A 115343-nucleotide genomic window follows, 5' to 3' on the forward strand; every position below is an offset into this window, starting at 1 on the left:
TTCTTTTCTTACTTCATTGAATTTCATTAGGTTTTACTTCTTAATTTATTAAGAACAATTTAATTATTGTTGGATAAATGGTAAAGTACATAAAATTTTATTATCAATGGTGATCCAATGAATAAACCTGTTAAATATGAGAAACTTATTGTTTTATCTAATGGCTTATTACGTCTATTAGGTAATATTGTAAAAATATTAAGTTATCCATTCCATGCTATATTTCCGAAAAAGCGCTTTACCATTCCTGAATATAGCCCTGCATTTCGTCAATCTAATCAAGTGACTAAAATTAATAAAACTATTTGGCAGACTAACTATAGCAACAAAGTTACCCTACCAATTTATTGTAATTACTTAGTTAACCGTGCACTCTCTTGGAGTTATGATTATCATTATGTCAGCACTGAAGCTCGTGAAGAATATATTAAAACTCATGCTGATCAACGCACTTTTAATGCTTATCAACAATTAACTGATGGAGCTGCACAAGCTGATTTCTGGCGTATCTTTACACTCTATACTGAAGGTGGTGTATATATTGATATTGATGGACATTTAGTATGGTGTTTATCTGCGATAATTGATTCCGATGATTCTGAAGTATTAATTACTCGTCGTGATAAATATACAAACTTCTTCTTAGCTAGTGAAAAAGGAAATCAATTTTTAAAAGACACTTTAGATATTATCATTGAAAATATTGAACAACGTCGCATTGATGGGGGGGTTTTTTCACTAACTGGGCCAACCACCTTAAATCAAGCGCTTGAAGGAAAAGATGTTAATGCACGTCGTGATAAAATCACTTGCGCACAAGGTACATTTAGTAATGAGTATTTCCAATATATGGATAAGAAAATGGGGAAATGGAACCATACTAAAAATGAAGACATCTTAAAAAAATAACTTATTTTTAACCCTTATCTCTCGCACTTTAGCAGAGACTTACTTTGAAATTTAGATCTTAATTAATATGAACAAAAACACTTTTATTGTCGGCTTTATGCTGTTCGCGATTTTTTTTGGTGCAGGTAATTTGATTTTTCCACCTAAACTAGGTTTGGAAAGTGGAGTCACATTTTTTCCTGCTATGCTTGGTTTTATTCTCAGTGGTGTCGGTTTTCCTCTTTTAGGAATTATTGTGAGTGCATTTTATGAAGGTGGATATAAAAATGCCTTAAATCGAGTTCACCCTTGGTTTTCTATCCTCTTTCTAGTGGCAATCTATTTAAGTATTGGTCCATTCTTTGCTATTCCAAGAACAGCGGCTACAGCTTATGAAATGGCGATTTTACCTTTCATTGGGACCAGTGATAGTTTATCTCTATTTATCTTTACGTTCATTTATTTTTCTTTAGCCATTTGGTTTTCCATTAATCCATCAAAGATGGTTGAACGCATCGGTGCAATCTTGACACCTATTTTATTACTAAGCATTTTAGTGTTAGTGATCCGTGCAGTATTCTTATTAGGTGGTACCGATATTGCTGAAAGTGCGGTCAATATTTCTGAAATTTCTAATCACAAAGGTTTCTTTGAAGGCTTTATTAACGGCTACCTAACCATGGATGCCTTAGCAGCAATTGCCTTCTCAGTTATCGTTATTGCAGCGATTAAATCAAAAGGTGTATCTGAAGGAAAAGCATTAATTAAGCAGACCATTTCAGCAGGCATTATCGCAGCCATTTCATTAGGTGCAATTTATTTAGCCATTGGCTGGATTGGTCATCATCTACCTATTTCACAAGAAACCTTAAATCAACTGAATGCCAACCAACAAGATATTGGAACTTATATTCTAAATGCAATTACCACACAAGCCTTTGGTGAATTTGGTCGTTCGGTGTTAGGGCTGATTGTTTCTTTAGCTTGTTTAACAACAGCAATTGGGCTAATCGTTGCTGTTAGTGAATACTTCAATGAAATTTATCATAAAATTGCATATAAAACCTATGTGATAGTATTTACACTAATTGGCTTTATTATCGCCAATCAAGGTCTAAACACAGTTATTAGTAAATCCATCCCAGTATTATTAGTACTTTATCCTATTGCAATGACTGTGATGTTATTATTATTGGTCAATCTATTTATTCGATTACCTAACTTAGCCTTCCGCATGGCAATTTTATTTGTTTCCATTATTGCATTTTGTTCTGTTGCAGATTTACCTTTTGTGCAATACCTTCCACTTAAAGCACATTCTTTAGAATGGTTAGTTTTTGCAATCAGTGGAACATTCTTAGGCTATATCTTTAGCGCAATTAAAGTAGCAAAATAATACTTTACTCTCATCAATAAGGGCGAATTAAAAAATTATGCCCTTTCTTTTTATCTAAAATTTTATGGAACGCTACCGCACTTTGCATAAAAAAACACTCAATCTAAAGACTGAGTGTTTTTAAATATTTTAGCCTTAATGGATGATTACATCATTCCACCCATTCCGCCCATGCCTCCCATTCCAGCGGCACCTAAATCTGCTTTATCTTCTTTAGGTAAATCTGTTACCATACATTCAGTAGTAATCATTAATCCCGCAATAGATGCAGCAAATTGCAATGCAGAACGAGTAACTTTAGTTGGATCTAAAATACCCATTTCGATCATATCGCCATATTGTTCAGTACCTGCGTTATAACCAAAGTTACCTTCACCATTTTTAACCGCACTTGCCACAACAGAAGCTTCTTCGCCAGCATTAGCAACAATTTGACGAAGTGGTGATTCCATTGCTCTTAATGCTAGTTTGATACCTACATTTTGGTCTTCATTATCACCACTTAGTGTTTTAGCCACTTTACCAGCTGCACGAACTAAAGCAACACCACCACCAGCAACAACACCTTCTTCTACAGCTGCACGAGTTGCATGTAATGCATCATCAACACGATCTTTCTTCTCTTTCATTTCTACTTCAGTAGCTGCACCAACTTTGATTACAGCAACACCGCCAGCGAGTTTAGCAACACGCTCTTGTAATTTTTCTTTATCATAATCAGAAGTAGACTCTTCAATTTGTTGACGAATTTGTGCCACACGACCTTTAATTTGGGCTTCATCACCAATACCATCAATGATAGTTGTATTATCTTTATTGATAACAACACGTTTAGCTTGACCTAAATCTTCTAAAGTCGCTTTTTCTAATTCCATACCGATTTCTTCAGAAATTACAGTACCCGCAGTGAGAATTGCGATATCTTGTAACATGGCTTTACGACGATCACCAAAACCAGGCGCTTTAACTGCTGCCACTTTAACAATACCACGCATTGTATTCACCACTAAAGTTGCTAATGCTTCACCTTCTACATCTTCAGCGATGATCAATAAAGGTTTACCTGCTTTAGCCACACCTTCTAATACAGGAAGAAGTTCACGAATATTAGAGATTTTTTTATCCACTAATAAAATAAATGGATTATCTAATTCAACTGTTGCAGCTTCTGGTTTATTGATAAAGTAAGGTGATAAATAGCCACGGTCGAATTGCATACCTTCAACTACATCTAATTCATCTGAAAGACCAGAACCGTCTTCCACGGTAATAACCCCTTCTTTACCAACTTTTTCCATTGCTTGGGCAATTAATTTACCCACAGTTTCATCAGCATTAGCAGAAATTGTACCGACTTGTTCAATTTCTTTTGATGTTTCACAAGGTTTAGAAAGCGCTTTTAATTCTTCAACTACAGAAGCTACGGCTTTATCAATCCCACGTTTGAGATCCATTGGATTCATACCTGCTGCAACAGCTTTCAAACCTTCATTAACAATAGCTTGTGCAAGTACAGTCGCCGTTGTTGTACCATCACCAGCGGCATCATTTGCTTTTGATGCAACTTCTTTCACCATTTGTGCACCCATATTTTCGAATTTATCTTCTAATTCGATTTCACGTGCAACAGAGACACCATCTTTAGTGATAGTTGGAGCACCAAATGATTTGTCTAAAATTACATTACGGCCTTTAGGTCCTAAGGTTACTTTTACTGCATCTGCTAATACATTCACACCGGTAAGCATTTTAATGCGTGCATCATTGCCAAATTTAACATCTTTTGCTGCCATTTTATTTTCCTTCTTATTCCGTGAGCGTACTTATACGCTTCTATCAATTAGTTTTAGTGATAATTATTCTACAATTGCTAAAATATCGTTTTCAGAAATAATTAATACTTCTTCACCATCAATTTTTTCTACTTTTACGCCGTAACCATCATTGAAAATCACAGTATCACCTACTTTTACATCTAATGGTTGCACGCTACCATTTTCAAGAATACGACCTTTGCCTACCGCCAATACTTTTGCACGAGTTGATTTTGTGGCAGCCGTACCTGTTAATACAATACCGCCTGCAGAAAGGGTTTCAACTTCTTCACGTTTAATGATCACACGATCATGTAATGGACGAATATTCATTCAAATTACCTCTTTAGTAAATGTTAGATTGATTTAAAATGTAAATTGGATATGGGGCATTTTTTTACCCTTTCAAGGGTAAAATAAAAATTATTTTAGCCATCTTTCTTCATCAGTTTGTTTTTCATATTCTGCTTCAAAAATTTCACTACGCTGTTCTTTATCTCCATAAAATTGTTGCTGGAAACCTTTCCCCGCAGATTGATAATTAAAACCCAAGTTGATTAAATTAAATTTACCTATAATCAATTTACCTAACCAGCGCTGTATAGGTGGAAATAATAAACATAAAGCGATTAGATCCGTAAGAACACCTGGGATAATAAATAAAATCGCCGCAATCATCCACACTAGAGATAATGTTAACGTGCGTAGAGGAATTTCTCCTTGATTTATTTGTTTACGTAAATTCAACAGAGTAAAAATTCCTCTGGATCTCAACATAGCAATACCAATAAAACCAGAAAGAAATAATAAGAAAATAGTACCTAAAGTCCCTATTGCTGAACTAATACTTATTAAAAGTGACAATTCAAGATAAATAAAGATCAAAGCAGTAAGGGGAATCAGCAAAATTTTTGACATAGCCATCTCTCTAAAAAATTATTTCTTAGTAAATATGAGGAGAAATAATAGAATTTCAATGATTAACTAAAATTTTCTAAAAAATAACCGCACTTTGATCGATAAATCAAATGTGCGGTTAAAAATTTAGAAATTTTATTTAAGGTTAGTGAGTAGAATCTGTAGTTGCTACTGACTGTTCCTCATAAAATTCTGGCAATGGCTTGTGTTCACTTGCAATAAATGAATAAATTACAGGTAACACAAATAAGGTAAATAAAGTACCAATTGCAAGCCCTGCTACAATCACCACCCCCATACTAAAACGCATTACTGCGCCTGCGCCAGATGCATAAAGTAATGGAATCAAGCCTGCAATCATCGCTGCTGTAGTCATCAAGATTGGACGTAAACGAATTTGTGCTGCTGCCATAATTGCATCAATACGATTTTTACCGTGCTTAAGCTGTTCTTCTTTTGCGACTTCACACATCAAAATACCGTGTTTAGTGATCAAGCCCACTAGCGTAATCAAACCCACTTCTGAGTAAATATTTAATGTTACTCCAGGAATACGTAAGAGGCCCAATAAATTTAATACTAACAAAGCACCTGAAATGGCTAAAGGCACAGATACCATGATTACCAATGGATCTCGAAGAGATTCAAATTGAATAGCTAATACTAAGAAAATAATAATAACTGCTAATACGAATGTTATCGCTAATGAGTTACCCTCTTGTACAAGTTGGCGAGCTTCACCTTTCCAATCATAACTATATCCAGCAGGTAATTCTTTAGCTGCTTGTTGTAACCATTTAATCGCATCACCTGTTGTAGAAGTCGGTGAAGGTACCAATTGAATTTCAGCACTATTCAACTGACTAAAACGAGGTAATAAATAGGGTTGAGGTTCAAGGGTGACAGTTAATAAGCTACTTAATGGTACACTTTCACCATTACTTGCCGAAATATAATAATTTTTCAAACTTTCTGGTGATAAACGATTTTCACGTTTCACTTGCGAAATAATTTTATAAGCACGTCCGTCAATATCCACCCGAGTAATAGTAGCTTCAGATAAATAACTACCCAAAGTACGGCTTATTTGTTGCATAGTGATACCATAAGTACCCGCTTTTTCTTTATCAACTTTAATACGCATTTGTGGCGTATCATATTTTAAGGTCAAGTTTGAATAAACAAACATTCCTGACTGCTTAATTTTTTGTAAGAATGTTCCTGCCACTTCAGCCAAATCTTTAGTACTACCTGGAGAACTTAAGACAAATACCACAGGAGGACCTTGTTCACCAGTTTCGACTTCAGGAAATGAGAAAGCGGAGACCGAGATTTCTGGAATTGTAGCGGCTTTAGCTGTTAATTCAGCCATTACCTCAGCCTGTGTCCGACTACGTTGTGACCAATCTTTCAAAGTTGAAATAATCAAAGCTTGATTGGTATTTGGTGCACCTGCAATGACTTGAGAATATTGTTTTTCTGGTATTCCATCTAAAATTGCTTCATATTGTTTTGTTGCTTGTTGAACATAATCTACGTTAACATTTGATTGCGCAGTTGCAATACCTAAAAAACCACCTTTATCTTCTGCAGGCGTTAACTCACTGGAAAGATTAGTAAATAAAACAGGTAATGTTGCAAAAATAATCACCGCAAATATGAGCATTAATTTACGTGTTTGCATAATAAGGGTTAGCAAATAAGTGTAAATTTCTGTCATACGGGTTAATGTACGGTTCACTCTTTCTTCAAATTTAGAACTTTCATGTTTTAAAATTTTACTCGACATCATTGGAGAAAGGGTAAGTGCCACAATTCCCGAAATAAATACCGCACCCGCTAAAGTGAGAGCAAACTCCTTAAATAAAGTCCCTGTAATACCATTCATTAATGCCATTGGCGAATATACCGCAACTAAGGCAATAGTCATTGAAATTACTGGTACAGCAATTTCACGGGTACCAATAATGGCTGCTCGGAAAGGTGTTTCTCCTTCTTTAATATGACGATCAACGTTTTCCAATACCACAATCGCATCATCTACCACCAAACCAATCGCAAGAATCAAGGCTAGCAAGGTCATTAAATTGATTGAAAAGCCAAACATTTGCAACATGAAAATAACCCCAATTAATGAAATTGGAATCGTGATCACAGGAATGAAAATCGCACGTAATGAACCGATAAAACACATAATAACGACTAATACGATCAACACCGCTTCTACGATAGTATGTATTACATCATTAATTGAACTGTTAATTGCAATAGTACGGTCATAAAGAATGGAAGATTGAATACTATTCGGTAAGTTTTTTACGATCGTATCATATAAAGGACGAATATCATCAGCAACGGTTAATGGATTTGCTGTTGAGGTAGGTTCAATGGCTAATACTACGGCATCGGCACCATTTGCTGCAGCACGAGTATTGTCACTTTCTTTATTTAATTCAACATCCGCCACATCACGTAAACGAACTAATTTATCGCCTTCAGAATAAACAATTAATTTACTTAGATCTTCCACTGTTGTGGTAGTGGTTTCAACCTTATTACGATAAATATTAAAATAGCCTTTATCACTCCCCGCCGCAGTTTGTACATTATTACTTGATAATGCACTCATTACTTGAGGTGCGGAAAGATTTTGAGCTGCTAATTTTTGTGGATCTAACCAAACACGCATAGCATATTCAGCCGCACCATAGATTTGCACTTTAGCCACACCTTGCACAGTAAATAGCTGAGGTTTTACTACACGCTCAATATAATCTGTGACTTGACTAGAATCTAACTTATCCGATGTAAAGCTGATATACATAATCCCCGAACCACCCGTAGATGAAGTCAACACAGGATCTTCAATATCAGAAGGAAGTTCAGAACGAACGGAGTTCACTTTTGATAATACATCCGCAAGTGCTGCACTTGGGTCTGTATTTAATTTCATTTTAACAGTAATACGAGATGAACTTGGAGAGCTGGTTGATGATAAATAATCAATATTGTCAGCTTGAGCGATCGCTTCTTCTAATTTAGAGGTAACGAAAGCTTGAATTAATCCAGCATCAGCACCAGGATAGGTGGTACTCACTGTAATCACCGTTGTTGTCATTTCTGGATATTCACGTACTGTTAATTTAGAAATGGCTTGCAAACCAAGAATAATGATCAGCATACTAATTGCCATTGCCATAACAGGGCGTCGAATAAATATATCTGTAAATTTCATTCAATAAATCCTTGGCTGAAATTAAAGGTTAGTTTTTTCAGCAGGTTGTGCGGTACCCACACCCTCTTTATCTGAAATTTGAACTAAACTTCCGTTACTTAAACGTTGTTGTCCACCTGTGACCACAATATCACCCACTTTAATATCATCACCTTTTAATTGTGAATAGATACCCTGACGATCCTTAGTGAATACCGTGATTTGTTTTACACGATACATTTTGCTCAGATTTTCATTATCTTGGAATTTAGCTTTATCTTCTTCTGAAAGAGGTTGTAACACATAAGCTAATTCCCCATACATATTATAAGTAATAGAAACTTGAGGAATGACAATTTGATTAGTTTCAGTCGGCAACGCTAAACGTAAACGCACAAACATACCAGACAATAATTTTTGTGCATCAGTTGCATCAAAGGTTGCTTGAACATCAATTAACCCCGTTGATTTATTTACTGCGGGCTCAATAGCCGTGACTTTTGCAGCAAAGGTTTCTCCAGTACGAGCATCTGAAGTTGCCGTTACTTTTTGACCAATATGAAGTTTCTCTAATTGATTTTGTGAAATTGAAAAATCCACTTTCATTGAACTGATATCTTCAACCCGTACAATTTGAGTAGAGGCTTGAATATATTGCCCTTCATTGACTTGGACGATCCCTGTTACGCCATCAAACGGTGCCACAATTTTACGACGATCAATGGATGCTTTTAATGAATTAATATTTGCCATTAATTGATCATAAGTGGCTTTTGCTGAATCTAATTCAGTTTGAGATACACTTTGAGATTTAATTAAATTTGCATAACGTTGATAGGTTAATCGTGCTGAAGGTAACTGTGCTTCAGAAGCTTTTAACGTAGCTTCTTCAACTGAATTATCTAATTCAACTAATACATCGCCTTTTTTCACGACTTGACCTGATTTCACATAAATACGTTTAATCGTACCTGATGCTTGTGAACTCAACATTGAACCTTGATTTGGTCTAATTAAACCTGTGGTTTCAATCACTGGAGTCCATTCTGATGGACTTACCTTTAATACTGTTACTGGGTTTGCTTTTTCAGGCATGTTAGCAATCGCTTTGCTAATCATAATGTCCTTAAATTTATTTAAACCAATCACTAATGCAAACACTAAAATAATCACCGCTAACCCGACTTTCAGAAAGAAAGAATGTGAGCGTTTTGGTTTGCTATTTTGACTATCCGTCATAAAAAAACTCCGTAAAAAGTCGAATTTATAAAACTATTTTTGAATAGAACGCCAAGTTCTTTCAATGGTCATGGATAAAATATCCTCAGAAAATGTTTCTTTAAAATAGAATTGTTTAACTGCTAATTTAATCGCACTTTCTAAACTAAGTGCAAATAAAATCCCCACAGGTAAATTACATAACACTTCTGCTTGTTGAGCTTTTTGACAAAACCTTGTCCAGAGACTTTCGTGCTCCATCTTCGTACAAATTTCTAAAAAACCTGACAAAGACTGATATTGTTGCATATTTACAATCACATCAGGATCTGTTTGTAAGAATGTCCAAATATTCCGCCACATTTTTTGATATTGTTTGAAATAATCCTCAGTTTCATCAAAATCCTTTTTCAGTGCTTTATCAAAAAGAGAAAACACTCGCCAAGCAAATTGTGATAACAATTCTTCCTTACTTTTAAAATAAAGATAAATTGTCCCCGCAGAAATTTTCGCTTCCTTAGCAATTTTATGCATAGATAGGTTATGTAACCCTTCCCTTGCCATCAAATGCTCTGTAGCTTTAAAAATTTGCTCAGCCATATCTGTTTCAGATTGACGCATAATAATTAATTTCAAAAGTTAAGCTTAAGACACAACATTCATAGATAAAGCTATAGCTTATGGAATGAATGAACGTTCGTTCATTTTAATGATTTTTAGCCATTTAGCAAGAAAAAGTGCGGTCGATATTTAAAAAATATTGACCGCACTTTAGATAAAAATAGCTTGTAATAAGATAGGCTAAGACTACATACCAATAATCACACAGTTTGTGATTGCACTCGCTTGTTTTTGGGCATTGACTGCATCAGCTCTATCCCCTACAGGTCCAATCACTACCCGATTCCAATCTGCACTTGAATTAACCCGTGCATTTAAACCTGACATTGCCAAACGAGCCTGTAAACTTTCGGCTTGAGCTTTATTTTTAAATGCGCCACATTGCAAACCAAATTTGCCTGTAGCAGGTTTTGCAGTTTCCGTTGTTACCGCTTTTTTAGCTGCATCAGCTTTGGCTTGTTCTGCTTTCTGAGCTGCTTCAGCTTTCTTACGCTCTTCTTCTTTTTTACGTTTTTCAGCGATAGCTTGTTGCTCTGCTTTTAAGGTCGCTTCATCTTTTACAGGTGCGGCTGTAGCTGTTGTAGCATCAGTCACGGGCGCAGGCTGTGTAGATGTTTGACTATCTTTAGATGCTATAGTTTGAGCATCAACAGACTGAGTTTCTGTGTTTTTGCTAGCCTCTTCAGCACGTTTAGCTTTCTCTAACTCAGCCTGTTTTTCACGTTCCGCCAATTTTCTCAGTTCTTCTTTTTGTTTATCACTCAACTGTAACGTTTTTTCTGTTTGCACAACATCAGTAGGAACAGTTCGACTTTCCAGTTGCTGAATATAAGACCATACTTCTTCAGGGCGGCTTGGAAGCTGACTTTTAGGTGCTTCTTTGGCTGCATTGGTGGTAGGATTAATAGTTTCAGGTGTTACTGATGAACCCGAATTTTTAATAAAATAAAGGGTTGCAACAAAAGCAATCACAACTAACGCTGCAATTGCAGTTAATAAACCAGCATTGATACCTTTTGATTTTTTCTTTCTGCTATTACGAGCAGCATAATCACGTTGTGCCACAATAAATATCTCTTATTCAAAAGCCCAATAAATAATAAAATTTGAATTATTCTGAAAAATGAAATTAATTCTACTCAAAAAACTAGCTGCTGACTAGATATTTAACTCATATCTTGTGGATCGACATCTAAAATCCACCTTACTTGGGAAGATTTAATATCATTTTCTAATTCTAAATTAAATTCTGACAAAGCCTTTTGTAGAATAGATTTAGAAGTATGTTGTAATAACAACTGCCAACGAAAACGTCCTGCCTTTTTGCTAAATGGCGCAGATATCGGGCCTAATATTTGTAGATCTGGAACATGCTGGCGTTGCTTCCATTGATGAAAATAATTTGCAATAGATTGCAAGATTTGTTCTGCCTCTTCACTCTTCTTACTTTGTGCTCGAAATAATGCCTGTCCACTAAAAGGCGGTAATCCCATTTGATAACGTAAATTCAATGTAGAATCAGCAAAAGCTGAATAACCTTGATTGAGTAAGCACTGTAATAATGGATGTTCGGGGTAATGGGTTTGTAAAACCACTTCCCCTTGTTTTTCAGAACGTCCCGAACGCCCTGCAACTTGTATATATAATTGAGCTAAACGTTCTTCCGCTCGAAAATCTAATGAAAATAATGCACTATCAACATTCACTATCGCGACCAGTGTGACATCAGGGAAATGATGCCCTTTAGCTAAAATCTGTGTTCCAATTAAAATTTGGCTTTTTCCTTGACGAATATTGTCTAAATGATTTTCTAATGCACCTTTACGGCTAGTACTATCACGATCAATACGTGTAATTTTATATTGAGGAAATCTTTCCTTTAGTACCTCTTCAAGTTGCTCTGTACCAATACCTGTAGTCACTAAATGCGTTGAGCCACATTCAGGACATTGCATAGGAACAGGCTTTTGTATCTCACAATGATGACATTTTAGAACACGATGATTTTGATGGTACGTATAAGGTTTATCACATTGCTGGCAAGTGGCAATCCAACCACATTCATGACATAACATCACAGGTGCAAAACCGCGGCGATTCAAAAACAACATTACCTGATTACCTTTTTTTAAATGAACGGTCATTTTACGTAATAAAGCATCCGATAAACCGTTATGCACAAGTTGATGTTTTAAATCAATTACTTCATGTTTTAAGACAGGACTGTTTCCCGCTCGATTAGACAACACAATATGTTTGAATTTGCCTTTTTTGACATTATTTAAGCTTTCTAAACTAGGGGTTGCAGATCCCAATAAAATTGGAATATTAAGTTGTTTTGCATAAACTATAGCTAAATCTCGAGCATGATAACGCCAACCGCCATCCTGTTGCTTAAATGAATTATCATGCTCTTCATCAATCACAATTAAACCAAGATTGAAAAATTGCGTGAATAATGCTGAACGTGTACCAATAACAATGGCACTTTGCCCCGTTCTTGCCCGCTGCCAAACTTGTAAGCGCTGCGTATCATTTAAATTAGAATGGAGTACATCAATAAGTACATTAAAACGAGCTTGAAAGCGTTGCGCCGTTTGTGGTGTTAAACTAATTTCAGGCACCAGCACTAAAACTTGTTTATTTTGTTTAAGAATTTCTTCTATATACTGCAAATAAATTTCTGTTTTTCCCGAACCTGTAACCCCATCAAGTAACCAGGCGACAAAGCCATCTTGAAATAACAATTGGCTCAACGCTAATGCTTGCGATTTATTTAAGGTAAGCCGTTGTTGTGCTCTAGCGATAGATTCATTATTCAATTTCTGTTGCCATGAAATTGACTGCACAGGCTGAATCACTTCTTGAATGAAATGTTTTGCTTTCAATTGAGACCAGACGCCTGGTGAAAACATATTATTAGCTTTTTCTTGTGGCATTTTGCTTAACGCTAACAGTGCCTCAAACTGCTTTTTAGCTCGTTTTAATTGATCTGTTATTAGTGCGCTTTCTCCAAGTGCGGTTATTTTCCAAAAAATTTTTGCTTTTTCTACCGCACTTTCGCCTGTGCGTAACTTAGCTGGAAGTGCAGAGAATAGTACATCGCCTAAAGAAAATTGATAATATTTTGCTCCCCAGCATAATAATCGCCATAACGCCTGATTAAATAAAGGTTCTTCATCTAAAACCGCTAGAATAGGTTTTAATTGTTCTGCTGGAATATCGGTTTGATCCACTAATTCCACCACAATCGCAATACGTTTTTGCGTTCCAAATGAAACTTGTACACGCCCGCCTACCACGGGGTTCATTCCCTCAGGTAAAATATAATCAAATAGACGCATTAATGGTACAGCTAAAGCAACACGAACAAATTTCATAATGGGTTAAATAAAAATTTAAATAATTAGCTAAAAGGATTAAAATTTTCTCGAAATACACATCTTAAATCCGTAACGGTTACTTATTATAACCAATAATTGCCCCTTGAATAATCCATTTTTTAAGGTATAATTTGCGCTCTTACTAACGAGCCTTCAGAAAGTTGTTGATACTTTCGATGGCGTAATATTAATCACTCGTGGTGTTTGGAAACTCTTTAGAGTTGGTCCTTATAGCGGCGAGGCTTCAATTTGAGGTTTTCTATGAAACAAGGTATTCATCCTGAATATAAAGAAATTACAGCGACTTGCTCATGCGGTAATGTAATCAAAACTCGCTCTACTGTGAGCCGTAATATTAACTTAGATGTCTGTGGTCAATGCCACCCATTCTATACTGGTAAACAACGTGTTGTAGATACTGGCGGTCGTGTAGAACGCTTTAACAGTCGTTTCAAAATCCCAGGTTCAAAAAAATAATTTGAATTCTTGATTAGCCCTCGTAGCTACGGGGGTTAATTTCATTGAATAAATACTAGCCAAACAAAACCTAATCTACTACAATTTCTACGCTATCTCGTTTAATACGCTAACTATACCCATTAATCTTTTTATAAATTAATTATTATTTTTCCTTAAATCATTAAATTACCCACAGCATTTTTTCAATGTTATGAGTATATAGATTGGTATAACTTATTTAATTTAGAATATAGAAATGAATTTAGTCCTTCTCACCTTCGGTGAACGCTTAGAAAATCACTATCAAGCATGCTTCTCAATTTTGAGTTTTTTAAAAGATCCTAATATCAAAAATGTCATTATCGTGACAGATCGTGCGGATTTTTATCAATTCTTGAATGGACAAGTTAAGTTTATTCATATAAACCAGCAAACTATCAAGGAATGGCAAGGTAAATATCAATTTTTCTGGCGTATAAAGATCAAAGCGTTAGAAATTGTTCAGCAACATTATCCTGAACAAAATCTACTCTATATTGATAGTGATACTTTTTTAGCAAGCAATTTAGATAAAATGTATATAGCCTTAAATCAAGGTCAAACCTTTATGCATAAAGCTGAATATACATTAGGTTCTCAAGCGAATAATACTATAAAGAAAATGTATCAAAGTTTGAATGGGCAAACTTTTGCCAACATTCCACTTAATGAGCATTCAATGATGTGGAATGCTGGAGTCATTGCACTACCAGCAAACAAAGCAAAAGAAATCATCCAACTTACCCTGCAACTTTGTGATGAAATCTGCGCCACGAATTGTACAAGACGTTTAGTTAAACAATTTTCATTTTCCATTGCCTTGAATCATCAAGTTCAATTACAAGCTTGTGATAATCTAATTGGGCATTATTGGAGTAATAAAGAGGAATGGAATGAAATGATCGCTAAGTTTTTTGTGAATGGCTATTTACAAAATATGAGTTTAGAAGAGGCGATTAATCAGCTAAGAGACTTTGATTGGAACTGTCTGCCCATTCATAAAAAACAACGAAATACCAAGACAAGATTAATTAAATTAATTGATCATCTTTTTCCAGCTAAAAATATTCAATATTTTTCTAAATAAGTGATAAAAAAGTGCGGTAGAAATTTTTAAAATTCCTATCGCACTTTACATCAATGATTATCCTAACGGGCGTGATAGACTTTTAGAGCATCTGGCATTAAACGTTGTAAGTTTGCTTGTCGAGATTCATCACTAGGATGGGTTGAGAGTAAGGAAATACCTCCACCGCCACCCATTTTTTGCATTTTCTCCCATAAATGAGGTGCAGATTGAGGATTATAACCTGAGCGAGCCATTAAAAATAATCCAACTTCATCAGCCTCTGTTTCATTGCTACGAGAAAAAGGTTTATTCACCCCAAGATCCGCAACGCTACTCCCCAAACGAGTATTCACACCTAAAGCAGCAGAAGCGGCAATATCTGCGGCAACGCCAATGATCCCTGTAAACAAACCGACATTCCGTGATTGTTTACCATGCTCTTTTAATGCATGTGCCATTTCATGCCCCATAACTACCGCAATTTCATCATCGGTTAATTTCAACGTATCCACCAACCCAGTGTAAAACATCATTTTACCGCCTGGCATCGCCCAAGCATTGAGTTCTTTAGATTTGACTACCGCAATTTGCCAATTGAACCGTTGACCTGTGAGATTTTCTTTGGTGGCATAAGGCACCATAGTTCTAAAGACATTTTGAATTCGTTGAGATGTTGCAGATGAGGTATCTAACATCCCTTTCACTTTAGCCTCTTGAACAACTTGAGCATAACTTGCCGCCGCTTCTTGATTGACTTGAGCGCTATCAGCACAAGCAACTAAAAGCCCTATAGTTAATGACAGTGCCGATAACTTCTTATTAAATTTAAGCATAAAATCACCCTAGAAGAATATATCTATAAAATTAGAATATATATTAATCAATTCATTTCGATTATAACTCTATTTTTATTTTTTGCTATACATCAGCTAAAAGTGCGGTACTTTTTCCATAAAAATCTATGTTAGAATAAAAAAAATTGCTCAAAAGGAAAAAACGCCATGCCAAGCATTAGTGTTGCAATGATCGTAAAAAATGAAGCTCAAGATCTCGCAAGTTGTTTAGAAACCGTGAAAGATTGGGTGGATGAAATTGTTATTTTAGATAGTGGAAGCACAGATAATACTCAACAAATTGCTTTAAGCTTTGGAGCTAAATTTTATACCAATAGCGATTGGCCAGGATTTGGTAAACAACGTCAAATCGCACAGCAATATGTGACTAGTGATTACGTGTTGTGGTTAGATGCGGATGAACGAGTGACACCTGAATTACGTCAATCTATTCAAACAGCTATTGCTAAAAATGAAGCAAATACTGTTTATCAGCTTCCTCGTTTAAGTGAAGTATTCGGACGTAAAATTTATCATTCAGGTTGGTATCCTGACTATGTTGTGAGATTATATCAGACCAAATTTGCCCATTATGGAGATGAATTAGTTCACGAAAAAGTACATTATCCTGACAATACCAAAGTAGAAAAACTGACGGGTGATCTCGAACATTACACTTATAAAGATATACATCATTATCTTACTAAGTCCGCTAACTATGGTAAAGCATGGGCAGAGCAACGAGCAAATGCAGGCAAATCAACCAGTTTATTTGATGCAGTCAGCCATGGGATTGGTTGTTTTGTAAAAATGTATATTTTAAGAGCTGGCTTTCTAGATGGGAAACAAGGTTTCTTATTAGCAATTCTCTCTGCCAATTCAACCTTTAACAAATATGCCGATTTATGGGTAAGAACCAAAACTAAATAATTCATTCCATAAAAAGTGCGGTTGTTTTACCGCACTTTTTTATTCTTGTCCTATCCCCATTGGCGATGAATAAACGGAATAATTTCTTTTAGACATTGCTCAATATTAATTACCGTTAAGTTCTTTTCTAGCTCTTTTTTAAATGGAGGACAGAAAGCAAGATGTTTATCTACGGCATTAATTGGTCGCCAACGTTTTGGAATCGCAGATAAACGACTAGGATAAAAACCGATAGTCGGTATATTTAAAGCCCCACTCACATGTAATGGCCCTGTAGATCCTGAAATATACAAATCTGCACAAGCAAGAGAATGGCTAAAATCTAATAACCCCTGATTTTTATCATAAATCACTAAATTGGGGTGAGCGACCAATGAGGCTAATTGATGTGCCTTCTCACTTTCATTAGGGCCTGCTGTTAGCACAATATAACAATTAAATTCTGCTAAAATGCCTTTAATTAAATCTGCATATTGTTGCAACGATAAATTATTTGCAGAACCACCTGAACCACTATGCACAAATACCCATTTTTTATCCGAAGTAATACCAAGTTGCTCACATAATAAAATTTTCTGATTGGCTACCGCACTTTTAGGGAAACTAAGATAAGGTACGGAGGGTTCAACAATCGCTATATGATGATCTTGTAAAAAGTGACGAGACAAATCCATATTGTATTCAAATTCTGCTTTTTCAGAACGGGAACGACGTTGAGTTAAACGATGATTATATAGGAATTGGAATAGTTTCGTTGCGGGGGCTAAACGATATTTAATACCTGATTTCCAAGTTAATTTAGCATTATACCAATCAGATACAAAACTAATCACAGCATCAAACTTTTGAGCTCTAATGATTTGCAAAGTGCGGTCAAATTCTTCAGAATTTTTCTTATCGGCAGAATCAATAATCACTTCATCAATATAAGGACAAGCTTCTGCTAAAGGCGCAGTATATTTAGGCACTAATGCCGTAATCTGCAAATTTGGCTGAGAGATTTTTAATAAAGCAAAGGCAGGCCAAGCTACCATAAAATCGCCTAATTTATCATTACGAATTACAAGAATTTTTTGCATAATTAAGATCTTTACTGGAATTTTTTATGCATTCTAGCAAAATCAGTCAAAAATCGTAACTCATCGCGCAAAATATTCAGTTTTTTAACCACTAATAATTCCCCTTCAAAGTCGCTCTTAACTTGATTTTCTGGCGGAAAAGAGTATAATCGTCCCGCTTTTTGCCTATATATACAGAGAAAAAAGTAAGCATTCCTACTCCTTCGATGTAGGTTTTCTTTTATTATTAAACATTTAGAGGAAGGTTATGGTAACCATTCGTTTATCTCGTGGCGGAGCTAAAAAACGCCCATTTTATCAAATCGTAGTAGCTGACAGCCGTTCACCTCGTGACGGTCGTTTCATTGAACGTGTTGGTTTCTTCAATCCATTAGCAGCTGGTAAAGCAGAACGTGTTCGTATTGAATTAGATCGCGTTAATGCATGGTTAGAAAAAGGCGCAAGCTTATCTGATCGTGTTGCGAGTTTAGTTAAAGAAGCTCAAAAAGCTGCATAATTGCTTTTGAAAAGATAAATATAAGTAGGTGAATAGAATGGATCAGCAAAGAATTGAAATAGTAGGCAAATTAGGCTCTACTTATGGCATTCGCGGTTGGTTACGTATTTATTCATCAACAGAATATACCGAAAGTATCTTCGACTACCAACCTTGGTTTTTAAAAATCAAAGGTCAATGGCAACCGATTGAATTGGAAACATGGAAGCACCACAATCATGAATTGATCGTTAAATTAAAAAACGTCAATGATCGTGAAACTGCACAAACTTTAGCAAATGTAGAAATTGGTGTGGATTTATCTGTGTTTCCAGCACTTGAAGAAGGTGATTACTATTGGCATGACTTAATTGGCTGCCAAGTAGTAAATTTACAAGGTTATACTATGGGAACGGTTTCTGAAATGATGGAAACAGGTTCAAATGATGTATTAGTCGTGCGTGCAAACGCTAAAGATGCTTTTGGCAAACAAGAACGTTTAATCCCGTTCTTGTATGAACAAGTAGTTAAAAGAGTAGATCTCACCACAAAGACTATTGAAGTGGATTGGGACGCTGGTTTCTAACCTCGGGTACGCTGTTAGCTTTAGTATTAACATTTTACACAAAAGGTATTAGCTATGTGGATCGGGATAATTAGTCTTTTCCCAGAAATGTTTAAAGCAATTACAGAATTTGGGGTCACAGGACGAGCCGTAAAACAAAATCTCTTGCAAGTATCCTGTTGGAATCCTCGTGATTTCACACATGATAAACATAAAACTGTAGATGACCGCCCTTATGGTGGTGGGCCTGGAATGCTGATGATGGTACAACCATTACGAGATGCAATCCAGGCAGCAAAGACAGCAGCAGGAGAAGGTGCAAAGGTTATTTACCTTTCACCTCAAGGACGTAAACTTGATCAAAGTGGCGTAACAGAATTGGCAACAAATAAAAAACTGATTTTAGTTTGTGGTCGTTACGAAGGCATTGATGAACGAGTGATTCAATCTGAAATTGATGAAGAATGGTCAATCGGAGATTACGTTCTCACAGGAGGAGAACTTCCTGCAATGACATTAATTGATGCTGTTGCAAGATTTATTCCAGGTGTATTAGGCAAACAAGCCTCGGCAGAAGAGGATTCTTTTGCAGAAGGATTACTAGATTGTCCTCATTATACCCGCCCTGAAGTTTTAAATGGCTGTACTGTACCACCTGTACTGATGTCAGGTAATCATGAAGAAATTCGTAAATGGCGATTAAAGCAATCACTTGAGCGAACATGGTTAAGACGCCCCGAGCTATTGGAAAGCCTAGCTCTGACTGACGAACAAAAGAAACTGTTAAAACAGGTAAAAGCCGAATATAACAGTAAAATCAGTTAACACTAGGAATAAAAAGGGTTTAAAAATGAGCAACATCATTAAACAACTTGAAGAAGAACAATTAAAACAAAACGTACCTAGCTTCCGTCCAGGTGACACATTAGAAGTTAAAGTATGGGTAGTTGAAGGTAGCAAAAAACGTCTGCAAGCATTCGAAGGCGTGGTTATTGCAATTCGTAACCGTGGCTTGCACTCAGCATTCACTTTACGTAAAGTATCTAACGGTACTGGCGTTGAGCGTGTTTTCCAAACTCACTCACCTGCAATTGATAGCATCTCTGTTAAACGTAAAGGTGCTGTACGTAAAGCTAAACTTTACTACTTACGTGAACGTTCAGGTAAATCTGCACGTATCAAAGAACGTCTTGGTGAATAATTTCCTTAGTTATCATCAAACTAAAAAAGGCTCGAATATTCGAGCCTTTTTTGTTGATATTCACCAGACAAATAAAAAAAGTGCGGTCAAAATTTTTTAAAATACAACCGCACTTTTCATTCTTTATTTCAGTAATTATTCAGTATCTAACTCATCTAATTCAAGCACTTCTTGAGAAAGAATAATGCCAGTTAAATCTGCATACACATAATCTTCTGGGAAGAAAGTTACTCCTCCAAAATTGACAGGAATATCGCTTTCACCTTGATTATTTTCATCTGCGCCTACTGGAATTGGGGCAAGCGCTTGAATACCGATATTAATATTTTCAAGTTGACTTAATTGACGAACAGCGCCATACACAATAATACCTTCCCAGCCATTATCTGCCGCCAATTGTGCCAAATCGGCATCAATTAATGCACGACGTACAGCACCACCACCATCAACCAGTAATACACGACCTTCACCTTGCTCTTCTAAGATTTCAGCGATCAGTCCATTTTGTTCAAAACATTTCACAGTTGTTACTTTGCCATAGAACTCACTCACACCACCAAAGCTTGAAAAAATTGGTTCAACGACATCCACTTGGTCTAAATAGATATCACAGAGTTCTGAAGTATCGATACGCATAGGATTCCCTTTTGTGTCATTTAAACTTCGCTTAGTATAAACTGCTTTCTAAGATAACTCAAACAAGCATAAAAATAGCCTCACAAAGAGGCTAATTAATCCAACTATTTTGCTAGAACTAAACCAATGCTAAATAACACATTGGTTAATAAAGCTAATAAAGACATCTGTCCGAGCATGGGTCTCAATAACAATGGATCTTTACTGCGATACACAAATAGACCATGTTTAACTAATAATGGAATGGCGAAAATAAATAAATATCCCCAAATTGAATTCACATTTATAGATGAAAATAAGAGATAACATAGAATACCACTAATTAATAGCATCCAATGATAGACACGGCTTTTATCTACGCCTAAACGTACTACTAAAGTATATTTCCCCGCTTTTCTATCCTGTTCAATATCACGCATATTATTAATATTCAATACCGCCACGGATAAAAAACCACAACCACTGGCAGGTAAGAAAACGGTCCAGTTGATATTATGAGCTTGTAAATAATAAGTTCCAACAACGGCTAATAAACCAAAAAATAAGAAGACAAATAAATCGCCCAAGCCTAAATAGCCATAAGGTTTTTTACCAACCGTATAAGCAATAGCTGCAACGATAGATGCAATACCTAATGCAATAAACACAATTAAATCTTGCATGCTTTGATAAGCAGTTGATAATAAAGCAAACCCTGAAATTAGAATTAACACAATAGTGACAATCAAACCTTTACGAAGCTGCGCTTCTGTCATATGTCCTTTTTGAATACCACGTAATGGACCAATACGTTCAGCGGTATCTGAACCTTTTTGAAAATCCCCATAATCATTGGCAAAATTAGACAAAATTTGTAATAAGGTCGCCGTCAATAAACATAAAATCGTAATCGTCCAGTCAAAATAACCAAACCAATATGCCACTGCAGAGCCTGTAAAAATAATGGCTAATGCAAGAGGGAGAGTTCTTGGTCTAGCAGTTTCTAACCAAGTTTTAATCGTACTTTGTGTCATAAAATTTCTAAAAATGAGACCGCACTTTATCGCGGTGTTATAATGGAATTGCTATTTTATCAATACTCATGTGATATTTTAAGGAAAATATGTCGGAAACTGCACTTCAATTACAGCCTATTGCGATTATTCACAGCCCTTACAAGGAAAAATTTTCTGTACCACGACAACCTAATTTAGTACAAGATGGAACAGGAATTGTGGAATTATTAGCACCTTATAATCAACCAGAAGCAGTACGTGGTTTAGAGGAATTTAGTCATCTTTGGTTGATTTTTCAGTTTGATAAAAATCCTGTTGGAAAATGGCAGCCAACTGTTCGCCCACCTCGCTTAGGAGGAAATCAACACGTCGGCGTATTTGCCTCTCGCTCCCCTTTTAGACCGAACAGTTTGGGGCTTTCTAAAGTTGAATTACGACAAGTGGAAATTAGCCATGGCAAAATACTGCTTCATCTTGGTGCTGTTGATTTAGTGGATGGCACACCGATTTATGATATTAAGCCCTACATTGCTTATGCAGATAGTGAGCCTCTTGCTAAATCAAGTTTTGCGCAAGAAAAGCCACAGATAAAACTAACTGTTTCATTTTCCTCAGAAGCTAAAACTCAACTGGAAAAATTTTCCAAAATTTACCCGCAGTTTGTGCGATTTATTACCGAGGTAATTCAACAAGATCCACGCCCAGCTTACCAACAAGGCAAGCCCACAGAACGGGAATATGGTATTTTATTATATAAATATAATGTTCGTTGGCGAATTCAGAAAGGAACCACCAATCAAGCTGAGATCTTTGAAATCACAGAAACAACATAGGAGACTGATTGCCTCCTATCAATTTATTTGCGTACTAAAATTAAAAAGCGTAAATCATAAGCATTGTGTTCATCAGCTTGACGATATTCCTCATATTCTATCTGCCATTCATGCCAATTAATTTCTGGGAAAAAAGTATCTCCCTCAATTTCTGCTTGAATTTGGGTTAAATATAATTTATCTGCCTTGGCTAGATACTGTTTGAATAACTGCCCACCACCGATCAATAAAACTTCTTCAGAATTTTTGACAAAATCTACCGCACTTTCTAAGCTTTCTTTCCATACCACATCTTCATGTTCGAAAGGTTGTCGTGAAAGCACAATATTAATCCGTTTGGGTAAAGGACGCCCAATGCTCTCAAAGGTTTTACGTCCCATAATCACTGGTTTACCCGTAGTATTTTTGCGGAACCATGCTAAATCCGCAGGTAAATGCCAAGGCATTTGGTTATCTTTACCGATGACATTATTTTTTGTTGTAGCAACTATTAAGCTAAATATCATAATTCTCTCATTATATCCATTCAATCATACGACGGGTGTACCACGATAAAATAACAAACGAGGTAAAGCAAGTCCAAATACTAATGCCCCTAAAATAAATCCCGCTTTGATAAAATAATCAATCATTTGTGCAAATAATTCTGGGCTTGAACCAAGGGAATTAATTTTTACAATTGCGATCATTGCTTTATAAGCATAAACGCCTGGAATCATAGGAATAATTGCGGCAACAGTAAATACTTTTGGGTGTGCTAAATAACGTTGAGCAATATTTACTCCAATAAATCCTATTAAACCTGAGGCCAGAAATGTCGCTAATTCAATAGGTGCGCCAAAGTATATTAGGAGTGAACGAAAACTATGTCCTAACGCACCTAAAATTGCACAATAGTATAGTGCTTTATTAGGAACATTAAAAATTAATGCAAATCCGACGGCAGGTATAGCAGCGAAAATCATATCATCTATTAATGAAAAGAATAAATTCATTTTAATATCCCCAACTTGCAATATTTAATACCGATAATGCCATCACAATGCCCATACAAGCCCCAAATGTTAGTATAGAGGCAATTGTCCAACGGGCTAATCCCATATTAATATGTCCTTTCAAAATATCAGCAAGAGAATTAATTAAAGGAAACCCGGGAATCAATAATAATACACTAGAAGCAAGTGCAATATGAGGATCATTTCCTAAATTAAACTTTAATGCTAACCCTGAAATCATTGAGGCAACAAATGCAGTACAAGCAAATACGATCAAAGGATTAAAATGATAAGCCGACAGACTCTGACGAATATACATCGCCACAGAAGAAGCAACAAATGTGATTAAACAAATCATTGCATCTCCACCAGATAGATGTGCAAAACTAGCACAAGATAAACCTATCATCAATACTACAAAATATCGATTATATTTCATTGGTTTAATGCTGGCTAATTTCTGTTTAACTCGCTCTAAATCATAGATTTTATGTTCAGTGGCAATCACAATATGATGGACATCAGTAACAACCTGCATATTAATACCTTTATCCACATTCTTACGGGTAGTCGTAATACAATGACCTTTAGTTAATGTGGTTACAATAACTGCATTAGGTGTCAAAGCACATTCTACACTCTCTACCCCCAATGCCTTACCTAAACGAGTTGCTAACAATACGACTAACTCACTTTCCGCACCATGTTGTAGCAATAATAATGCAGTTTGCACACATAATCGGGTAATTTCCCGCTGTTTTTCGGAATCCATTTCAGCTTGCTTATCCATATTAACTCCTTTTTCTAACTATAAAGGATTATATACGTTTGGCATGAAAAATTTTTGTTCTAAATCACAAAAGTATAATCAAAACTAGATGATTTATTGATTAGATAATGTTAATTTATCAAATAGTTAAAACCAGTACTAGATTATTCATGGTCAGGAGTATGAATATGGAACGAGCAAATCAAGCACAAAAAACCATCGTGGTCAAATTTGGAACCAGTACATTAACACAGGGAACGCCCAAATTAAATCGACCGCATATGATGGAAATTGTGCGTCAATTTGCTCGTCTTCACCAAGAAGGTTATCGTATTGTTATTGTTACCTCAGGTGCAATTGCGGCTGGTCGTGATTATCTCAACCATCCACAATTACCACCCACAATCGCTTCAAAACAATTACTGGCAGCGGTAGGTCAAAGCCAATTAATTCAAACTTGGGAACAATTATTTGCCATTTATGATATTCATATGGGGCAACTGTTATTAACTCGTGCTGATATTGAAGACCGTGAACGTTTTCTAAATGCGCGTGATACGCTACATGCGCTACTGGATAACGGTATTATTCCTGTGGTTAATGAAAATGATGCAGTAGCGACCGCAGAAATCAAAGTCGGCGATAATGATAATTTATCTGCATTAGTGGCTATTCTAGTTCAAGCTGAACAACTTTATTTATTAACGGATCAACAAGGGTTATTTGATTCAGATCCCCGTCAAAATCCAAATGCAAAACTTATTCCTGTCGTAGATGAAATTAATGAGCATATACGTTCTATTGCTGGTGGCAGTGGAACCAATCTCGGCACGGGAGGAATGTTTACAAAAATTACCGCTGCTGATGTTGCAACCCGTTCTGGCATTGAAACTATTATTGCACCAGGCAATCGTCCTAATGTGATTGCTGATCTTGCCCACGGTGAAGCCATTGGTACAAAATTTACGGTACAAGCCGACCGTTTAGAAAGCCGCAAACAATGGCTATTTGCCGCTCCATCTGCTGGCTCAATTACGATTGATAATGGCGCTGAAAGTGCATTATTAATGCAACATAAATCTTTATTACCCGCAGGTATTTTATCTATTGAGGGGCGTTTTTCCCGTGGAGAAGTGGTAAAAATTCGCACTCAAAATGGTAAAGATATTGCACTTGGGATGCCTCGCTATAACAGTGATGCACTACACCTTATTAAAGGTCAGAAATCACAAGATATTGAACAGATTCTTGGCTACGAATATGGTTCAGTTGCTATACATCGTGACGATATGATTATTTTAAAAAAATAATGATGCATTTTAAGGATAAAAAAGTTGGCACGAGACCAACTTTTTATTTTATAGATTATTTTTGACTACATACTGCAATAAAATTAAGCTTACGTCCTTTATCATTAAAGGTTTTAAACATACGTTTAAATTGTTCTCGATTTTCAGGTTTCATGGCATTTTTAATAATTTTTGCAGCACCTAATAAACCCTCATCATAAATCATGCCTTTAGGTGATAATAAAGTCATATCCCCAGTGAAAGTATCCACGTTACGGAAACCTGAGTCAGTAAAGACTTGTTTCCATCCTGCTTTAGTCAATGGAGTGACTGTTACATTAATAGCATTACGCATATTTTCTAAAATAGCTTCATGATCTGTCCCCACTAACATTACATCATGGGTTAACAAGAAACCACCTGGCTTAAGTACTCGGAAATATTCAGCTACCGCTTTTTTCTTTGCCTCTACAGGTAGCATCGTGAGCATAGCTTCATTAATCACAATATCAAAACTATTATCTTCAAAAGGTAATTTCATGGCATTGGCACGTTGTACATGAATTTTATCCTCAACACCATTAGCTTTAATATTAGCTTTTGCTTTTTCTAGTGCGGCTTCATCTAAGTCAACGCCTTCAATATGACAGCCAAACTGCTTAGCAAGCCCTATTGATGTGGTTCCCATATTACAAGCAACCTCAAGTACTTTTTTATCTGCACTAAAATCTGCATTAGCAATAAGCCAATCAGTCGCTTTTTTACCACCAGGACGTAAACGTGTTTTACCCAAACGAGCTAAAAAATTATGGCCAACTTCATCTTTACTCATAGAAACTTCTCCTAAAACCCTAGCAATATCCGACTAAATATATCAGGTTTTATAAAAAAATGAAATTAATTATTATTAGCTTAGTAACAGACAATAAAAAAGTGCGGTAAGTTTTACAAAATTTTCATAAAACCAACCGCACTTTTAATGACCAAATTAATTATCTTGCACCAAATACCACAATGGTTTTGCCATGAGCCGCAATCAGATGTTGGTCTTCCAACATTTTAAGAATACGCCCTACTGTTTCACGAGAACAACCTACCATTTGACCTATTTCTTGACGGGTAATTTTAATTTGCATGCCATCAGGATGTGTCATAGCATCAGGCATTCTCGCAAGATTTAATAAAGTTTGTGCAATGCGACCTGTTACATCAAGAAATGCTAAATTACTTACTTGTTTTGAAGTATTTTGTAAACGATGAGACAGTTGTGCTGAAAGATACATTAAAATTTCAGGATTAACTTGAATTAACTGACGAAATTTTTTATAAGAAACTTCTGCAATTTCACAAGCTGTTTTTGCTTTAACCCAAGCTGAACGCACTTGTCCTTCTTCGAACAATCCAACTTCACCGAAAAACTCTCCTTGAGCAAGATAAGAAAGAATCATTTCTTTTCCTTCTTCATCTTTTACCATCACCGCAGCAGAGCCTTTCACAATATAATACAAAGTATCTGCTGATTCACCTGCATGAATTAATGTTGTTTTTGCAGGATATTTATGGATATGACTATGAGAAAGAAACCAATCTAATGTTGGATCCATTGCTGAGCCAGTTGGCACTTGACTTGGTGATACACCTAATGGATGTGCATGCACTTGTTCTAGCATAAAAACCTCATTTAACCGTTTGGAGAGCGGATGCTCTATTATAAAAAGTCCATTTTTAGGCGTTATTAGCCTTGATATCAATGGTTTGATGTAATTCTGACCAAAATATCGCAACGTTGCCACTACGAATCTGACTCAGTAAATTCTCTGTTTTCTCAGCCAAAGAAAGTTCTTCCATGCCATAATCAGTTCCTTCACGTAAAATAAAACTTTCAACAATATTGATTAAAGTTTCTTTTTCTAATTCTTGCCATGGAATAATCATTTTCTATCTCTATGCAAATAAAGGCTCAATTAAACGCCATTGCTGTTCAAATCCCTGATTAGGAATATAGCGAAAATTAGTTCTAACTAGTCGCATAAACTGACCTTCACAAAAAGTTGCTAAATAAGTGGCTATTGTACGCTCATCAACCACAAAACTTTTTCCCTCTCGCAATTTACGCATTTGTAAAATATTCACAAATTGTAGCTCTAAACGATCAAAAAACAAGGCTACTCGAGCTTGTAATTTTGCCTCTTCAAACATTAACGCATGTCCTGTCAAAATGCGAGTTAATCCTGGGTTTTTACGTGCAAAGTCTAAGATCATTTGTAGAATATCACGAATGCGACTTTCTGTATTGGTTTCCATCTTAATTGAATAACTGATGCGACTAAATAAGCTACTTTCAATATTTTCAATTAAAGCTTCAAACATCTTTGTTTTACTTGGGAAATAACGATAAAGAGCAGCTTCTGAAACCCCAACTTCTTGAGCAAGACGTGCTGTTGTCATCCGCTCCATACCACGTTCTGAATGAAGCATATGAGTGAGGACGGTCAAAACTTGTTGACGGCGCTCTTTCACACTACGCTTTTCAACTTTTGGCACTTTTGGTGGCATTAGCTCAATATTTTCTAGAATTAATTGTTCTGCCATAACTTATTTCTTGCCTGAATGACCAAAACCACCTTCACCACGTTCTGTTTCGACAAAATCAGAAACAATATTAAATTCCGCTTGTACTACAGGCACAAATACTAATTGAGCAATACGATCACCAACTTCAATTTTGAAAGGTTCTGAACCACGATTCCACATAGATACCATTAATGGGCCTTGATAATCTGAATCAATTAAACCCACTAAATTACCTAATACAATACCATGTTTATGACCTAAACCTGAACGAGGCAAAATTACCGCAGCTAAATTAGGATCAGCAATATAAATAGATAAACCTGTTGGAATTAATTTTGTTTCTCCAGGTTGTAATTCAAAACTCTCATCAATTAACGCTCGTAAATCTAAACCAGCTGAACCATAGGTTGCATAAGCAGGTAAAGGAAAATCTGTTCCGATACGTTGATCTAAAATTTTCACATCAATTTTTTTCATTATTGTTTCTCGTTATATTTTTCTACTATTTTATTGACTAATTGTTTAGCTAATTCAGTTTTAGAATTCTGCGGTAAACTGGCTGAACCCGTTTGCCAAAATAACTGCAATGCATTTTGATCTGCACCAAAAACTTGCCCACCAGCCACATTATTCGCACAAATTATATCTAAATTTTTTCGATTTAACTTATCTTTTGCATAAGCTTCAACATTTTGAGTTTCTGCTGCAAAACCGACGGTGAATGGACGATTCTCCCTTAAATGACCAACATCGGCAATAATATCAGGATTTTTTACCAATTTAATTTGCATTTCATCGCTGGCTTTCTTAATTTTCTGATCTGCAATTTCAGCCACTCGATAATCGGCTACCGCAGCACAACCAATAAAAATGTGATTTTGTACCGCAGTTTTTAAAGTTACTTGCCACATTTCTTGAGCTGAAACCACATCTATCCGTTTGACGTTATTAGGAGTTGCTAAATTAACTGGACCAGAAATAAGTGTAACCTCTGCACCTCTCATAGCAAAAGCCTCAGCGATTGCAAATCCCATTTTTCCTGAACTATGATTGCTAATATAACGTACAGGATCAATGGCTTCTCTTGTTGGCCCTGCTGTAATGGCTACTTTTAAATGCGCTAAATCTTGCAGAACAGATAAATCCTGGCAAAGAGCATCATAAATTTCTGCGGGTTCAGACATACGGCCTGCCCCAACGTCACCACAAGCTTGAAAACCACTATTAGGGCCGATTAAATGAACGCTTCGTCTAACTAATGCTTGTAGATTTTCTTGCGTAGCAGTTTGACGATACATTTGTTGATTCATGGCTGGTGCTAAATAAATAGGAGAAGCTGTCGCTAAGCAAATAGTTGAAAGCAAATCATTTGCCATACCTACACGAAGACGAGCAATAAAATCTGCACTGGCAGGAGCGATTACAATGGCATCAGCCCACTTTGCTAATTCTATATGCCCCATAGCAAGTTCTGCTTGAGGATCAAGTAAGGACTGTGAAACTGGATTTCCTGAAATAGCTTGTAAGGTTAATGCAGTCACAAATTCAGCAGCTGCTGCGGTTAAAACAACCCGTACATCTGCCTCACTTTTACGTAATAAACGAATAAATTCAATGGTTTTATAAGCAGCGATGCCGCCTGTAATACCCACTACAATTCGTTTACCTTTCAAATTTTGCATTATTCCCCCAAGATCTCGCCTCTTATTTTCAAGAGGTAAAATTACATGAACATGAATTCATACATTCTACTTCAAATTTCCTTAAGAAAAAATTTTATTTTTACGATCTATTTCAAAAATTTATGTTATTACGCTAGCTTTTAATTAAAAGCATAAGCAAAGTTATTGTTCACAATCTAAAAGTACAACCAAAAGAGCATTTTTTATGACATTACAATCCACTTGCAATTTAATGCCAAGAGAAAAACTCCTTACCTATGGAGCAAGCTCGTTAGATGATAAAGAGCTTCTTGCCATTTTCCTTAGAACAGGTATTAAAAATTGTCCTGTAATGCAATTATCCCACAATGTTTTACAACATTTTGGTTCTTTAAGAGGGCTAATTAGTGCTAATCAAAAACAATTCTGTGCTTTTAAAGGCATTGGCATTACTCAATTTATTCAATTACAAGCTTGTACAGAAATGACTAAGCGTTACCTCCAAGAAGAACTCAAATACCTGCATGAATTTACTTCAACAGATACTGTACGTATATATCTTCAATCTAGCTTAGAATCAAAAGAACGAGAAATATTCCTAGTATTATTCTTAGACAATCAACACCGCTTAATTAAACAGGAAGAAATGTTCTTAGGATCAATTAATAGTGCAACAATACATCCTAGAGAGATTATCAAATCTGCATTATATTGCAATGCAGCCGCACTTATTTTAGCACACAATCACCCATCAGGAAGATCCGAGCCTAGTCAATCAGATAAAAATATTACAGAAAAGATTCAACAAGCTGCAAATTTAGTAGATATTCGTCTATTAGATCACTTTGTTATTGGCAAAGGCAACTATTTTTCCTTTGCTGAACAGGGATGGATATAAGATTATTGATTGTTGATTCGCTTTTTAGAGTAAAATTTTGGTAAAATTTAAAGGAAATATAAATTTTACGATGCTTTAGACTTGAGAATGAAAGATAAAATGAGTATAATCAGCAACCTTTGATATAGTTAGCGGGTCGGTTTATTGCGACCTGACGAGGTAGCTTACAAAATTAGTTATCTTAACTAAATTTTGAAGTAGTCCGAACCGTAAGCTCGAGCTTAAATTTAATTATTGGAGATTATTATGTCTAGAGTCTGTCAAGTAACAGGCAAGCGTCCAGCAGTTGGTAACAACCGTTCACACGCATTAAACGCGACTCGTCGTCGTTTTCTTCCTAACTTACACACTCACCGTTTCTGGGTTGAGAGTGAAAACCGTTTCGTAACTTTACGCTTAACAGCGAAAGGTATGCGTATTATTGATAAAAAAGGCATTGATGCAGTATTAGCTGATATCCGTGCTAGTGGCGAAAAAATCTAAGGAGCTAAAAAATGGCAGCTAAAGGCGCTCGTGAGAAAATCCGTTTAGTTTCTTCAGCAGAAACAGGTCACTTCTACACAACTGATAAAAATAAACGTAATATGCCAGAAAAAATGGAAATTAAAAAATTCGATCCAGTTGTGCGTAAACACGTTATTTATAAAGAAGCTAAAATTAAATAATTTTATTTTCTTAACTAATCTAAACCCGAATGTTGATTCGGGTTTTTTATTGCAAAAAATAACTAAATGTCCTATCTTCTTGGCATTTATTACTGATTGAGATTTAACTATGCCTGAATTACCTGAAGTTGAAACAGCACTGAAAGGGGTTAGCCCTTACTTAAAAGGCTATACTATTGAAAAAATTATAGTTCGTCAGCCTAAATTACGCTGGATAGTCAGTTCTGAACTTTATCAACTAAAAAATGTAAAAGTGCTAGATTTAAGCCGTCGTTCTAAATATCTGATTATTCATACTGAGCAAGGCTATATTATTGGTCATTTAGGTATGTCTGGTTCAGTACGAATTGTTCCTCATGATAGCCCTATTGATAAACATGATCATTTTGATATTGTTATGGATAATGGCAAATTACTACGTTATAACGATCCTAGACGCTTTGGTGCTTGGCTATGGACAACTAACTTAGAAGAATTTCATTTATTCTTGAAACTAGGACCAGAGCCTTTATCGAAAGACTTTAATGGCTTATATCTCTTTAGAAAATCTCGTCAACGCAATATCACTGTAAAAAGTTTTTTAATGGATAATGCTGTTGTGGTGGGAGTTGGCAATATTTATGCTAATGAAACTTTATTTCTCTGTGGCATTCACCCGGAAAAAATAGCTGGTAAGCTGACTAAAGCACAATGTGAATTAATTGCGAAAACTGTCAAAGAAGTTTTAGAACAATCGATTAAACGAGGTGGAACAACCTTAAAAGACTTCTTACAGCCCGATGGTCGCCCTGGCTATTTTGCTCAAGAATTATTGGTATATGGTCATAAAAATCAGCCCTGTCCAAAGTGTGGTACAAAAATTCAAACTTTAATCATTGCACAACGTAATAGCTATTTTTGTCCCAAATGTCAGAAAAAATCTTGAAAAATGACCGCACTTTTATTTATTAAAGGTAGCAAGCCAACCCTACCTTTAATCCTTTGATTTTCTTACAAAAGACCTAATTTTTTTATTTGAGTTAACACATCTTCCACTCGAATTTCTGCCATCAGATTTCTGCCTTTTAACTTAGTTGCCCAAGGTAATTCAGATGAAGGTTTTCCAAATTCTTTTTGTACATTCTGCTCATATACCGAAACCACATTTTCTAAATTATTATAGGGACCTGTACGTAATGGATTGTGGTAAGCGTAAAGCCCTATTACTGGTGTGTTCTGTGTAGTCGCCATATGTGCAGGGCCTGAATCAGGCGAAATAACTAAGTCAGCTAAGCCAATTAATGCCGTTAATTGCTTAAGGCTTGTTTTGCCCGATAAATTAGTCGGTTTAAAATCACATTGCTTAATAATTTGATTAATCATTTCAACTTCACGTTTTGCGGCTGAACCACAAAAAATCACATGAATATTATGTTGATTAGCGATATTTGCTACGGTAGCATATCCTTCTACCGTCCAATCTTTCTCAACTTTGCTAGAACAAGGGGAAATGATTAGATTTTTTCTTAATGAATCAATATAAACACTCACCGCTTCAATATCTTGCTGAGAAATAGCCAGTTGCCAATGTGGCTTACCAATAGGAACGCCTATATATTCTACAAATGCCATAAAACCATCAAGTACATGAGGATTTTTGGGATCTTGAATTTTACGATTGGTAAATAACCATTGACCTTCTCTAGCCCGTTGGCGACCAAAACCTATTTTATATTTTGCGTTGATACCTAAGGAAAGCATAGAAGCTCTAAAAGCCGTTTGCATATTTAGTAAAGCATCAAACTTACGCCCTTTTAGTTGTTTCCATAACGCAAAAACACCTTTCCAGCCCGATTTCTTATCATAAACAACTAATTCAACATTATTGATTCCCGCTAATAATTGCGCTTCAGTTTTGCCTACAATCCAAGTAATTTGCGTTTCAGACCAATATTGTTGGATTTGTTGTACCGCAGCTAAAGCATGACATACATCACCAATAGCCGATAGGCGTAACACACATAAGGATTGAGGAGCTTGATTAAAAAGAGGCATAAAGTATTCTCATCGCTATTTGTACTTTGGCATTGGGATTATTTTAAAGTAGAATAACTTTATTCGCCACCAATCCATAAAATAATATGCTTGAAATTCAACAACAAAATCATTTTTATTTATTTAATTTTGATCAACCTAAAGTACATCAAGAGAAATTTCTTGATATACAATTTTGGCAGAATGAAAATCGTATTATTGGATCTGCAAAAGGACGAGGTACTACGTGGTTTATTCATTCTGAAGATATCTTTGGTATCAATACCGCATTACGTCATTATTTTCGTGGCGGGCTTTTGGGAAAAATAAACAAAGATCGCTACGCTTTTAGTTCACTAGAACAAACTCGTAGTTTTGCTGAATTTAAGCTACTCCATCAACTTCACCAGTCCGGGCTACCTGTTCCTCAGCCTGTCGCTGCTAAAGTGGAAAAGCTTAATTTTAATCAATATCGTGCAGACTTACTTAGTGAACGAATCGAAAATGCCAAAGACTTAACCGCAGTTTTACAAACAAAAACCATCAGCACAGAACATTGGCAACAAATTGGGCAATTAATTCGTCAATTACATAATTTACAAATCTGCCATACAGACTTAAATGCACATAATATTTTATTACAAACTAACCAACAGCATTTCAAATTTTGGTTAATTGACTTTGATAAGTGCGGTGAAAAATCAGGAAATTTTTGGAAACAAGAAAACTTACAACGCTTGCATCGTTCCTTCTGCAAAGAAGTCAAACGCATGCAAATTCAATTCACTGAACAAAATTGGCAAGATTTATTAACTGGCTACCATCAATAAAAAGGAACAACGAATGTTCCTTTAAAATTTGTCAAAATACTACCGCACTTTTATTATGCCTTGTCTGATAAGGCTTTTAGTACAGGGGTTGGTACAAATTGGCTAACGTCGCCTTTATGTAAATAAATTTCTCTCACAATAGTTGAAGAGACATAAGACCATTTCTCAGTAGAAGGCAAGAATAAACTTTCTACTCCATCTGTTAAAGCTCGATTCAAGTGTGCAAGCTGTAACTCATATTCAAAATCCATAGTCGTTCGCATACCACGAATAATTGCGGTGATATGATGTTGCTTAACCACATTTGCCAATAAATCACTAAAGCCAATAACTTCTACATTCGCTAAATGTGACACCGACTCTTCAACTAAACGTACACGTTCTTGTAAATTAAATAAAGGCTTTTTGGTTGGACTTTCTGCCACGGCTACGATCACTTTAGGAAATAGCACAGCACTACGTTCAATAATATCTAAATGCCCATTAGTAATTGGGTCAAATGTGCCTGGATAAATTACGGTTTTCGTCATCACTATTTTTCCAAATAAGGTTTTAATAAGTTTAATAAACGTTGTAATGCCCCTCGGTTTTCAATCAACACTTCATGGCCTGCATTGCCATAACGCTGTCTTGCCTCTTCAGAAAGCAAAAATTTCTCTACTGCGGAATAAAGTGCGGTTGGATTTTCATTAATTTCTAGCACGCCACACACCTCACGTAATTTTGCAAACACTTCAGGGAAATTAAAGGTATAACGACCACTAATAACTGGCAATTTAAAGGCTAATGGTTCTAATGGATTATGTCCACCATGTTTAACCAAACTCCCCCCCACAAAAGCAATATCTGAAACACCATAAAGTAACATCAGCTCACCCATAGTATCTCCAAGTAATACTTGAGTATCCTCTTGGAGCTTGAAATTTTCACTGCGAAGACAATAACGAAAACCACCCTTTATAATTAAATCTTCTACTGGTTTAAAACGTTCAGGATGACGAGGCACAAGAATTAATAATAAATTTGGGAATTTTGCTAATAAGCTATGATGTGCTTGCAAAATAATTTCTTCCTCACCTTCATGCGTGCTAGCAGCAATCCAAACAGGGCGTCCATTAATCCAATTTTTATTCAATTCTACAATTTTTTGTGAAAGTTCGTCAGTAATTACCAAATCATATTTAATATTACCTGTTAATTGCAAATCGCCTTGGTAACCTAAATTTAAATAACGTTTTCCACTAATATCATCTTGTGCAGCAATGAGACTAATTTCATTAAACATACGATGTAAAAGATTCTTCACCCAACCATAACGTTTTGCCGAACGTGCTGATAAACGTGCATTAGCAATAATGAAAGGAATATTACGCTTATGTAATTGGCGAATCAGATTTGGCCAAATTTCTGTTTCAATTACAATACAAGCTTTAGGCTGGATAAAATTAATAAAACGATTTAATGCATCTGGTAAATCATAAGGCAAATAGACATGTGTTACTGAATCACCAAAAGCAGATTTTACACGATCTGAACCTGTTGGCGTAACTGTCGTCATGGTAATAGCTAGTTCTGGATATTGTTGCTGAATGCGACGGACTAATGGAGTGGCTGCAATCACCTCGCCGACTGAAGCCGCATGAATAATAATGCCTTTGGCTTTGGGTGCACTCTGGGAAGGATAAAAACCATAACGTTCATTAATACGTTTACGATAATTAGGCGCTTTTAAACTACGTATTACAATAAACAACCAGACAAAAGGTTGTAATAAATACATTACCAAAGAATAAATAAAACGTAACATAAAATCATCATATCAAAATAAAAAATTTTATGTAGTATAAAGGTAAGCCATCAATACATAAAGCAAAAGCGATGAAATAATTTAGATACATTCAGTCTAAAATAATCTTTCCGCAAATTATCTCCCATAAATGTTACTGTCTAATGGCAAGCATCTTGTCCTAATAATGCTTTCAGTCCTTCACTAATTGATCCTTGCCACGCCAAATAGCCATGTGCTGTGGATTGTTCCAGATAAGTCACTGGATAACCTTTTGCCAGCAATACATCCTTTAAATGGCGAGAAGTCTCCAAAATAGTAGATTTTCCGCTTTCATAAAAGCCTGCACTGATAAAAAAGCAAAGAGGCAATTTTTCTTTTGTTACAAATTCGTGGGCAATGTAATGACTTTGTGCGCTTGGTGTGCCTTTGGGATGCCACCAAAATGATCCTGATAAAATTAAGGCTTTGTTAAACACATTAGAATAATTTAATACCGTATAAGCGGCGGCTAATCCACCGTAGCTTGAGCCACCAACAATACGTTCTTTGGCTTTTACCCTAATTGTTTTTTCGACAAAAGGTACCAGTTCTTCCGCTAATACTTCGGTAAATGTTGGATTCGCTGATAGCTCAATTTGTCTTGATTCATTAGATGGATTTTCAATAAAAACAGCTATAGTGGGAGGAATTATGCCTTGAGCAATCATATTATCTAGAATTGTCTTTGTTGGTACACGCGCTGTATATTCCACACCGTCAAAAAAATAGAGAATGGGATAGTGATTTTCTACTTTAAAATTTTGAGGCAAATAAACAAATAATCGACGTTTATTGCCAAGTTTTGAACTGTTGAAAACCCATTCTTGCATTGTTCCCTTTGCGCTATGCTGTTCTTCTATCAAATAATATTGTGTTGGAGCATTCGGCAATTTAAGGATGGAATAGTAATTAAATTGATCAGTGTTATGGATATTTTGCTCAATTTTCTCAAAATAGGGCGTTTTATTCAATGGATCAGCCTGAGCTGTTGAAAGTAAGGCTCGGCGTTGAGTATATTCATCAACAGGTAAAGTAGGAACATCTGGGGCAAAGCGGTATTCCACCAGCGTATCATTTGGCACAATATAACTTTTATACCATAGATCTGTGTTACCTAAATGCTCCATAAAATCGTGTTCTGTACTTACCCCTCCCCAAATGCGAACATTTTGCTTAGCACCACGCCATAAAAATGTTACACGACTTTGCTGTTCATTCAATGGCTCAATCAGGGGTGTGCCAATTTGTTTCACCTTTTGCCAAAAATCTTCCAAAAGTGCGGTCTGTTTTTCAGGAATTTTTGCTATTTGTTGGCTTAGCTCTGAAAGCAGTGCATTTTCGATAGTTTTGGGTTTAGCGATTTGTTGGGAAACAGGGATATGCTTTTCAATGACTAATTTAAAATCCTGGTCGGCAACGTTCTGTTCATTGCTTAATACTGAAAAAGTAGCCGTACCGCTTTGTTCCGACTTAAACATAAAATCCTGCTCGCCAAATACATTTTGCGCCAATAATCGGGTACTTTGATCGGGAAAGATAATAAACAATGAAAGTGGTTGCTCAGCAAGTTGAGTCAATTTTCCTTGCACAAAATCATTTTGTTTCAGTTCAATAGTAAGATTATTAGCATAGAGCATCGAAGAAGCAAAAAAGGTCAAAATACATGCAATTATTTTATTCATATTATTACTCGCCAAGCACACTCATAACATCAGTAATGCTATGTTCAAACAAGTGTTTATGTAAAAGTTAAAGCCCTTATTTGAGGGCTACTTACGTTTAAAAATAATAATTTAAGGTTGCACTTAAATTACGTTCTGTACCATAAAAACAAGAGTAATTATTGACACAGCTAGCGATATATTTTTTATTAGTGAGATTTTGTACGTTTAATTGTAAATTCAAATTAGGCATAAAATCATAGCCTACTAGCATATCGTAAAGTGTGTAGGCTGGTACTGTAAAGCTATTGGTATTATCACCAAATGTCGTTCCCATATAACGCACACCAGCACCGATCGTTAGCTTATTAAATAATTTATATTTCGCCCAAATTGAAGCTTGGTGACGAGGCACTCCCCATTGAGTTTTACCAATCGTACTACCATCTGTGTCCGCAGTAATTTCTTTTTTCAGATAGGCATAAGAGGCGGTGACTGAGAATTTATCAGAAAGCTGTTGGTTTAAGCTAACTTCAATTCCCTTGGTTTCCACTTTACCGATTTGCTCGTAAGAATGAGTTTGCCATTGATAATTGGCTAAACCTTTTTGCTTGATTTTAAAACCTGCCAACGTTAAAAGTGTTTCTTGAGTTGGTTGATATTTCACACCCATTTCCCATTGTGTAGCTGTAGTAGGTTTTAAGAATTTTCCTTGTGCATCTTTTTCCAATGAAGGTACAAAAGAGGTGCTATAGCTGATATAAGGAGCAACACCATTATTAAAGTTATAAATCACCCCAGTACGCCAAGTAAATTTGTCTTCTTTATTACTTTCGGTTTTATAAGTTAAACGATCAGTTGTACTATTTTTTGCTTGGTCATATCGACCACTCAACATCAGATCAAAATTGCTAATTTCCATTTGATCTTGTAAATAAATACCAAACTGTTTTAAATGTTTGAGATCGGTGGATTGCAAGGCTGGTTCAGTCACACTCACACCATAAATAGAATTTTGCCAATCAAGATTTGGGGCTACGCCTAAATAGATTTCTGCATCTTCACGCACACGTTTATAATCAATCCCTGAGAGTAAAGTGTGAGCAATATTGGCAGTATTGAATTTCCATTCCAGCTGATTATCTAAACTAATTTCTTGGGTTTTGATATCCCAACGACGAGCCTTGCGAACTAAATCTGAGCCAATATCAGCCCAATAAACTAAATTTTTAAAGTTTTCTTCTCCATTATGGTAGCTTGTATTTTGTCGGAATATTAGAGTTGGATTAAATGTATGGGAAAAATTATAACCAATCTGCATTTGTTCCGACTTGAGCTGATGATAATTAGGGTCGCTTAAAAAAATATCGTAAGGCAACTTTTGACCATTTACTGCATTGATAGTGCCTTCTTTCGGTAAGAAGTTACGATCGCCTGCTTTTGGTTTTTTCGCATAGTAAGCGTAAAGATTAAGTTCAGTATTTTCTGTTGGCTTCCATAAAATACTTGGAGCCAAAGCACCACCTTTTTCTTTCACAAATTGAGTATTCCAATCGGCATGCTCTAACTCTCCAATTAATCGAGCAGACAAAGTATCAGAAAGATTTTCTTCTACATCAAGTCCAACTTGATAACGATGATGATTACCCACAATAAATTGCAAGTGGTGATGAGGATCTCCACTGGCTTTTTTGGTAATAATATCCATGACACCACCAGGATTGACCTGCCCATATAAAATAGAATTTGGTCCTTTAATGACATTAATGCTTTCTAAAAAGAAGGGATCAATTTCAAATGCTGTTTGGTAGCGAGAACCATTTAAATAGGTTGGAACAGTACCACCATCACTCTTATTCCCTATACCACGAATAGAAATTTCAATTAATGAGTTATTGCCACGATAACCGCCTACCATACCTGAAGTATAAGCTACCGCATCGGTAACTGAACGAACAGCTTGATCTTTCATTAAATCAGCAGAAATTACATTTACACTAAATGGCGTACGAGCCAATGACGTAACAGTTTTAGTACCAACTGTAGTATAAACGGGGATATAACCTGTAGTTGCTGCTAATTTTGTTTTTACATCAATCGTATCAAGTGTTGTCTGAGAACTATATTTAGCAGAAACATAAGTTACTACCATAGCTAAAGTAATTAAAGAGAGCGAATATCGCATGATTTTCATAACCTTCCTTTAAAATAATAATGATTATTAATAATGATAACTTGTTTTTACACAAAAAACCTTTGTAAAATAAAATTTTTACTGTGTGAAAAAAAGTTTTTAATATGAAAAAAATAATGTTGATTAATGAACCAAATAAAATGAATGGTTTTGCTCATCTATACCGATTACGCTCCGATTTGATGATGAAATATACAGAAGTTTTAATCAATGAAACCGTTGAGCAAGAAAAAGCGGAATTTGAATTAGGACTGCGTTTAGTCATTCTATTGAATGGACATTCAGAAATTCAGTTTGATTCAGAAGTATTTGAATTAGATGCAGCATTAAAACCACAAGCTGCATTTTGGCCACTAAATAAAGCTGAGCTAGGAAAGAAGATTTTTAGAAAAGGACAGCTACAAAAAGAACTTGTGATATTTCTTTATTCTAAATGGATAATGGAAAGTCAACTAAATTTATCCAGCTATCATCAATTTAAACAACATTTAAAACCTTATCATATTGTATTAACCCAAAGCATGCTCAACTTGATTAATGATATTATAGCTGACAACCAATCTACACAATTTGCAATGCTAGAGAAAGAAAGTAAATTACTGGCATTATTGACCGAGGCATTTTCACAATTGACACAAACTCCTCAGCAAAAAAAGGATCGTGTGCATCAACTTACAGAAATGCTTGATAGCGGTAAATTTGACGGTTGGAACTTAAAGCAGATGGCAAAATTTTTCCATACCAACGTAACCACATTACAAAATGAATTTCAGCAGTATCACAGAACTTCTATTTTTGCTTATTTTAGACGATCCAAACTAGAACAATCTTATAAAATATTATTACAAGGAGCGAGTGTAACAAAAGCTGCTGAATGTGCAGGTTACTCAAATGCAGAAAATTTCTCAACTGCTTTTAAGAGAAATTTCGGCATAATACCGAGCCAAGTGAAAAGAGATAAGAGTAAAGGAATTATCTAATATAATAAAAAATACCTGTATCTGATGAACATCTACAGGTATTTATACTAAATTATAAAATTTCTAAGCCACTAACAATACTATGCTTTTGCTTTAGCAGCCGCTTTCACAATCACAGCAAATGCTGGGGCTTTTAATGAAGCGCCACCAACTAATGCACCATCAATATCTGGTTGTGTAAATAATTCTGCTGCATTAGCATCATTCACTGAACCACCATATTGAATAATAACTTGTTCAGCCACTGCTTGAGATTTAGCCGCAATATGTCCACGGATAAATGCATGAACTGCCTGAGCTTGTGCTGGAGTTGCAGATTTACCCGTACCGATTGCCCAAATTGGTTCATAAGCAATGATCGCATTATTGAATGCTTCAACACCTAATGCATTAATTACTGCATCAATTTGGCGTGCACAAACTTCTTCTGTTTTACCAGCTTCGTTTTCAGCTTCTGATTCACCGATACATAATACTGGTGTCAAACCTGCCTCTTTTAATGCTGCAAATTTTTTAGCTACAAATTCATCACTTTCTTTGTGGTATGTACGACGTTCAGAGTGACCAATGATGATATATTTAGCACCAAAATCTTTTAACATTTCTGTTGAAATATCGCCAGTAAATGCACCTTTTACATTGACGTCCACATTTTGTGAACCTAATACAATTTTGCTACCTGCTAATGCGGCTTCAGCTTCTGCTAAATACATTACAGGAGGAGCAATTGCAACATCACAACCTTCAACAGTAGATAATTCAGCTTTTAAACCTTCGATTAATTCTTTAGTGAACGCTTTGCTACCATTTAACTTCCAGTTACCCATAACTAAAGGACGACGAGCCATAGTATTTTCTCCATTTAAGTAATTAATAAAACTGTTAGTTACTATACCAAATTTTAATTAGTATTTTTGCTTTTTTTTGCAAAAACTTGATCTAATAGATGATTATTTCGATTTAAAAAGCTACAATCTACTGTATATAAGTTATAAGTATCAGTTTATTTTTCTAAGAGCCAACAATATGATTAAAATATTTAAAGCTGAACAATGGAACCTCGAAATGTTGCTTCCATTATTTGAGGAATATCGTTTATCTTATGGCATGCAAGAAAACCCAGAGCGTACTTTAACTTTTCTCAACAATCGAATTCGTTTTAGTGAAAGTATGATTTTCATTGCTACCGATATCCAACAAGAGGCAATTGGTTTTATCCAACTTTATCCTCGTCTCTCCTCTTTACAATTACAACGCTATTGGCAACTGACTGATATTTTTGTAAAAGATAGCAGTAATAAAAAAGAAGTTTATGCAAAATTAATTGAGAAAGCGAAAGAATTTGTATGCTTTACTCAATCTAATAGATTAGTGGTTGAGCAAGATCATCAATACCATGAGCTTTGGGAAAGTGAAGGTTTTAAACTCAATACAAAAAAATCCATATTTGAACTGAATTTATAAAAAAGTCCTGAGATCATTCTCAGGACTTTCTTTTTATAATAATTTTTGAATTTCTAAGGGAATTAATTTAGGTTCTGGAATAAAAACTTGTTTATGTCGATTTAATTCACCTTTTTCCAATACAATACTGCTTTTCGGCACTTTAAACAATTTACTTAAATACTTTAATAAATGTGCATTTGCTGCACCGTCTACAGGTGGAGCCGTAATACTGACTTTAAGCTCTTCGTCATGTATACCAATAATTTGATCTTTACTCGCTTTCGGCTGTAAAAAGATCTTTAAGCGTAAACCTTGTTCGGTTTTTTGCAGTGCAGCCATATCTTAAAATTCTAAAAAAATATGCCGCACTTTTAGCTAGCTAATTGCCATATTATGCCAAAAATATCGTATAAAAATTTATCTACAAAGAATAAACCAAAAGCTAAAATCATCGCTGAGAAATCAATCATTCCAGTGCGAGGTAATACTTTGCGAATTGGGCTCAATACAGGCTCGCCTAATTGGTAAAGTAAGTAATTTAATTGATTATTACCTCGATTAAACCAACTTAAGATAGCCCCCAAAAAGATGACATAAAAAATCATTTTGCCAAAGCTACTAAACACAGAGAGTATACCGATCAATAAATATTGAAGAAACTCTTGTTGCAGAATCTCTATTGCCCATTGCCCATTAGCTAAATAAAGTAATGGCACCTTAATAAAACCTAAAATAAACACAAAAAAGATCGCTGCTAAATCAATATTCTTCACTGAAGGAAGAAGTTTTCTTAATGGATTTAACACAGGATTAGTAATTTTCACAATGGTTTGCGACAGTGGATTATAAAAATCTACTTTGCAATATTGAAACCACATACGCAGCATCAAAATCAGCATATAAAGACTAATCACAGTATTCACTAAAAATGAAATTGAACTCATAATTTTTCCTTTATCCGAAGTTGAGTTAATAAAATGGGGTCAACTTCCTGATAATTCAATAAAAATAAAAAAATGCGGCAAATTTACCGCACTTTTATTGTGAAATAATAAAGATTATAGCCAACCTTTACGTTTAAAGTAAATATACGGCGTTAATCCTGCCATAATCATTAAACCGATGGCCATTGGGTAACCATATTTAAAATGCAACTCTGGCATAAAGTCAAAGTTCATACCATAAGTGGATGCCACTAAGGTTGCAGGTAAAAACATAACCGATACCACTGAGAAAAATTTCATAATCTTATTCTGTTCAATATTGATATAACCCATTGCCGCCTGCATTAAGAAATTTACTTTTTGGAACAAGGATTCGTTATGCGGTTGTAAAGATTCAATATCTCGCAAAATTTCACGAGCTTGCTCTAATTGATTTGCCGGTAATCTCGTTTTACGAACTAAAAAGCTTAAGGCTCGTTGTGTATCCATCAAACATAAACGCACTTTTGAGCTCATATCTTCTTGTTCGGTTAAGGTTGCTAAAGCATCATCAAACGCCTCACCTTGCTTGCCATCTAAGATAACATGGCTCAATTTTTCTAAATCAGAATAAACATTCTCAATAACATCGGCTAACTGTTCGATCTTAGTTTCAAATAAATCTAGTAATACCTCATAAGCATTACATTCTTCTAAACGTTGATAACGAGAACGCATACGATACAAACGAAACGCTGGCAAATCACGATCACGTAAGGTAAATAAACGCCCATCACGTAAAGTAAATGCAACACTCGCTAAATCTGCATAATCATCTTCATCTTCACAATAAAAGAATGAGTGCAAATGTAAACCGTCTTCATCTTCGAAAAAACGAGCTGATGCCTCAATATCTTCTAATTCCAAGAAAGAAGCCAGGCTTTGTTCCAGCCCATCTTGTAAAATTTCACGTTCTTCAAGGGTTGGTTCAACCAAATCAATCCAAATTGCCGTATTTAATGAAGCAATATCTTCCTCATCAAGACGGCTTAAACGTGAATTTTCAAGTGCAAAAGCATTAATCATTTTTTGTCATACTCCCTAGGTTGTGCCTATGGTTATGAACAACGCAATGAACAAATAAAAACCAATCGACATCACCGCAAAGTGCGGTCATAAAAATAAAAATTTTTTGATGTTTTGGTAAAAAAAGATACCTAATAAAAGCGGGTATATAAGATACTTATCCGCGAAAACCTCGCCGATAAGTGAATTGGGCGAGATTTAGAGTAAAGAATTCAATCGGTATCGACTGTGACTGTCCAAAGTGTGTGTCCTCTTGTTACTAAATCGTCGCGAATATTACCCCTGAACAAACTATTCGTCAAGGTTAAGGTAGATTTTTTTGCTAGAATTTTGAATATTTATTTTTACTACAAAAATAAAGCCTTCGTAAACTAAGAAGGCTTTATGAGTTAGCAATCAATTATGCTTGTTTGGTAGGGTAATCCCACCAAATATCGAATAATTCACTGATTTCGATTTGTTGTAAACCATTTGTTTCTAACCAATTTTTTACTAATTGACGGTGGTTTTCATCACATTTGCCAAGTTTTTCTAAACAAACTAAACCTTCCCAATGTAAATAACCGCTACCTTCATAAGCTAAACCGTTTGGTTGGATAACTTCACTGATGAAACGATCAACAACTTCATCCACAGTTTCGATTGACGTATTGTCAGCGAATTGCCAATTTACTAAGAAACCTAATTCTTGGAATTCAGCAAGATGCATTTTTTTACGTTGTCTTTGATTACGTTTGATAGCCATATTATCTTCTCCTATGGTTGTTAGTTAATCTTTAATAAAATATAAATCCCACACACCATGTCCTAAACGTTGCCCTCGTTGTTCAAACTTGGTTAATGGTCGAAAATCTGGTCGTGGAATAAAATCTTGAGTTGTTGAAGTATTACGCAAACCTTGTGTATTTTTCAATACTTCTAACATATATTCTGAATAATTTTCCCAGTCAGTGGCCATATGAATAAATCCACCTTGATGCATTTTTTTCATCACGGCTTGTACAAATTCTGGTTGTACAATACGACGCTTATGATGTTTTGATTTTTGCCACGGATCAGGGAAAAAGAGTTGTAAACCACCTAAACTATTATCCGCAATACAATCACGCAGAATTTCCGTCGCATCATGACAAATCACACGTAAATTTTTAATATTTTTCTCAACAGCGTAAGCAATACAGGCTCCTACGCCTGGTGTATGGACTTCAATGCCAATATAGTTATACTGTGGCTGTTGTTCTGCCATTTCTACCAAAGATTTTCCCATCCCAAAACCAATTTCTAAGATTACAGGATTATCATTACCGAAAATTTCAACAAAATTAAACGGCTGATTTTGATGCTCTAAGCCATAATCAGCCCAATGATCATTCATTGCATTACGTTGAAATTCACTTAAACGTCCCGTACGTAACACAAAACTACGCACTTTGCGCTTATAACGGCCATCTTCAGTAAATTCCGCAATTTCCACTGTTTTACGTTTTTGATCAGCAAAAGTTGTTTTTTGTTCAGACATTTGTTACCCCAAAATTCTTCGAGCGTGGATTATAAGCGAAAATCACAAAGTGCGGTAACTTTTTAACTCATTTTTATCATTTTATTACATACTCTTGCATGTTAAACTGTCTCTTTATTTAATATTATTTAATTTTTATGTTAGCGCAATCCTCTCCTCAGGCACCTTTTGCTCATGCTGTCCTTACTTGGTATGAAAAATACGGACGTAAACATCTTCCTTGGCAAAAAAATAAAACTTTATATACAGTTTGGTTGTCTGAAGTCATGTTGCAACAAACTCAAGTAACTACTGTTATTCCTTACTTTGAACGTTTTATTAAAATTTTCCCAAATGTGACCGCACTTGCTAATGCACCATTAGACGAAGTCTTATATTTATGGACAGGATTAGGATATTACGCTAGGGCAAGAAATCTACATAAGGCTGCTCAAACTATCCGAGATCAATACCAAGGTGAATTTCCTACCGATTTTAATAAAGTATGGAATTTAACTGGAATTGGGCGAAGCACAGCAGGAGCCATTTTATCTTCTTGTTTAGATGCACCTTATCCTATTCTTGATGGAAATGTAAAACGTGTTTTAGCACGTTATTTTGCCGTTCAAGGTTGGCCTGGTGAGAATAAAGTAGAAGAACAATTATGGATATTAAGTAGCCAAGTTACACCGACAGAAAAAGTAGCAGATTTCAATCAAGCGATGATGGATCTTGGTGCCATGGTCTGTACAAGAAGCAAGCCGAAGTGTGAACTTTGTCCATTACAAACAAGTTGTAAAGCGAAAAATCAACAAAATTGGAAAGATTATCCAGGTAAGAAACCTAAAAAAGACTTACCTGAACGAGAAACTTATTTTTTATTGTTAGCTAAAAGCGGAAAAGTGCTTTTAGAACAAAGAAAAGAAACGGGCTTATGGGGTGGACTTTATTGTTTTCCGCAATTTAATAGTAAACAAGCATTATTAGATTATCTGAAACAAGAAGGAATTGATAAGTACCAAGAATGGACGGCTTTTAGACATACTTTTAGTCATTTTCATTTAGATATTTATCCTATTTATGCACAATATGATGAACATCCAAATTGGGATGAAGATTGTTCTCAATGGAAAAAAATTGAAGAATTTACCGCAGATTACAAAACAACTGTATCAACTGTGAACAAATATTGGTATGATCCTAAAAATCCAGTTCAAATTGGGCTGGCGACACCAGTAAAAAATTTATTAACTAAATTTCAAAAAGGACTGCATTATGGCAAGAACCGTGTTCTGTGAATATTTGAAACAAGAAGCTGAAGGCTTAGACTTCCAACTTTATCCTGGTGAATTAGGTAAACGTATTTTTGACAATATTAGCAAACAAGCTTGGGGAGAATGGCTGAAAAAACAAACCATGCTTGTTAATGAAAAAAAATTAAACATGATGAATGTGGAACACCGTAAATTACTCGAGCAAGAAATGATTAATTTTCTTTTTGAAGGCAAAGATGTCCATATTGAAGGCTATGTTCCACAATCTAACTCGTAAATAAATCACAATGAAAATCAGAAAATATTTACTTTTAGCGCTAATTCCTTTTCTTTATGCTTGCTCGTCGGATAACAGTAGCTTTTATGACGATGCATTTGCAAAAGATACTAATGGATTAGATTTATTAACAGGACAATTCTCACAAAACATTGACCAAATTTGGGGTGTGAATGAATTATTAGTAGCCAGCCGTAAAGACTATGTAAAATATACTGATAGTTACTACTCCCGTAGCCACATCGGTTTTGATGATGGTGTTATAACCATCGAAACTTTATCCGATGCAAATCATTTACATAGTGCTATCGTCCATACTCTGCTCATGGGTTCAGATGCTAAAGGTATCGATTTATTTGCCTCTGGTGATGTTCCTATTAGCTCTCGACCATTCTTAGTGGGACAGGTAGTGGATAATTTCGGACGTGCTATTACCACCGTGGATATTGCAAACAGTTTTGCAAGCTATTTACTACAAAATAAATTGCAGAGCCGTAAATTAACCAATGGACGCACTGTACAATTCGTGACAATTCAAATGATTGCAAACCACATCAATGTTCGTGCAAGAAAATACTTGTCATTAGTTCGCCAAGCATCTCGTCGTTATAGCATTGATGAAAGTTTAATTTTAGGAATTATGCAAACTGAATCCAGTTTTAACCCTTATGCGATTAGTTATGCTAATGCGATGGGGCTAATGCAAGTTGTTCCGCACACTGCAGGTAGAGATGTATTTAAATTAAAAGGACGCTCAGGACAACCAAATAAGAGTTATTTATTTGATCCAGGCAATAATATTGATGCTGGTACCACATATTTATGGATTCTTAAAAATGACTACTTAGCAGGTATTAGCAATCCAACATCAATGCGCTATGCTATGATTTCGGCTTATAACAGTGGTGCTGGAGCGGTATTACGTGTATTCAATAGTGATCCAGAAGAAGCGATTGATACGATTAACCGCATGCAACCAGAACAAGTCTATAGAATATTAACTACTGCGCATCCATCTTCTCAAGCGAGAAACTACTTGTTAAAAGTAGATAAAGCACAAAAAAGTTATCGCAGAGCACAATAAATAATAAAAACTCACTAATCAAAAATTAGTGAGTTTTTTTATAAAAAAATTTCTCAAAATCACACCGCACTTTTCCAAAATGTGGCAGATAGCAATAAAAATGAGTCCTTCATCTCAATGATTTTATAGCATAAAATAAATAAAAATTGTCGCTTTAATATACGCCTTGCACATTTAACAAACAATCAAACTAAAAAATACATTTTTTTTAAAATAGATGTTGACTTACCCACGAAAAAACGGTTTAATACGCCCCGTGTTAACGCGATGAGTGTTAAACGCCTCGATAGCTCAGTCGGTAGAGCAGGGGATTGAAAATCCCCGTGTCGGTGGTTCGATTCCGCCTCGAGGCACCATTTCCTCCTTAGTTCAGTCGGTAGAACGGCGGACTGTTAATCCGTATGTCGCTGGTTCAAGTCCAGCAGGAGGAGCCAAATTCTGAAAGGCTGTTAATTATTAAATTAACAGCCTTTTTCATTCTATCAGCTAAGTTGTATATACTGCCCTCTACAAATAAAAAGGCACAACTTTAATGTTGTGCCAAATAATTGCTTCTAATTGCTTCAAATAAAATTAATTTGAATATTGACGAATTGCATTACCAATTTCTTGATCATTATAAATCGCTGATACCACATCTTTTAATGCAGCACTCAATGATTTTTGAATATCATCATTACCTACAGTAAGTGCGCCTTCATCAGTACGAGATGCTCCCATATTTTTAGTAAAATTACCTTTAGCTCCTTGAACATGAACTTCTAATTGAATTTTAGAACTGATTTTATGGCGTAAATTTCCTTCCTCTACTTTTGCATAAAAGTCTTTCACTGTCACTAATACAGTTGTATTGGCTGAGTTTGCTTCAGATAAGCGGAAACCTTTACTATTTAAATTTTGTTGCATAACTTGTTGAAATAATGCTTCTACAGTAGGTTGTGCAGATAATGGGAATAAAGCACCATTTTTGGTATAACTAGATACTTCTTTTTGGCTACGACCATCTTTAGTAACAACATTAACAATCGCATGTTGATTACTTACATTTAAGGTCGAAGTTGGAGCTTGAGGAGTAAAAGTTAATGTATGACTTGGTGCCTGACAAGCAGAAAGAAATATAGTTGTAACAACAATCGCTGCTAAAGATAATGGTTTAGTAAATTTCATATTTATCCTTATTTTCATTAAGTGATGAGACTTCAGATTTTATAATAAGACAATAAATCTAAATTAAGATTCATTTATTCTTGCAAACTTATGCGAGAATGTATAGCCTTAACTCCCTCATGATTAATTATTTTTAGGAAAATTTGAGCATGAATAAACAACAAGAGTTAACACAACGCTTAACTCAAGCATTTTGTCCTCAATTTCTACAAGTAGAAAATGAAAGCCATATGCATAGTTCTAACCTTGGTGGCGAATCACACTTTAAAATTGTCATCGTTAGTGAAAAGTTTGAAGGAAAATCCAGAATTGCTCGACACCGTATGGTTTATCAATATTTATCTGAAGAGCTAGCAAAAAATCTTCATGCATTAGCTTTACATACCTATACTCTAATAGAATGGGAACAAAGAGGTAAACATCTACCCAAATCAACAAATTGCCTAGGCGTCAATAAATAATTACCTTAGGTTTTCTATAAAAAGCATTTAAACTTCCTCATATAACTAGCAGAAATGGCATATTTTAGTTAAAATAAGGCGTTTAATTTTATGTAAAAAATTATTTTTCATTGTTTTAAACAACGATAAAAATAAATTTTATTTTAAAACAATGAATTATCTAGAATTTGAGTTTTAATTTTATTTGGTTGGAGAACTATTATTGATGATTTATTGAAAAATAGATCAAAAATTCTTAGATCGAAAATCATTACTCAAGGCGAGGTTGCATGATTAATTTATTTTATAATTAATGGTGCAATCATATTTTTAATCCAACAAAAGTAGTGCAAACAAATGATTACGATTAAAAAAGGCTTGGATCTTCCTATCGCTGGGAAGCCAGAACAAGTAATCCGTGATGGTAATGCTATCACTGAAGTTGCTTTGCTTGGTGAAGAGTATGTAGGTATGCGTCCTTCTATGAAAATTCGTGAAGGCGATACTGTGAAAAAAGGCCAAGTTCTTTTTGAAGACAAAAAGAATCCTGGTGTATTTTTCACTGCACCTGCAAGTGGTACTATAACTGCGATTAACCGTGGTGCTAAGCGAGTATTACAATCTGTAGTAATTAAAGTTGAAGGTAACGAACAAGAAACTTTCACTAAATATTCAGCTACCGAATTAAATTCATTAAGCTCCCAACAAGTACGTAAAAATCTACAAGCCTCTGGTTTGTGGACAGCATTTCGTACACGCCCATTTAGTAAAGTTCCTGCGGTCGATGCGGTTCCAGCATCTATCTTTGTAAATGCAATGGATACCAATCCGTTAGCGGCAGATCCTTGTGTCATATTAAAAGAATTTTCACAAGATTTTACTGATGGTTTAACTGTTTTAAGCCGTTTAGTCCCAGAACGCCCATTACACTTATGCCAATCTGAAAATACAAATATTACAACAGCTAATTTAAGTAATTTGCAAATTCATCATTTTGGCGGTGTTCATCCAGCTGGTTTAGTAGGAACTCACATTCACTTTATTGATCCTGTTGGTTCAACAAAAACGGTATGGCATATTAACTATCAAGATGTTATTGCTATTGGTAAATTATTTACCACGGGTGAGTTATATACAAACCGCATTATTTCTCTTGCTGGTCCCCAAGTTAAAACGCCTCGTTTAGTTCGTACAATATTAGGTGCGAACCTAAGTGATTTAACTTCAAATGAGTTAAATGAAGGTGAAAATCGTGTCATTTCAGGCTCAGTATTATGTGGTAGTACCGCTGAAGGTCCACATAACTATTTAGGTCGTTATGCTTTACAAGTTTCTGTAATTGCCGAAGGTCGTGATAAAGAGTTTTTTGGTTGGATTACACCACAAGCTAATAAATTCTCAATAACACGTACAATACTAGGGCATTTTTCTAAAAAATTATTTAATTTTACTACCGCAGAAAATGGTGCAGAACGTGCTATTGTGCCAATTGGTAGTTATGAACGTGTAATGCCACTAGATATTCTCCCAACCATGTTATTACGTGATTTAATGTCAGGTGATACAGATAGTGCTCAAGCGTTAGGTTGTCTTGAGTTAGATGAGGAAGATTTAGCACTTTGTTCATTTGTTTGCCCAGGCAAAAATGAATTCGGTTCAATCTTACGCCAGGCATTAGATAAGATTGAGAAGGAAGGTTAAAATGGGTTTAAAATCTCTTTTTGGAAAAATGGAACCCGCGTTTTTACCTGGAGGTAAATACCAAAAGCTATATCCATTATTTGAATCAGTATATAGCTTGCTCTATACCCCTGGTACAGTAACGCATAAAAATACCCACGTACGTGATGGAATTGATTCTAAACGTATGATGATTACTGTTTGGTTAGCCTTATTACCTGCACTTATTTATGGTTTATTCAACGTAGGTGCACAAGCAATTCCTGCTTTAAACCAAGTTGCTAACTTAAATGATTTAGTGGCTAATAACTGGCACTACTCATTGGCTAACGCATTAGGTATTGATTTATCAACTAATGCAGGATGGACAAGTAAAATGGCACTTGGTGCAATTTTCTTCTTTCCTATTTATATCACTGTATTTGTTGTGGCAATGGTATGGGAATTATTATTCTCAATCGTGCGAGGACATGAAGTTAATGAAGGTTTCTTTGTTACAACTATCCTATTTGCATTAATTGTTCCGCCTACATTACCTTTATGGCAAGCTGCTTTAGGTATCTCTTTTGGTATTGTAATTGCTAAAGAAATTTTCGGTGGAGTAGGTAAAAACTTCATGAACCCTGCTTTAGCTGGTCGTGCATTTCTATTCTTTGCATATCCTGCACAAATTTCAGGAGATACAGTTTGGACAGCCGCAGATGGTTTTTCTGGTGCAACAGCGCTTTCTCAATGGTCTCAAGCTGGTATTAGCGGATTAAAACATACTTTTGATGGCACGCCTATTACTTGGATGGATGCATTCTTAGGTAATATCCCGGGCTCTATGGGAGAAGTTTCTACATTAGCTATCTTAATTGGTGGAGCAATCATCATATTTACACGTATTGCTTCATGGAGAATTATGGCTGGTGTAATGATTGGTATGGCTGCTACAGCAACTTTATTTAATGTTATCGGTTCTGATACTAATCCTATGTTCTCAATGCCTTGGCACTGGCATTTAGTATTAGGTGGATTTGCATTAGGTATGGTATTTATGGCAACTGACCCTGTATCTGCTTCATTTACTGATAAAGGCAAATGGTGGTACGGTATTTTAATCGGTGTCATGGTTGTTCTGATTCGTACAGTTAACCCTGCTTATCCAGAAGGTATGATGTTAGCGATCTTGTTTGCAAACTTATTTGCACCAATTTTCGACTATGTCGTAGTTCAAGCAAATATCAAACGTCGGAGAGCAAGAACAAATGGCTAAGTTTAATAAAGATAGCGTATTCGGCACGGTTACTGTCGTATTACTTTTAAGTTTAGTTTGTTCAATTATTGTAGCGGGTTCTGCTGTAGCACTAAAACCAGCACAAGAGGAACAAAAACAACTTGATAAACAAAAAAATATCTTAAATGTTGCAGGTCTCTTAAAAGAAAACGGCAATATTAAAGAAATTTATTCTAAATTTATTGAACCTCGTTTTGTTGATTTAGATACAGGTGATTATGTTGATTCGGCAAGTACTGAAGTTGAATTAATTCCTGCTGATTTAGATAAAGCAAAAATCCGTTCAAGAAGCAAAACAGCTGAAGTTTATTTAGTTAAAAATGAACAAGGCAAAGTAGAACAAATTGTATTACCTATTTACGGAACAGGTTTATGGTCAGTAATGTATGGTTTTGTTTCTGTCGCACCAGATGCAAACACAATTAAAGGCATCACCTATTACCAACATGGAGAAACTCCCGGACTAGGTGGTGAAATTGAAAACCCTAACTGGCAAAAACTTTTCGTAGGTAAAAAACTACTTGATGCCAATAACCAACCTGCAATCAAAATTGTAAAAGGTCAAGCACCTCAAGATGAGCATAGTATTGATGGTTTATCAGGTGCAACCTTAACTGGTAATGGTGTACAAGGTACATTTAATTATTGGTTCAGTGATAAAGGTTTAGGTAAATACCTTGAAAAACTTAGAGCGGGGGCTAAATAATGGCTGATTCAAAAAATAATTTAAAAGAACTTTTATTAGGGCCTGTTATTAAAAACAACCCAATTGCATTACAAATCTTAGGGATTTGTTCTGCATTAGCGGTAACAACTAAATTGGAAACAGCAGTGGTTATGGCAATCGCAGTAAGTTTAGTTACAGGTTGTTCTAGTTTCTTTATTTCATTAATCCGTAATTATATTCCGAACAGTATTCGTATTATTGTTCAATTAGCCATTATTGCTTCATTAGTAATTGTAGTTGACCAATTACTTAAAGCTTATGCTTATGGCTTATCAAAACAACTTTCTGTTTTTGTGGGGTTAATTATCACTAACTGTATTGTTATGGGACGTGCAGAAGCCTTTGCAATGAAAGTTCCTCCATTAGAAAGTTTCGTTGATGGTATAGGCAATGGTTTAGGTTACGGTACTATGCTAATTATCGTTGCATTTTTCCGTGAACTTATTGGTTCAGGTAAATTATTTGGTGTAACTATCTTTGAAACTATTCAAAATGGTGGTTGGTACCAAGCAAACGGTTTATTCCTACTTGCACCAAGTGCTTTCTTTATCATCGGATTTGTTATCTGGGGATTAAGAACTTGGAAACCAGAGCAACAGGAGAAGTAATCCATGGAACATTATATTAGTCTTTTTGTAAAGTCAGTTTTCATTGAAAATATGGCACTTTCTTTCTTCCTTGGTATGTGTACATTCCTTGCGGTTTCCAAAAAAGTGTCTACTGCTTTTGGTTTAGGTATCGCAGTAACCTTTGTTTTAGGTATTGCAGTGCCTGTTAACCAATTAATTTACGCAAATGTATTAAAAGACAGTGCATTAGTTGAAGGTGTGGATCTTTCATTCCTTAACTTTATTACTTTCATTGGTGTAATTGCAGGCTTAGTACAAATTCTCGAAATGGTACTTGATAAATTCATGCCAACTCTCTATAACGCATTAGGAATTTTCTTACCTTTAATTGCGGTAAACTGTGCAATTTTCGGTGGTGTATCATTTATGGTACAACGTGACTATAACTTTCCAGAATCAGTAGTTTATGGCTTTGGTGCTGGCTTAGGTTGGATGTTAGCCATCGTTGCACTTGCAGGATTAACTGAGAAAATGAAATATGCAGATATTCCAGCAGGTTTACGTGGTTTAGGTATCACCTTTATCACCGTGGGATTAATGGCATTAGGTTTTATGTCATTCTCTGGTATTCAGTTATAAGGAGTGGAAATAATGAGTGACTCTACAGTTTTACTACTCGGTATTGCCGCTTTTACTGTCATTGTTCTAGTATTAGTTGCGATTATTTTATTCGCTAAATCAAAATTAGTAGACTCAGGTGATATTACTATCGGTATTAATGGAGATCCAGATAAAGCCATTACATTACCCGCAGGAGGTAAATTATTAGGTGCACTTGCGAGCAAAGGTATCTTCGTCTCATCTGCTTGTGGTGGTGGTGGCTCTTGTGGTCAATGTCGTGTTATTGTTAAATCAGGTGGTGGAGATATTCTTCCAACCGAACTTTCCCATATTTCAAAACGTGAAGCTAAAGAAGGCTATCGTCTATCTTGCCAAGTTAATGTTAAAGGCAATATGGAAGTTGAATTACCAGAAGAAATTTTTGGTGTAAAAAAATGGCAATGTACTGTTATTTCTAACGATAACAAAGCAACCTTTATTAAAGAGCTAAAATTAGCTATTCCAGAAGGCGAAGAAGTCCCATTCCGTGCTGGTGGTTATATTCAGATTGAAGCTGAACCGCATACTGTGGCTTATAAAGATTTTGATATTCCAAAAGAATACCATGAAGACTGGGATAAATTTAATTTATGGCGTTATGTGTCAAAAGTAGATGAGCATATCATCCGTGCCTACTCTATGGCTTCATATCCAGAAGAGAAAGGTATTATTATGCTTAATGTGCGTATCGCTACTCCACCGCCACGTAATCCAGATGTTCCACCAGGACAAATGTCGTCTTATATTTGGTCATTAAAACCAGGTGATAAAGTCACTATTTCTGGTCCATTTGGTGAATTCTTTGCGAAAGAAACTGATAATGAAATGGTCTTTATCGGTGGTGGTGCTGGTATGGCTCCAATGCGTTCTCATATTTTTGACCAATTAAAACGCTTACATAGTAAACGTAAAATGTCATTCTGGTATGGTGCTCGTTCTAAACGAGAAATTTTCTATCAAGAAGATTTTGACCAATTAGCAGCTGAAAACGATAACTTTGTATGGCATGTTGCTTTATCAGATGCCTTACCTGAAGATAACTGGACAGGTTACACTGGCTTTATTCATAACGTGCTTTATGAAAACTATCTAAAAAATCATGAGGCACCTGAAGATTGTGAATACTATATGTGTGGACCTCCAGTGATGAATGCAGCTGTTATCAAAATGTTGAAAGATTTAGGCGTAGAAGATGAAAATATCTTATTAGATGATTTCGGTGGCTAATATTCACTGCATACGATAAATCAAAGCGGTCAGGTTTCTGACCGCTTTCACTATTTCTATGAATATAAATTTTTTAAAATTGAACCGCACTTTATGAAATTAAAACCAATAATTAGCTTACTCACTAGTGTTCTATTAACACTATCGTTAACTGCCTGTAAAAAAGATCCTGAAATTATTACCCTTAGTGGTAAAACCATGGGTACAACTTACCATATCAAATATATTGATGATGGCAGTTTAACTAAAACGGCAGAACAAGCTCATGAAGGAATTGAAACGATCCTGAAAGATGTAAATAATAAAATGTCTACTTATATTGAGACATCTGAACTCAGTCGCTTTAATCAGTATCGAGAAATTAATCAACCTATTGAAATTTCAGCAGATTTAGCTAAAGTTATAGGAGAAGCTATACGTTTAAACCATGTCACTCAGGGTGCATTAGATATTACTGTTGGCCCAATAGTGAATCTTTGGGGATTTGGTCCAGAGAAACGTATTGATAAACAACCAACTAGTGAACAAATAGCCGAACGTAAAGCTTATGTTGGCATTGATAAACTTAAATTATTACAGAATGCTGATAAATTTTTCCTTGAAAAAACCGCACCTGAGCTTTATGTTGATCTCTCATCAATTGCTAAAGGCTTTGGAGTAGATCAAGTAGCCAATTATATAGACAGCATTGGCGCTAAAAACTACATGACTGAAATTGGTGGTGAGATTCGTGCTAAAGGTCGAAATATTGAAGGCAAAGATTGGCAAATTGCGATAGAGAAACCCACTTTTGATGGTTCTCGCGCAGTGGAACAAGTGATAGGATTAAAAAATCTAGCCATGGCAACCTCTGGTGATTATCGTAATTATTTTGAGGAAAATGGTGTCCGTTTCTCTCATGAAATCGATCCTAAAACTTGTTATCCAATCCAACATAAATTAGCATCAATTACCGTATTATCACCAAGTTCAATGACTGCTGATGGCCTATCTACTGGTCTATTTGTACTTGGTGAAGGCAAAGCCCTAGAAGTGGCTGAAAAAGAAAATATTGCTGTGTACCTTATCATCAAAACAGATAATGGTTTTGAAGTGAAAATGTCTTCAGCATTTGATAAATTGCTAAATAGCAAAAACTAAGGACATTATTATGAAACTATTCTTAATTACTTTCGCTCTCTTCTTACTTATAATCTTAGCGATGGCATTAGGATATATTGTCAAACGTAAAGCCTTAAAAGGCAGCTGTGGTGGGATTTCCGCACTCGGCATGCAAAAAATGTGTGATTGCGAAGAACCTTGTGACAACTTAAAAGATAAAGTGGCAAAAGGTGAGGCAGATCCAAGTGAATTAGAACGTTTCAAAAAAACACCACAATTCTATGAAGTCAACTAAATCATTAGCGGCTTTAATTATCATCTCGGAGCGTATTTGATACGCTCCTACATTCTATTAATCTAACCAATGTGCTTCGCCTTAACCGAAGTTACGGGAGAAATTATGCAAAATACCAAACCATTACATTCAAAAACTTACGATACTCATTTTCCAAAACTCACACCACAACAACTTGCTGAAAATAAGAAAATTAAAGTTATTTGCGGTATGTCTGGTGGCGTTGATTCCTCTGTTTCCGCTTTCATTCTACAACAACAAGGCTATCAGGTTGAAGGCTTGTTTATGAAAAACTGGGAAGAAGATGATGATACCGATTACTGTACAGCAGCTGCAGATTTAGCAGATGCACAAGCGGTTTGTGACAAACTAGGTATCCACTTACATAAAATCAACTTTGCAGCGGAATACTGGGATAACGTATTTGAACATTTTCTCAGTGAATATAAAGCAGGTCGTACACCTAACCCTGATATTTTATGTAATAAAGAAATTAAATTTAAAGCTTTCTTAGATTATGCTGCAGAAGATCTTGGTGCTCATTATATTGCTACAGGTCATTATGTGCGTCGTTCAGGCGATGATAGCAATGCACGTATATTACGTGGTCTAGACAATAATAAAGACCAAAGTTATTTCCTACATGCATTAACTAAAAAACAAGTTGGTCAAAGCTTATTTCCTGTTGGTGAAATTGAAAAACCGATTGTACGTGCAATTGCTGAAGACTTAGGCTTGATTACCGCCAAAAAGAAAGATTCAACAGGTATTTGTTTTATTGGTGAACGCAAATTCAAAGACTTTTTAGCACGTTTCTTACCGGCTCAACCTGGGGATATTAAAACTACTGAAGGGGAAGTGATTGGTCGCCATCAAGGATTGATGTATCACACTTTAGGGCAACGCAAAGGATTAGGCATTGGTGGTATCAAAGGTAAGGATGAAAATGCTTGGTATGTAGCAGAAAAAGATTTAGCAAATAATGTATTAATTGTGGCGCAAGGTCATGATAATTCAGCATTACAATCCGTGGGTTTGATTGCTAAACAACTCACTTGGGTCAGCGAACAACCACTATGTGAACCATTACGTTGTACTGTAAAAACACGTTATCGTCAAACAGATATTCCTTGTTTAGTGACACCAACAAACGAGGATACCGTAGAAGTTCGTTTTGATGAACCACAAATTGCTGTAACTCCTGGACAATCTGCAGTGTTCTATCAAGGTGAAGAATGTCTTGGTGGTGGAGTCATTGAACAACAAATCAAATAATTTCAAAGTGCGGTTAAAATTTCTTAAATTTCTACCGCACTTTTATTGTTACAACATCAAGACTCAAGGGTACAACTTTAAAATAAGCTGAATAAATGCTATATTAACAACTCATTTTTAAGTTACTTTATAAAAATATGGCAAGCAATTACTATGAAGTGACCTTAGCCTTAGCTGGGGTCTGTCAAGCAGCAAAATTAGTCCAACAATTTGCATCAGAAGGACAAGCAGAGAGTGAGTCATTTAAAACTTCACTATACTCGCTTCTGCAAACTGCACCAGAAAATATATTAGCCGTATATGGTGGACATGAACGTAATTTAAAACTAGGTTTAGAGACTCTACTCGAACAACTCAATGGTAGCCCCGAAGATCTTACTCGTTACTGGTTAAGCATTTTGGCTTTATCAGGTAAATTAGAAAAATCTGCTTCTGCTAAAGCAGAACTTTCACGCCGCATTCAATATTTGCCAACCCAGTTAGAACATTATGATTTATTTGATGATCAGATGTTATCCAATATTGCCAGTATGTATGTAGATATCATTAGCCCGCTGGGCAATAAAATCCAAGTAAAAGGCTCTTCTGAATTTTTACGCCAACAAGTTTTACAAGATCGTATTCGTGCATGCTTGTTAGCGGGCATTCGTTCCGCCCTATTGTGGCGGCAAGTAGGCGGCTCAAAATGGCAAATTCTCTTTTCACGCCGTAAGATTTTTAATATGGCAAAACAAATTTATTCATCCCTTTAATACACAAACGGAGCAATCTAATATGCAACTTAGCGCATTAACCGCAATCTCTCCTATTGACGGACGTTATCAAGATAAAACTGCGGCTTTACGTGGTATTTTCAGTGAATTTGGTTTATTAAAATTCCGTGTAACTGTAGAAGTACGTTGGTTACAAAAATTAGCGGCGACTGCACAAATTCAAGAGGTTGCTTCATTGTCAAAAGAAGCAAACGATTACCTAGACCAAATCGTTGCTAATTTCAGCGTTGAAGATGCACATCGTATCAAAGATATTGAACGTACTACGAATCATGATGTGAAAGCTGTTGAATACTTCTTAAAGGAAAAAAGTGAAGCGATTCCTGAGCTTGCAAAAGTCTCTGAATTTATCCACTTTGCTTGTACCTCAGAAGATATCAACAATCTTTCTCACGCATTAATGTTAAAAACTGCACGTGAAGAAGTGATTTTACCTGAATGGCAAAAACTCATTGATGAAATTACCCGTCTTGCTAACGAATACAAAACTATTCCATTACTTTCACGTACTCATGGTCAACCTGCCTCACCTTCAACAGTTGGTAAAGAAATGGCAAATGTGGTATATCGTTTACGCCGCCAATTTAAACAACTACAACAAATTGAAGTGTTAGGTAAAATCAATGGTGCAGTAGGTAACTATAATGCTCACTTAAGTGCTTATCCAAACATTGATTGGCACCAATATAGCGAACAATTCGTAACCTCATTAGGGATTAATTGGAATCCCTATACTACTCAAATCGAACCCCATGATTATATTGCTGAGTTCTTTGATTGTGTATCTCGTTTCAATACTATCATTATCGACTTCGACCGTGACTTATGGGGCTACATTGCATTGAATCACTTCAAACAACGCACTATCGCAGGCGAAATTGGTTCATCAACCATGCCACACAAAGTTAACCCAATCGACTTCGAAAATTCTGAAGGTAACTTAGGGGTTGCAAATGCAATTATGACTCACTTAGGTCAAAAATTACCTTGTTCTCGTTGGCAACGTGACTTGACTGACTCAACGGTGTTACGTAACTTAGGCGTTGGTTTGGGCTACTGCTTAATTGCTTATGCGGCGACTCGCAAAGGTATTAGTAAATTAGAAGTGAATGAACAGCATTTACGTGATGAACTAGACCAAAACTGGGAAGTTTTGGCAGAGCCAATTCAAACTGTCATGCGTCGTTATGGAATCGAAAAACCATATGAAAAGTTAAAAGAGCTAACTCGAGGTAAACGAGTGGATGCGGCAGCAATGAAATCTTTCATTGAAAAACTTGAAATTCCTGCAGAAGAAAAAGCTCGTTTACAACAATTAACACCTGCGACCTATATTGGTGCGGCTATTCAGTTAGTTGAAAAACTATAATATCAAATAAAAAAGTGCGGTGAGATTCTGAAAAATTTTCTAAAATCTTACCGCACTTTTGTTGGCCATTTATATAACCATGTTAAAACATTTGTATATTGATGCAGATATGCTTATTAATTAGTTTTGAGCCGCTTTTTCTGCTTCAACCAGCGCTTTAGGTTTGCGTCGTTTACCAATATTTTTAGTATCTTTATGACGTAATTTCTCTTTTTTCTTAGCAGCGATTCTCTTTTCTTCTTTTTTCGCCTTAATACGAGCTTTTTGTTTTTTAGTCACAGTTTTGACTTCACCATCCTTTGGTGGATTAGTACGAGGCTCTAAACCTTCAATCACACGGGGTTTGAGTAGTTCTTCCGTATAACGTTTAATTTTACCTAATAATTTATAATCATGTCCCTCTACAAAAGAAACTGCTGTCCCCTTTTTACCCGCTCGTGCCGTGCGACCAATGCGGTGCAAATAGATATCAGCACTATAAGGTAAATCAAAATTCATCACATGACTAATATCTTCAATATCAATGCCTCTAGCAGCAACATCCGTCGCCACTAACACAGTAACAATACCATTTTTTAATTTATCAATAGCATTATTACGCTGTGTCTGTGCCATTTCGCCTTCAAGATAAGTCGCCCGAATTCCTCGTTTACGCAAAATTTCAGCTAATTCACGCACGTCCTCACGACGGCGCACAAAAACAATACCTTTAGTGACTTGTTCATTTTCAATAAAACGAGCTAATAACTTAATTTTGTGTTCATTATTATCAGCATGATAGTACCATTGGTTAATTTTCTTACGCTCACGGCGACTTGGTTCAGCTTCAATTTCTACAGGATCATTTAAAATGCGTTCTGCAAAATCCGCTAGTAACTCACCCTCTAAGGTCGCTGAAAATAAAAGTGTTTGTTTACGCCAACGGGTTTCAGCAGAAATTTTTTCTGCATCTTGTCCAAATCCCATTTGTAACATGCGATCAGCTTCATCAAGAATCAAAATTTCGACCGCACGGCAATCAAAGTTTTCTTCTTTAATATATTGCAATAAGCGGCCTGGTGTCGCCACCACAATATCTTGGTTTTTATTAAATATTTCTCCATGATTTTGATATGCGACACCACCAGTAATTGTCGCAATACTTAAATTTGTAAACTGTGCTAGCTCTTCTGCTTGTTGTGCAACTTGCATCGCTAATTCTCGAGTTGGTGTTAGGATTAAAATACGAGGGGCACCTGGTTTACGACGAGGATAATCTAATAAATGTTGGATAGCAGGTAGTAAAAATGCTGCTGTTTTACCTGTTCCTGTCGGAGCTGACCCCAATATATCACGAGCGTCCATGGCAGCAGGAATCGCTTCTAACTGAATGGCAGTTGGGCGAGTATAACCTTTTTTAGCTAAGGCTTTTAATAATTCAGGAGCAAGTTCAAAGTCTTCAAATTGTGAGTGTAGCATGAATTTTCTCAAATAATCTAAAATTAAAATTTTGGGGATTATACCGCACTTTGTTATAAAAGTGCGGTTAGATTAGAGAAAATTGTTTCTATAGAAAAATAAACGCACACATCAAGCGTGCGTTTTTAGGCTTAAGCTACCCACAATAAGATAGCAAGCAATTGAGGAGAAATAATTCTTAAAAACATAACGAGAGGATAAACGGTAGCGTAGGATAATGCGGCTGCCCCATTTTCTTCTTTAATTGAGTTAGCAAAAGCTAATGCTGGAGGATCAGTCATTGACCCTGCAAGCAAACCACAAATACTAAGATAATTCATTTTATTATAGAAATGAGCAATACAAGCGACTGTCATTAAGGGAATAAAAGTAATGAATACACCATAGCCCATCCATTCAAATCCTTCACCATCTATTAGCGTATGTAGAAAATTACCACCAGATTTTAAACCAACGACAGAAAGGAAAAGAACAATGCCCATTTCACGTAAGGCCAAATTAGCACTAGGTGGCATAAACCAATAAAGCTTACCTATTGAACCAATTCTAGCAAGAATAAGTGCAACGACTAATGGACCACCTGCCAAACCTAACTTTAATGCTACAGGAATACCTGGAAGGCTAAAAGGAATTGAACCTAATAAAACGCCTAAACCAATTCCAATAAAAACAGGTAACATTTGTACTTGTTGTAATTTACCTTTGGCATTACCTAATACCTCAATGGCACGTTCAATATCATGCTCATCCCCTACGATATTTAACACATCGCCGAATTGTAAAGCTGTCGCACCATTAGGCACTAATTCAACACCTGCACGGTTTAGGCGGGAGATAACGACATCATATTTTTGATCGAGGCTAAGTGACATTAACCGTTTTCCTAGCACATTATCATTGGTAACAGCGACTCTTTCTGTGCGAATATGCCCTTGAATCGCAGCTTTTTCTAAAGCAATTTCTTCACCAATGATAATTTTCATTTGTTGTAGATGTGCATTACTTCCAATAATATGAAGAACATCACCAACTTGTACGATAGAATCTGCTTTAGGAACAAAGATCTCTTCACCTCGTTTAATACGGCTACAAACAACTTGTTTACTATCAAAACCAGGTACTAAACGTAATTGAAGGTTATCTAAATTAGTGTTAGTAACTTTTACGTTAATTTTTTCTAATGAGGGTTTAGAACGCCCCGCTTCCAACTCAAAATGTTTGGCTTCAGCATCAATTTTAATTTTAAAGAATAGGCGTACTAACCACATCGTTAACAAAATACCACAAATACCAAATGGATAAGCAACAGCATATGCCATACCCATTGTTTCAGTAATATTAAGCATACCTAATTCAGAAAGAATTTGTTGCCCTGCCCCTAATGAAGGCGTATTGGTAACAGCGCCTGAATAAATACCTAAAATAATATCTAATGGCACGTCAAATAATTTATTAAGAACGACTACCGCCACTGCCCCTAAAATAACAATTAAGACAGCTAAACTATTTAATTTAAGACCAGATTTACGAAGAGAAGCGAAGAAACCGGGACCAACTTGAATACCGATTGTATAAACGAACAAGATAAGACCAAATTCTTGAACAAAATGAAGCGTATGAGGATCTAATTTAAGTCCATATTGGTCACTAAAATGCGACACAATAATGCCCCCAAATAATACACCACCAATCCCCAAACCAACTCCTTTGATTTTCCAATGCCCAATCCATAGACCAAGAATGGCAACCAAAGAGAGGATACTTATTGTTATCGATATATCTGACATAACTACCTACCTTGGGTTAATTTTTAACTGTTGGCTATTATAGCAAAGAAGTTTTCTAAGAATTTGATACGCCTCAAATATTCGCTAAAAATCTCAGCTAAATAACATTTTTCTTGCTAAATCATAGAATTTGCTCAAAAATAGTGACTTATTTTCACTTATTGTAGGAAAGATAATGAATTATTCTGAAGAATTATTGACTTCATTACTTTGGATTATAAAAGCCATTGGGATAACGGCAGTTATATTTTCATTAACCGTCTATATTTTAATCAAGACCACCCGTTGGGCTAGACAATTTTGGGCACTCTCAGCAAGCTATTTATCACCGAAACGTAGTTTAAGACCACTTATTTATTTTACAGTTATTGTTTTCTTTAACTTGCTCTCCGTTCGCTTAGATATTTTATTTTCAGAATGGTATAAAGCCTTATACAATGCCTTGCAAGAATCAAATGAAAAAGTGTTTTGGATTCAACTAGCTGTATTCTCTGTATTAGCCACTGTACATATTGCGAATATCCTATTGACCTACTACCTGACTCAACGTTTCATTATTCAATGGCGTACATGGTTAAATGATTCAATGGTAAATAAATGGACAAACAATCAAGCTTATTACAAAACACAATATGTTTATAATCAATTAGATAACCCTGATCAACGTATTCAACAAGACGTGCTTTCATTTGTTACTGATTCTATTGATTTTGCTACAGGAGTCATTTCTTCAGTAGTATCCATTGTGGCTTTTACCTCTATCCTATGGGGATTAGCAGGGCCAATGAGCATCGCAGGTTTCACCATTCCTCATGCAATGGTATATTTAGTATTCATCTATGTATTAATCAGCAGTGTATTTGCTTTCAAAATTGGTCGACCATTAATTCAGTTAAACTTTGCTAATGAACGCCTCAATGCAAATTATCGTTATTCTTTAATTCGCCTAAAAGAATATGCTGAAAGTATTGCATTCTTCCGTGGTGAACGGATGGAAAAAGTAGTACTAGGCAAACAATTCAGCCAAGTTATTGAAAATGTATGGCAAATGATTTACCGCACCTTAAAACTATCTGGTTTTAATGTGATGGTTTCACAAGTATCAGTGATATTTCCTTTCCTTATTCAAGCATCTCGTTACTTTAGTAAACAAATTCAACTTGGGGATTTAATACAAACAGCACAATCATTTGGACGAGTTCAATCTGCTTTATCATTCTTCCGCAACTCGTATGATGATTTCACTAGATATCGTGCTGTATTAGACCGTTTAACAGGTTTCCATGCAGCAATCAGCCAAGCAAATCAAACCTCTAAAACACAGATTGAAGATAGCGAAGGCACTGTTATATTTGAAAATTTAACGATCAATAAACCAACTGGTGAGGCATTAATTAAAGATCTCAATTTAACCCTAGCACAGGGAGCTACAATATTAATTAAAGGGCCTTCTGGTGCAGGGAAAACCACTTTATTACGTACTGTCGCAGGTTTATGGCCATATGCTGAGGGTTCTGTGCATTCTCCACAGCATCAAGCATTATTCTTATCGCAAAAACCTTATTTACCACAAGGTCGATTAATTGATGCATTATTCTATCCCGAAGTAGCGCCTAAAGAAGTGGACATTGAAAAAACAACGGAAATTATGCAGAAAGTACAATTAGGTCATTTAGTTGATCGTTTAGAGCAGCAAAATGATTGGACAAGAGAACTTTCATTAGGTGAACAGCAACGACTTTCCTTTGCACGGGTATTAATATATCAACCCAAAGTAGCGTTCTTAGATGAAGCCACTGCAAGTATGGATGAGGGGCTGGAAGATGCAATGTATCGTTTGTTAAAAGCAGAACTACCAAACACGACAATTATCAGTGTTGGCCATCGTTCAACTTTACAAACTCATCATAAACAACATTTAATTATTAACCCTCAGTCGCAAACTTGGGTATTAAATTAATCTTAACATCAAAGTAAGGCAGATCATAATCTGCCTTTCTCTTAGAAAAAAGTGCGGTAGATATTTATAAATTTTCTACCGCACTTTATCTCATAACATCTTGTTATTCGATGTGTTCCTCAAACCAACTTTCTAAAATTAAAGCGGCTGAAATACCATCTACTTTACTTTTGTTTAAGGCTTTATAACCACCTCGACCAAAAATTTCTGAACGGGCTTCCGTTGTCGTTAATCGTTCATCCTGTAACTCTACTGGAATGCCAAAACGACCATTCAAGCGGTTTGCAAATTTTTTTGCTCTAAGGGTAAGTGGTTGTTCTGTACCATCCATATTAAGTGGCAATCCAACCACAATAACCTGCGGCTTCCATTCTTCTAAACACTTTTCAATTTCATTCCAATCAGGTATGCCATCTCGTGCTTTAAATGCTGGTAAAGCCTGTGCGGTGCCAGTAATACTCTGCCCTACGGCACAACCAATGCTTTTAGTACCGAAATCAAAACTTAATGCAGTAAAACTCATTAGCAATATCCTGCTTGTGCAACTAAACTACTCGGTTTGAATCCCAACAATTGCTGTGCTTCTGCCCAACGGTTTTCAAAAGGCACATCAAATAAAACACGTTCATTAGCAGGCACCACTAACCAGGCATTTTCTGAAATTTCTTCCTCTAACTGACCAGGTTTCCAACTTGCACAACCCAATGCGACTAAATATTTAGTTGGCGCTTTCAGCGTACCAAAAGTGGTAATCACATCTTCAGAGGTGGTTAGCTGTAAATTATCCGTCACTTTATAACTATGTTCAAAATCCTGTTCTGTGGTGGTATGCAGAATGAAACCACGTTCAATATTTACTGGTCCACCAGCTAATACAAACATATCAGGGTATTGACGACCATCTGCCATCATGAAATTCAATTTTGCTACTAGCTCTGCAACACTTAAATCAGTGGGCTGATTCACAACAAGCCCCATTGTACCCTGATCATTATGTTCACAAATATAAATTACCGAATAAGCAAAATAACTATCTTGTAAATTCGGCATGGCAATTAAAAACTTATCTTGTAATTCCATCTTAGTCTTCTTAATTTATAAATCACCAAAACTCACTTGTAGTGCCGTAATTGCCACTAAAGATGCTGTTTCAGTGCGTAATACACGTTTGCCCAATAATACTTCAGTAAAACCTTGTTTTTCTGTTTGCTCAATTTCTTGTGGAGACAATCCACCTTCAGAACCAATCAGTAGACGAACGCCTTCTGTGGGAATTTCAGGTAAATTTTTAATTGAATATTTTGCGCGAGGATGAAGATTGAGTTTTAACATACCATCTTGTTCAGCACACCAATCTTGTAATTTCATCATGGGACGAATTTCAGGTATAACATTGCGACCACATTGCTCGCAAGCAGCGATAGCAATCTTCTGCCATTGCTGTATTTTTTTATCCATACGTTCCGCATCTAATTTCACCCCACAACGTTCGGACCATAATGGAGTAATGACATTCACACCTAATTCCACAGATTTTTGAATAGTAAATTCCATACGTTCGCCACGTGAAATCACCTGCCCTAAATGAATTTTTAAATGGCTTTCATGAGAGTCAAATTGACAATCTTGAATTTCAACTTCTACTGATTTTTTATTCACTTGTTTAATCACAGCAGGATAAATATGGTTGCTACCATCAAATAATTCAAGTTGTTCGCCCTCTTGCATGCGTAACACACGACCAACATGATTAGCCGCATCTTCAGTTAATAAACAAGTTTTCGTCTGGTATAAAGATTCAGGATGATAGATTCGAGGAATTCGCATAGTTTCTCTAAGTAAAAATATCGGAAGTTTATGATAACAGAAAAATAAAAGTGCGGTGGAACAAAATATTGATTTTTAATAGATTATCTAAAAGACAAAAAAGTGCGGTTAAAATCTCAAAAATTTCAACCGCACTTAACTCTTAAATAAGTCACTTAGGTTATATTATTCAACTTTTAGGTTTTTACCATCAAAACTTACAGTTTTAACTTCAGTTAATGCTTTACCGCCATCGGTTTCACCACCGATAAAGATAATTTTGTTATCATAAGGAACCGTCACACCTGCTGCGATATTGGTTGGATATTTACCGATAATTTTCCAAGTTCCTTTTTTCGCATCTAAAGTATACACTTCGTTATGATAAGTTTTTTTCAATCCACCAGTACGGTGTGCATCATTAATACCTTTCGCATAGTTTGCACGAGCACCAGGGAAGTTTGCACCACCAGTGACAATGTAATAACCATTGGTATAACCGCCCATAGCTGCTGCGATACCATCTTGTTCAGCATAACCAGCTGGTGCAGGTAATTTACCTAATTGTTTCCATTTAACACCGTCTTTACCGATAGTTCCTAATTCCGTTGTAGGAGTACGTAAACCAGCTTTGATTTCACCATTGACAACTAATAGTTTATCTCCTTGAACTGCAACTGCCGCTCCAGCACGACCACCATATGGGAAGTAGCCTTCGTTACGCCATATGTTATTTGCAGGTTCATAACTTACAATTTCAGATGAGAAAAAGAAGTCTTGTGCACGTAAATTGAAATATGGGTCAAATACAGTTTTTTCTTTATCTTTATCGCCACCTGCTAATTTAACATCTTGGAATAAACCATTCCAAATTTCTTGGTTTACACCACCAACAAAGTAAACTTTACCATTTGCCACAGCACCTGAAGCCCCTACGGCTGCACGAGGTGAACGAGTTTGGATTTTAGTCCATGAATTGTCCGCAGGGTTATAAACGTGAACATCATTAATTAGTTGATTGGCTGCAACGTCAGTATTTTGCAAACCACCAAATACATAAAGTTTACCATCAACACCTGCTGCAACAGGTTGGTTACGGGTACCACCAGGGAAAGCAGCGATTTCTTTCCATTGTGCATCTTTTTCTTTTAAGTTAAGTGAATAGAATTTATCACCACCAGAACCTAAGCCCACATAAACGGTATCACCAATTAATGCACCTGCACCGCCTTTGATACCTACTGGTAAATCAGGGTATTGTGCAGCAAAGGCTGAAGTTACTGTCATTGCTGCTATTGCTGTAAATAGAGCTGTTTTTGTGAATTTCATAATAATGACCTCTTTATTAGGTTTTAATCTTCTATTCATCAAACGACACTGAATAGTCTTTATTTTTTAGTCAAACTCATTGGTTGACTATGTTATTTTTCAATTATTCCTTATGCATTAGGGCATAATCAAATTAGGAATAAAGGTAATAATTTGCGGGAAGAGTGTAATTAACACTAACGTAATAAAAATTGGTATTAAGAAAGGCAATACCCCTTTAGTAACTGTACTGACACTCATATTCCCTACTCGAGCAACGACGAATAATGCCATTCCCATTGGTGGAGTTAAGATACCAATCATCATATTCAATAATGTCATTACACCGAAGAAAATTAAGTCAATATCAAATTGTACGGCAATTGGAATTAACATTGGTAAAACTAAAAATTGAAGTGCTAATGCATCAATGAACATGCCTAGGAATAACAATAGCAAGTTGATCATCACAAGCACCATAAGTTGTGAGTCTGCAACTGACATGAACATTTCTCCGATACGCATCGCGACTTGTTCACGAGCAATCATGTCACCGAAGAAAGTTACTGTCATTACCATTAAGACAGTTACACCTGTAATTGCTAAAGCTTCAACACAACTTTTGAATAAACCTTTAAGATCTAATTCTTTATATACAAACATACCGATAATGGTTGAATATAACGCAGAAATAACAGCCGCTTCAGTTGGTGTAAATAAACCAGAGAAAATCCCACCGATAATTAACACAGGAGTTAACACTGCCCAAATCGCTTTTTTAAAGGCTTGACAACGTTCTTCTAAGGTCGCTTTAGGTGTTCTTGCATAACCACGACGTTTAGATACATAGTGGTTCATTATCATTAAAGCAATTGTCACTAGGACTCCAGGAACAAAACCTGCAACAAATAGTTTGGCGATAGATTGGTTAGAAATAACACCATAAATAATCATTGAAATGCTTGGAGGAACTAACGGACCAATGATACAAGAAGCTGCGGTAATCCCTCCGCAAATATCATCATCATAACCATTATCTCGCATTGCTTTAATTTCTAATTGACCTAGACCACCCGCATCTGCTAATGCGGAACCTGACATACCAGAGAAAATTAAACTTGCCCCAATATTTACGTGTCCCATTCCACCAGTGTAATGACCTAATAAGGCTTTAGCAAAGTTAAAGATTCGTTCAGTAATTCCACCTGAATTCATTAGAATGCCGGTTAAAATAAAGAAAGGTACAGATAACAATGGGAAACTATTTAAACTTTCGACTAGCTTAATAGAAGCTGAATTTGATACGTTCCAACGTGTCATAGCAAAATAAAGCAAAGTCGCAATAAGCAATGACCAGCCTACAGGTGTACCAAGGAACATTATAACTAACCAAACCACTAACACGACATATACTGAGTCTGCACCTAATTTGACATAGTTAGTAATACGGAATATTTTATAAAAATCTGGGTTAATTAAATAAATAGCAATTAAAACAGCTGCCAACACAAGATAAAAGACAGGGCCTAAATATGTAAGATTTTCTCTTTTATTATCACTTTGTGCTTGAATAAAACGAATAAACATTAAGATACTGATAAAGGGTAATGAAGCATATAACCACTTTTCAGAAATTCCTAAAGAAACGATTTCAAAACTATTCTCCACAAAATTCTTATAACCAAAATGTGCTAACATCAAGATCGAAATGAATATTAAAATTTGCACAAAACTATTGGTTACTTTCTTAAGTTTTGTTGGAAATAAGTTAGTAATAAAATCAATAAAGACATGTTGTTGAGAACGAATCGCCATACTAATTCCTAGCATACTGATGTAAACAAACAGTAAACGAGCTAGTTCTTCTGACCAAGACAAAGGCGCATCAAAAATTTGGCGAGCAGCGATTTGAGCAATTAATATTGCAAATATCACTAAAAAAATCACTCCACCAATCCATTCTTCTAATTTATTGAAAATCTTCATATAAAACCTCTCAAAAATAGAAATTAGGCCTATTAATTAAATTTATCTATTAATAGGCCAAGTACTATTTATTATTTAGATACTGCTTCAATTTGTTTTAATGCTTCTTCACCTGTTGCACCATTTTTCTTCACAAATTCTTCATAATAAGGTTTCATCGCTTCTTTAAATGGCGTTAAATCTGGATGAGTTACTGTTACACCTTGTTTTTCAAAGAATGAAACTAAGGATGCTTCGCCATCTACAAATAATTTAGTGTGATATTCAGCTGCTTTCATTGCTGCATCTTTCACAACTTTTTGTAAATCTTCTGGCAAATCAGTCATAGTTTCATTACTTACCAAATAAAGTTGGTCATTTAAAATATGATTTGTAATAGCTAAATATTTTTGCACTTCATAAAATTTTTGTGCTTCGACTGTTGGCAATGGATTTTCTTGAGCATCAACAGAATTTGTCTGTAATGCTAAGTAAACTTCAGAAAACGCCATAGGTGTTGGAGATGCGCCTGTGTATTTAGCAAATGCCAAGTTAGTTGCTGCATTAGGCACACGAAGTTTTAACCCTTTCATATCTGCAATGCTATTAATTGCTCGATTAGATGATGTTTGACGTGTACCGTTATAAGCTTGAGAAAGAATAGTAACGCCTAATTCCTTATTAATTTTTTGCATTAAATCTTTACCAAATTGTGTATCATGCAACGCTTTTTGTGCGGAGGTAAAATCTTTAATAACATAAGGCAAGGCAAATACTTCTGCTTCTGGGAAATAAATTTGGAAACGAGCTGATTCACCAAAGGTAAAGTCTAATGCGCCGTCTTTTAATTGTTTCAACATTGCACGGTCATCACCTAATTGTGAACTTGGGTAAAGAGAAACTTCAATTTTACCTGCTGATTTTTCTTTTACTTCTTTAGCAAATAATTCAGCTGCTTTATATTCATTAGATGTTGTACCTGCATTCATACCAAATTTTAAATCATAATCTGCCGCAAATGCTGACATTGATACACTTAAAGAAATTGTCGCTGCAAGAATCGCTTTATTAAATTTCATAGAATTACTCCTGTGTAAAAAAATTAATGTGTATACCCATAGCCGTATTATTATAATAATTGAAGTAAAACTTCATAACCGTGACAAACATCACATTTTAGTAAAATAATAGTAATGTTCTTAAAAAATAAAAATAATCAATAAATTCAACATATAAAAGACAAATCACTCAATTAAAAAATAGAAGTTTTTCTTCAAAAAATGATAAATATCACAATTTTTAATAAAAAATGTTGCCCTAAAATATTGAAAAGCGTATCTTAGACAATCAAGAAAAAACGCTTCTTTTTTGTCATAATAATGGAGTTTATATGTCAAAACTTACTCATCAAGCAATTTTATCGCAAATAAAAAATGGACTTATCGCATCTTGCCAGCCTGTTGATGATGGTCCAATGGACAACCCTAAAATCGTGGCAGCGATGGCACAAGCTTCTGTAATTGGTGGCGCATCAGGATTACGCATTGAAGGTATTGATAATTTAAAAGCAACCCGACCAAATGTTACAGTGCCTATTATTGGAATTGTAAAACGTGATTTACCTGACACTCCAGTTCGCATCACTCCATTTTTAAAAGATATTGAAGAGCTTGCAGCTGCTGGTGCAGATATTATTGCGGTAGATGGCACTGATCGACCTCATCCAGTTGACTTACAAACTGCGGTTAACAAAATTCACGAATTAGGTTGTTTAGCCATGGCTGATTGCTCTAACTTATCTGAAGGGCTACATTGTAAAGCATTAGGCTTTGATATTATTGGTAGCACAATGTCTGGTTATACGTCTGGTCCAGTACCTGTAGAACCAGATTACCAATTAGTTAAAGATTTCAAAGCTGCTGGTTGTTATGTGATGGCAGAAGGTCGATACAACACACCTGAATTAGCCAAAAAAGCAATCGAAATAGGTGCCGATTCAGTCACTGTAGGCTCAGCATTAACTCGATTAGAACATATTGTAAATTGGTTTGTGGATGCAGTGAAATCAGCAAGTAAATAAAGGGGATATTATGCGTTGTCTTTCAATTGATATTGGCGGTACAAAAATTGCAGCTGCAATTGTAGAAAATGGGCAAGTTTCTTCACGCATACAACTTGCCACTCCCACTCAACATGTAGTAGATGCAATGCATGATACATTAGCTAATATAGTAAAACATTATCAAAATCAATTTGACTATATTGCTGTTGCTTCAACAGGGATTATTAATCAAGGGGTGCTTACTGCACTTAATCCTAAAAATTTAGGTGATTTAGCTGAATTTCCTTTAAAAGCCAGTTTAGCAAGACATACTAATAAACCCATTGGTTTACTTAATGACGTTCAAGCAGCCGCCTATGCGGAATATCAAAAGGAAGATCAAAAGGAAATCCAAAATTTTACATTCATTACTGTTTCAACTGGAGTTGGTGGCGGCATCATTTTAAATCGCCAATTACTAACCGAACCTCATGGTATTGCGGGTCATATTGGCCATAGTTTAGCTGATCCTAATGGACCAATATGTGGCTGTGGGCGCCAAGGATGTGTTGAAGCGGTCGCATCAGGTCGTGCTATTGAGGCAGTATCTAGCCAATGGGCAGAACCATGTCAACCCAAAGAAGTATTTGAACGTTTCAGAAATTTTGATGAAAAAGCTACCGCACTTGTTCATCGTTCTGCAAAAGCAATTGCAAATTTAGTTGCGGATTTAGTCATCAGTTTAGATATACAAAAAGTGGTTATTGGTGGAAGTGTGGGACTGGCAGAAGGCTATTTACCTTTAGTACAAACATATTTAAAACAAATGCCTCCTGTTTATCAATGTGAATTAACAAAAGCGCTTTATGGGCAAGATGCTGGATTAGTTGGAGCTGCTTACTGGGTTAATGATCAATTAAGGGGATAACTCAATGTCGTTAATAAATACAACATCCATTATGAATACAATTGATACCTTACATCATTGTATGACTAAAACAGAGAAAAAAATTGCAGAAGAATTAATGGCTTCGCCAAATGATTTTGGACACTACTCTCTTTCTCAATTATCAGAACAGCTTGGTGTTGGTGAAGCAACCTTTATTCGTTTTTGTCGAACCCTAGGTTTTAAAGGATTTAGTGATTTTAAACTTCAATTATCCATTGAATTAGCAACAAAAGATGCAAAAGATAATACTGTTTTAGAGACAGATATTACCGCTAATGATGACTCATTAGATATTGCTAACAAATTACATGCAGTAATAAATACAGTGGTAAGTGAAACCATTAATTTATTGGATATGAATCAATTAGAAAAAGTCGTAAAAGCCATTTGCAAAAGCCATCGTCTATTTTTATTTGGTGTGGGTTCCTCTGGCGTGACTGCTGAAGATGCCAAAAATAAATTTATGCGTATTGGATTACAAGTAGATGCCACATCAAATAATCATTTTATGTATATGCAATCAGCATTAATGAAACCCAATGATGTGGTCATTGGTTTGAGCCATTCTGGTTACTCAAAAGAAATTGTTCAAGCTTTAAAAATTGCTAGAAAAAATGGAGCAACAACAGTAGCGATTACTCATAATTTACGTTCTCCATTAACCCAAGAAGCGGACTTTGTTTTGGTTAACGGCAATCGCCAAGGAAAATTACAAGGTGATTCTATTGGTACAAAAATAGCTCAATTATTTGTACTTGATCTTATTTATACATTAATTGTTCAAGCTGAAGTTGATAAAGCAATCAATAATAAGCAAAAAACAGTTGATGTCATTCTTAAACAACGAATTAAATAACCTAACTTTCAGGAGAAAATATGAAAAATTTAAAGGGTATTTTTAGTGCATTACTCGTTTCTTTCAATGAAGATGGCTCAATTAACGAACAAGGATTACGTGAAATTGTACGTTATAATATTGATAAAATGAAAGTTGACGGTCTTTATGTTGGTGGCTCCACAGGTGAAAACTTTATGCTCTCAACTGAAGAGAAAAAAGAAATCTTCCGTATTGCTAAAGAGGAAGCGAAAGATCAAATTGCTCTAATTGCACAAGTGGGTAGTGTAAATTTGAAAGAAGCTGTAGAACTAGGTAAATATGCAACAAGTTTAGGTTATGACTGTTTATCTGCGGTAACTCCATTCTACTACAAATTTAGCTTTGCTGAGATTAAACATTACTATGATACCATCATCGCTGAAACTGGAAGTAATATGATTGTTTATTCAATTCCATTCTTAACTGGTGTCAATATTGGTGTTGAACAATTTGGTGAACTTTATAAAAACCCAAAAATCATTGGGGTTAAATTTACCGCAGGTGACTTTTATTTGTTAGAACGTGTGAAAAAAGCTTACCCAGATCACCTAATTTGGGCAGGTTTCGATGAAATGATGTTACCTGCAACCTCATTAGGCGTTGATGGAGCAATTGGTTCAACATTTAACGTAAACGGTATTCGTGCTCGTCAAATTTTTGAATTAACAAAAGCAGGTAAACTTGACGAAGCTCTTAAAATTCAACATGTTACAAATGATTTAATTGAAGGTATTTTATCTAATGGCTTATATCTAACAATTAAAGAATTATTAAAACTTGATGGTGTAGATGCTGGTTTCTGCCGTGAACCAATGACAACAGTGTTAACTGCTGAAAAAATTGCATTCGCAAAACAATTAAAACAGAAATATCTTTAATAATAAAAAACAGGTTTGTTCCTGCAATCTTGTTCAATTATAGGGGCAGACCATCGGTCTGCCTCATTAATTGAAAAACACTTATAAAGGAAATTCTATGCGTCTTATTCCATTAGCTACAGAAGCTCAAGCTAGTCAGTGGGTTGCTCATTATATTGCAAATAAAATTAATCAATTCCAACCAACTGCTACCCGCCCATTCGTGTTAGGGTTACCTACTGGTGGCACACCATTAAAAACCTATAAAAAATTAATAGAATTATATCAGGCAGGGCAAGTAAGTTTTAAACATGTTGTTACATTCAATATGGATGAATATGTTGACTTGCCGAAAGATCACCCTGAAAGTTATCATTCTTTTATGTTTAATAATTTCTTCAATCATATTGATATTCCTGTTGAAAATGTCAATATTCTTGATGGAAATACCGCAGATCACCAAGCAGAATGCCAACGATACGAAGATAAAATTCGTGCTTATGGTCAAATTAATTTATTCTTAGGAGGCGTAGGAATTGATGGTCACATTGCATTTAATGAGCCAGCATCTTCTCTAAGCTCTCGCACTAGAATCAAAACATTAACTGAAGAAACTCGAATTGTGAACTCTCGTTTTTTTGGTCATGATATGGCACAAGTACCTAAATATGCTTTAACCATTGGCGTTGGAACATTATTAGATGCTGAAGAAATTATTATTCTTGCTACAGGCCATAATAAAGCCCTGGCAATTCAAGCTGGAGTTGAGGGTAGCGTTAATCATTTATGGACAATATCAGCATTGCAAATGCATCGACAAGCAATTATTGTATGTGATGAGCCTGCAACTCAAGAGTTAAAAGTAAAAACAGTGAAATATTTCTCTGAATTAGAACGTGAAGCAATTAAAAGTATTAAATAGGACATCATTATGCAATATGCATTAACTAATAGTGTTATCTACACTAATGACTGTGTTTTATATGATCATGCTGTCATTGTTGAAAATGATTTAATCAAAGCTGTAGTTCGCCAAAATGAACTGCCTGCTAAAATAGAAAAAATTGATTTAAAAGGACATAACCTTACTGCTGGTTTTATCGATCTACAACTTAATGGTTGTGGTGGCGTGATGTTTAATGATCAAACTACAGTAGAAACGCTTGAGATCATGCAACAAACTAACTTGAAATCAGGAACTACAAGTTATTTACCAACATTCATTACCTCATCTGATGAAAATATGAAATTGGCGATTAATATCATGCGTGAATATCTTGGTAAACATAAAAACCAGGCACTAGGTTTACACTTAGAAGGTCCATATATTAGTGTAGAGAAAAAAGGAACTCACCAACCTCAGTATATTCGTGTCATTAGTCCTGAAATGAAAGATTTTTTATGTAAAAATGCGGATGTTATCACTAAGCTTACATTAGCCCCTGAAAATCCAACTGCAGAATATATTCCTGAACTAGCTAAAGCTGGAATGATAATTTCTATTGGTCATTCTAATGCTACTTACGAGCAAGCTAAGCAAGCTATTAAAAACGGTGCAAGTTTTGCGACTCATTTACATAATGCAATGTCTCCTGTTAGTTCGGGCCGTAATATGGGAGTTGTTGGAGCCGTATTAGATTCTGATATTTATACTGGAATCATCGTTGATGGGCTCCACGTTGATTTTGGTAATGTTCGTATTGCTAAAGCAGCTAAAAATGACAAATTATGTATCGTCACCGATGCGATTGCGCCAGCAGGTTCTGACATTACAGAATTTACTTTTGTAGGTAAACCTATTTATGTTCGTGATGGTAAATGTGTAGATGAAAATGGCACATTAAGTGGTTCATCTATCACAATGATTGAATCTGTAAAAAATGCCGTCACTGAAATTGGTATTCCATTAGATGAAGCATTAAGAATGTGTAATTTATATCCCGCGCGAGCAATTAATGTAGCAGATAAATTAGGATCAATTGAAGCTAATAAGATAGCTAATTTAACTGTATTTACTAACCAATTTAAAGTGACTGATACATTCGTAAATGGGATTAGAACAAATTATTTATCATAATGTAATCAATCCTTTTTAAACTTAAATAGGTATGTTTTTGATTAATCATACCTATTTATTTATACTCTTCTAAAAAGCCTACTAAAACAAGATCAAGATCACACTCCAATGATAGTGCTAGCCCACTAATTTTATTTAGAAATTTTATTATTCCTCCAATAAACACATATTTTTCAAAAAACTTTTTTCTAAATTAAAAACAATTCCTATTTAAATAGTGATTTAGTTCACATTTTGGAGAAATATTTCATTTTTTTAAAAATTATGCACAAATTAATTCAAAAATCAAAAAACTAAAAAAAACATATATTTTTCATAAAGATAAATATAGAAAACTCCAAAAAAACAGAATAATGAAGCGTCACCTTATAACAACATCATACTTACAACATATATCTAATTGATTTTATTATATTATCCATTTTATTTTCGATAGTTTGACACCATTTTGGGATTTCATTAAATTTTATAACAAGGATGAGTTATCCCATTCCTTAACGCTTATATATATGAACAAATCATATGTAAATATTATCGAGTGATTAAAACTAAAAACTTAAGGTATCATTATGAAAAAGACTATCATCGCTCTAGCAATCGCTAGCTTTAACAGCAACAGCAGCAAATGCAACTATTGTCTATGGTGAGAAAGGTAAAGTAGGTACAGTAATTGATGTTAATGGTCGTATTACATTAGAACTTCAAAATACTAAAAATAACCGCACCGACTTACGTGACCCAAGTACTCGTCTTCGTGTTGATGCAATTCACCAATTTACTGAAAAATATGGTGTATTAGCGGCTTTAGAATTACGTTTCTCGAAAACAGATACATTAGATAGCCTTCATGTTAAACGTGCCTACGGCGGTATCTTCCATAAAGACATCGGTGAATTAACATTTGGTCGTCAATTAACTCATGGTGATAATTTAGACTATGCAAACTTTGACTATGAAGTAGGTTCAATCATCAAAGTTCCAGATCAAATGACAAAAGGTATTAAATTTACATCTGCAACATTTAATGGATTCAAAATTGGTGCTGACTACTATTTCGGCAATAAATCAAAAACAGCAAGTTCAACTACTTTAACTTATCCAACTTGTACTGCTTTACCTTGTAACACAGCACCAATTGCAACTACCACTACAGGACAAGGTGCAAGCACTGGTACTGGCTTTGATATTGTAGGTTACTATGATCACAAATTTGGTGATGTATCAGTTGGTGTGCGCGGTGGTTTCGGTCAAACTAAAGCTTCAACAACCGTATTTGAAGCAGATCAATTTAATGTGAAATCACATGGTGCAGGTATATTATTAGGCTATGCTGATACAACATTTGGTTTTGACTATGCACATGTTGAAACATCAAAACGTGGGTTAGCAGCAGCTAAAGCTGGTGGTTGGGGTAAATTCTATGCTACTAATGTTATTAATGATGATGTAACTCAGTACCGTACAGCATTAAAATATAAACTAACTCCAGAAGATACTATCCAAGCGACCTACATTTGGGGTAATGGTAAAACTCAAGGAGATGCTGACAACGATAAATTCCGTGGTTGGGTATTAAGTGCGGGTCATGAATTCAATAAAAACTTCTTAGTCTACCTTGAAGGCGGTTCATTCAAAGTTAAAGAAGCAGGTCAAAAAATTGATGATGATAAGAAAATCGCTCTTGGTACTCGTATCTTCTTCTAAAAGATAATTAATAAAAAACATCATAGCTAATGTCTTTTGCCCAATAGAAATATTGGGCTTTTTATTTTTATATTTATTTATGTCAATATGATGATTGATTCAAAAAAATAACTAAAAATTACTGTCTAAAATCTGATAAAATAAGTCAGCTCATAATGGAGAGGGAAAAACAATAGAAAATCTGCAACGAGGCTTTGTATTACATCGCAAACCCTATAGTGAAACGAGTTTATTAGTAGATCTGTTTACTGAACAAACAGGTCGTTTAACTGTGCTAGCAAAAGGTGCTAGAGCAAAACGTTCTTCTTTAAAATCAGTCTTACAGCCATTTACACCATTATTACTTCGTTGGTCTGGTAAAGGTAGCTTAAAAACATTAACAAAAGTGGAACCCGCAGCATTAGCATTACCATTACAACAAACAGCATTATTTAGTGGGTTTTATATCAATGAATTAATCTCAAGGGTAATTGAACATGAGACATCCTATCCTCAACTTTTTCAGGATTATTTGCATTGTTTAACCTCCCTTGCATTATCTCAAGATTATGTCGAGCCTGCTTTACGTGAATTTGAGTTTAAACTTTTACAAACTTTAGGATATGGAGTGGACTTTCTTCATTGTGCTGGTTCTGGTGAACCCGTAGATCCCAATATGACCTATCGTTATCGCGAAGAAAAAGGTTTCATTGCTTCACTTATTAAAGATAATCTCACTTTTTATGGTCGTGAATTACTGGCTTTTGAACAACAACAATTTAATGATACCGCTGTTTTACAAGCAGCTAAACGTTTTACACGTATAGTGCTAAAACCTTATTTAGGCAATAAGCCATTGAAAAGCAGAGAATTATTCACACAACATATTTTATATTTAAAATAATAACATTATGGTTTTACTTTATACTCCGAAAACACAACTGCAAACATCAACTCAATCAAAAATTGTGGATATATTAGATTTAGATTACCAAGGCTTAGGCGTAGCAAAAATACAAGGGAAAACCTGGTTTATTGAAAATGCGCTGCCAGGAGAAAAGGTTAAATTTAAAATTACTCAAGAAAAACGGCAATTTGGTTTAGGTGTTACTCAACATATTCTAAAAGAAAGTTCAGACCGTCAGAAACCAACCTGTAGCTATTATCACATCTGTGGAGGCTGCCAAAGTCAGCATATTCCCATTCAACTACAACGGCAAAGTAAACAAGATGCTTTATTTAAACGTCTTAGCAAACTTCAATCAGAAAAAATTGAATTTCAACCTATGATAATAGGTAAATCAGTGGGTTATCGTCGTCGTGTACGATTAAGTATGTTATTCAATAGCAAATCAAAACAGATAGAAATTGGATTACGTCAAAAAGCCTCAGATAAAATTGTCGCTATTCAGCAATGTGATGTGCTTGAACCTATACTCAATAATTTATTGCCAAAACTTACCGCACTTTTTTCACAATTCTCTCAGCCTCAACAATTAGGGCATATAGAATTAGTTGCTGCAGATAATGGTGTAGCAATGTTATTGCGTTATCGTGAAAATTTAAGAAAATCTGACCGCACTTTGTTGCTTAATTTTGCACATCAAGAAAATCTAATGTTATTCTTACAGGATGATAAATGCATTGAAAATATTTCGAATCAATTTCCCTATTATGAATTAGAAAATAATTTAAAATTACAATTTGATATTCGTGATTTTATTCAAGTAAATACCTATTTGAATCAACAAATGATAAAAACAGCTGTTGATTGGTTAGACCTAAATGAACAAGATCATGTTTTAGATCTGTTTTGTGGCATGGGGAATTTTACATTGTCCATTAGCCAACGAGTGAATAACGTGGTTGGTATTGAAGGTGTCTCAGCTATGGTAGAGAAAGCAAAAGCAAATGCTGAACGAAATGATTGTAAAAATGTCAAATTTTATCGGGCGAATTTAGATCAATCATTTGCAGAACAAACTTGGGCAAATGAGACTTTTAATAAAGTGTTATTAGATCCTCCTCGAAGTGGAGCTGCTTTTGCATTAACTGCATTATGTCAACTACAGGCAGATAAAATACTTTATGTTTCTTGCAATCCTGCCACCTTAGTACGAGATGCAGAAATACTTATTAAGTCTAACTATAAAATCAATAAAGTAGCAATGATTGATATGTTCCCTCATACAGGACATTTAGAAAGCATTACGCTTTTTGAAAAATAGCGAAGCAAGGAAGAACTATGGTTGCCGTACGAGTATCACATTTATTAAACCCCAAAGACTTTATTATTGAAGAATGGTGTGCAGGTCTAAAATTAACCACAGATGTAGAAAAAAAGGTTGTTCAGGCCTGGTACTATACGCAAGAAAAAGCTCAACAACTCTTCCAAAATAGCCATTGGTATCTTCGTGATGGTGTGGAAATGGTAGAAATTCTGCATGGTCTAAATATGGATGCAGATACGCTACTCGCTGCGATGTTATTCCCTATTGTTAATGCTAAAATCGTCACTCTTGAACAAATAAAAGAAGATTTTGGTAGCCAAATCTGGAAATTATTAAAAGGGGTGTTGGAAATGAACAACATCCGTCAGCTTAACACCAGTGATTCAAATTCTCAGGTCGATAATATTCGTCGAATGTTACTCGCTATGGTTGATGACTTCCGTTGTGTAATTATCAAATTAGCAGAACGAATTATTTATCTCAGGGATGAAGAAAAACGCTATCCTAGACAATATAAAATTGAAGCAGCTAAAGAATGTTCTAATATCTATGCGCCTTTGGCAAATCGCCTAGGAATTGGACAACTCAAATGGGAACTGGAAGATTATTGTTTCCGAAATCTACAACCAGAAGAATATCGGATTATCGCGATTAAATTACATGAACGTAGATTAGATCGAGAACAATATATTGCCTCTTTTGTAGATACTATTTCTCACTATCTAAATGAAGCCATGACAGGTGCCGAAGTTTATGGTCGACCAAAGCATATCTATAGTATTTGGCGGAAGATGCAAAAGAAACAATTGGACTTTAACGAACTCTATGATATTCGTGCAGTGCGTATCATCGTTCCTAAATTACAAGATTGTTATACAGCATTAGGTATTGTTCATACCCATTTTAAACACTTACCAGAACAATTTGATGATTATGTTGCTAATCCTAAACCTAATGGTTATCAATCTATTCATACAGTGGTACTTGGCGAAGGTGAAAAACCTATTGAAGTACAAATTCGTACTCAAAAAATGCATGATGATGCAGAATTAGGTGTTGCGGCTCACTGGAAATATAAAGAAGGGAATACAGGCTCTCTTTCTTCCTATGAAGAAAAAATTATTTGGTTACGTAAACTTCTCGCATGGCAACATGATATTAGTGATGCGGGCGAAGTGGTTCCCGAACTTCGTACTCAAGTATTTGACGATCGTGTTTATGTTTTCACACCAAAAGGTCAAGTGATTGATTTACCAACAGGTTCAACACCATTAGATTTTGCTTATGCTATTCATAGTGATGTAGGGCATTGTTGTATTGGTGCAAAAGTAGCTGGACGCATTGTTCCTTTTACTTATCAACTACAAATGGGTGATCAGATTGATATCATTACCCAAAAAAATCCGAATCCAAGCCGAGATTGGTTAAATCCTAATTTAGGCTTTACCCATACGCAAAAAGCACGGTCTAAAATTCAAGCTTGGTTTAAAAAACTTGATCGTGAGAAAAATATTCCAGTTGGCAAAGAGCAATTAGAAACTGAACTTAGCCGTGTTGGACTAACATTAAAACAAATCGAGCCACTGGCTCTACCACGTTATAATCTAAAAAATATAGATGATCTATTTGCAGGCATTGGTAGTGGCGATATTCGAATTAATCACTTAATCAATTTTTTGCAAGGGAAATTGAGTAAACCAACCGCTCAAGAAGTAGATGAAGAAGTCTTACGCCAAGTTACTCGAAGTGCAAATACTGCTACTAACACACAAAAAAATGAAACAAATAGCCATATCATTGTGGAGGGAGTCGGCAATTTAATGCATCATATTGCTCGCTGTTGCCAGCCAATTCCTGGTGATGAGATTGTAGGTTATATTACTGTGGGGCGAGGAATCTCTATTCATCGAGCCGATTGCGAACAACTTGCTGAGTTAACATCAGTACATCCAGAACGAGTAGTTAAGTCAATCTGGGGAACCAATTATAACAATACAAAAGGCTTCAATATTAGTATCCGTGTGATTGCCAATGATAGAAATGGTCTATTACGTGATATTACAACTGTCTTAGCAAATGATAAGATTTCAGTCACAAATATTTCGACTCGTTTAGATAAAAAGAATCAACTGGCAACGATGGATTTAGAAGTAGAACTTCATAATGTCGAGATATTAACTAAAATATTAGCTCGATTAACAAAATTAAATGATGTAATTGAAGCAAAACGTTTATAATAACCACCTTTCAAAATAGGTGCTAAAGTGCGGTCTATTTTTCGTACTTTTTATCTGGATTATCATCAATGGAAAAAACAACAGGACTTACACATTTTATTAAATCAGCAGGCTATTCTATTCAAGGATTAAAAAGTGCAATTAAACATGAAGTTGCATTTAGACATGAATTATCAGCTGGCATTATTCTAATTCCATTAGCATTTTATTTAGCTAATGATAAATTTGAATTAGCTTTGATGATAGGCTCTTATCTTATTGTACTGATTACAGAACTGTTAAATAGTGCTTTAGAGTCCGTGGTAGATAGAATTGGTACAGAACGACATGAGCTATCTGGTAGAGCCAAAGATCAAGGCTCTGCAGCAGTATTTGTGGCGATTGGTAATGCGCTAATTATTTGGTTAATTCTGCTGTGCTTTTAGCTTTTATTGATAAAATCACGGCATAAAACAGAACCACAAGAAAAAAGTAAAATATATTGCCTGAGTTATGGGAAAAGAAACCTTGGCTTAGGCAATAAAACATCACTGAACCGACATGAACCAATCCTAAAATTGCCACAAAACGCACATCTAATTCTTTATCTTTCAAAGATTTCCAGAAAAAACGAATAGGCACAAAAAATATACCTAATAATGCTAACAAGCCAAGTATTCCACGTTTTGAAGTATCATCTAAATATTGATTATGAGCATGATTAAACTGTGATGCATACTTACTGATTAAACCTTGTTCATAATGTTTCTTACGCTCTTCCGTCACATTCTGAATGCCCCAACCCAATATAGGTTTTTCTTTAATCATAATAATAGTGCTTTTCCACATTTCAAAACGAGCGCCAACTGAAGTTGAATCTGCACCTTTTTTATTATCAAGGTATCCAGAGATATCACTCTGAGCTTGGTTTAAGCGTGTTATAATTTTTGTATTTGGAATTGATACCGCAGCGACAATTGTAATCAACAATGTCGCAATAATTGAAATGGAAAAAGTTTTCGATAAATTTTTACGATATGCCCAAAAAATAAAACATACAATAAAAGGAATACCAATCCAGCCACCACGAGCGGAAGATAAAATACTACCAATCACACCACATGAGCTTGCTACTAAACAAAATAACACAAGTTTATAGTTCCCCTTAATAAAATAATAAATAGCGCATACTAAAGAAAACATACCTAAAGACATGGAAATATCACCGCCCTGAATATGCATGAGGCGAGTTGAAAATGCCATACCTGCATGCAAATAAAAACGGTCAAATATTGCAACAGCACAAGCAATACAAGCACCAATAGGAATAAAAGTAATTAGTGTCGATAATTTTATAGGAAATTGACGAAATAAAAGTAATAACGTCAACAAACAAAGAATTTTGGTTGGATCATCAAGCTCTCTTAATTTACCTTGATGAATAATAAAGGATAGAACAAATAAACTAACATAAATGGCATAGCTATAAATAAGCTGCTTTTCATCTTGAGAAATATTCCAATTTTTTTTATGAATAAATTGATAAATAAAATAAATGATGCCAATCAATGAAAGTAAGATTGGTGAAATACTATATCCACTTTTTACGACTAAGCAGATAATAAAGAAGAACCCGACTAATCCATTAATTAAATTCACTTTATTAATTTTCAACATAACCTTACTCTTTAAAATTTTTATAATAAAAGACCGCACTTTTAATAAAGTGCGATCTTATTTTAACTGATTTTATCACCAATTATAATACATCAACACAGTTTAAATCTTGGAAAGATTGTTCTAAACGTTTAGACATCGATTCTTCCATTTTACGCAACCAAACACGTGGGTCATAGTATTTTTTATTCGGTGCATCAGGGCCTTCAGGGTTACCTAATTGACCTTGTAAGTATGCTTCATTTGCTTTGTAGAATTGAAGGATACCATTCCAAGATGCCCATTGAGTATCAGTATCAATATTCATTTTAATTGCACCATAGCTAATTGCTTCACGGATCTCTTCACGACTTGAACCTGAACCGCCATGGAATACAAAATCAATTGATTTAGCTGGTAAGTTACGTTCTTTAGAAACAAATTCTTGTGAATCACCTAAAATAGATGGTTTTAATTTTACATTACCAGGTTTATAAACACCATGTACATTACCAAATGCCGCAGCTACTGTAAAACGAGGGCTGACTGGATGTAATTGATCATAAACATATAGTACATCTGCAGGCTGGGTATATAAACGAGACTCATCAACACCAGAATTATCTACGCCATCCTCTTCACCACCAGTAATACCGATTTCAATTTCAAGTGTCATTCCCATTTTGTCCATACGTTCTAAGTATTTACGACAAATTGCCATATTTTCAGCCATTGGCTCTTCTGAAAGGTCTAACATATGAGAAGAAAATAACGGTTTACCAGTTTCTGCAAAGAACTTTTCACCCGCATCTAATAACCCATCAACCCATGGAAGTAATTTTTTAGCACAATGGTCAGTGTGAAGAATCACTGGTACACCATACTCAGCAGCTACAGTATGAACATGTTTAGCGGCAGCAATAGCACCTAAAACATCAGGACGAACTCCAGTTGCAGGTTTAATGCCTTTTCCTGCATAGAACGCCGCACCACCGTTAGAAAATTGAATAATCACTGGAGCTTTCACTCGAGCTGCTGTTTCTAAGACAGCATTGACTGAATCAGAACCGACACAGTTTACTGCTGGGATTGCGAAATTATGTTCTTTTGCATATGCAAATACTTTTTGTACGTCATCACCAGTTAATACACCTGGTTTTACGATGTCTAATAATTTAGCCATGTTTGCTTTTTCCTCGTTGAGTTAAACCTTTTTCATAGGTGCAAAAAACAGCTTTGCACCTTGGATTTTAGTCACTATTATTTAGCACGTTTTTCTAAGATTTCAACAGCAGGTAAAACTTTACCTTCCACAAATTCTAAGAAAGCACCACCGCCCGTTGAAATATAAGAAATTTTATCTTTGATACCAAACAAATCAATTGCCGCTAAAGTATCGCCACCACCAGCAATAGAGAATGCACCATTTGCCGTAGCTTCTGCGATAGCATTAGAAATAACTTCTGTCCCTTTGCGGAAATTAGGGAATTCAAATACGCCTACAGGACCATTCCAAAGAATAGTTTTTGATTGACGAATAATATCAGCTAATTGTTCTGCTGTTTTATCACCAATATCAAAGATTGATTCATCTGCTTGTACTGCAGTTACTGCTTTCTCTGTCGCTAATGCTGTATCAGAAAATTCTGTTCCTACACGCACATCTACAGGAACTGGAATATTTGTTGCAGCGGCTAAACGTTTTGCTTCTGGGATTAAATCTTCTTCATATAAAGATTTACCGACAGGGTGACCCTCAGCAGCAATAAAGGTATTAGCAATACCACCACCAACAATAATTTGATCAGCAATTTTAGAAAGAGAATCTAAAACTGTTAATTTAGTCGAAACTTTTGAACCGCCAACAATGGCTAACATTGGGCGTTTTGGTTCTTTTAATGCTTTACCTAAAGCATCTAATTCAGCTGCTAATAATGGACCAGCACAAGCTACTGGAGCATACTCTGCCACACCATAAGTTGAAGCTTGTGCACGGTGAGCTGTGCCGAATGCATCCATCACAAATATATCACAAAGTGCGGCATATTTTTTACCCAATTCTGGATCATTTTTCTTTTCACCTTTGTTAATACGTACGTTTTCCAATACAACTACTTCGCCGTCATTAACTTCTACACCATTCAAATAATCTTGAACTAAACGTGCTTTAAAACCTGCTTCATTCAAATAATCAACTACAGGTTGTAATGAATCTTCTTGAGTAAACTCACCTTCAGTTGGACGACCGAGGTGTGAAGTTACCATGACTTTAGCACCTTTCTGCAATGCCAATTTTAATGTTGGAATTGTAGCTTGAATACGTGCATCTGAAGTTACTTTGCCGTCTTTTACGGGAACATTTAAATCTGCACGAATAAATAGGCGTTTGCCTGCTAAATCAAGATCGGTCATTTTAATTACTGACATAATTTATCCTCTTTTGGGTTAAAATTTAATTTTTATAGACCGCAATATTATACCTACTATTGGCTATATTGTAATAGGTCTAGATCAATTTATTCCTATTAAATGACGACAATATTTCATCTACTATAGTCAGTTTATTCTGAAAAAAATTCATTTTATTTAGGGCAATCTATTACCTGCCATTGCAAACTGTAACAAATATAAATTTCATTACGACTTGCCCCTAAATATGCACCATTTAAATGAGGGTTATTTTTTCTGAGCCAGCTAAATAATTCTTTTCCTTTTAACGCTTTATTCGGCAAGTTTAATGCTTGATATAATTCTTGCTGTTTAGCAAAATATTGTTGAGCCTCTTTAAAAGCGCAAGCACCGTGTTTTTCCCATTCACCTTGTAACAAATTTGGGCTAGGGCTTTCATTCATATATTTGGCAATCACATTTTCATCAACGGGCGGTAAATCTCCCTGGCAAAAACGAGGATGGCCCGCAGCACTTCTTGCTGTTGCACTTTGTGTCCATAAACCATGAATTACCCAGCCATATTGCTTTTTCATACCACACTGATACTCTGCAGAGGGCGGTAGGTTTTTTCCATATTTATCATATTGGGAATCACAGAATGCAGGTGACCACGAAAGTGCTAACATGTAATAATCAACTGTTGCTTTAGTATTGGGACCAATTTTATCCTCAAGCATCACATAATCATAGTTAGTATTAATTTTCAGCGAAGAAGATTCATTTGGATTAGACTGTGTTTGAGAACGTTGTGATTGAGAAACTGCGGTAGTATTTTGAGAAATTTTTTCCGATTCTGATTTATGTTTATCAAAACAACTAGACAATAATAATGTCATTGAAAGTGTAGCCAAAAGTGCTTTAATGAAATAATTTTTTTGCTGCATACTAACCTTTAAATAGAAATAAATATTTGCCTTTCTAAGGGCAATCATTATAATTTGCCGTTCTTAACGAATAACAAGGGTTTACATGGCACTTTTAATTACTGACAAATGCACCAACTGTGATATGTGCTTACCAGAATGTCCAAATGAGGCAATTTCTGTTGGCGATGAAATCTATGTAATCGATCCTAACCTTTGTACCGAATGCGTCGGACACTATGACACCCCAACCTGTCAAAAAGTTTGCCCTATTAGTAAATGTATTATCAGTGATCCAGCACATATGGAAACGGAAGAACAATTATGGGAACGCTTCGTACTCATTCATCATGCTCATGAATTAACATAACTTATTCCCTACTAACGCAGGGAACATTATTATTTTACCCATTCTGCTAATAACACACCTGCTACTACCGCAACATTTAAACCTGTTCTTAATGGATTCGCAAAAGATAAATTAATCACTTCATCATTCTGCTGTGCTAAAGCGGAAGTATCTGATTCACTTAAAACAAACACCACTTTTTTAGCTAACGCTAATTTATGCACACCTTTAGCTTGTTTATTTGTGGTCGTATGAATAATCTGATAACCTGCTTTACGTAATTGATTTAAAGCATTATCTAAATAATCAGTTTGCAAAGTATGAATATATTCCATTCCACCTTCCGCTACACGCATTGCAGCCGCAGAATTAAGCATCTCCACATCGTCAATAATTACACCTTTTACACCATAAAATGCACAAGTACGCACAATACCACCAACATTTTGTGGATTGCGAATATTGTCTAACATCACTAATGCATCTTTTTCGCGAGGAATATCTAAATAACCTGATAAAGTAAATGGACGCACTTTTTTCACTAACATGCAAATTCCACCATGATGTTCAGTACCACTGACTAATTCAAGCTCTTCACGATCCACGACATGATAGACTTTTTTATTTGTCGCCAAATAACTAAACATATCTCCTACTTTATGTGCCATCTCAACCGTTGCCCATACTCGAACAATACTTTCAGGACGTTCCGCAAATAAAGCTAAACAAGCACCTTCACCATAGACTTTCATTTCTTCAGAACGATTCTTTTTAATTTTTTCAGGTGCACGAGGTGACAATGGACCTGTTTTTTTCACAGGAACCACATTAGTCATACTCGAACTTTTTACCATGACTTTAACATTTCCTGCACCACTTGCCTTTTCCATTGTGGTCTCGGTCACACGTGGTTGTAAAAACGGTGAACGGGGATTTCTACGTTCATTCTCACGAGCATTGCGAGGACTAAAAGTGCGGTCATTTTTTGAAAAATTTTGACGTTCTTGTCCACCATCACCTTCAAACTTACCCTTTCTCTCTTTAAAGCTACCACCTGAACGATGATTATCATCTCGTTCAAAACGTGACGCATTATGTCCAAACTGCGGTCTATTTTGACTAGGTTTCTCATTACGATTATCTACAGAACATTCACTAAAACGTTTTTGGTGAGAGGATTGCTGAAATTTAGTTTTTTGGAAAGATGATTTATCATTCATATAAGAATCGCCATTTATCAAGAATTGGATTAAAAGTAAACACTTCTAATAAAAATTTTAAGCATTATAGCGAAAAAAAACCTTTTTTGTATCAATTTAGGTCGTAAATATTGTAAACTACTAAATCGCAATAACGCATAACAGCGTAGAAGAAGAAATATTATGTTAGTGAATAAGATTAAACGAGCAAAACAACATCTGGAAAATTTGCCTTATCTAGTGCAATCAGCTTCAGATTTTGAAATTATTCATAGCCCAGCTCAATTTAAACAAACAATTATCGAATTAATTCGTACGGCTAAAACACGTATTTATATTACTGCACTTTATTGGCAGTTAGATGAAGCAGGTCAAGAAGTTTTGGATGAGCTATATTTAGCTAAACAAAAAAATCCACAACTTGATATTAAAGTTTTAGTGGACTGGCATCGTGCACAACGAAATCTATTAGGTGCAGAGAAAAGTGCAACGAATGCAGATTGGTATTGTGAACAACGTGAGAAATACCAAGCTGATTCTATCTTCTTTGGTGTGCCTATCAATACTAGAGAAGTCTTTGGCGTATTACACATTAAAGGCTTTGTATTTGATGATACGGTACTTTATAGCGGTGCCAGCATTAACAACGTCTATTTACATCATCAAGATAAATATCGTTATGACCGTTATCAAAAAATTACTAATGCTAGCCTTGCCGATACTTTAGTAAATTTTGTAACCCAATATCTACTTGATCCAACCGCAGTATATAGCTTAGATAATAGACAGCGTCCGACAACGAAAGAGATTCGTGCACATATTAAAGCATTCCGCAAAAATCTTGCCAGTGAAGGGCATTATCAAGTCAAAAATGCGGTTGCCTTTACCAATGAACAATTAACAATTTCGCCATTATTTGGTTTAGGTACACATGAAAACCTGCTTAATAAAATTATTGCTGATTTATTTATGTTGGTAAAAGAGAAATTGGTGATTTGCACACCATATTTTAACTTTCCTCGTACCTTACAAGGGAAAATTAGCCATTTATTAAAAGAAGGTAAAAAAGTAGAAATTATCGTTGGCGATAAAGTGGCGAACGATTTCTATATTCCACCAGCCGAACCATTTAAAATAGCAGGAGCACTTCCATATTTATATGAGAAAAATCTACGTGCTTTTAGTAAAAAGTTTGCGGCACAAATTGACTCTGGCAATTTAGTCATTCGCACTTGGAAAGATGGTGATAATACCTATCACTTGAAAGGAATGTGGATTGATGATGATTATCTTCTTCTCACAGGCAATAATTTAAATCCTCGTGCATGGCGTTTAGATGCTGAAAATGGCTTATTAATTCATGATCCAAAACAACAATTAAAAGCTCAAACACAGCAAGAATTAGAACATATCCGCCAACATACTCAAGTTTTACGTAGCTATACTGAGTTAGAAGAAATGGAACAATATCCAGAACCTGCTCAACGTTTACTAAAACGTTTTCAACGTGTAAAAGCGGATAAACTAGTAAAAATGATTCTCTAATTTATCCATTATAAAAAAGTGCGGTTGTTTTACCGCACTTTTTATTTCCCACTCATCAATAGCCTGACTCCTACAAAAATTTTTGCCATATATTAATACATAAAAATCCTTAAAATTAACCGCACTTTGAGCTATCTTAACAGCGAATTGAAAATTGCTGTATTTTTATACGCAAAATTTTACATAAATGTTACAATGGCAAAAACCCCTTATCTTAACTTGCCAACTACTTTTAGGAATCTAATATGAAAAGCGATGTAGAAATTGCCCAATCAGTATCAATGCAACATATTAATAGTATTGCAGAAAAATTAGGATTAAATTCGGAGTTAATTGAGCAACATGGTAAATACCGTGCAAAAATTGATCCACAAGATGCCTACCAACTGCCTTCTAAAAACGGTAAACTAATTTTAGTTACGGCAATCAATCCAACCCCAGCAGGTGAAGGCAAAACCACGGTAACCATTGGTTTAACAGATGCTTTAAATCAATTAGGCAAACAAGCTGTGGTTGCTCTGCGTGAACCTTCACTAGGTCCCGTATTTGGGATTAAAGGTGGCGCCGCAGGTGGTGGTTATGCTCAAGTATTACCAATGGAAGATATTAATCTACACTTCAATGGCGATTTCCATGCAATTACTAGCGCCAACAATCTATTAGCCGCATTAATTGATAATCATATTTACCAAGGAAATGCACTTAATATCAATCCTAAACAAGTGGTGTGGCGTCGTGTACTTGATGTTAATGATCGTCAATTACGTAATATCGTTAGTGGTTTAGGTGGTGCAACCGATGGCGTAGCTCGTGAAGATGGTTTTGATATCACTGTCGCTTCTGAAGTCATGGCAATTTTCTGCTTAGCAACAGATCTTAATGACCTAAAAGAACGTTTAGGCAATATTTTAATTGCTTATACTTATGACAAAAAACCTGTCTATGCAAAAGATATCAAAGCACAAGGAGCAATGGCTGCATTATTAAAAGATGCCATCAAACCTAATCTCGTGCAAACTATCGAAGGAAGCCCCGCTTTTGTACATGGAGGACCTTTTGCTAATATTGCTCATGGTTGTAACTCAGTATTAGCTACAACATTAGCAAAACATTTAGGTCAGTATGCCGTCACCGAAGCAGGCTTTGGTGCTGATTTAGGTGCAGAAAAATTTTGTAATATAAAATGTCGTCTATCGGGCTTAAAACCTGATGTTGCAGTCATTGTGGCAACAGTACGTGCTTTAAAATATAACGGTGGTGTAGATAAATCTGAACTCAATCAAGAAAATCTTGAAGCCCTTAAACAAGGATTACCGAATTTATTAAAACATATTCATAACTTAAAAAATGAATTAGGTTTACCTGTTGTAGTTGCAATTAACCGTTTTGTTACTGATACAGATGCAGAACTTGCACTTATTCAAAACGCTTGTGCTGAACGTGGAGTAGAAGTTTCACTCACTGAAGTCTGGGGAAAAGGTGGTAAAGGCGGTTTAGATTTAGCTAAAAAAGTGATACATGCCATAGAATCACAACCTAATAACTTCAAATTTACTTACCATAGTGAACAATCTATTCATGATAAAGTAAAAGCAATTGCACAAAAAATCTATGGTGCAAATGATGTTATTTTTAGTCGTGATGCGCTCTCAGAAGTGAAAAAATTAGAAAAATTAGGTTTAGATAAATTACCTATCTGTATGGCAAAAACACAATATTCATTAAGTGATGATGCTAAACAATTAGGTTGCCCTAGCGGATTTGATATTAACGTAAGAAGTATCAGCTTATCTGCTGGTGCAGGATTTATTGTGGTGATTTGTGGCACCATTATGCGTATGCCAGGCTTACCAAAAGTTCCAGCATCAGAACATATTGATGTAACATCAGAAGGTGTAATTACAGGCTTGTTCTAATCACCATAACATAAAAAAGTGCGGTAAAAATTTTTAAAATTTCTACCGCACTTTTTATTTTAAAATACGCTATTTAACTAAACCACCACTGGCTTGTAAATCCGCATGATAAGATGAACGAACAAATGGCCCACAAGCGGCATGTTCAAAGCCCATTGATTGTGCCTGATTGCGGAATTCATCAAACTCTTCAGGTGGTACATAACGTGCCACAGGCAAATGGAAACGACTAGGTTGCAAATACTGACCTAAAGTTAACATCGTAACCCCATTAGTACGTAAATCCTGCATTACGTTAAGAATTTCTTCGTTAGTTTCACCTAAACCCACCATCAAACCTGATTTAGTTGGAATATTTGGGAATAATGCCTTAAATTCACGTAACAATTTTAATGACCATTGATAATCTGCACCTGGACGAATATCTTTATATAAGCGTGGTACATTTTCTAAGTTATGATTAAACACATCAGGAGGATTATCTTTTAATTTATCCAATGCTTGTTCAATTCTTCCACGAAAGTCAGGGACTAAAATCTCAATTTTAGTATTAGGATTAAGCAGACGAATTTGTTTAATACATTCTGCAAAATGACCCGCACCACGATCAGGTAAATCATCTCTATCCACAGAAGTAATGACCACATATTTCAGTTTCATGTCTTGGATTGTTTCTGCCAATTTTTTTGGCTCATCTGCATCTGGAGGTAATGGTTTTCCATGTGCCACATCACAGAATGGACAGCGACGAGTACAAATTGCCCCAAGAATCATAAACGTTGCCGTACCATGGTTAAAACATTCATGTAAATTAGGACAAGAAGCCTCTTCACAAACTGAATTTAACCCATGACGACGCATACCATTTTTGATACTTTCGATTTTTGCAGAATTCGCGGGTAATTTGATTTTCATCCAAGCAGGTTTTTTCAATAATTCCTGATCAGGATCGATATTTTTCACTTGGATAATGGTCGTTTTCGCCGCATCACGATATTTTACCCCAGGCTCCATTTTAAATGGCGTACTCATAAATATTCCTTGCTTCCCTAGATAACTGATTATCAGACAACATGCACTATTTTGTTAAATGGCATTGAAGAAAATCAAATGTTAAAAATTTGTTGCTTATTGTAACCTAAAATTGTTACAAAGTGATCAACTAATTTGGGTGAAACTTTATCACATTGAGCCTCATTTGAATCGATAAAATCAGCCAATTGGGTCATTTCTAATCCAGCATAGCCACAAGGATTAATACTATGAAAAGGCGAAAGATCCATATTTATATTAAATGCTAGACCATGAAATGAACGCCCATGACGAATACGTAAACCCAAAGAACAAATTTTTCGACCATCAATATAAACACCTGGCGCATCCGCTTTTGGATAACCTTCAATACCATAATCAGCTAATGTTTTTACCACAGATTGCTCTAAAGCCGTGACTAAATCTCGAACACTTATTTCTCGCCCCTGTGCTTTAAGGCGTTTAATATCAATCAACACATACATCACCTGTTGTCCAAGTCCATGATAAGTAATTTGACCACCACGGTCCGTTTGAATCACAGGAATATCTGTTTTTTGCAATAAATGTTCTGCTTTACCTGTTTGACCTTGAGTAAATACCGCAGGATGCTCAACTAACCAAATTTCATCTGGGGTTTGTTCATTACGTTGATCTGTGAATGATTGCATTTTATGCCAAGTTTCTTGGTAATCTTGAATTCCAAGTTGGCGAATAATTAAACGAGGTTCCATTATAAAATTCTCTTTTAACACTAATAAAAAAGCTGATGGTGTACATCAGCTTTCACATTAATTAAATGACCAGTTTTACACCATCAACTTTTGCCAATTCTTTATATAGGGTTTCCACTTGATCAAAATTTTCAGCCACAATATCGATAGAAACTGAATTATAAGTTCCTTTACTACTTTTTGTTTCTCTCGGAGTATAATCACCTTTCAAATATTGCTGAACCACTGCGACAAGATCCGCAGCTAAACCTTCTCGATTGATCCCTGCGACTTTAAATGTCATTTTTGCAGGAAATTCCATGACTTCTTTTAATTTTTCAAAATCTTGTTCTGTTGCCATAATTTTTTAAATATTCAACCTTAATAACAGGCAGACCATAAATCTGCCTAAAATATACTATATTAATAAAAAAAGTGCGGTCAATTTTCAAAATTTTTAGAATAAGCTTTTAATCGTTAATACTAACCAATCCCAAGCTTTACCAAATATACCGCCTTCTTGCACATCAGACATTGATTGAAGATCAAGGGTTGCAACATCTTTACCATCTAATTGATAAATCACCTTACCTACAACCTGACCTTTTGCTAAAGGTGCCTCTAGATATTTCTGATTTAATTCAAAACGAGCCTTCAAATCTGCATTACGCCCTTTAGGAATGGTAATATAGCTATCTTGCAATACACCAACTTCAATTTCCCCTTTATCGCCATAATAAACACTTTGTTTAGTTACGGCTTTACCGGCTTCTAAAGTTCTGAAAGTATCAAAACTGTTAAATGCCCATTGTAATAATTTTTTACTTTCAACTTCACGTCCCTTATAAGTTGGAACGCCCATCACAACAGAAATTAAACGCATATTATTTGAATTCGTTGCAGAAGCCACTAAGTTATAACCTGCCTGGCTTGTATGCCCTGTTTTCATGCCATCAACATTGATGGTTTTGTCCCATAATAAGCCGTTACGGTTAGGCTGTTTAATTTTATTAAAAGTAAAATCTTTTTCTGAATAAATTTTATATTCTTCAGGTAAATCACGAATAACATGAGCCCCCATAATTGCCATATCACGAGCTGAGGAATATTGATTTGGATCGTCTAAACCATGTACTGTAGTAAAGTGAGTATTTTTTAATCCAAACTGCTCTACATATTTATTCATGGTCTCAATAAACTTTTCTGTTGTTCCAGAAACATGCTCAGACATTGCTACACATGCATCATTACCTGAAACTACAATAATCCCACGATTTAATTGTTCTACTGTGACTTGTTGATTTAAATTTAAGAACATTTTTGAAGAATCTGGAAAGTTTTTTCCCCATGCACTCTCGCCGATAGTCACCGTATCTGTATTATGAATTTTACCTTGCTTAATAGCATCTCCAATTACATAACTTGTCATAATTTTAGTAAGAGATGCTGGATATTGACGTTGATCTGGATTTAGTGAAGCGAGTATTGCGCCTGAATTATAGTCCATTACCACATAGGTTTGTGCATTAACTTGAGGAGGTGTAATACCATAATTAATATCTTCAGCAGATGCTGTAAATGGAAGAACAAATAGCGGAATGAACATCGCTAAACGTGTTTTTTGTAATGCTTTCTTAAACATTGATAAATCCTTCAGATAATGTTTGATAATGTATTTTCTATTTAAACGATAAATTATTGCGTCTAAATAAACACACAAAGTGACTTTAAGTCATAAAGTCACTTTGCATTTAAATGATAATTCATTTGAAATAATGCCTTATTTAATTCTATCACGAGCTTCGTTTGATTTCGCATTTTTTACTAATGTTGAAGCTCCTGCCCCAGAAATTTGTCCTTGCCGATCAACATGTAATGCCTCTACTCGAACTCTACCCACGCCAAAACTAATAAGTCCAATTTCACTTGCTGCTGCCCGTGATAAATCTAAAATACGAGTATTTGAAAAAGGTCCACGATCATTAATTCGTACAATGACTTTTTTATTATTACGCAGATTAGTCACTAACGCATAAGAACCTAGAGGTAAGGTTTTATGTGCGGCAGTAAATTTTTCTTTATTATAAGGTTCACCACTTGCAGTACGGCGACCATGAAAATTATTATGATAATAACTAGCTTTACCTTCTCTACTATAGTTTTTAGCATTATTTGAAGTATAGGTAGTGTATGCTTGCCCATTCACAATATAAGTATTAGAAAAATTAACTGTCCCTTTATGCTCTAACGTGGGGCCCGCAATGCCATAGTGTTTCTTTGTACTATGCTTGGCATCACTATTCGCTGAACAAGCCGTCAGAATAATAGACAGTAATATAGTTAATAAAAATTTTAGCTTCATAAGTAATACTCTAGGTTAGTGTCCTAAATTTTTACAGTTCATAAGGAGTTGAGACTGTATAAACTTTAATTAGTTCCCTTTGTGATAAAGAGTACGCTTGTGAGTATGAATTGACATAATCAATCCAAAACCTGCCATCAATGAAACAAATGATGTTCCACCATAGCTAATGAGTGGCAATGGTACACCGACGACGGGCAAAATGCCACTAACCATGCCAATATTAACAAAAATATAAACAAAGAAAATTAAGGTTAGTGAGCCTGTCAAAATACGACCAAATGCATTTTCTGCTTTTACACCGATAATTAGACCTCGTACAATAATGAAGAAATAAATCAACATCAATAGGATTATTCCAATCATACCATGTTCTTCACTTAATACAGCAAAAATAAAGTCTGTATGAGGTTCGGGTAAAAACTCTAACTGCGACTGAGTGCCTAACATCCAGCCTTTTCCTGATATGCCACCAGAACCGATGGCAATCTGAGACTGTAAAATATGGTATCCTGCTCCCAATGGGTCTTTCTCGGGATCTAACAAGGTTAACACTCGTGTTCTTTGATAGTCATGCATCAAATACAACCACATAATAGGAATAAATCCTGAAACCCCGATTACCGCAATCAGTATCAGCCACCAACTCATACCTGCTAGAAATACAACAAAAATCCCAGATGCGACCACTAGAATTGATGTCCCTAAATCAGGTTGAATTGCGACTAAAAGAGTAGGTACCACAATAATCGTTAATGCAATCAAGGTTTCTGATAATTTTGGTGGAATACTACGATTACCTAAATAAACAGCCACCATTAAAGGCACAGATAGCTTCACAATTTCAGAAGGTTGAAATCGCAAAATGCCTAAATCTAACCAACGTTGAGCCCCTTTACTAACCGTACCAATTAAATCAACCAGAACAAGCATAATAATCCCAGCAATATAAAGGTAAGGAGCAACTCGTTGATAAAATCTTGGTGGAAGCTGCGCCATGATAATCATCACCATAAATCCTAAAGCGACTTGGATAATCCGATTTCGAAACATCACTTCGCTTCCGCCTGTGGCACTGTATAATACCATAAGCCCATAACCTGAAATAACAAGTAATCCTAACAATAGCCAAATATCTAAGTGTAATTTAGGCCAAATATTGGAGAAAAGTGATCTTTTCTCTATCATTCTGTTTCACCCTCATTCATATTCATTGGAGCATTTTCTTGATCTGGGCTAGTCAAATCTGCTGGGATTTCATCATTACTATTTGAAACTGGCTCATCTTCTTCAATCACTGCCTGATTTGCTGGTAAAGTATCTTGAATTCCTTCTTGTTTCGCCACTTCTGGTAAACGATGTAATAAATAATAATCCATAATTTGACGGACTACTGGTGCAGCATTACCAGATCCACCACCTGCATTTTCTAAAATAATTGATACCACCATATGTGGATTTTCATAAGGAGCAAAAGCTGTAAACCATGCATGATCATGTAATTCTTTTTTCAATTGACCAGCATTATAAGTTTGATTTTCTTTTAAGCTAAACACCTGCGCAGTTCCCGATTTTCCGCCCACATGATAAGGTGCGCTAGCAAAGGCTTTTCGACCTGTACCACTAGCCGCATGAACAACCCCAAACATCCCCCGCTTAACTGCTTCCCAATAAGATTTATCAGGATCTGTGATATCTTCATATAATAAAGGATCTTTATAAGGCTCTATTAAAGCACCTACAGTTTGTTTCATTAAATGCGGCGTATTAACTTTACCATTATTAACCAACACGCTTGTTGCTTTAGCTAATTGCAATGGCGTAGCAGTCCAATAACCTTGACCAATCCCCACAGGAATAGTATCGCCTAACACCCAAGGTTTCTTATATTTTTTTTGTTTCCATTCACGGCTAGGCATAATGCCTGTGGTTTCTTCTTGAATATCAATTCCCGTTGGCATACCAAAGCCAAAACGCTTCATCCATAAAGAAATACGATCAATACCCATTTTATAAGCCACTTGATAAAAGTAAGTATCTGCTGACTCCACAAGTGACTTATTTAAATTAAGATTACCATGCCCAGACTTTTTCCAGTCACGAAAACGTTTTGTCGTATTAGGTAACACCCAATAACCTGGGTCAAATATTGTCATACTCGGAGTAATTACCCCTTCAGTTAATGCAGAAACAGCCATAAAAGGTTTAACCGTTGAAGCGGGTGGATAAGCACCTTGTGTAGCACGACTATATAATGGTCGATTAGGATCATTTAATAAACGTTTATAATCTGAACCTGAAATACCATCTACAAATAAATTATTATCATAACTTGGGCTAGATACCATCGCTAAAATACTGCTATCCCTTGGGTCCATTACGACCACAGCCCCTTTTTGCCCTACTAATAAATCAGTAATAAAACGTTGTAATTGTAAATCAATAGTTAACTGAACATTCTTACCAGCAACAGGAGGTTGCTCACTTAACTTACGAATGACTTTACCTCGGTTATTAATTTCAACTTGCTCATAACCCGCGGTTCCATGAAGTTGTTCCTCGTAGAAACGTTCAATACCTAATTTGCCAATATCCGTGGTTCCTGCATAATTTGCATATTTTTCTTCACGTTTTAAACGCTCAACATCTTTATCATTAATTCGAGAAACATAGCCTAAAATATGAGTTAATGGTTCGCCATAGAGATAATGACGTTTAAAATAAGGACGGACATCCAAACTCGGATAGTTATATTGATTCACCGCAAAACGAGCAATTTGTTCTTCTGTTAAATCTGTTTTGAGCATAATTGGTGTATAACGAGATGAACGACGACGCTCTTTTTTAAACTGTTCAATATCCTCATCTGTTAACCCTACAATATCGCGAAGCTCATCAAAAGTGCGGTCTAAATTTTCCACCTTTTCAGGAACAATATACAAGCCGAAAAAAGTCAAATTTTCAGCTAAAAGTTTACCATAACGATCATAAATCAAACCTCGTGTAGGTGGCACAGGCAATAATTTAATACGGTTGCCATTCGAACGGGTTTGATATTTATCATAATCAACGACTTGCAAATGATACAAATTGGTGAATAGTATCGCAGTCAAAGCAATCGTCCCAATAAACGCAACAAGAGCTCGGCGTGCAAACAAATTCCGCTCTGCTTTATTATCACGAATCGGCTCATGTAGAGGGGCTGTAAAAAGGTTTTTAAAAAAACTCATATCCGTTAATTAGCGACTTATTCACGATGATAAGGATGATTAATAGTTAATGACCATGCCCGATAAAGACTTTCAGCCACTACCACACGCACTAGCGGGTGAGGTAGCGTCAAAGGAGATAAAGACCAACTTTGCTCTGCAACAGCTTTACATTCAGGAGATAATCCTTCAGTCCCACCAATTAATAAACACACATCTCGCCCATCATTTTTCCAACTTTCAAGCTGTTGTGCTAACTGCTCTGTAGTCCAAGGCTTACCAGGTATATCTAAAGTAACAATTTTAGCTTTTCCACAACTGCTGAGCATAGCTTTACCTTCTTGTTCAAGAATACGTTTAATATCAGCATTTTTACCCCGTTTACCCGCAGGTATCTCAATTAATTCAAACGGCATATCTTTTGGAAAACGTCGCTGATATTCTTCAAACCCTATTTTTACCCAATCAGGCATCTTAGTGCCAACGGCAATTAATTGAATTTTCATAATAAATAAATGCTCATCAATGTGCGGTACAATTTACAAAAATTTTATGCCCAAAGTTTTTCTAATTGATACATATCGCGTGCTTCTCGTTGCATAATATGAACAATTGCTTGACCAAAATCCACAACCACCCAGTCAGCAATTGATTTACCTTCTTCACCAAAGCTCTCAAATCCAGCTTGTTTACTTTCATCAATTAATTTTTGGGCAACAGAAGCAACATGACGAGTTGAACTACCAGTACAAATAATCATATCATCAGTAATTGAAGATTTTCCTCGTACATCAATATGTTGAATATCAGTGGCTTTTAAATCGTCTAATTTATTCATTAAAAAATCAGTTAAATTCATTGTGCAATATCTATTTCCATTTATATAAAAGTGGATAATTTTAACATGAGTTTAAAAGAATCGAAACAAAGGAGTGAAATTTTGGCGAAAACAATCCCTTTGGATGGATTTTGCGAGAATAAAATGCCGTCTAAAATGCTACCATTTTAAGTGGAACTTTGGCGTTTTTGCATTGTAAAATCAAGATTGTTTGTGGGTGGGATTATAAGGGTTTTATTTTGCTAAAAAAAGTGCGGTGAAAAAAATGAAAATTTTAACCGCACTTTTGATATTTTAATGACTAATCTTTTTTCGCTTTTAATATTCGCTGAGCAAAAATACCTATGCCAGTTACAAAAACGATTAATCCTAAGATTTCGGCAGTAGTGCCCCAGTTGTCTAAAGATAAGGCTAATGGAGCATCTGAACCGCCAGAGGTGACTGAGGCAGCAATAATAAACGCCATAATTACGCCAATCAAGCTTTCGCCCACAATTAAACCCGCTGCAAATAACGTGCCGTAGCGTTCAGCTTTTTTCTTAAGTTCGCCAACCGCTTTATTATTGTGTTTTGCATAGTTTTCAATATGACGATTCATCAACCAGGCCAAAATAGCACCAATCACAATAGGTGCGTTGATTGATGGTGGTAAGTAAATGCCCATTCCCACCGCTAATGCAGGTAATGCTAAGCGATTAGCACTAGATTTTTTCAATACCATATCAATGATGATTAAAATAATCCCTAAACCGATACCTGAGAAAATATAGTTCCATTCTAGATTGTGCGAGAAAATCCCGTTGGCAATGGTCATCATTAAAGTGGCTTGTGGTGCAGATAATGCTTGGCTTGCATCCATACCTTCACGAGGCATTGCACCAGAAAAGCCATAGGCATGATAGAGGATTTCTAGTACAGGTGCGATCACCAATGCGCCCACGATAACCCCGATAATTAAGGCAAATTGCTGTCTCCAAGGCGTTGAATCTACTAAATAACCTGTTTTCAAGTCTTGCAAATTATCATTAGAAATCGCAGCAATACAAATTACGATAGAGGCTGTAAAAAGCGTTAATGCAGTGAGGAATTTCTGACCGTCTGCGCTATCTAATAATCCTGTAGCATTACCGATCAACATTAAGATTAATGAAGTAATAACGACAGAAATAATGCCAATACCAGAGATTGGGCTAGAAGATGAACCTACAAGCCCTGCCATATAACCACAAGCAGCCGCTACAAAGAAACCAATCACGAAGGCTAATAAGCTACAAACCACGATTAAAATCATTGCTGTAGTAGGTTCGATACCGATAGGTTGCAAGAAACTATAGAGTGCTAACACAATCAAGGCTACGCTGATTAAAGTAATGTAAATCATTGCTTTCGGCGATAAATCTTGCGAAGTGCGGTCAGTATTTTTTGCATTTGGATCTCTTAATGCACGAAAGGATTGACGCATTCCTTGAGCCATTGGTTTCATTAATACTAATAATGTCCAAATCGCAGCAATTCCGATAGTACCAACCCCGATGAAACGAACTTTGGTTTTCCAAATGGTCATCGCATATCCTATCATATCCGCATCAGCGCCCATTGGAGCTGCTGAGGTAAAATAAGGTACGGCAATTCCCCAAGCAAAGAAAATACCCAGTAAAATGGCGATACCACCAACCATTCCTACTAAATAGCCAGCACCTAATAAGGCTAGTGAAAAGCCCATTGGCACTTGGAAAATGGCATTTTCGCCTTTAAACCATAAGCTAGCACCATCAGCAATTAACCGTAAGCCGTTGGTAGCAAACCCCACCACTGCGGCAATTAATCCACCTGTAGCAATTTCCTTTACACCACTACCCGCAGATTCATCATTACCTGCTTTTAAAATTTCTGCTGCTGCCACACCCTCAGGATAAGGTAAATCACTTTTTACCACCATTGAATGACGCAATGGAATGGTGAAGATCACACCTAAAATACCGCCTGAAATACAAATTAACAGTGTTTGCCAAAATGGGAATCCTTGCCAATATCCCATCATTAGCATCGCAGGAATCACAAAAATCACTGAAGACAAGGTACCCGCAGAAGAAGCCTGCGTTTGTACCATATTATTTTCAAGAATATTTGATCCTTTAAAAAATTTGAGCACCGCCATTGAAATTACGGCAGCAGGAATAGAAGAAGCGAAAGTTAATCCAACTTTCAATCCCAAATAGACGTTAGATGCAGTGAAAATCACCGTAATCAACGCCCCCAACAACATTCCTCGTAATGTCAGTTCTTTTAATGTTGATTGATTATTTAACATATCATTCCCTAAGCAATTAAAGTTTATTGGAATATTACTCCCAATTGGGTAAATTTTTTAGCAGTTTTAATCATATTTATACAATAAAAATGATAACCTTGTTGCATAAAATGAAATTATTGTGCTATTCAAGCATCTCCTACACCCTAAGTTTGCGACTAACTGCCAATTTATCAAATGTTAATTTAGTGAAAAATCAGCAAAATGTCATTGTGTTTTCTTTATAAAATAAGGTTAATGATTGGAGTATGTGTTTTTTATCTGTGGATGTCAAAATAAAAGTGTCGTTGGATTTTGCATAAAATAAAAAAATGACTATACAAAGCTAACAAAATCCATGTGATTAATGTAAGTCATTTTCTAGAAATGATGAATCAATGAAAAATTGATATTTGTAAAACACTTATTTACTGATTAAGAAACTAACGACCTATTTTATTATCTCAATAAAATAAGGCAGAACAAGAAAGTTGAAAATTTCCACATAAATTGCACCTAAAACCTAAGGTTTTAATTTTAGGTGCAATCTACTCTTATTTCACCAAAAGTGCGGTCAGAAGAATAGAAATTTTATAGTGAGATATATTCTATCGGTTGTTCTAAATAAGCTTTAGCAAGGCTTTCTGTCATGGTTTTATGGCTTAACCCTGATTTTACTTCAGCCATCACAATTCTTGATACTGGAATATTAAAATAGCCTTGTAAACGTTGATAATTTAAAGCCGACTGTAATGGCAAAAAGCTAGGATTAAAAGCTGCGTTCTCAGCATAACGTCCCACAATAATTTGCTCACCTATTTGCAATGCCACAGCACTCAATGCTTGACTATAAGGGGCATAAGATTGACTCACTCCCGCTATCACAGCTTGCACAACAGGATCATCAGAATGCTGTTGAATAGAATGTATTTGCGGATCAAAAAGTACCTTCTCAATATTTAAATCTTTTGGTCCAAAAGCATCAGGCAAATAACTATGTAATAAATGATTTTGACTATGAGGTAAATGAATTCTCAATTGACTAGCCGTATTCAATTCATTCATAAATTGACGGCAGTGCCCACAAGGCGTGTAATTTACTACCATATGCATGATAGCTTTTTCTCCTGCAATCCAAGCATGGCTAATCGCACTTTGTTCAGCATGCACAGTTTGTTGCATGGCAGCTGCAGTAAATTCTTGATTTGCACCAAAATAGAAATTACCTGAAATACCAATCGCAATTGCTCCCACATTAAAATGAGAAATCGGTGTTAATGCGTAACAGGCAGCAATAGGCAAGCATTGAAGGGCTAAATCTACTGGTTTAATTTGGAATTCGTTACAAAACTTTTGTACCACAGCTTGTGGAATAAGTGCTTTATAATCTTGTTGTTGAATTTGTTGCACCATCCGTGAAATGATATGACTTTGAGTTTCATTAGCTAACATCGTTAAACGATGCTCAATACAATCCTTCATCTGACTCTCCTTAGTTTTCGCTTAAGATCACATTATAGAATATTCAAATATAAGCTGTCCGTGATCAAGATCCAAGTTATTAAAATTTTTAATAAAAAGACCGCACTTTTTATTTATGCGGTCTGAATGTTAAGCACGTTTTTTAAAATTTTTCTGCGAACTTCGATGATTTCGTTGCGCTATTGATGCTGAATTTTTTAATCGATAAGGCTTAGGTAAATCTTGCAGTAAAGATTCTGGATCATATTGACTCACTGGAATTCTATGACCAATATAGTCTTCAATCGCAGGTAAATTCATCGCATATTCCTCACAAGCAAAACTAATAGAAATACCGCTCTCCCCTGCTCGCCCAGTTCGTCCTATGCGATGAACATAATCTTCACGATCATCAGGCAAATCATAATTAAATACATGCGTCACATCTGGAATATGCAATCCTCTGGCGGCAACATCAGTGGCAACCAAAATATCAAGTGCTCCCTCAGTAAATTGCGTTAACAATGAAAGTCGTTTTTTTTGGGCGACATCACCTGTCAATAGCCCCACACGATGACCATCTGCCGCTAAATACCCCCAAATACGCTCACACTGATGTTTCGTATTAGCAAAAATAATGCAACGTTCTGGCCATTCTTCTTCCAATAAGGTAAGCAATAATGGAATTTTGTCATGATTAGAAGGATAAAATAATTCCTCTTTAATCCGATAACCTGTTTTTTGACGAGGTTCAATTTCCACATATTCAGGATTATTCATATCTTCGAAAGCAAGCTCCCTTACTTTATAAGAGAGTGTCGCAGAAAATAATAAAGTTAAACGCTGTTTTGGTGATGGACATTTACGTACTAAATAACGAATATCTTTAATAAATCCGAGATCAAACATACGATCTGCTTCATCTAACACCACAACTTGAATATGCCGTAATGAAATAATATTTTGTTTCACATAATCAATAATACGTCCTGTGGTTCCAATAATAATATCAGCACCTGCTTCAATATCCTTCAGCTGTTTATCATAACCATCACCACCATAAGCTAACGCAGTTTTTAAACCTGTGGTTTTTACTAAACGCTCTGCATCATGTGCAATCTGTACCGCAAGCTCTCGAGTAGGTGCCAAAATTAAAGCACGAGGTTGTTTTTCGACATTATTAGGATGTTTGAGTAAATGATGAAATGTCGCGGTTAAAAACGCTATCGTTTTACCCGTTCCTGTTTGTGCTTGACCTGCTACATCTTTCCCATTAAGTGAAAGAGGAAGAGAAAGAGCCTGAATTGGCGTACAAAATTCAAATCCGTTGCAAGTTAATGCCTCTAATACTTGAGGATGAAGTGGTAAATCAGCAAAACGGGTTTGAGTAAGATGATCTGTTGACATAAATAATCTATTCTTATAAAAAAATGAGCCCTAAGAATAACACGAACCATAAAATTCCTCAAAAAATGACCGCACTTTTCTAAGATTTTTAATCAAAAACTAGACACTGTGTGCATTTAGTGGTAACTTTATGCCCATTCCAAACCACCGCACAGAAATAAATAATGCGGACAATTCAAAAAACTCAACGAAAAATCCAATCAAAAACGCTTAAATTATGCATTTGACAGAACTAAAAAATACACCTGTGTCTGAATTAGTGGCACTTGGTGAAGGACAAATGGGCTTAGAAAATCTAGCTCGCTTACGTAAACAAGACATCGTATTTGCAATCTTAAAACAACATGCCAAAAGTGGCGAAGATATTTTTGGAGGTGGCGTTTTAGAAATCTTACCTGATGGTTTCGGTTTCTTACGTTCAGCTGATAGTTCATATCTTGCTGGTCCAGATGATATTTATGTTTCTCCAAGCCAAATCCGTCGTTTTAATTTACAAACTGGTGACAAAATTGAAGGGAAAATCCGTCCACCTAAAGAAGGTGAACGTTATTTTGCACTTTTAAAAGTCGATCAAGTCAATGACGATAAACCTGAAGTTTCTCGTAGTAAAATTCTTTTTGAAAACTTAACTCCATTACATGCGAATTCTCGTTTACGAATGGAACGAGGTAACGGTTCAACCGAAGACTTAACTGCTCGTATTTTAGATTTAGCATCGCCAATCGGTAAAGGTCAACGTGGTCTAATTGTGGCCCCACCTAAAGCGGGTAAAACAATGTTGCTACAAAATATTGCACAAAGCATTACTCATAACTATCCAGAATGTGAGTTAATTGTGTTACTAATTGATGAACGTCCAGAAGAAGTGACTGAGATGCAACGCTCAGTAAAAGGTGAGGTGATTGCTTCTACCTTTGATGAACCTGCTTCTCGTCATGTGCAAGTTGCCGAAATGGTTATTGAAAAAGCCAAACGCTCTGTTGAACACAAAAAAGATGTTGTCATTTTATTAGACTCAATTACACGTTTAGCACGTGCTTATAATACTGTGACACCTGCTTCAGGGAAAATTTTATCAGGCGGGGTTGATGCTAATGCATTGCATCGTCCTAAACGCTTCTTCGGGGCTGCTCGTAACGTAGAAGAAGGTGGAAGCTTAACCATTATTGCGACAGCACTTGTAGATACAGGATCAAAAATGGATGAAGTTATCTTTGAAGAGTTCAAAGGTACGGGTAATATGGAATTACATTTATCCCGCAAAATTGCTGAAAAACGTGTTTTCCCAGCCATTGATTTCAACCGTTCTGGTACTCGTAAAGAAGACTTACTCACTACACCAGACGAGTTACAAAAAATGTGGATTTTACGTAAAATTCTTAACCCAATGGGTGAAGTGGAAGCAATGGAATTCCTTATTGATAAACTCATGGTCGCGAAAACTAACGAAGAATTCTTTGAGATAATGAAACGCTCATAAAATTTTTCTAAAATTCACCGCACTTTTAAGGACGCTCTTTAGCGTCCTTTGTTTTTATTGATATGCATAAAAAAAGCAGGTAAACATACCTGCTTTATGAGTTTAGTTATCAAAGCTACTATTCTGCTTTTTCAGATGTTTTGCTACCAAAAGGTAACCAAGATGGTAATTTTAAGAAAGGCTCATCTGGTTTTTCAACTTCTTTAATCACACGACCTTGATTGGCTTGAACTAAAGTGGCTGCTTGATTTGCTAATTGGGTTAAACCTAATTTTTCATAAGATTCTTGTAACAACGGCAAAGCTTCTAAAGTGGCTTGAGTATCAGGGTAAGTTCTGACCATACCTGTAATACGATTTGAAGTAGCCACCCAAGCTTGACGTTTTGCATAAAACTTAGCAACGGCTAATTCATGACGTGCTAAACGGTCTTTAATATAAGCCATACGAGCTAATGCATCAGGTGTATATGGGCTATTAGGGAAGTTTTGCACTAAGGTTTGGAAGTTACTAAACGCCGTTTTCATTGAAGTATTTTCACGAGTAGAGCGATCTACACCGAAGAAATCTTGGAATAAGTTATCTCCTAACGCACTATTGGTTAAAGCTGCCATATAAAGCACATAATCTAAATGTTGGCTATGGGGATAACGATTTAAAAAGCGATCTGCGGTAACTAAGGTTTTTGTATAATCCTGTGTTTTATAGCTTGCATAAATTAAATTTAATTCAGCTTGTTCACTATAAGATCCACCAGGAAAACGTGCATCAACAGCTTCTAGATAACGGGTTGCTTGGCTATAATTACCATCTTGTAAATATTCCTTCCCCATTGTAAATAATTGTTGTTCGGAGGCTTGTTCAACAGGTGTCTCTGAACTTGAACATGCTGTGATCACAAATGCACTTAAAGCGATCGAAGCCAGTGATTTAAAATTACGCATAGCGGCTATAATCCTTTTTTCAGTATAAATATTTAGTGTTGTGCGTTACAATGCACCCAAAATAATTTTGTTATTGTATAGAACATTATAAAATAAGCAAACTTGAATTAGTGGATTTTTAATATTTATGGCACAAATTACTATGACGGCTGAAGTTCAGCTACATCAAATGGGACAACGTTTAGACCAAACTCTTGCAGAATTGTTCCCTGATTATTCTCGCTCCCGCTTAAAAACTTGGATCGAAGAGGATCTTGTTTCAGTGAATGGAAAAATCATAAATGTGCCTCGAGAAAAGATGTTTGGTGGTGAGCAAATTGAAATTACGGTAGAAATTGAAGATGAAACCCGTTTTGAACCACAAAATTTACCTTTGAATATTGTTTATGAAGATGATGATATTTTAGTCATTAATAAACCCAAAGATTTTGTAGTACACCCTGGTGCTGGTAATCCTAATGGTACGGTTCTTAATGCTTTGCTTTACCATTATCCACAAATTGCGGAGGTACCACGTGCGGGAATTGTGCATCGCCTCGACAAAGATACAACAGGTTTAATGGTAGTTGCGAAAACGATTCCAGCACAAACCCAATTAGTTCGAGCATTACAAAAGCGTAAAATAACCCGAGAATATGAAGCTATTGCCTTTGGAATTATGACAAAAGGTGGTACGGTAGATGAACCTATGGCACGCCATCCGACTAAACGGACTTTAATGGCTGTACATCCTATGGGAAAACCAGCCATAACACATTATCGTATTATGGAACATTTTCGTAACTATACTCGCTTACGTTTACGACTTGAAACTGGACGCACCCACCAAATTAGAGTACATATGGCACATATCGCTCATCCATTACTGGGCGATCAAACTTATGGAGGTCGTCCACGTCCGCCGAAAAATGCCAGTGAAGAATTTATGACAGTAATGCGAAATTTCCAACGTCAGGCCTTACATGCAGTGATGTTACGTTTAGAACATCCAATTACTGGAGAACTAATGGAATGGCACGCACCATTGCCAGATGATTTTGTTGAGTTAGTTAATGCTTTAAAAGCAGACTACCAACTTCATAAAGATGAATTAGATTATTAGGTTAGTGATTATGATACAACGGATTTCACCAAATTGGTCTGTACCAAATAATGTTCATGGATTCTCCACCACACGCCAAGGTGGAGTAAGCCAAGTACCTTATGAGAGTTTCAACTTAGGTAATCACGTAGGCGATAATCCAGAAGATGTCAAAACAAATCGTCAACTATTAGTAGAAAAATTTGGCTTACCTCAATTGCCTATTTTCTTGACTCAAACTCATAGTACAAGAGTAATTACCTTACCTTATAAAGGAGATAACCTTGATGCTGATGCAGTTTATACCAATCAGCCAAATCAAATTTGTTTAGTCATGACCGCAGATTGTCTCCCAGTCTTATTTACCAATAAACAAGGAACCGAAGTTGCGTCTGCCCATGCTGGCTGGCGTGGGCTATGTGATGGCATTCTAGAAGAAACGATTAAATGTTTTCAATGCCCCCGTAATGAAATTATTGCTTGGTTTGGCCCTGCAATTGGTCCTAAGGCTTTCCAAGTAGGTCAAGATGTTGTGGATCAATTTGTGGCAAAAGATACTCAAGCACAAGATGCATTTGTTAATGACACCACGAGAAAAGGAAAATTCTTAGGGAATTTATATCAAATAGCTCGTCAGCGTTTAGATAAAATGGGGGTAACTCATATTTATGGTGGAGAACACTGCACTTATACTGAAGCAGAGCAATTTTTTTCATTTCGCCGTGATGTAAATACTGGCAGAATGGCAACATTAATTTGGTTTGAATAATCAAAATTATCAAACCCTTAATAATAAAAAAGTGCGGTTAAAATTTTCTAAAATTACACCGCACTTTTGCTTTCTTTATCACTATTTTGGTGGTTCAGACTCAGCCACTTTCTTTTTAAATTTACTCCACACCTTATCTTCTTGACCACGCCATAAACGTTGAATATTTTCATGATGACGATACACTAGCAAACAACACACAAGAGCGACAGGAAAAGTAAATTCAGGTCGGAACCACCATACAAAAAATGGGGTTAATAAAGCAGCTAAAACTGCACTTAAAGAAGAATAACCACTGAATAAAAAAACCAATAGCCAAGTTGATAGCATAGCACCTGCAACCCCCCAGCCAATAGGTGCTATGGCACCAAATGCCGTAGCGACCCCTTTACCACCTTTAAATTTAAAATAAATTGGAAAAATATGCCCCAAACAAGCACTAAGAGCAACCATTCCTAATTCAAAAGGCGTCAATCCTAAACGATAGCCCAACCAAACAGGCAACATTCCTTTTAACACATCAAAAATGAGAACTGCAAGAGCAGCCCAACGCCCACCAATTCTTAAGACATTAGTTGCCCCTGGATTATTTGAACCATTTTTACGAGGATCTGGCAATCCTGCAAGGCGACAAATCAGAATTGCACTGGAAATAGAACCAATTAAATAGGTTACTAGCATATAAAAAATGGCAAAATAACTCATAAATTCACCTTAGAAAGTCAATTTCCTATTAAAAATTATTCGTTTATTCTACCTAAACTTGATAGCATATAGCTAATAATATTTGATTAAAATCGCAAAGGAAATTTATGAATGATCGTATTTTTATTGAAGAGTTGACCGTTTTCGCTCAAATTGGTGTATATGAATGGGAACAACAAATTAAGCAAAAGCTCATTTTCGATATTGAAATGCTTTGGGATAGTCGTAAAGCAGCTGAAACAGATAATGTTAGCTATTGCTTAAATTATGCAGAAGTCAGTGAATTTATTATCCAATACGTACAATCTAAGCCCTTTTTATTAATTGAACGAGTAGCTAATGAAGTCGCTGAACAGTTACAACAAAGATTTTCTATTCAATGGCTCAAAATTAAATTAAGCAAACCTAATGCCGTGCCACAAGCTCGCAATGTTGGTATTATTATTGAGCGTAGCAGTATAAAAAGAGCTTAAACTAACAAATGATATATTACTGGTCTCTTAAATATGCCGTTAATTCATCTTGTGATGCAGCAAAAATAAGAGAACTATCTCGACCATATTGGCGAATTAGCTCTGGAATTGCATCCAATTTTTGAGCTTGACCTAACTCATAGAGCTCAATATAAAAGTTCTTAGCGAGTTCACGAGCTTGAGGAATATTAAAATAAAACATACCGACTCGAGTATAAAGCCCTTTTAAGCTATTTAAAATCATGCCATAAATGGGATTAAAAGAAAAAAAGGCTAATTTATGAAACAGTTCATAATCTAGTGAGGTATAAGAGCTGGCATCTTCAGTAATGGTTTCTATCACATTCTTACAAAGTGATACAGCTTCCTCAAAACTTGCTTTAAATGCTCTGGGTACATAAATAGTAGCAATATTAGTCCGTGCAGACAGAACATTAGAAATGAGCATTGGAGACATGGTGCTATCTAAACGCACCAATACATCAAGAATATTAAGTCCTGATGTTTGCCATACATCATTAACCCGAGTTGGTTTACCATGCTGAATCGTCAACCAACCATCACGAGCTAATCGTTGTAGTACTTCTCGTAGAGTCGTACGTGTCACTCCAATTTTATCTGCGAGTTCTCGTTCTGCTGGTAAATCCGTACCAGGTGGAAAATGATTACCCCAAATACTTTTTACAATATATTCTTCTGCTAAAGCAGCAGGGCTTCTTGCTTTCAAAATAGATTGGTCTTGGTTAGTACTTGTTTGTTTAAACAACAGAAACTCCCTCAAAATATGATCTAGTTCTAAAAAACTAATTATTTAGTATTATCCTTTAATCTGAAATATATTACAATCTATAATATAATTTTACCTAACTTTACAGAGCAACACATACATGAATAATTGTAATGCATTTTTCAATAATTATTTAGGAAGAAGTCCTGATTGGTACAAACTTACTATTATCGCTTTCCTCATTCTTAACCCAATATTATATTTTGCAGTTAGTCCATTCTTAGCTGGTTGGTGTTTGGTGATTGAATTTATTTTCACCCTTGCCATGGCTTTGAAATGCTATCCGCTACAACCTGGTGGTCTACTCGCTATAGAAGCCGTCGTAATTGGGATGACATCCCCAGAACATGTTAAATCTGAAATTATGGCAAACTTTGAAGTTATTCTGCTACTGATGTTTATGGTGGCTGGTATTTACTTCATGAAGCAATTATTACTATTTGCTTTTACCAAACTTTTAATTAGTGTTCGATCTAAAATTGCACTCTCTATTGCTTTCTGTCTAAGTGCTGCTTTTTTATCTGCGTTCCTTGATGCTCTAACTGTTGTTGCCGTAATTATCAGTGTAGTTATGGGATTCTATGGTGTGTATCATAAAGTGGCTTCAGGTGCTTCTTTTGAAGATTCAACAGATATTACAAATGATGAAAAAATAAAGAAAAACCAACAAGTTCTCGAACAATTCCGAGCATTTTTACGTAGTTTAATGATGCATGCCTCTGTTGGTACTGCTCTTGGTGGGGTGATGACTTTAGTTGGAGAACCTCAAAATCTTATTATTGCTGAACAAGCATCGTGGAACTTTACCGAGTTTTTTATTCGTATGGCACCAGTTACAGTACCCACTTTAATTGCAGGTATTTTCACTTGTGTACTACTTGAAAAATTACATTTATTCGGCTACGGCGAAAAATTACCTCGTAAAGTATGGTGTATTTTAGTGACCTTTAATCGTGTCCAACAGAAAAAAATGGGAACACAAGACAAAATTAAACTGATTATCCAAGCACTCATCGGAATATGGTTAATTTGTGGATTAGCATTCCATTTAGCTGCTGTAGGTCTAATTGGTTTAACTGTGATTGTGCTTACTACCGCATTCTGTGGTATCACTTCAGAAAGTGCTATTGGTAAATCTTTCGAAGAATCTTTACCATTCTGTGCTTTATTAGTGGTATTCTTCTCTGTGGTTGCAGTCATTATTGATCAACACCTTTTTGCACCGATTATTAGTTTTGTACTATCAGCAAGTGAAAGTGCACAGCTATTATTATTTTATGCTTTCAACGGCTTACTCTCAGCAATTTCAGATAATGTATTCGTAGCAACAGTTTATATTAGTGAAGTGAAAGCCGCATTACATGCAGGTTCTATCTCATTAGAACAATTTGAATTACTTGCAGTAGCAATTAACACTGGTACTAACTTACCATCTGTTGCAACACCAAATGGGCAAGCGGCATTTTTATTCTTGCTAACCTCTTCATTAGCACCACTTATTCGCTTATCTTATGGTAGAATGGTTT

Annotated in this window: 113 protein-coding genes, 2 tRNA genes and 1 pseudogene (1 of these 116 running past the window's edge); 55 read left to right on the forward strand and 61 right to left on the reverse strand. The window is 35.6% G+C overall.

The genetic code is table 11. The features are described from left to right. Positions 1–117 precede the first annotated feature (117 nt). Together HMPREF1052_RS00175 and brnQ are read left to right on the forward strand one after the other, a co-directional pair. The gene (locus HMPREF1052_RS00175) at positions 118–909 is read left to right on the forward strand and encodes a glycosyltransferase family 32 protein (RefSeq protein ID WP_005758360.1); all 792 of its coding nucleotides are present in this window, start codon (positions 118–120) and stop codon (positions 907–909) included. Between the two features lie 67 nt (positions 910–976). Continuing rightward, positions 977–2284 carry a branched-chain amino acid transport system II carrier protein gene (gene brnQ, locus HMPREF1052_RS00180; RefSeq protein WP_005758539.1) on the forward strand — a complete coding sequence of 436 codons (1308 nt, stop codon included), beginning with the start codon at positions 977–979 and terminating at the stop codon, positions 2282–2284. Between the two features lie 146 nt (positions 2285–2430). On the opposite strand, the gene groL is transcribed toward brnQ, so the two are convergent. The 8 genes from groL to priA form a co-directional block, all read right to left on the reverse strand. Then, a complete protein-coding gene (gene groL / locus HMPREF1052_RS00185) occupies positions 2431–4077 on the reverse strand; it encodes a chaperonin GroEL (protein WP_005758410.1) in 1647 nt (548 codons plus the stop codon). Between the two features lie 63 nt (positions 4078–4140). Further along, positions 4141–4431 (reverse strand): co-chaperone GroES, encoded by a 291-nt coding sequence (locus HMPREF1052_RS00190; RefSeq protein ID WP_005758569.1) that lies wholly within the window; start codon positions 4429–4431, stop codon positions 4141–4143. A gap of 90 nt (positions 4432–4521) precedes the next feature. Next, positions 4522–5016 carry an FxsA family protein gene (locus HMPREF1052_RS00195; RefSeq protein WP_005758599.1) on the reverse strand — a complete coding sequence of 165 codons (495 nt, stop codon included), beginning with the start codon at positions 5014–5016 and terminating at the stop codon, positions 4522–4524. 145 nt (positions 5017–5161) lie between these two features. Further along, positions 5162–8251: a multidrug efflux RND transporter permease subunit AcrB gene (acrB, locus tag HMPREF1052_RS00200; protein ID WP_005758436.1), complete on the reverse strand. Its 3090-nt coding sequence runs from the start codon at positions 8249–8251 to the stop codon at positions 5162–5164. Between the two features lie 21 nt (positions 8252–8272). After that, positions 8273–9469: an efflux RND transporter periplasmic adaptor subunit gene (locus HMPREF1052_RS00205; RefSeq protein WP_005758494.1), complete on the reverse strand. Its 1197-nt coding sequence runs from the start codon at positions 9467–9469 to the stop codon at positions 8273–8275. 33 nt (positions 9470–9502) lie between these two features. Beyond that, positions 9503–10069 carry a TetR/AcrR family transcriptional regulator gene (locus HMPREF1052_RS00210; RefSeq protein ID WP_005758351.1) on the reverse strand — a complete coding sequence of 189 codons (567 nt, stop codon included), beginning with the start codon at positions 10067–10069 and terminating at the stop codon, positions 9503–9505. A 186-nt stretch (positions 10070–10255) separates the two neighbouring features. Further along, on the reverse strand, positions 10256–11134 hold the full coding sequence (gene ftsN, locus HMPREF1052_RS00215; protein ID WP_005758433.1) for a cell division protein FtsN: 879 nt from the start codon (positions 11132–11134) through the stop codon (positions 10256–10258). A 101-nt stretch (positions 11135–11235) separates the two neighbouring features. After that, positions 11236–13449 carry a primosomal protein N' gene (gene priA / locus HMPREF1052_RS00220; protein WP_005758566.1) on the reverse strand — a complete coding sequence of 738 codons (2214 nt, stop codon included), beginning with the start codon at positions 13447–13449 and terminating at the stop codon, positions 11236–11238. Positions 13450–13713: 264 nt separating this feature from the next. Between priA and rpmE the strand changes: the two genes are divergently transcribed. Then, the gene (gene rpmE / locus HMPREF1052_RS00225) at positions 13714–13929 is read left to right on the forward strand and encodes a 50S ribosomal protein L31 (protein WP_005758462.1); all 216 of its coding nucleotides are present in this window, start codon (positions 13714–13716) and stop codon (positions 13927–13929) included. Positions 13930–14167: 238 nt separating this feature from the next. Continuing rightward, on the forward strand, positions 14168–15037 hold the full coding sequence (locus HMPREF1052_RS00230; RefSeq protein ID WP_005758452.1) for a hypothetical protein: 870 nt from the start codon (positions 14168–14170) through the stop codon (positions 15035–15037). Positions 15038–15099: 62 nt separating this feature from the next. On the opposite strand, the gene HMPREF1052_RS00235 is transcribed toward HMPREF1052_RS00230, so the two are convergent. Further along, positions 15100–15852: a M48 family metallopeptidase gene (locus HMPREF1052_RS00235; RefSeq protein WP_005758628.1), complete on the reverse strand. Its 753-nt coding sequence runs from the start codon at positions 15850–15852 to the stop codon at positions 15100–15102. 168 nt (positions 15853–16020) lie between these two features. On the opposite strand from HMPREF1052_RS00235, the gene HMPREF1052_RS00240 reads away from it, so the two are divergent. After that, complete coding sequence (locus HMPREF1052_RS00240; RefSeq protein ID WP_005758502.1) at positions 16021–16782, forward strand: glycosyltransferase family 2 protein; 762 nt, start codon at positions 16021–16023, stop codon at positions 16780–16782. A 50-nt stretch (positions 16783–16832) separates the two neighbouring features. On the opposite strand, the gene HMPREF1052_RS00245 is transcribed toward HMPREF1052_RS00240, so the two are convergent. Beyond that, positions 16833–17861 (reverse strand): glycosyltransferase family 9 protein, encoded by a 1029-nt coding sequence (locus HMPREF1052_RS00245; RefSeq protein ID WP_005758558.1) that lies wholly within the window; start codon positions 17859–17861, stop codon positions 16833–16835. 247 nt (positions 17862–18108) lie between these two features. Here HMPREF1052_RS00245 and rpsP point away from each other — a divergent pair, with 247 nt between their 5' ends. The 4 genes from rpsP to rplS are packed head-to-tail and all read left to right on the forward strand — an operon-like array spanning position 18109 to position 20102. After that, positions 18109–18357 carry a 30S ribosomal protein S16 gene (gene rpsP / locus HMPREF1052_RS00250; RefSeq protein ID WP_005758485.1) on the forward strand — a complete coding sequence of 83 codons (249 nt, stop codon included), beginning with the start codon at positions 18109–18111 and terminating at the stop codon, positions 18355–18357. A gap of 37 nt (positions 18358–18394) precedes the next feature. Next, a complete protein-coding gene (gene rimM, locus HMPREF1052_RS00255) occupies positions 18395–18922 on the forward strand; it encodes a ribosome maturation factor RimM (protein WP_005758578.1) in 528 nt (175 codons plus the stop codon). Positions 18923–18976: 54 nt separating this feature from the next. Then, a complete protein-coding gene (trmD, locus tag HMPREF1052_RS00260) occupies positions 18977–19726 on the forward strand; it encodes a tRNA (guanosine(37)-N1)-methyltransferase TrmD (RefSeq protein WP_005758472.1) in 750 nt (249 codons plus the stop codon). 25 nt (positions 19727–19751) lie between these two features. Next, positions 19752–20102 (forward strand): 50S ribosomal protein L19, encoded by a 351-nt coding sequence (gene rplS / locus HMPREF1052_RS00265; protein ID WP_005758621.1) that lies wholly within the window; start codon positions 19752–19754, stop codon positions 20100–20102. Between the two features lie 135 nt (positions 20103–20237). Here the strand turns inward: rplS and rraA are convergent, their stop codons facing one another. Next, positions 20238–20738 (reverse strand): ribonuclease E activity regulator RraA, encoded by a 501-nt coding sequence (gene rraA / locus HMPREF1052_RS00270; RefSeq protein WP_005758574.1) that lies wholly within the window; start codon positions 20736–20738, stop codon positions 20238–20240. Between the two features lie 104 nt (positions 20739–20842). Then, a complete protein-coding gene (locus tag HMPREF1052_RS00275; RefSeq protein ID WP_005758565.1) occupies positions 20843–21751 on the reverse strand; it encodes a 1,4-dihydroxy-2-naphthoate polyprenyltransferase in 909 nt (302 codons plus the stop codon). Positions 21752–21840: 89 nt separating this feature from the next. Here HMPREF1052_RS00275 and tsaA point away from each other — a divergent pair, with 89 nt between their 5' ends. Beyond that, the gene (tsaA, locus tag HMPREF1052_RS00280; protein ID WP_005758365.1) at positions 21841–22566 is read left to right on the forward strand and encodes a tRNA (N6-threonylcarbamoyladenosine(37)-N6)-methyltransferase TrmO; all 726 of its coding nucleotides are present in this window, start codon (positions 21841–21843) and stop codon (positions 22564–22566) included. A gap of 23 nt (positions 22567–22589) precedes the next feature. Here tsaA and folA read toward each other — a convergent pair whose 3' ends face one another. Genes folA through HMPREF1052_RS00295 form a run of 3 tightly spaced genes read right to left on the reverse strand, consistent with a single transcriptional unit; the run spans position 22590 to position 24351 of the window. Then, the gene (folA, locus tag HMPREF1052_RS00285) at positions 22590–23072 is read right to left on the reverse strand and encodes a type 3 dihydrofolate reductase (RefSeq protein WP_005758378.1); all 483 of its coding nucleotides are present in this window, start codon (positions 23070–23072) and stop codon (positions 22590–22592) included. 24 nt (positions 23073–23096) lie between these two features. Further along, on the reverse strand, positions 23097–23561 hold the full coding sequence (locus HMPREF1052_RS00290) for a threonine/serine exporter family protein (RefSeq protein WP_005758529.1): 465 nt from the start codon (positions 23559–23561) through the stop codon (positions 23097–23099). A gap of 1 nt (position 23562) precedes the next feature. Further along, positions 23563–24351, reverse strand: a complete 789-nt coding sequence (locus tag HMPREF1052_RS00295) for a threonine/serine exporter family protein (RefSeq protein ID WP_005758592.1) — start codon at positions 24349–24351, stop codon at positions 23563–23565. A 167-nt stretch (positions 24352–24518) separates the two neighbouring features. Here HMPREF1052_RS00295 and proB point away from each other — a divergent pair, with 167 nt between their 5' ends. Continuing rightward, a complete protein-coding gene (gene proB / locus HMPREF1052_RS00300; RefSeq protein ID WP_005758421.1) occupies positions 24519–25640 on the forward strand; it encodes a glutamate 5-kinase in 1122 nt (373 codons plus the stop codon). A gap of 55 nt (positions 25641–25695) precedes the next feature. On the opposite strand, the gene HMPREF1052_RS00305 is transcribed toward proB, so the two are convergent. The 6 genes from HMPREF1052_RS00305 to coaBC form a co-directional block, all read right to left on the reverse strand. Next, complete coding sequence (locus HMPREF1052_RS00305; protein WP_005758511.1) at positions 25696–26451, reverse strand: class I SAM-dependent methyltransferase; 756 nt, start codon at positions 26449–26451, stop codon at positions 25696–25698. Between the two features lie 160 nt (positions 26452–26611). Next, a complete protein-coding gene (crp, locus tag HMPREF1052_RS00310) occupies positions 26612–27223 on the reverse strand; it encodes a cAMP-activated global transcriptional regulator CRP (protein WP_040596126.1) in 612 nt (203 codons plus the stop codon). A gap of 121 nt (positions 27224–27344) precedes the next feature. Beyond that, positions 27345–27554, reverse strand: a complete 210-nt coding sequence (locus HMPREF1052_RS00315; RefSeq protein ID WP_005758523.1) for a YheU family protein — start codon at positions 27552–27554, stop codon at positions 27345–27347. 9 nt (positions 27555–27563) lie between these two features. Beyond that, positions 27564–28211: a nucleoid occlusion factor SlmA gene (slmA, locus tag HMPREF1052_RS00320; RefSeq protein ID WP_005758387.1), complete on the reverse strand. Its 648-nt coding sequence runs from the start codon at positions 28209–28211 to the stop codon at positions 27564–27566. A gap of 3 nt (positions 28212–28214) precedes the next feature. Then, positions 28215–28670 (reverse strand): dUTP diphosphatase, encoded by a 456-nt coding sequence (dut, locus tag HMPREF1052_RS00325; RefSeq protein WP_005758613.1) that lies wholly within the window; start codon positions 28668–28670, stop codon positions 28215–28217. Beyond that, positions 28670–29875: a bifunctional phosphopantothenoylcysteine decarboxylase/phosphopantothenate--cysteine ligase CoaBC gene (gene coaBC, locus HMPREF1052_RS00330; RefSeq protein ID WP_005758609.1), complete on the reverse strand. Its 1206-nt coding sequence runs from the start codon at positions 29873–29875 to the stop codon at positions 28670–28672. Before coaBC ends, dut begins: the two co-directional genes overlap by 1 nt. A 205-nt stretch (positions 29876–30080) precedes the next feature. Here coaBC and radC point away from each other — a divergent pair, with 205 nt between their 5' ends. The 4 genes from radC (at position 30081) to mutM (ending at position 32342) form a co-directional block, all read left to right on the forward strand. Then, positions 30081–30752 carry a RadC family protein gene (radC, locus tag HMPREF1052_RS00335; protein ID WP_005758376.1) on the forward strand — a complete coding sequence of 224 codons (672 nt, stop codon included), beginning with the start codon at positions 30081–30083 and terminating at the stop codon, positions 30750–30752. Between the two features lie 246 nt (positions 30753–30998). Then, a complete protein-coding gene (gene rpmB / locus HMPREF1052_RS00340) occupies positions 30999–31235 on the forward strand; it encodes a 50S ribosomal protein L28 (protein WP_005758595.1) in 237 nt (78 codons plus the stop codon). A gap of 11 nt (positions 31236–31246) precedes the next feature. Next, positions 31247–31417, forward strand: a complete 171-nt coding sequence (rpmG, locus tag HMPREF1052_RS00345) for a 50S ribosomal protein L33 (RefSeq protein ID WP_005758425.1) — start codon at positions 31247–31249, stop codon at positions 31415–31417. A gap of 109 nt (positions 31418–31526) precedes the next feature. Next, positions 31527–32342 carry a bifunctional DNA-formamidopyrimidine glycosylase/DNA-(apurinic or apyrimidinic site) lyase gene (gene mutM / locus HMPREF1052_RS00350; protein ID WP_005758355.1) on the forward strand — a complete coding sequence of 272 codons (816 nt, stop codon included), beginning with the start codon at positions 31527–31529 and terminating at the stop codon, positions 32340–32342. 65 nt (positions 32343–32407) lie between these two features. Here the strand turns inward: mutM and HMPREF1052_RS00355 are convergent, their stop codons facing one another. Further along, complete coding sequence (locus tag HMPREF1052_RS00355; protein ID WP_005758560.1) at positions 32408–33451, reverse strand: glycosyltransferase family 9 protein; 1044 nt, start codon at positions 33449–33451, stop codon at positions 32408–32410. Between the two features lie 86 nt (positions 33452–33537). Between HMPREF1052_RS00355 and HMPREF1052_RS00360 the strand changes: the two genes are divergently transcribed. Beyond that, entirely contained in the window at positions 33538–34260 is a 723-nt protein-coding gene (locus tag HMPREF1052_RS00360; protein WP_005758427.1) for a 3-deoxy-D-manno-octulosonic acid kinase, read from the forward strand. A gap of 53 nt (positions 34261–34313) precedes the next feature. Here HMPREF1052_RS00360 and coaD read toward each other — a convergent pair whose 3' ends face one another. From coaD to HMPREF1052_RS00380, 4 genes are all read right to left on the reverse strand, one after another. Next, a complete protein-coding gene (coaD, locus tag HMPREF1052_RS00365) occupies positions 34314–34790 on the reverse strand; it encodes a pantetheine-phosphate adenylyltransferase (protein ID WP_005758608.1) in 477 nt (158 codons plus the stop codon). Between the two features lie 2 nt (positions 34791–34792). Next, positions 34793–36067, reverse strand: coding sequence for a lipid IV(A) 3-deoxy-D-manno-octulosonic acid transferase (gene waaA, locus HMPREF1052_RS00370; protein WP_005758513.1), 1275 nt, complete (start codon positions 36065–36067; stop codon positions 34793–34795). 140 nt (positions 36068–36207) lie between these two features. Next, positions 36208–37770: an alpha/beta hydrolase-fold protein gene (locus HMPREF1052_RS00375; RefSeq protein WP_081484373.1), complete on the reverse strand. Its 1563-nt coding sequence runs from the start codon at positions 37768–37770 to the stop codon at positions 36208–36210. 97 nt (positions 37771–37867) lie between these two features. Continuing rightward, positions 37868–39943, reverse strand: a complete 2076-nt coding sequence (locus HMPREF1052_RS00380; RefSeq protein WP_005758414.1) for a TonB-dependent siderophore receptor — start codon at positions 39941–39943, stop codon at positions 37868–37870. A 104-nt stretch (positions 39944–40047) separates the two neighbouring features. Between HMPREF1052_RS00380 and HMPREF1052_RS00385 the strand changes: the two genes are divergently transcribed. Then, positions 40048–40923, forward strand: coding sequence for a helix-turn-helix transcriptional regulator (locus tag HMPREF1052_RS00385; protein ID WP_040596120.1), 876 nt, complete (start codon positions 40048–40050; stop codon positions 40921–40923). A gap of 80 nt (positions 40924–41003) precedes the next feature. On the opposite strand, the gene tpiA is transcribed toward HMPREF1052_RS00385, so the two are convergent. Continuing rightward, a complete protein-coding gene (gene tpiA / locus HMPREF1052_RS00390) occupies positions 41004–41771 on the reverse strand; it encodes a triose-phosphate isomerase (RefSeq protein ID WP_005758576.1) in 768 nt (255 codons plus the stop codon). 178 nt (positions 41772–41949) lie between these two features. On the opposite strand from tpiA, the gene HMPREF1052_RS00395 reads away from it, so the two are divergent. Then, positions 41950–42387: a hypothetical protein gene (locus tag HMPREF1052_RS00395; protein WP_005758542.1), complete on the forward strand. Its 438-nt coding sequence runs from the start codon at positions 41950–41952 to the stop codon at positions 42385–42387. Between the two features lie 33 nt (positions 42388–42420). Here the strand turns inward: HMPREF1052_RS00395 and yggU are convergent, their stop codons facing one another. The 5 genes from yggU to trmB form a co-directional block, all read right to left on the reverse strand. Then, positions 42421–42708, reverse strand: a complete 288-nt coding sequence (yggU, locus tag HMPREF1052_RS00400; protein WP_005758611.1) for a DUF167 family protein YggU — start codon at positions 42706–42708, stop codon at positions 42421–42423. 32 nt (positions 42709–42740) lie between these two features. After that, positions 42741–43313: a YggT family protein gene (locus HMPREF1052_RS00405; RefSeq protein WP_005758496.1), complete on the reverse strand. Its 573-nt coding sequence runs from the start codon at positions 43311–43313 to the stop codon at positions 42741–42743. 114 nt (positions 43314–43427) lie between these two features. After that, a complete protein-coding gene (gene corA, locus HMPREF1052_RS00410) occupies positions 43428–44378 on the reverse strand; it encodes a magnesium/cobalt transporter CorA (protein ID WP_005758638.1) in 951 nt (316 codons plus the stop codon). A gap of 400 nt (positions 44379–44778) precedes the next feature. Further along, positions 44779–45123, reverse strand: a complete 345-nt coding sequence (locus HMPREF1052_RS00415) for a YggL family protein (protein ID WP_005758457.1) — start codon at positions 45121–45123, stop codon at positions 44779–44781. Positions 45124–45147: 24 nt separating this feature from the next. After that, positions 45148–45897 carry a tRNA (guanosine(46)-N7)-methyltransferase TrmB gene (gene trmB / locus HMPREF1052_RS00420; protein ID WP_005758464.1) on the reverse strand — a complete coding sequence of 250 codons (750 nt, stop codon included), beginning with the start codon at positions 45895–45897 and terminating at the stop codon, positions 45148–45150. A gap of 137 nt (positions 45898–46034) precedes the next feature. On the opposite strand from trmB, the gene mutY reads away from it, so the two are divergent. The 5 genes from mutY to HMPREF1052_RS00445 all read left to right on the forward strand — a co-directional run bounded on the left by mutY (position 46035) and on the right by HMPREF1052_RS00445 (position 48945). After that, positions 46035–47174 (forward strand): A/G-specific adenine glycosylase, encoded by a 1140-nt coding sequence (gene mutY / locus HMPREF1052_RS00425; RefSeq protein WP_005758623.1) that lies wholly within the window; start codon positions 46035–46037, stop codon positions 47172–47174. Further along, on the forward strand, positions 47152–47427 hold the full coding sequence (locus HMPREF1052_RS00430) for an oxidative damage protection protein (RefSeq protein WP_005758563.1): 276 nt from the start codon (positions 47152–47154) through the stop codon (positions 47425–47427). Before mutY ends, HMPREF1052_RS00430 begins: the two co-directional genes overlap by 23 nt. A 16-nt stretch (positions 47428–47443) precedes the next feature. Continuing rightward, positions 47444–48511, forward strand: a complete 1068-nt coding sequence (gene mltC / locus HMPREF1052_RS00435; RefSeq protein WP_040596128.1) for a membrane-bound lytic murein transglycosylase MltC — start codon at positions 47444–47446, stop codon at positions 48509–48511. Between the two features lie 280 nt (positions 48512–48791). Continuing rightward, positions 48792–48867: transfer RNA gene (locus tag HMPREF1052_RS00440), tRNA-Phe, on the forward strand. Positions 48868–48869: 2 nt separating this feature from the next. Further along, positions 48870–48945 (forward strand) — tRNA-Asn (locus HMPREF1052_RS00445). A 139-nt stretch (positions 48946–49084) separates the two neighbouring features. Here the strand turns inward: HMPREF1052_RS00445 and HMPREF1052_RS00450 are convergent. Continuing rightward, a complete protein-coding gene (locus tag HMPREF1052_RS00450) occupies positions 49085–49678 on the reverse strand; it encodes a YajG family lipoprotein (protein WP_005758367.1) in 594 nt (197 codons plus the stop codon). A 149-nt stretch (positions 49679–49827) separates the two neighbouring features. Between HMPREF1052_RS00450 and HMPREF1052_RS00455 the strand changes: the two genes are divergently transcribed. The 12 genes from HMPREF1052_RS00455 (at position 49828) to purB (ending at position 61073) form a co-directional block, all read left to right on the forward strand. Continuing rightward, positions 49828–50139 (forward strand): BolA family protein, encoded by a 312-nt coding sequence (locus tag HMPREF1052_RS00455; RefSeq protein ID WP_005758478.1) that lies wholly within the window; start codon positions 49828–49830, stop codon positions 50137–50139. Positions 50140–50475: 336 nt separating this feature from the next. Continuing rightward, positions 50476–51819 carry a Na(+)-translocating NADH-quinone reductase subunit A gene (locus HMPREF1052_RS00460; protein WP_005758601.1) on the forward strand — a complete coding sequence of 448 codons (1344 nt, stop codon included), beginning with the start codon at positions 50476–50478 and terminating at the stop codon, positions 51817–51819. Position 51820: 1 nt separating this feature from the next. Then, positions 51821–53056: an NADH:ubiquinone reductase (Na(+)-transporting) subunit B gene (locus HMPREF1052_RS00465; protein ID WP_005758429.1), complete on the forward strand. Its 1236-nt coding sequence runs from the start codon at positions 51821–51823 to the stop codon at positions 53054–53056. Further along, positions 53049–53783: a Na(+)-translocating NADH-quinone reductase subunit C gene (locus HMPREF1052_RS00470; RefSeq protein WP_005758570.1), complete on the forward strand. Its 735-nt coding sequence runs from the start codon at positions 53049–53051 to the stop codon at positions 53781–53783. The genes HMPREF1052_RS00465 and HMPREF1052_RS00470 overlap by 8 nt, the downstream gene beginning before the upstream one ends. After that, positions 53783–54412: an NADH:ubiquinone reductase (Na(+)-transporting) subunit D gene (locus HMPREF1052_RS00475; protein ID WP_005758605.1), complete on the forward strand. Its 630-nt coding sequence runs from the start codon at positions 53783–53785 to the stop codon at positions 54410–54412. Before HMPREF1052_RS00470 ends, HMPREF1052_RS00475 begins: the two co-directional genes overlap by 1 nt. A 3-nt stretch (positions 54413–54415) precedes the next feature. Further along, positions 54416–55012: an NADH:ubiquinone reductase (Na(+)-transporting) subunit E gene (gene nqrE, locus HMPREF1052_RS00480; RefSeq protein WP_005758556.1), complete on the forward strand. Its 597-nt coding sequence runs from the start codon at positions 54416–54418 to the stop codon at positions 55010–55012. Positions 55013–55024: 12 nt separating this feature from the next. Continuing rightward, a complete protein-coding gene (nqrF, locus tag HMPREF1052_RS00485; RefSeq protein ID WP_005758408.1) occupies positions 55025–56260 on the forward strand; it encodes an NADH:ubiquinone reductase (Na(+)-transporting) subunit F in 1236 nt (411 codons plus the stop codon). A gap of 93 nt (positions 56261–56353) precedes the next feature. Then, positions 56354–57400 (forward strand): FAD:protein FMN transferase, encoded by a 1047-nt coding sequence (locus tag HMPREF1052_RS00490; RefSeq protein WP_005758356.1) that lies wholly within the window; start codon positions 56354–56356, stop codon positions 57398–57400. Between the two features lie 10 nt (positions 57401–57410). Continuing rightward, positions 57411–57656 (forward strand): (Na+)-NQR maturation NqrM, encoded by a 246-nt coding sequence (nqrM, locus tag HMPREF1052_RS00495; protein WP_005758450.1) that lies wholly within the window; start codon positions 57411–57413, stop codon positions 57654–57656. 105 nt (positions 57657–57761) lie between these two features. Continuing rightward, complete coding sequence (gene mnmA, locus HMPREF1052_RS00500; protein ID WP_005758590.1) at positions 57762–58931, forward strand: tRNA 2-thiouridine(34) synthase MnmA; 1170 nt, start codon at positions 57762–57764, stop codon at positions 58929–58931. A 137-nt stretch (positions 58932–59068) separates the two neighbouring features. Continuing rightward, complete coding sequence (hflD, locus tag HMPREF1052_RS00505) at positions 59069–59683, forward strand: high frequency lysogenization protein HflD (protein ID WP_005758580.1); 615 nt, start codon at positions 59069–59071, stop codon at positions 59681–59683. 22 nt (positions 59684–59705) lie between these two features. Then, positions 59706–61073, forward strand: coding sequence for an adenylosuccinate lyase (purB, locus tag HMPREF1052_RS00510; protein WP_005758396.1), 1368 nt, complete (start codon positions 59706–59708; stop codon positions 61071–61073). Positions 61074–61193: 120 nt separating this feature from the next. On the opposite strand, the gene srmB is transcribed toward purB, so the two are convergent. Together srmB and HMPREF1052_RS00520 are read right to left on the reverse strand one after the other, a co-directional pair. Then, positions 61194–62531 carry an ATP-dependent RNA helicase SrmB gene (srmB, locus tag HMPREF1052_RS00515; protein WP_005758561.1) on the reverse strand — a complete coding sequence of 446 codons (1338 nt, stop codon included), beginning with the start codon at positions 62529–62531 and terminating at the stop codon, positions 61194–61196. 131 nt (positions 62532–62662) lie between these two features. Beyond that, complete coding sequence (locus HMPREF1052_RS00520; protein WP_040596121.1) at positions 62663–64318, reverse strand: putative transporter; 1656 nt, start codon at positions 64316–64318, stop codon at positions 62663–62665. Positions 64319–64493: 175 nt separating this feature from the next. Here HMPREF1052_RS00520 and HMPREF1052_RS00525 point away from each other — a divergent pair, with 175 nt between their 5' ends. Continuing rightward, positions 64494–66278 (forward strand): ABC transporter ATP-binding protein/permease, encoded by a 1785-nt coding sequence (locus HMPREF1052_RS00525; RefSeq protein ID WP_005758465.1) that lies wholly within the window; start codon positions 64494–64496, stop codon positions 66276–66278. Between the two features lie 103 nt (positions 66279–66381). Here the strand turns inward: HMPREF1052_RS00525 and ruvX are convergent, their stop codons facing one another. The 6 genes from ruvX to HMPREF1052_RS00555 form a co-directional block, all read right to left on the reverse strand. Beyond that, positions 66382–66801 (reverse strand): Holliday junction resolvase RuvX, encoded by a 420-nt coding sequence (gene ruvX, locus HMPREF1052_RS00530; RefSeq protein ID WP_005758551.1) that lies wholly within the window; start codon positions 66799–66801, stop codon positions 66382–66384. Continuing rightward, on the reverse strand, positions 66801–67358 hold the full coding sequence (locus HMPREF1052_RS00535) for a YqgE/AlgH family protein (RefSeq protein ID WP_005758389.1): 558 nt from the start codon (positions 67356–67358) through the stop codon (positions 66801–66803). The genes ruvX and HMPREF1052_RS00535 overlap by 1 nt, the downstream gene beginning before the upstream one ends. A gap of 15 nt (positions 67359–67373) precedes the next feature. Then, on the reverse strand, positions 67374–68105 hold the full coding sequence (rsmE, locus tag HMPREF1052_RS00540; RefSeq protein WP_005758444.1) for a 16S rRNA (uracil(1498)-N(3))-methyltransferase: 732 nt from the start codon (positions 68103–68105) through the stop codon (positions 67374–67376). A 165-nt stretch (positions 68106–68270) separates the two neighbouring features. Continuing rightward, a complete protein-coding gene (locus HMPREF1052_RS00545; protein WP_005758630.1) occupies positions 68271–69413 on the reverse strand; it encodes an N-acetylneuraminate epimerase in 1143 nt (380 codons plus the stop codon). A 117-nt stretch (positions 69414–69530) separates the two neighbouring features. Continuing rightward, entirely contained in the window at positions 69531–71378 is a 1848-nt protein-coding gene (locus HMPREF1052_RS00550; protein ID WP_005758442.1) for a TRAP transporter large permease subunit, read from the reverse strand. A gap of 71 nt (positions 71379–71449) precedes the next feature. Next, on the reverse strand, positions 71450–72436 hold the full coding sequence (locus HMPREF1052_RS00555; RefSeq protein ID WP_005758353.1) for a sialic acid TRAP transporter substrate-binding protein SiaP: 987 nt from the start codon (positions 72434–72436) through the stop codon (positions 71450–71452). A gap of 311 nt (positions 72437–72747) precedes the next feature. Here HMPREF1052_RS00555 and HMPREF1052_RS00560 point away from each other — a divergent pair, with 311 nt between their 5' ends. The 11 genes and pseudogenes from HMPREF1052_RS00560 (at position 72748) to HMPREF1052_RS00610 (ending at position 84734) form a co-directional block, all read left to right on the forward strand. Continuing rightward, positions 72748–73437, forward strand: coding sequence for an N-acetylmannosamine-6-phosphate 2-epimerase (locus HMPREF1052_RS00560; protein ID WP_005758506.1), 690 nt, complete (start codon positions 72748–72750; stop codon positions 73435–73437). Between the two features lie 10 nt (positions 73438–73447). After that, positions 73448–74326, forward strand: coding sequence for an N-acetylmannosamine kinase (locus tag HMPREF1052_RS00565; RefSeq protein WP_005758460.1), 879 nt, complete (start codon positions 73448–73450; stop codon positions 74324–74326). 4 nt (positions 74327–74330) lie between these two features. After that, a complete protein-coding gene (locus HMPREF1052_RS00570; protein ID WP_005758504.1) occupies positions 74331–75203 on the forward strand; it encodes a MurR/RpiR family transcriptional regulator in 873 nt (290 codons plus the stop codon). A 20-nt stretch (positions 75204–75223) separates the two neighbouring features. After that, a complete protein-coding gene (nanA, locus tag HMPREF1052_RS00575) occupies positions 75224–76102 on the forward strand; it encodes an N-acetylneuraminate lyase (RefSeq protein WP_005758405.1) in 879 nt (292 codons plus the stop codon). 97 nt (positions 76103–76199) lie between these two features. Continuing rightward, positions 76200–77003, forward strand: a complete 804-nt coding sequence (gene nagB, locus HMPREF1052_RS00580; RefSeq protein ID WP_005758531.1) for a glucosamine-6-phosphate deaminase — start codon at positions 76200–76202, stop codon at positions 77001–77003. Between the two features lie 9 nt (positions 77004–77012). Continuing rightward, positions 77013–78158: an N-acetylglucosamine-6-phosphate deacetylase gene (nagA, locus tag HMPREF1052_RS00585; RefSeq protein WP_005758390.1), complete on the forward strand. Its 1146-nt coding sequence runs from the start codon at positions 77013–77015 to the stop codon at positions 78156–78158. 612 nt (positions 78159–78770) lie between these two features. After that, positions 78771–79862 (forward strand): annotated as a pseudogene (locus tag HMPREF1052_RS00590) (porin); the annotation flags it as partial. 172 nt (positions 79863–80034) lie between these two features. Further along, the gene (gene recO, locus HMPREF1052_RS00595; protein ID WP_040596122.1) at positions 80035–80745 is read left to right on the forward strand and encodes a DNA repair protein RecO; all 711 of its coding nucleotides are present in this window, start codon (positions 80035–80037) and stop codon (positions 80743–80745) included. A gap of 7 nt (positions 80746–80752) precedes the next feature. Next, positions 80753–82069: a 23S rRNA (uracil(1939)-C(5))-methyltransferase RlmD gene (gene rlmD / locus HMPREF1052_RS00600; RefSeq protein ID WP_005758383.1), complete on the forward strand. Its 1317-nt coding sequence runs from the start codon at positions 80753–80755 to the stop codon at positions 82067–82069. Between the two features lie 17 nt (positions 82070–82086). Further along, positions 82087–84309: a GTP diphosphokinase gene (gene relA / locus HMPREF1052_RS00605; RefSeq protein ID WP_005758584.1), complete on the forward strand. Its 2223-nt coding sequence runs from the start codon at positions 82087–82089 to the stop codon at positions 84307–84309. Positions 84310–84377: 68 nt separating this feature from the next. Continuing rightward, on the forward strand, positions 84378–84734 hold the full coding sequence (locus HMPREF1052_RS00610; RefSeq protein ID WP_005758431.1) for a diacylglycerol kinase: 357 nt from the start codon (positions 84378–84380) through the stop codon (positions 84732–84734). On the opposite strand, the gene HMPREF1052_RS00615 is transcribed toward HMPREF1052_RS00610, so the two are convergent. From HMPREF1052_RS00615 to HMPREF1052_RS00630, 4 genes are all read right to left on the reverse strand, one after another. Further along, positions 84706–85965, reverse strand: coding sequence for an O-antigen ligase family protein (locus tag HMPREF1052_RS00615; RefSeq protein WP_005758589.1), 1260 nt, complete (start codon positions 85963–85965; stop codon positions 84706–84708). The two genes, HMPREF1052_RS00610 and HMPREF1052_RS00615, sit on opposite strands and share 29 nt — an antisense overlap. Before the next feature lie 82 nt (positions 85966–86047). Next, entirely contained in the window at positions 86048–87127 is a 1080-nt protein-coding gene (fbaA, locus tag HMPREF1052_RS00620) for a class II fructose-bisphosphate aldolase (RefSeq protein ID WP_005758585.1), read from the reverse strand. Between the two features lie 77 nt (positions 87128–87204). Then, the gene (locus HMPREF1052_RS00625) at positions 87205–88371 is read right to left on the reverse strand and encodes a phosphoglycerate kinase (protein ID WP_005758439.1); all 1167 of its coding nucleotides are present in this window, start codon (positions 88369–88371) and stop codon (positions 87205–87207) included. A gap of 155 nt (positions 88372–88526) precedes the next feature. After that, positions 88527–89258, reverse strand: a complete 732-nt coding sequence (locus tag HMPREF1052_RS00630) for a ribonuclease T2 family protein (RefSeq protein WP_040596130.1) — start codon at positions 89256–89258, stop codon at positions 88527–88529. A gap of 106 nt (positions 89259–89364) precedes the next feature. Here HMPREF1052_RS00630 and HMPREF1052_RS00635 point away from each other — a divergent pair, with 106 nt between their 5' ends. Beyond that, on the forward strand, positions 89365–89628 hold the full coding sequence (locus tag HMPREF1052_RS00635) for a YfhL family 4Fe-4S dicluster ferredoxin (RefSeq protein WP_040596123.1): 264 nt from the start codon (positions 89365–89367) through the stop codon (positions 89626–89628). A gap of 29 nt (positions 89629–89657) precedes the next feature. On the opposite strand, the gene HMPREF1052_RS00640 is transcribed toward HMPREF1052_RS00635, so the two are convergent. Then, on the reverse strand, positions 89658–90827 hold the full coding sequence (locus HMPREF1052_RS00640) for a TrmH family RNA methyltransferase (RefSeq protein ID WP_005758554.1): 1170 nt from the start codon (positions 90825–90827) through the stop codon (positions 89658–89660). 162 nt (positions 90828–90989) lie between these two features. On the opposite strand from HMPREF1052_RS00640, the gene pssA reads away from it, so the two are divergent. Further along, a complete protein-coding gene (pssA, locus tag HMPREF1052_RS00645) occupies positions 90990–92351 on the forward strand; it encodes a CDP-diacylglycerol--serine O-phosphatidyltransferase (protein WP_005758403.1) in 1362 nt (453 codons plus the stop codon). A 245-nt stretch (positions 92352–92596) separates the two neighbouring features. Then, positions 92597–94267 carry a formate--tetrahydrofolate ligase gene (locus HMPREF1052_RS00650; protein WP_005758490.1) on the forward strand — a complete coding sequence of 557 codons (1671 nt, stop codon included), beginning with the start codon at positions 92597–92599 and terminating at the stop codon, positions 94265–94267. A gap of 69 nt (positions 94268–94336) precedes the next feature. On the opposite strand, the gene lipA is transcribed toward HMPREF1052_RS00650, so the two are convergent. From lipA to rhlB, 12 genes are all read right to left on the reverse strand, one after another. After that, positions 94337–95299, reverse strand: coding sequence for a lipoyl synthase (gene lipA, locus HMPREF1052_RS00655; RefSeq protein WP_005758572.1), 963 nt, complete (start codon positions 95297–95299; stop codon positions 94337–94339). Between the two features lie 74 nt (positions 95300–95373). After that, positions 95374–96033 carry a lipoyl(octanoyl) transferase LipB gene (gene lipB, locus HMPREF1052_RS00660; RefSeq protein WP_005758418.1) on the reverse strand — a complete coding sequence of 220 codons (660 nt, stop codon included), beginning with the start codon at positions 96031–96033 and terminating at the stop codon, positions 95374–95376. 61 nt (positions 96034–96094) lie between these two features. Next, positions 96095–96373 carry a DUF493 family protein YbeD gene (gene ybeD, locus HMPREF1052_RS00665; protein ID WP_005758545.1) on the reverse strand — a complete coding sequence of 93 codons (279 nt, stop codon included), beginning with the start codon at positions 96371–96373 and terminating at the stop codon, positions 96095–96097. A 96-nt stretch (positions 96374–96469) separates the two neighbouring features. Next, positions 96470–97618, reverse strand: a complete 1149-nt coding sequence (locus tag HMPREF1052_RS00670; RefSeq protein ID WP_370446585.1) for a serine hydrolase — start codon at positions 97616–97618, stop codon at positions 96470–96472. A gap of 174 nt (positions 97619–97792) precedes the next feature. Then, positions 97793–98374 (reverse strand): septal ring lytic transglycosylase RlpA family protein, encoded by a 582-nt coding sequence (locus HMPREF1052_RS00675; protein ID WP_005758488.1) that lies wholly within the window; start codon positions 98372–98374, stop codon positions 97793–97795. A 69-nt stretch (positions 98375–98443) separates the two neighbouring features. Next, positions 98444–99562 (reverse strand): rod shape-determining protein RodA, encoded by a 1119-nt coding sequence (gene rodA, locus HMPREF1052_RS00680; protein ID WP_005758475.1) that lies wholly within the window; start codon positions 99560–99562, stop codon positions 98444–98446. Then, a complete protein-coding gene (gene mrdA, locus HMPREF1052_RS00685; protein ID WP_005758603.1) occupies positions 99559–101604 on the reverse strand; it encodes a penicillin-binding protein 2 in 2046 nt (681 codons plus the stop codon). The genes rodA and mrdA overlap by 4 nt, the downstream gene beginning before the upstream one ends. A gap of 17 nt (positions 101605–101621) precedes the next feature. Continuing rightward, the gene (rlmH, locus tag HMPREF1052_RS00690) at positions 101622–102089 is read right to left on the reverse strand and encodes a 23S rRNA (pseudouridine(1915)-N(3))-methyltransferase RlmH (RefSeq protein WP_005758549.1); all 468 of its coding nucleotides are present in this window, start codon (positions 102087–102089) and stop codon (positions 101622–101624) included. A 44-nt stretch (positions 102090–102133) separates the two neighbouring features. Continuing rightward, positions 102134–102442, reverse strand: a complete 309-nt coding sequence (gene rsfS / locus HMPREF1052_RS00695; protein ID WP_005758412.1) for a ribosome silencing factor — start codon at positions 102440–102442, stop codon at positions 102134–102136. A gap of 280 nt (positions 102443–102722) precedes the next feature. Then, positions 102723–104732 (reverse strand): OPT family oligopeptide transporter, encoded by a 2010-nt coding sequence (locus tag HMPREF1052_RS00700; RefSeq protein WP_005758448.1) that lies wholly within the window; start codon positions 104730–104732, stop codon positions 102723–102725. Positions 104733–105302: 570 nt separating this feature from the next. Beyond that, entirely contained in the window at positions 105303–106193 is an 891-nt protein-coding gene (gene cdd / locus HMPREF1052_RS00705; protein WP_005758634.1) for a cytidine deaminase, read from the reverse strand. A gap of 129 nt (positions 106194–106322) precedes the next feature. After that, the gene (gene rhlB, locus HMPREF1052_RS00710) at positions 106323–107579 is read right to left on the reverse strand and encodes an ATP-dependent RNA helicase RhlB (RefSeq protein WP_005758567.1); all 1257 of its coding nucleotides are present in this window, start codon (positions 107577–107579) and stop codon (positions 106323–106325) included. Positions 107580–107796: 217 nt separating this feature from the next. Between rhlB and rho the strand changes: the two genes are divergently transcribed. Continuing rightward, positions 107797–109059 carry a transcription termination factor Rho gene (gene rho, locus HMPREF1052_RS00715; RefSeq protein WP_005758416.1) on the forward strand — a complete coding sequence of 421 codons (1263 nt, stop codon included), beginning with the start codon at positions 107797–107799 and terminating at the stop codon, positions 109057–109059. A gap of 118 nt (positions 109060–109177) precedes the next feature. Here the strand turns inward: rho and HMPREF1052_RS00720 are convergent, their stop codons facing one another. Next, a complete protein-coding gene (locus HMPREF1052_RS00720) occupies positions 109178–110002 on the reverse strand; it encodes an outer membrane protein assembly factor BamD (protein ID WP_005758401.1) in 825 nt (274 codons plus the stop codon). 127 nt (positions 110003–110129) lie between these two features. On the opposite strand from HMPREF1052_RS00720, the gene rluD reads away from it, so the two are divergent. Then, positions 110130–111104 carry a 23S rRNA pseudouridine(1911/1915/1917) synthase RluD gene (gene rluD / locus HMPREF1052_RS00725; protein WP_005758515.1) on the forward strand — a complete coding sequence of 325 codons (975 nt, stop codon included), beginning with the start codon at positions 110130–110132 and terminating at the stop codon, positions 111102–111104. A 13-nt stretch (positions 111105–111117) separates the two neighbouring features. After that, complete coding sequence (pgeF, locus tag HMPREF1052_RS00730) at positions 111118–111852, forward strand: peptidoglycan editing factor PgeF (protein ID WP_040596131.1); 735 nt, start codon at positions 111118–111120, stop codon at positions 111850–111852. Positions 111853–111933: 81 nt separating this feature from the next. On the opposite strand, the gene plsY is transcribed toward pgeF, so the two are convergent. Beyond that, entirely contained in the window at positions 111934–112557 is a 624-nt protein-coding gene (gene plsY, locus HMPREF1052_RS00735) for a glycerol-3-phosphate 1-O-acyltransferase PlsY (protein WP_005758533.1), read from the reverse strand. 107 nt (positions 112558–112664) lie between these two features. Between plsY and folB the strand changes: the two genes are divergently transcribed. Then, positions 112665–113030, forward strand: coding sequence for a dihydroneopterin aldolase (folB, locus tag HMPREF1052_RS00740; RefSeq protein ID WP_005758420.1), 366 nt, complete (start codon positions 112665–112667; stop codon positions 113028–113030). Between the two features lie 16 nt (positions 113031–113046). Here the strand turns inward: folB and fadR are convergent, their stop codons facing one another. Next, positions 113047–113796, reverse strand: coding sequence for a fatty acid metabolism transcriptional regulator FadR (fadR, locus tag HMPREF1052_RS00745; RefSeq protein WP_005758510.1), 750 nt, complete (start codon positions 113794–113796; stop codon positions 113047–113049). A gap of 121 nt (positions 113797–113917) precedes the next feature. Here fadR and nhaB point away from each other — a divergent pair, with 121 nt between their 5' ends. Beyond that, positions 113918–115343, forward strand: the 5' portion of a protein-coding gene (gene nhaB / locus HMPREF1052_RS00750) for a sodium/proton antiporter NhaB (RefSeq protein ID WP_005758385.1). 122 nt of this gene lie beyond the right edge of the window; only the first 1426 of its 1548 coding nucleotides appear in the window; it begins with the start codon at positions 113918–113920; its stop codon lies off the right edge, out of view.

It is taken from the genome of Pasteurella bettyae CCUG 2042 (genome assembly GCF_000262245.1).
In the GTDB taxonomy this organism is placed as follows: domain Bacteria; phylum Pseudomonadota; class Gammaproteobacteria; order Enterobacterales; family Pasteurellaceae; genus Basfia; species Basfia bettyae.

What these genes read in the sequence shown, in the direction of transcription:
- HMPREF1052_RS00175 (WP_005758360.1), top strand. Translation starts at nt 118, where the DNA reads ATGAATAAACCTGTTAAATATGAGAAACTTATTGTTTTATCTAATGGC.
- brnQ (WP_005758539.1), top strand. Translation starts at nt 977, where the DNA reads ATGAACAAAAACACTTTTATTGTCGGCTTTATGCTGTTCGCGATTTTT.
- groL (WP_005758410.1), bottom strand. Translation starts at nt 4,077, where the DNA reads ATGGCAGCAAAAGATGTTAAATTTGGCAATGATGCACGCATTAAAATG.
- HMPREF1052_RS00190 (WP_005758569.1), bottom strand. Translation starts at nt 4,431, where the DNA reads ATGAATATTCGTCCATTACATGATCGTGTGATCATTAAACGTGAAGAA.
- HMPREF1052_RS00195 (WP_005758599.1), bottom strand. Translation starts at nt 5,016, where the DNA reads ATGTCAAAAATTTTGCTGATTCCCCTTACTGCTTTGATCTTTATTTAT.
- acrB (WP_005758436.1), bottom strand. Translation starts at nt 8,251, where the DNA reads ATGAAATTTACAGATATATTTATTCGACGCCCTGTTATGGCAATGGCA.
- HMPREF1052_RS00205 (WP_005758494.1), bottom strand. Translation starts at nt 9,469, where the DNA reads ATGACGGATAGTCAAAATAGCAAACCAAAACGCTCACATTCTTTCTTT.
- HMPREF1052_RS00210 (WP_005758351.1), bottom strand. Translation starts at nt 10,069, where the DNA reads ATGCGTCAATCTGAAACAGATATGGCTGAGCAAATTTTTAAAGCTACA.
- priA (WP_005758566.1), bottom strand. Translation starts at nt 13,449, where the DNA reads ATGAAATTTGTTCGTGTTGCTTTAGCTGTACCATTAATGCGTCTATTT.
- rpmE (WP_005758462.1), top strand. Translation starts at nt 13,714, where the DNA reads ATGAAACAAGGTATTCATCCTGAATATAAAGAAATTACAGCGACTTGC.
- HMPREF1052_RS00230 (WP_005758452.1), top strand. Translation starts at nt 14,168, where the DNA reads ATGAATTTAGTCCTTCTCACCTTCGGTGAACGCTTAGAAAATCACTAT.
- HMPREF1052_RS00235 (WP_005758628.1), bottom strand. Translation starts at nt 15,852, where the DNA reads ATGCTTAAATTTAATAAGAAGTTATCGGCACTGTCATTAACTATAGGG.
- HMPREF1052_RS00240 (WP_005758502.1), top strand. Translation starts at nt 16,021, where the DNA reads ATGCCAAGCATTAGTGTTGCAATGATCGTAAAAAATGAAGCTCAAGAT.
- HMPREF1052_RS00245 (WP_005758558.1), bottom strand. Translation starts at nt 17,861, where the DNA reads ATGCAAAAAATTCTTGTAATTCGTAATGATAAATTAGGCGATTTTATG.
- rpsP (WP_005758485.1), top strand. Translation starts at nt 18,109, where the DNA reads ATGGTAACCATTCGTTTATCTCGTGGCGGAGCTAAAAAACGCCCATTT.
- rimM (WP_005758578.1), top strand. Translation starts at nt 18,395, where the DNA reads ATGGATCAGCAAAGAATTGAAATAGTAGGCAAATTAGGCTCTACTTAT.
- trmD (WP_005758472.1), top strand. Translation starts at nt 18,977, where the DNA reads ATGTGGATCGGGATAATTAGTCTTTTCCCAGAAATGTTTAAAGCAATT.
- rplS (WP_005758621.1), top strand. Translation starts at nt 19,752, where the DNA reads ATGAGCAACATCATTAAACAACTTGAAGAAGAACAATTAAAACAAAAC.
- rraA (WP_005758574.1), bottom strand. Translation starts at nt 20,738, where the DNA reads ATGCGTATCGATACTTCAGAACTCTGTGATATCTATTTAGACCAAGTG.
- HMPREF1052_RS00275 (WP_005758565.1), bottom strand. Translation starts at nt 21,751, where the DNA reads ATGACACAAAGTACGATTAAAACTTGGTTAGAAACTGCTAGACCAAGA.
- tsaA (WP_005758365.1), top strand. Translation starts at nt 21,841, where the DNA reads ATGTCGGAAACTGCACTTCAATTACAGCCTATTGCGATTATTCACAGC.
- folA (WP_005758378.1), bottom strand. Translation starts at nt 23,072, where the DNA reads ATGATATTTAGCTTAATAGTTGCTACAACAAAAAATAATGTCATCGGT.
- HMPREF1052_RS00290 (WP_005758529.1), bottom strand. Translation starts at nt 23,561, where the DNA reads ATGAATTTATTCTTTTCATTAATAGATGATATGATTTTCGCTGCTATA.
- HMPREF1052_RS00295 (WP_005758592.1), bottom strand. Translation starts at nt 24,351, where the DNA reads ATGGATAAGCAAGCTGAAATGGATTCCGAAAAACAGCGGGAAATTACC.
- proB (WP_005758421.1), top strand. Translation starts at nt 24,519, where the DNA reads ATGGAACGAGCAAATCAAGCACAAAAAACCATCGTGGTCAAATTTGGA.
- HMPREF1052_RS00305 (WP_005758511.1), bottom strand. Translation starts at nt 26,451, where the DNA reads ATGAGTAAAGATGAAGTTGGCCATAATTTTTTAGCTCGTTTGGGTAAA.
- crp (WP_040596126.1), bottom strand. Translation starts at nt 27,223, where the DNA reads ATGGATCCAACATTAGATTGGTTTCTTTCTCATAGTCATATCCATAAA.
- HMPREF1052_RS00315 (WP_005758523.1), bottom strand. Translation starts at nt 27,554, where the DNA reads ATGATTATTCCATGGCAAGAATTAGAAAAAGAAACTTTAATCAATATT.
- slmA (WP_005758387.1), bottom strand. Translation starts at nt 28,211, where the DNA reads ATGGCAGAACAATTAATTCTAGAAAATATTGAGCTAATGCCACCAAAA.
- dut (WP_005758613.1), bottom strand. Translation starts at nt 28,670, where the DNA reads ATGAAAAAAATTGATGTGAAAATTTTAGATCAACGTATCGGAACAGAT.
- coaBC (WP_005758609.1), bottom strand. Translation starts at nt 29,875, where the DNA reads ATGCAAAATTTGAAAGGTAAACGAATTGTAGTGGGTATTACAGGCGGC.
- radC (WP_005758376.1), top strand. Translation starts at nt 30,081, where the DNA reads ATGACATTACAATCCACTTGCAATTTAATGCCAAGAGAAAAACTCCTT.
- rpmB (WP_005758595.1), top strand. Translation starts at nt 30,999, where the DNA reads ATGTCTAGAGTCTGTCAAGTAACAGGCAAGCGTCCAGCAGTTGGTAAC.
- rpmG (WP_005758425.1), top strand. Translation starts at nt 31,247, where the DNA reads ATGGCAGCTAAAGGCGCTCGTGAGAAAATCCGTTTAGTTTCTTCAGCA.
- mutM (WP_005758355.1), top strand. Translation starts at nt 31,527, where the DNA reads ATGCCTGAATTACCTGAAGTTGAAACAGCACTGAAAGGGGTTAGCCCT.
- HMPREF1052_RS00355 (WP_005758560.1), bottom strand. Translation starts at nt 33,451, where the DNA reads ATGCCTCTTTTTAATCAAGCTCCTCAATCCTTATGTGTGTTACGCCTA.
- HMPREF1052_RS00360 (WP_005758427.1), top strand. Translation starts at nt 33,538, where the DNA reads ATGCTTGAAATTCAACAACAAAATCATTTTTATTTATTTAATTTTGAT.
- coaD (WP_005758608.1), bottom strand. Translation starts at nt 34,790, where the DNA reads ATGACGAAAACCGTAATTTATCCAGGCACATTTGACCCAATTACTAAT.
- waaA (WP_005758513.1), bottom strand. Translation starts at nt 36,067, where the DNA reads ATGTTACGTTTTATTTATTCTTTGGTAATGTATTTATTACAACCTTTT.
- HMPREF1052_RS00375 (WP_081484373.1), bottom strand. Translation starts at nt 37,770, where the DNA reads ATGAATAAAATAATTGCATGTATTTTGACCTTTTTTGCTTCTTCGATG.
- HMPREF1052_RS00380 (WP_005758414.1), bottom strand. Translation starts at nt 39,943, where the DNA reads ATGAAAATCATGCGATATTCGCTCTCTTTAATTACTTTAGCTATGGTA.
- HMPREF1052_RS00385 (WP_040596120.1), top strand. Translation starts at nt 40,048, where the DNA reads ATGAAAAAAATAATGTTGATTAATGAACCAAATAAAATGAATGGTTTT.
- tpiA (WP_005758576.1), bottom strand. Translation starts at nt 41,771, where the DNA reads ATGGCTCGTCGTCCTTTAGTTATGGGTAACTGGAAGTTAAATGGTAGC.
- HMPREF1052_RS00395 (WP_005758542.1), top strand. Translation starts at nt 41,950, where the DNA reads ATGATTAAAATATTTAAAGCTGAACAATGGAACCTCGAAATGTTGCTT.
- yggU (WP_005758611.1), bottom strand. Translation starts at nt 42,708, where the DNA reads ATGGCTGCACTGCAAAAAACCGAACAAGGTTTACGCTTAAAGATCTTT.
- HMPREF1052_RS00405 (WP_005758496.1), bottom strand. Translation starts at nt 43,313, where the DNA reads ATGAGTTCAATTTCATTTTTAGTGAATACTGTGATTAGTCTTTATATG.
- corA (WP_005758638.1), bottom strand. Translation starts at nt 44,378, where the DNA reads ATGATTAATGCTTTTGCACTTGAAAATTCACGTTTAAGCCGTCTTGAT.
- HMPREF1052_RS00415 (WP_005758457.1), bottom strand. Translation starts at nt 45,123, where the DNA reads ATGGCTATCAAACGTAATCAAAGACAACGTAAAAAAATGCATCTTGCT.
- trmB (WP_005758464.1), bottom strand. Translation starts at nt 45,897, where the DNA reads ATGTCTGAACAAAAAACAACTTTTGCTGATCAAAAACGTAAAACAGTG.
- mutY (WP_005758623.1), top strand. Translation starts at nt 46,035, where the DNA reads ATGTTAGCGCAATCCTCTCCTCAGGCACCTTTTGCTCATGCTGTCCTT.
- HMPREF1052_RS00430 (WP_005758563.1), top strand. Translation starts at nt 47,152, where the DNA reads ATGGCAAGAACCGTGTTCTGTGAATATTTGAAACAAGAAGCTGAAGGC.
- HMPREF1052_RS00450 (WP_005758367.1), bottom strand. Translation starts at nt 49,678, where the DNA reads ATGAAATTTACTAAACCATTATCTTTAGCAGCGATTGTTGTTACAACT.
- HMPREF1052_RS00455 (WP_005758478.1), top strand. Translation starts at nt 49,828, where the DNA reads ATGAATAAACAACAAGAGTTAACACAACGCTTAACTCAAGCATTTTGT.
- HMPREF1052_RS00460 (WP_005758601.1), top strand. Translation starts at nt 50,476, where the DNA reads ATGATTACGATTAAAAAAGGCTTGGATCTTCCTATCGCTGGGAAGCCA.
- HMPREF1052_RS00465 (WP_005758429.1), top strand. Translation starts at nt 51,821, where the DNA reads ATGGGTTTAAAATCTCTTTTTGGAAAAATGGAACCCGCGTTTTTACCT.
- HMPREF1052_RS00470 (WP_005758570.1), top strand. Translation starts at nt 53,049, where the DNA reads ATGGCTAAGTTTAATAAAGATAGCGTATTCGGCACGGTTACTGTCGTA.
- HMPREF1052_RS00475 (WP_005758605.1), top strand. Translation starts at nt 53,783, where the DNA reads ATGGCTGATTCAAAAAATAATTTAAAAGAACTTTTATTAGGGCCTGTT.
- nqrE (WP_005758556.1), top strand. Translation starts at nt 54,416, where the DNA reads ATGGAACATTATATTAGTCTTTTTGTAAAGTCAGTTTTCATTGAAAAT.
- nqrF (WP_005758408.1), top strand. Translation starts at nt 55,025, where the DNA reads ATGAGTGACTCTACAGTTTTACTACTCGGTATTGCCGCTTTTACTGTC.
- HMPREF1052_RS00490 (WP_005758356.1), top strand. Translation starts at nt 56,354, where the DNA reads ATGAAATTAAAACCAATAATTAGCTTACTCACTAGTGTTCTATTAACA.
- nqrM (WP_005758450.1), top strand. Translation starts at nt 57,411, where the DNA reads ATGAAACTATTCTTAATTACTTTCGCTCTCTTCTTACTTATAATCTTA.
- mnmA (WP_005758590.1), top strand. Translation starts at nt 57,762, where the DNA reads ATGCAAAATACCAAACCATTACATTCAAAAACTTACGATACTCATTTT.
- hflD (WP_005758580.1), top strand. Translation starts at nt 59,069, where the DNA reads ATGGCAAGCAATTACTATGAAGTGACCTTAGCCTTAGCTGGGGTCTGT.
- purB (WP_005758396.1), top strand. Translation starts at nt 59,706, where the DNA reads ATGCAACTTAGCGCATTAACCGCAATCTCTCCTATTGACGGACGTTAT.
- srmB (WP_005758561.1), bottom strand. Translation starts at nt 62,531, where the DNA reads ATGCTACACTCACAATTTGAAGACTTTGAACTTGCTCCTGAATTATTA.
- HMPREF1052_RS00520 (WP_040596121.1), bottom strand. Translation starts at nt 64,318, where the DNA reads ATGTCAGATATATCGATAACAATAAGTATCCTCTCTTTGGTTGCCATT.
- HMPREF1052_RS00525 (WP_005758465.1), top strand. Translation starts at nt 64,494, where the DNA reads ATGAATTATTCTGAAGAATTATTGACTTCATTACTTTGGATTATAAAA.
- ruvX (WP_005758551.1), bottom strand. Translation starts at nt 66,801, where the DNA reads ATGAGTTTTACTGCATTAAGTTTTGATTTCGGTACTAAAAGCATTGGT.
- HMPREF1052_RS00535 (WP_005758389.1), bottom strand. Translation starts at nt 67,358, where the DNA reads ATGGAATTACAAGATAAGTTTTTAATTGCCATGCCGAATTTACAAGAT.
- rsmE (WP_005758444.1), bottom strand. Translation starts at nt 68,105, where the DNA reads ATGCGAATTCCTCGAATCTATCATCCTGAATCTTTATACCAGACGAAA.
- HMPREF1052_RS00545 (WP_005758630.1), bottom strand. Translation starts at nt 69,413, where the DNA reads ATGAAATTCACAAAAACAGCTCTATTTACAGCAATAGCAGCAATGACA.
- HMPREF1052_RS00550 (WP_005758442.1), bottom strand. Translation starts at nt 71,378, where the DNA reads ATGAAGATTTTCAATAAATTAGAAGAATGGATTGGTGGAGTGATTTTT.
- HMPREF1052_RS00555 (WP_005758353.1), bottom strand. Translation starts at nt 72,436, where the DNA reads ATGAAATTTAATAAAGCGATTCTTGCAGCGACAATTTCTTTAAGTGTA.
- HMPREF1052_RS00560 (WP_005758506.1), top strand. Translation starts at nt 72,748, where the DNA reads ATGTCAAAACTTACTCATCAAGCAATTTTATCGCAAATAAAAAATGGA.
- HMPREF1052_RS00565 (WP_005758460.1), top strand. Translation starts at nt 73,448, where the DNA reads ATGCGTTGTCTTTCAATTGATATTGGCGGTACAAAAATTGCAGCTGCA.
- HMPREF1052_RS00570 (WP_005758504.1), top strand. Translation starts at nt 74,331, where the DNA reads ATGTCGTTAATAAATACAACATCCATTATGAATACAATTGATACCTTA.
- nanA (WP_005758405.1), top strand. Translation starts at nt 75,224, where the DNA reads ATGAAAAATTTAAAGGGTATTTTTAGTGCATTACTCGTTTCTTTCAAT.
- nagB (WP_005758531.1), top strand. Translation starts at nt 76,200, where the DNA reads ATGCGTCTTATTCCATTAGCTACAGAAGCTCAAGCTAGTCAGTGGGTT.
- nagA (WP_005758390.1), top strand. Translation starts at nt 77,013, where the DNA reads ATGCAATATGCATTAACTAATAGTGTTATCTACACTAATGACTGTGTT.
- rlmD (WP_005758383.1), top strand. Translation starts at nt 80,753, where the DNA reads ATGGTTTTACTTTATACTCCGAAAACACAACTGCAAACATCAACTCAA.
- relA (WP_005758584.1), top strand. Translation starts at nt 82,087, where the DNA reads ATGGTTGCCGTACGAGTATCACATTTATTAAACCCCAAAGACTTTATT.
- HMPREF1052_RS00610 (WP_005758431.1), top strand. Translation starts at nt 84,378, where the DNA reads ATGGAAAAAACAACAGGACTTACACATTTTATTAAATCAGCAGGCTAT.
- HMPREF1052_RS00615 (WP_005758589.1), bottom strand. Translation starts at nt 85,965, where the DNA reads ATGTTGAAAATTAATAAAGTGAATTTAATTAATGGATTAGTCGGGTTC.
- fbaA (WP_005758585.1), bottom strand. Translation starts at nt 87,127, where the DNA reads ATGGCTAAATTATTAGACATCGTAAAACCAGGTGTATTAACTGGTGAT.
- HMPREF1052_RS00625 (WP_005758439.1), bottom strand. Translation starts at nt 88,371, where the DNA reads ATGTCAGTAATTAAAATGACCGATCTTGATTTAGCAGGCAAACGCCTA.
- HMPREF1052_RS00635 (WP_040596123.1), top strand. Translation starts at nt 89,365, where the DNA reads ATGGCACTTTTAATTACTGACAAATGCACCAACTGTGATATGTGCTTA.
- HMPREF1052_RS00640 (WP_005758554.1), bottom strand. Translation starts at nt 90,827, where the DNA reads ATGAATGATAAATCATCTTTCCAAAAAACTAAATTTCAGCAATCCTCT.
- pssA (WP_005758403.1), top strand. Translation starts at nt 90,990, where the DNA reads ATGTTAGTGAATAAGATTAAACGAGCAAAACAACATCTGGAAAATTTG.
- HMPREF1052_RS00650 (WP_005758490.1), top strand. Translation starts at nt 92,597, where the DNA reads ATGAAAAGCGATGTAGAAATTGCCCAATCAGTATCAATGCAACATATT.
- lipA (WP_005758572.1), bottom strand. Translation starts at nt 95,299, where the DNA reads ATGAGTACGCCATTTAAAATGGAGCCTGGGGTAAAATATCGTGATGCG.
- lipB (WP_005758418.1), bottom strand. Translation starts at nt 96,033, where the DNA reads ATGGAACCTCGTTTAATTATTCGCCAACTTGGAATTCAAGATTACCAA.
- ybeD (WP_005758545.1), bottom strand. Translation starts at nt 96,373, where the DNA reads ATGGCAACAGAACAAGATTTTGAAAAATTAAAAGAAGTCATGGAATTT.
- HMPREF1052_RS00670 (WP_370446585.1), bottom strand. Translation starts at nt 97,618, where the DNA reads ATGTTCATTCCGCTATTTGTTCTTCCATTTACAGCATCTGCTGAAGAT.
- HMPREF1052_RS00675 (WP_005758488.1), bottom strand. Translation starts at nt 98,374, where the DNA reads ATGAAGCTAAAATTTTTATTAACTATATTACTGTCTATTATTCTGACG.
- rodA (WP_005758475.1), bottom strand. Translation starts at nt 99,562, where the DNA reads ATGATAGAGAAAAGATCACTTTTCTCCAATATTTGGCCTAAATTACAC.
- mrdA (WP_005758603.1), bottom strand. Translation starts at nt 101,604, where the DNA reads ATGAGTTTTTTTAAAAACCTTTTTACAGCCCCTCTACATGAGCCGATT.
- rlmH (WP_005758549.1), bottom strand. Translation starts at nt 102,089, where the DNA reads ATGAAAATTCAATTAATTGCCGTTGGCACTAAGATGCCTGATTGGGTA.
- rsfS (WP_005758412.1), bottom strand. Translation starts at nt 102,442, where the DNA reads ATGAATTTAACTGATTTTTTAATGAATAAATTAGACGATTTAAAAGCC.
- HMPREF1052_RS00700 (WP_005758448.1), bottom strand. Translation starts at nt 104,732, where the DNA reads ATGTTAAATAATCAATCAACATTAAAAGAACTGACATTACGAGGAATG.
- cdd (WP_005758634.1), bottom strand. Translation starts at nt 106,193, where the DNA reads ATGAAGGATTGTATTGAGCATCGTTTAACGATGTTAGCTAATGAAACT.
- rhlB (WP_005758567.1), bottom strand. Translation starts at nt 107,579, where the DNA reads ATGTCAACAGATCATCTTACTCAAACCCGTTTTGCTGATTTACCACTT.
- rho (WP_005758416.1), top strand. Translation starts at nt 107,797, where the DNA reads ATGCATTTGACAGAACTAAAAAATACACCTGTGTCTGAATTAGTGGCA.
- HMPREF1052_RS00720 (WP_005758401.1), bottom strand. Translation starts at nt 110,002, where the DNA reads ATGCGTAATTTTAAATCACTGGCTTCGATCGCTTTAAGTGCATTTGTG.
- rluD (WP_005758515.1), top strand. Translation starts at nt 110,130, where the DNA reads ATGGCACAAATTACTATGACGGCTGAAGTTCAGCTACATCAAATGGGA.
- plsY (WP_005758533.1), bottom strand. Translation starts at nt 112,557, where the DNA reads ATGAGTTATTTTGCCATTTTTTATATGCTAGTAACCTATTTAATTGGT.
- folB (WP_005758420.1), top strand. Translation starts at nt 112,665, where the DNA reads ATGAATGATCGTATTTTTATTGAAGAGTTGACCGTTTTCGCTCAAATT.